Below are 111,203 nucleotides of genomic sequence, written 5' to 3'. Positions count from 1 at the left end.
GGACGCCACGAACTACGCCAGCCAGGGCTGGAAGGAGGTCATGGGCGGGCTGGCGTCCGCGGAGATCTCCGGCGAGGGGCAGTGGGAGGCCCTCGATCCCACCAAGGTCGACGACGCCTCATGGGCCCAGCTCGGGGGAGTCGGCCCCTGGTCGGTCAGCGCGAACAACGCGGCGAACGTCGGTGACCTGGTCTATTTCACCAACGCCATGCGGGCGGACTACAAGGCGTTCGACGCGGTCGGCGAGGTCGCCCCCTGGACGTCGACCGCCAAGAGCAGCTGGCCGCTGGTGCGGGGCCAGTTCGCCCACCCGCCCGGCACCGCCCGCACCACCTCCGGCAACGGCACCGGTCTCAACCTCGGCGCCGTCGCCGCGGGCAAGCGGCTGTACGCGGCGCTGCACGTGCTGTCCGCCGCCGGCACCACGCCGAGCCTGACCGCCCGCGTCGAGTCCAGCGTGGACAACACCTTCGCCAGCCCCACCACCCGGCTGACGTTCACCGCGGCGACCGCGCCCGGCGGGCAGATCCTGCGCACCGTCGGGACGGCGATCACCGACACGTGGTGGCGCGTGGCCTGGACGATCAGCGGCACCACGCCCAGCTTCCTGTTCGTCGCCGCGCTCGGCATCCAGTAAGCGCCCAACACCCCATCCTCCCGGCCCGCGCCGGGCCCGCTGTCCTGCCCTGAAAGGGGGCCCGCCATGCCCAAGATGGTCCTGCTTGCCCAGTACCTGTCCATCAACGGCCAGACCCTGACCACCTACACCAAGAAGGCCGAGCTCTCCGTCGAGGTGGAGGACAAGGACGTCACCACCTACGCCTCGCTCGGCTGGAAGGAAGTGCTGGGCGGCCTGAAGTCCGGTGAGCTCGGCTGCGAGTTCCTGCAGGACTTCGCCGCCAGCCAGCTGGACGCCATCATGTGGCCGCTGCTCGGCACGGTCGTACCGTTCGAGGTGCGCGCCGACCAGGGCGCCCGCAGCCCCAGCAACCCCGGCTACACCGGCAACATCCTCATCAACGGCTGGAACCCCATCGAGGGCAGCGTCGGCGACGAGGCCACCGTCAGCCTCGGCTTCCCGACGTCGGGGGCCGTGACCCGGGCGACGAGCTGATGGTCGGCCCGCCGTTCGAACTGCGCGTGCAGGAGACGCACGAAGGACTGCAGGCGCTCGTACGGGCACTGCGTGCCGAGGAGGACGGCAAGGAGCTGCGGCGCGACCTGGCCAAGAACATGCGCGCCGCGCTGCGGCCCGCGGCCGCCGAGGCCAAATCCGCGATCATGGCCATGTCGTCGTCCGGGCCCGGTGTCTCCCCGGCGCTGCGGTCGTCGATCGCGAAGAAGATCCGGCCGGAGGTCAAGCTGGGCGGCCGCTGGTCCGGCGCGCGCGTGAAGGCCTTCAAGACCCGGAACGTGCGCGGCTTCCCCAACGCGCCCAAGCGCACCAACCGGCCCGGCGGCTGGCGGCACCCCGTCTTCGGTGACCGCGACCGGTGGGTCACCCAGCACGGCAAGCTTCGCTGGTTCGACGACGCCTTCGAGGGCCGCGAGCACACCTACCGGCAGGCCGTGCTGGACGCCATGGAAGCAATGGCCCGCCGCATCGCCGACCGGGCCCGATAGGAGAACGATGTACCTGGTCTACCAGCCCGAGGGCAGCTCGGAGCCGAAGCGGTGGAAGTACAACCCGCGCAAGCTGATGAGCGCCGAGCGGGAGATGATCGAGCGGCGCACCGGGCGGAACTTCTCCCAGTTCAGCAACGACGTGCTGGAGGGCAACAGCCTGTGCCGGCGCGCGCTGCTGTTCCTGTTCCTCAAGCGCGAGCACCCCACGGTCAAGTGGGAGGACGTGGACTTCGCGTGGGACGAGGTGATCCTCGAATACTCCAAGAGCGAGCTGCAGCAGATCCGCGCCCAGATCGCCGAGAACCTCACCGGCGACCAGCTGGCCGCCGCCCTGGCCCAGTTGGACGCCGAGATCGAGAAGGCCTACGAGGACCCCGAGGACGAGGGAAAAGCCCAGCTGCCGATCGCCGGCTGAGCCGCCTGGGGGATGCCGCGCACCTGCTGGGCATCCGGGCGCGGGACTGGGACACCTTCACGGTCGAGGAGACCGACGCCTACCTGGACTGGCTGGACGCCTACGAGAAGGCCCAGCGTGAGGCCGCTGAACAACTGAACAAGGGGCGTTGAGAGCCGCCCCCTGACCATCAGGGGGTGGCACGGTGAGCGACACCTCACTGGTGTTCAACCTGGTCGCGCGCGAGCGAGTCAGCCAGGTCATCGGCCAGCTCAAGGCCAAGCTCGCCACCGTCGGCAAGGGCATCGGCGCGGCGATGGCCGTCCCGGCCGGGGCGGGGATCGTCACCGCGCTGGGCGGCATCGCCGCGGGCGCGGTCGCCGCCGGCGCCGCGGTGAAGGCCTTCCAGGCCGCCGCGCAGCCCCAGCTGCAGGCCGTCGCCGAGGCGAGCCAGGCCGCGGACGCGGCGGCGGACGCGCACGAGAAGGCCACGCTCAAGCAGGCCCAGGCGCAGAAGCTCGCCGCCCAGGGCGGCAAGGCCTACAAGTCCGCGCTGCGCGAGGCCGAGTCGGCGGCCAAGGCCGCACGCGATGCGGACGCGGCGCTGCATCAGCAGCTCAAGGGGCTGCCCCCGGCCACGCGGGACACCGCGATGGCGTTCGCCGGGCTGAAGAAGGACTACCAGGCGTGGTCCGACAGCCTGGCGCCGACCACGATGCCCCTGTTCACCAAGGGCATCAACATCCTGCGCGGCCTGCTGCCGACCCTGACGCCGTTCGTCAAGGCGGCGGCCGGCGCGATCGGCGGCTTCCTCGACGAGGTCGCTGTCGGGGTGAAGTCGGCCGGCTTCAAGGCCTGGGCGGCCGACATGTCCGCGGCCGCCGGCCCGGCCCTCACCAACTTCCTCACGATCGTCAAGAACCTGGCGATCGGCTTCGCCGGGCTGCTACGGGCCTTCCTGCCCGTCTCCAGCGGGATGACCGGCGGCCTGGTCGGCCTGTCCGCGGCGTTCGCCCAGTGGGGCACCTCGCTGCACAGCACCGAGGGCTTCGCCCAGTTCATGGAGATGGCCCGCAACGGCGGCGGCATGCTGCTGAACCTGGCCACCGCGGTGCTGAAGGTCGCCGTCTCGCTCGCACCGCTGCTGGGCACCACCACCCTGATGGCCAACGCGCTCGCGCGGATCATCGCCAACACCCCCACCCCGGTCCTGCAGCTGCTGGCGTACACGCTGCTGGCCGTCCGGGTGGGCATGCTCGGCTACCGGGCGGCGACCACCGCGGTCACCATCGCCCAGCGCGTCATGGCGTCCTCGACCTACCTGGCCATCGCCGGGTGGGCGCGCATGCTCGCCTTCGGCATCGCCACCTACACGCGGCTGGCCGTGGCCGCGGTGATGTCCGCGACCCGCACCGCCGCGGCGTGGGCCGCGACCGCCGCGCGGATGACCGCCCAGTTCCTGGTCACCGTCATCCGCGTCGCCGTCACCACCGCCGCACAGTTCGCGCTCATGGCCGCCCGGGCGGTGATCTGGGCCGCGACCATGGCCGCCCAGTGGCTGATCGCCATGGGCCCCGTCGGCTGGGTCATCGCCGGCGTCATCGCCCTGGTCGCGCTGATCGTCGCGAACTGGGACAAGGTCAAGCAGTACACCCTGGCCGCGTGGAACTGGGTCGTCGCCAAGCTGATCTGGGCGAAGAACCTGATGGTCCAGGCCTTCTTGAACTTCACCCTCATCGGCCTGATCATCAAGCACTGGTCCACGATCAAGGCCAAGACCGTCGCGGCGTGGAACGCCGTCGTCGCCTGGGTGCGCGGCATCCCCGGCAAGCTGTACCAGGCCTTCCTCAACTGGACCCTCCTCGGCCTGGTCATCAAGCACTGGTCGGCGATCAAGACGGCCACCGTGCGCAAGGCGACGGAGATGGTCGCCTGGGTGCGCGGCCTGCCCGGCCGGATCTCCCGCGCCATGGGCTCGATGGGCAGCCTGCTCGTCTCCAAGGGGCGGGCCGTCGTGCAGGGCCTGTGGTCCGGCATCTCCAGCATGGGCAGCTGGATCTACAACAAGCTCATCGGCTGGGCCAAGAGCATGATCCCGGGGCCGATCGCCAAGGCGCTGGGCATCGCGTCGCCGTCGAAGGTGACGACGGCTCAGGGCCGGTGGATCGCGCGCGGCCTCATCGACGGGCTGACCGGCTCCACCAAGCAGATCCGTGCCGCTGCCCGGCTGGCGGACATCGTGCGCGACGCCCTCAACCCCGGGCGGCGCCGCACCCGCGCCCTGTCCACGATCAACACCGGGACCAAGCAGCTGCTGCGCCTGGCCGCGCGCGAGGCCACCGTCGCCACCCGCCTGAAGAACGCCAACAAGAAACTGTCCGACCTGGTCAAGGCCCGCGACAAGCTCGCCGCCGACGTCAAGAAGGGCATGCTGGACGCGGCGAACATCACGCAGATCGGCGCCGGCGAGGGGCCGGTGACCGCCGAGTCCATCCTGACCGGCCTGCAGGACAAGCTGGCCATGGCCCAGCGCTTCGCCGCCGACCTCGCCACGCTGCGCAAGAAGGGCATCCGGAGCGACCTGATCGCGCAGATCGCGCAGGCCGGTGTCGAGCAGGGATCCGCGGCGGCCGCCGCTCTCGCGTCCGCCGACAAGATGACCGTCAAGCAGATCAACTCCACCCAGGCACAGCTCGTCTCGGCCGCCAACCGGGCCGGGGACGTCGCCGGGGAAGCCATGTACGGCACGGGCATCCGCGCCGCGCAGGGCATCGTCAAGGGCCTGCAGAGGGAGCAGCACGCGATCGAGAAGCAGATGCTGAAGATCGCCAAGTCCATGCAGTCGGCGATCAAGAGAGCGCTGGGCATCCGGTCGCCGTCGTCGATCATGGCCGACCAGGTCGGCCGGTGGATCCCGCCCGGCGTGGTCCGCGGCATCGAGAAGACCATGCCGCAGCTGGACCGGGTGATGAGCCGCCTGGTGCGGCCCGAGCTCGCGGCCACGCCCCGCGAGCCGCTCACCGCCCCGACGACCATGGCGCCGCTGATGGGCGCCCAGGCCGGCGGCGGCACCGTCCTCGTCCGCTTCGAGTTCGCCGGCGCCGACAGCGAGTTCAAGAAGCTGCTGCGCAAGACCGTCCGCGTCGACGGCCGCGGCAGCGTCCAGGTCCTGCTCGGCTAGAAAGGAGCCGGTCGTGCCGTTCCCCCAAACTCCCCTCGACGTCCAGGTCGAGCTGCAGCTCGGGGGCGCCTGGACGGACATCACCTCGGACGTCTACACCGCCGAGCGCATCACCATCGAGCGCGGCCGCGCCGACGAGGGGCAGCGCGTCGACCCGGGCAAGTGCGCCCTGACCCTCAACAACCGGCTGGGCAAGTACAGCCCCCGCAACCCGATGAGCCCGTACTACGGGCTCATCGGGCGCAACACCCCCATCCGGGTCAGTGTCAAGGCCGGCAGCCAGTTCCTGCGGCTGCCCGGCGGCACAGGTGACGCTGCCTCGACCCCGCACGTCGCTGCCCTGGCGATCACCGGGGACATCGACGTGCGGGTCGACGCGCTGCTGGTCAACTGGCTGGACGCGGCCGACGGGCTGCGAACCACGCAGATCATCGGCAAGCTCGGCAGCGCGACCGCGGACAAGGCCTGGTTCCTCGGCGTGCGCAACAACCGGCTGTACTTCGAGTGGTCGCCGGACGGCTCCTCGGCACTGGGCGCCTCCTCCACCGTGGAGCTGGTGGTACCGCCGTCCGGGCGCCTGGCCGTACGCGCGACCCTCGACGTCGACAACGGCGCCGGCGGCCGGACGATCACCTTCTACACCTGCACCACGGGCGGCACCGCCGGACCGTGGACCCAGCTCGGCGCCCCCGTCGTCCAGGCGGGCACCACGTCCATCTTCAACGCGACCAACGCCAGCCTGCGCATCGGGCAGGCCACCGGTACCGCCATGACCAACGCGGCCGGCCGCTGCATGTCCGCCGAAGTCCGCAACGGCATCGGCGGCACCGCCGTCGCCAACCCCGTCTTCACCGCCCAGCCCATCGGCACCACGAGTTTCGCCGACGCGGCCGGCCGCACATGGACGCTGGACGGCGGTGCGCAGATCACCAACCGGCGCACCCGGTTCGTCGGCGAGGTGAGCTCCTGGCCGTCGCGCTGGGACGTCTCCGGCAAGGACGTGCGCGTGCCCATCGAGGCCGCCGGCATCCTGCGCCGCTACGGCCAGGGCAACAAGGCGCTGGACTCCACCCTGCGCCGCCGTATCCCCTCCGGCGGCCCGCTGGCGTACTGGCCGATGGAGGACGGCGCGGCCGCCACCCAGTTCTACTCACCCATCGCCGGCGTGCAGCCGCTGAAGCAGCAGGGATTCGACTTCGCCTCCGACGACTCCCTGGCCGGGTCGAGGGCACTGCCTGCCGTCAAGGGTGGCGCCACCCTCTCCGGCAACGTGCCCGCCCCCGCCGGATCGGCCACCGGCTGGCACACGGAGTTCATCTACTTCCTGTCGGCGGGCCCGGCCACCGCCCGTACCGTCCTGCAGTGGTACGGCACCGGCACGGTCAAGCGGTGGCAGCTGCAGCTGAAGACCAACGAGGCCGACATCTTCGGCTACGACGGCGACAACAACGTCGTCACCTCCAGCCTGCTGAACATGACCGGCCAGGGCATCTTCGGCGCCTGGACCCGCTGGCAGCTGTACGCCGTGCAGAACGGCTCCAATGTCGACTGGACGGTGCGCTTCATCCCGATCGGCGGCGCCGGCGCCGGTGCCACCACCACCTTCGCCGGCAGCGTCGGCCGGATCTCCGGCCTGGCCGGCCCCAACGGCTACAGCAGCGACCTCGATGGGCTCAAGCTCGGCCACATCGCCGTGTTCACCACCCCGAACACCGTCATCTACAACAACGCCGACCTGGCGTTCGCCGGCGAGACCGCCGGGACGCGCATCCGCCGCCTGGCCGCCGAAGAGGGCAAGCCCGTCATGGTGTTCGGCGACGTCACCGACGAGGAACTCGTGGGACCGCAGGCGGCCAAGGAATTCCTCGACCTGGTCGAGGAGGCCGCCGACGTCGACGGCGGGATCCTCTACGAGCGGCGCGACATCCTCGGCCTCGCCTACCGTGATCGCGTCTCGCTGTTCAACCAGACGCCGGCGCTGCGACTGGACTACAACGCGCCGGGCCACGTCGCCCCGCCGCTGGAGCCCGTCGACGACGACCAGGACGTGCGCAACGACATCACCGTCACCCGCGACGGCGGCTCCTCCGCGCGCGCCGTCCTGGACACCGGCCCGCTGTCCGTCCAGGCCCCGCCCAACGGGGTGGGCGTCTACGACGAGTCGGTCACCCTCAACCTCTACAACGACGACCAGCCCGCCCAGCACGCCGGCTGGCGCCTGCACCTGGGCACCGTCGACGAGGAGCGCTACCCGTCCGTGAGCGTCGACCTCGCCGCGGCGCCGAGCCTGATCGACGACGTCACCCAGCTCGACTGCGGCGACCGCATCACCATCGCCAACCCCCCGAGCTGGCTGCCCCCGGGCCCGATCGACCTGCTCGCGCAGGGCTATCAGGAGGTGATCGGCCACCCCGTCGACTGGGACCTCACCTTCAACTGCACCCCGGCGAGCGCGTGGGACGTCGCCTGGCTCGGCAACGCCACCACCGCCCGGGACCAGCGCGAGTTCCAGTGGGTCGACACCGACGGCAGCCAGCTCGCCACCGCGCTCACCGCGGCGGACACCGTGGCGCCGGTCCTCACCACCACCGGCGCCGTGTGGGCCGGCACCGTGGCCGACACCCCATGGGACTGGCAGGTGGCCGGCGAGGTCATGACCGTCACCGCGCCCGGCACGCTCGTCAACGCCAACCCGTTCTTCGACACCGACGCCAGCGGATGGAGCGCGGCCGCCGCCACCCTCGCCCGCTCCACCGCCGTCGTCATGCCCCACCCGCGGGCGAAGGCCTCGCTGCTCATCACCCCCGACGGCGTCACCGCCTCCGGCGGCGCGGCCGCCACGATGACCGCGGCCGGCACCATCACCCCGGGCGCGGCCTACGTCGCCAGCATGTGGGTGTACTCCCCGGGCGGGCACGCCGACCTGCGGCCGTGCATCGACTGGTACGACGCGGCCGGCACCCTCCTCAGCAGCAGCCTCGGCACGGGCAGCGCCGTGGCCGCCGGCGTGTGGAGCTACCTCGAGCAGACCCTCACCGCCCCGGCAGGCGCCTCCCGCGCCGTCGTCCGCGCCCGCCACGGCGGCACCCCGCCGGCATCCGCCGTCTACTACGTGTGGGCCGTGCGCATCACCCGCACCAAGTCCAGCTGGCTGTACGACACCTTCAACCGCGCGGTCACCGGCAGCTGGGGCACCTCCGACTCCGGCCTGGCCTGGAACACGGTGGGCGGCGGCGCGGCCAGCGACTACACCGTCAACACCGGCTACGCCGCGCACGTCCTGTCCACCGTGGACACGTCCCGCCGCACCGCGGTCACCGCCATCCACCCGGACGCCGACATCTACTGCGATCTCACCACATCGGCGCTGGCCACAGGCGACAGCCTCTATGGCGCGGTCACCGCGCGCATGCTCGACTCGGGCAACATGTACCTCGCCCGCGTCGAGTTCACGACGTCGAACACGGTGATCCTCACGGTGCGGAAGATCGTCGCCGACGCCCAGACGGTCCTGGGCACCTACACGCTGCCCAACGTGACGCACGCCGCCGGGCAGTGGATCCGCGTCCGGTTCCAGCTGCAGGGCACCGCGCTGCGCGCGAAGGCCTGGCTGGCGAGCACGATCGAGCCGGGCCCCTGGGCCATCGACACCACGGACGCTGCGATCACCGCCGCGAACCAGATCGGCACCCGCTCCATCCGCATCACCGGCAACACCAACGCCGCCACCGTCGAAGTCCGCTACCGCGCCTTCGACGTAATCAACCCGCAGCGCTACACCGTGACCCGCTCGGCCAACGGCATCTCCAAGGCCCAGGCCGCCGGCACCGATGTGCGCCTGGACAAGCCCGCCATCGTCGCCCTGTAGGAGGTGCCCGCATGGTCCTGTGGCAGCCCGGCCAGCGCATCACCGCGCAACGGCTGCAGACCGCCAGCCCCACCGACGTCGCCAGCTACACACCCACGGTCACCAACGGCGGCACCGTCACCTTCAGCATCCAGACCGGCTTCTACTCCATCACCGACAGCTACGTCGACGTCATCGTCTACCTGGCCGTCTCCGGCGCCGGCAGCGGCAGCGGCATCGTCCAGGTCGACATGCCCACCCCCGTGGACCGCACCATCCGCCAGGCCCTGACCGTCCACGGTGAGACCGTCGGCGTCAACGGCTCCGGCTCCACCCAGAACGGGCAGATCCGCGGCGGCGAATGCGTGTTCTTCACCAGCGGCTCCGGCGCCCGCTCCGACCGCATCCGCATCGACGACAGCGACGGCGACGGCAGCAACAACCTGCTCGGCGTCGACCTCAAGGCCGGAGGCCTCATCACCATCCAAGGCCGCTACCGCAAGGCATAGGAGAGACGATGCCCAGCCTGCCGTACTACGACATCACCGCCCGCAGCACCGAAGGCGAAGGCCTCACGGTCACCGTCGAGTTCCAGCCCGGCGGCGCCATCGACGAGGCCACCCGGGACTCCCTGCTGTGCACCCTCGCGGACGCCCTCGCCGCCCTGCCCATGGTCGCCACGGTCACCGGCGTCAACGAGCGCACGGCGACCGTCCGCACCATCCGCTGACCCGGCCCACCACCGGCCCCGCGCCCCGGCCCGGGGCCATACCTGTGTCTGGAGACCTGATGGCCAACCCACCCACCGCGGACACCGTCCTGGCCAGACTGCGCGCCGAGGGACTGCACGTCGTCGAGGTCGGCAACTGGCGCACGCACAACCGCAACCACCGCGGCGCCTGGGGTCCGGTACACGGCGTGATGATCCACCACACCGTCACCCGGGGAACCGACCGCACCGTCGCCATCTGCCGCGACGGCGACGAGGAGCTGCCCGGCCCACTGTGCCACGGCGTCATCGCCAAGGACGGCACCGTGTACCTGGTCGGCTACGGCCGCGCCAACCACGCCGGCCTGGGCGACGACGACGTTCTGCGCGCCGTCATCGCCGAGCGCAAACCGCCCGCCGCAGATGAGGCCAACACCGACGGCAACCGGCACTTCTACGGCTTCGAGTGCGAGAACCTCGGCGACGGCCACGATCCCTGGCCGAAGGAGCAGGTGGAAGCGATCGTGCGCGCATCCGCCGCGCTGTGCCGCCACCACGGCTGGGGCGCCCGCTCTGTCCTGCGCCACCGTGACTGGCAACCCGGCAAGATCGACCCCCGCGGCCCCGGGCTGGAATGGGACGACATCCTGGACCGGATCGCCGAACGCCTCAAGCACCCCGCGAGCTGGTCGCCCGGGCAGGCCCGCACCTACACCGTCCGCTCCGGCGACACCCTGTGGTCCATCGCCGCCAGCCAGCTCGGCGACGGCAACCGCTGGCGGGAGATCGCCGCCCTCAACCACCTGCAGGACCCCGACGACCTGAGCGTCGGTCAGACCCTGAAGCTCCCCGCGAAGTGATGAGGTGGCCATGTCCCAGTTCACCCTGCCCGGCGCCGAGACCGTCGTGAAGACCGCCGGCACCTACGCCCGCGACCTCCTCGAGCGCGTCCTGTCCACGTTCCTGGAGACGTTCATCGGCGGCATCGTCATCACCCAGCCGCTCAACGCCTCCATGTGGTACGCCGCGGCCGCGGGCGGGACCGGCGCGGTCGCGGCCCTGCTGAAGGGCCTCGTCGCCCGCTGGCGCGACGTCACCAACTCCGCGTCGCTCGCCAAGGGGGTCTGATGCGGGCGGCGGCCCGGCGGCTCACCCGACGTCTGGGCCGCCGCGGCGCACTCCTCACCCTCAAGGGCACGATCGCCACGCTCTACGGCTACGGGCAGATCGTTGCCCCCGCGCACGACCGGCGCGGCCTCACCCTGCTGCTCAAGGGCATGCCGCTGAAGGCATGGGCCACGGCATGGATCGTGGCCGGAGTGGTCGCCCTGGTCTGCGCCTGGCTGCCGCCGCGGAGGGACTGGCCTGGGTTCTTCGCGGTGTGGGGGATCACCGCGCCCTGGGCCATGAGCTACCTCGCGGCCTGGTGGCCGCTCGGGCTGTACGAGCGGGGGTGGGTGCCCGCAATCATCTTCGGCGCGTTCGGCTCGGTCTGCCTGGTGGCGGCCGGTTGGCCGGAGCCACCAGCACGATCGGAGGCGAGCGGTGAGACCTGAGATGATCACCGCGCTGACCGCTCTGGCGGTCGCGCTCGTCACGGCCGCCGGCGGTATCGCCACCGCGGTGATCGGCCGACGCCAGCCTCGCCGCGCCCACCGTCGCGACGACTTCACCGTGATCACCGACCGGCTGGGCCAGCACATTGAGCGCCTGGAGCGGCGCCTCGATGAGCAGGAACAGGAGAGCGAGCGGGACCGGGCGCGCATCACCGCGCAGGACTTCACCATCCGGTACTTGGCCGCCTGGGTGCGGTCCCTGGTCAGCTACATCCGCAGCGCACAGCTGGAGCCACCGCCCCCACCCCAGCCCGTACCGGCCGAGGTCCAGCCCTACCTGCACGACGTCGGCCTGTGACATCGAACTGGAGTGCGCAAAGCCCCCTCTCGCCGTGGCGGGAGGGGGCTGTTTTGCGCGCGTGTCCGCGTCAGCGTAGCGCCTCGATCGCGTTCAGGATCAGGTCGCGCGCCTCGGCGCCGTACACGGCCATGCCGCGCAGGCGCTCGAACGTCTTCAGGTACTGCGCGGTCTCGGACGGCTGGGTGACCTTTACCTCGGCGGACACCAGTTCCACCGTCACCAGCTTGTCGTCGTAGACGTGGAAGGTTTCCTCCGGCCACTGTGTCCTCTGTCCTGTTCCCATGGGGATGATCCCCAGCGATACCGAGGGAAGGGCGCCGACCGTGAGCAGGTAGCCCAGTTGCGCGGCCATCGCGTCCTGGTTGGCCATCTGGCAGCGCAGGACGGATTCCTCCAACACAATGACGAAGCGGCGGCCCGGCTCGTGCAGGACACGCGATCGCGCGACCCTGGAACGCGCCGCGTCTTCGCTGTCGTCGGTGGGCAGGTCGTGGAAACTCGCCGCGATGCGCAGGACGGCAGCGGCGTAGCCCTCGGTCTGCAGCAGGCCAGGCACGACAGTGGAGCTGTAGATACGGAACAACTCGGTGTGCTGGTAGAAGTGTGTCAGTCCGTCCTGCAGCTGCTTGAGTCCGTTGCGAACCTGGTGACGCCACTCCCGGTACATCGACTCGGCGTTGAGAGATTGGACGATGAGATCCTGCGCCTGGTCCTTGGCGTTGGTGGCCTCGCACCAGCGGCGGATGTCCTTCGCTGAGGGGCCGGTGAGGGCATTCTCGATCCGGGAGGTCTTCGAGTAATGCCAGCCGCAGGCGGCGGCCAGCTCAACGACCGTCAGGCCGGCCTCCTTGCGGAGATCACGCAGCCGCCGAGCCACTGCTTCGCGTGCGGCTTGCGCGGAGGAGGAAGGGGAGACGGGCATGAGCTGGCCTACCGGTGGGTCGTACTACTGGATCTCGTACTGGTCGTGCGGAACCGCCCTCGCCCACACTGCCTCGAACGCCTCCGCGCACAGCTTGGCGGCCGCCGGATCGTCGGAGAGCTCCTGACCGGTCCATGCGCCGTCGCCGGAGAAGTGGTTCCACCGGATCAGCCGGTTGTCGAACAGCCAGAAGTCGTTGCCGGGCAAGGCGATGTTCGACGCGCGCCGCCGGGGCAGCCACCGCACCTGCTCACCGGCGCCCAGATTCACCACGGTCCCGGCGTGCTCGTACCGGATGTAGGCGCTCACCGGCTCGGAGACGACACGGGCCCGCCGCACGACGACGCCGCGCGCGACCGCGTCGGAGACGAGCCCCACCCACGGTGCCCAGTACGGAGATGCCGGGTCCGTGTCGCGCCAGCCAGTACGCAGCCACGCCTGGAAGTCGGCCGCCTCCTCATCCACGCTGTAGGAGTCGCGCATCTCGAGGTGCACGGCCTGGCTGGTGCAGCTGGCCATGAGCTCAGCGAACGTCGGCTCGTTCGAGGACATCGCACGCCTCCCTGATCATCTGCACCATCCTGGCCGGAATGCGGATCACGGCCTCGTCGTCCGGGATGCCCTTGGCGTGTCCCGGAACCTCGAAGGCCGCGCACTCCGCTTCGAGGTCCTCGTTCGGCTTGTAGCCCTGGAGGACGAGTTCCTTCTTCTCCTGGTCGACCCACACGGTAGGGCTCTTGTCCGTCCCGGTCTCGGGATCGATCCCGATGAACAGTAGTGGCACAGCACTCTCCATCCACGATCTGTGCAGATGTTTGCACCACCTTCCTGCCAAGTGCTCAAAGTGGTCAAGGGCGCGAAACGGCCGATGCCTCCTTACGGGTGATGTGCGTGCAAACTTCTGCACATCCGTGGCTGTGCTGCACATCACGTCCATAGCGTCGTGAGCAGCGGCAGTACCCACTCTCTGCCCGCGCACAGCCGCGCCTCGATACCGGGCAGGACCCACACCACGGAGGCTCGAGGTTGAACACCAGCACCGGAACTCCTGCACTACGCCTTGTCGAATCCGCACCCGATACGCTGGTGCACACCGCCGCGGACCGCCGCCTGGCCGTCTCCCACTGGCTGCAGTCCGCCCACCCCTCGCCCGAGGACGTCCGCCGCGAGTGGAGCGAGCCGGACGGGGTGGCGCTGCTGCCGCTGGGCACACTGCTCTCCGCCGTGCGGATCCCCTACGACCTGGTGGACGCCATCGCTGCCTGCGGTCACCGGCAGTGCGCCAACGAGGTCCTGGACCACACCCTGGACGGCGGCCCCGTCATCTGTGACCCGAGGAGCCGGCGCTACTACGCGCTGGTGCCGGCCTCCGCGCCGCGGCGGCTCGCCCCGGCGGCCGCCGTCCTGGCCCGGGCAGGAGTGGAGTGCCTCAGCCGCGGCACCTACCTGGGCGTACCGCGGGTGGACGCGCTGGAGATGACGACCTGGCAGTCGTACTGGGCGGTGCCGATGCCGTCACCGGGGGAGCTGTGCGAGCCCCAACGCGTCGCCGACCTGATCGCCCACGGCATGCGCCGCCTGGCCGCCGCGGAGGCCGACGCGTGAGAGACGACGACGCGATCACCAGGACCATGCTCCTCATCCACGAAGTCCCCGCAGCCCGCGAGCTCGAGCCGGCGCAACGCACCGGCGAGGTCTGCCTGTGGTGCTCCACCCCGGCCGCGGGCCGCGAGATGGTCGACCTCGGGTGCGTCGGCGACGGCTACACCCCACACGCCTGCGCATCCTGCAGGCGTGCGCGCATCCGCAGCCTGCGGACCTACTTCACGTGGGCCAACCACTGGGAGCTGTGCGCCGACTGCCCGTCCGGACAGCTGTGCAGCGACGGTGACCGGCTGCGCCTGGCGCACCTCGACGCCCGGCAGATGGCCGGCAAGACGCCGCCCGTCTGCGCCGGCTGCAAGCAGATCATCTCCTGGGCCCGGCGGTCCGCGCCCGTGGTGTTCGAGGGCATGTCGGGCGTCTACCTGACCTATCGGCACGTGACCGACTGCCAGCGGTCGGCAAGGAGGGCGCCGTGATGGACCGTCGCCGCCGCATGATGATCCTCTACCTGACTGTGCTGGCCGTACTGGCTGGCGCACTGATCTGGGGTATCGCGAACTGCACCTGCTGAGCGGGACCGGCGGCCCTCGAACGTGGTGTCACAAACCGACTATGGGCACGGTCATGCCGGTGGCAGCGCGGGAGCTGCACGGGGTGCCGCTGTACGCGTTCGCGTTCTCGGGGTACTTCACCACGAGCCTGTTCGGCATGGTGCTCGCCGGGCAGTGGTCCGACCGGCGGGGCCCGCTGGGGGCGCTGACCTGCGGGATCGGGGCGTTCGCGGCGGGACTGCTGCTGTCGGGCACGGCGGGCGCGATGTGGCTGTTCATCGTGGGGCGGGCCGTGCAGGGGCTCGGCGGCGGGCTGCTGATCGTCGCCCTGTACGTCGTGGTGGGCCGCGCCTATCCGGAGCGGCTGCGGGCGTCGATCATGGCGGCGTTCGCGGCGGCCTGGGTGCTGCCGTCCGTGGTCGGGCCGCTGGCCGCGGGCGCGGTGACCGAACACCTCGGCTGGCGCTGGGTGTTCGTCGGCATCCCGGTGCTGGTGGTGTTCCCGCTGGCGCTCGCGCTGCCGCAGATACGGCGGCGGGCGGCCGGCCCGGTGACGCCGGGAGCCGGTGCCGCCGCACAGGCCGGCGGCCGCCGGATCCGGCTCGCCCTCGGCGTCTCGTTCGGTGCCGGGCTGCTGCAGTACGCCGCGCAGGACCTGCGGTGGGTGTCGCTGGTACCGGCCGCGGCGGGTGCCGCGCTGCTCGCTCCGGCCGCGCTGGCGCTGCTGCCGCGCGGCACTCACCGGGCGGCGCGCGGGCTGCCGTCGGTGGTGCTGCTGCGGGGGCTGGCGGCGGGGTCGTTCATCGCCGCGGAGTCCTTCATCCCGCTGATGCTGGTGACGCAGCGCGGGGTGAGCCCGACGTTCGCCGGACTGTCGCTGGCCGCGGGCGGCAGCACCTGGGCGCTGGCCTCCTGGGTGCAGGCCCGGCCGCGCGTGCAGCCGTACCGGGAGTGGCTGATGGCGGTGGGGATGCTGCTGGTCACCGCGGCGATCGCGACCGTGCCGGGCGTGCTGCTGCCCGCGGTGCCGGTGTGGACCGTCGCCGTGGCGTGGGCCGTCGGGTGCTTCGGGATGGGGCTGGTGATCTCCTCCACGAGCGTGCTGGTGCTGAAGCTGTCCGCCCCGGAGGAGGCCGGCGCCCACTCGGCGGCGCTGCAGATCTCCGACGGCCTGTCCAACGTCCTGCTCCTCGCCGCCACCGGCGCCGCCTTCGCCGCCCTCGGCGGCGGCACGGTCACCCCGGCCGCGGCCGCGGCCTCCGCCGGCTCCCACCCGGGCGCGTTCGCCGCGGTGTTCCTGCCGACGGCGGCGGTGGCCCTGGCGGGGGCGTGGGTGGCGACGCGGGTGCGGGAACGCGGAACGCGCTGACACCGGGTGGTACCACGCGGTACCGTGCGAGACATGGCAGGTCTGAACGTCCGCTTCACCGAGGAAGAGCTGACCGCCCTTCGCGAGCGCGCCGAGGCGGAGGGCCGCAGCATGCAGTCCTTCGTCCACGACGCGGTGATGAGGGCGGTCGACGAACATGCGCGCCTCTTCGACGAGGCGGCGGAGCACGTGCTCAGGGCGAGTGAGGAGCTGAACCGGAGGCTCGCCTAGTGCCCCGCTACCTCACCCTGGCCGAACTGCTGAACCTCGCGGAGCGGCTGGGCACGCGCGAGGTCCGGGACTACGGCCTGCTGGACTCGGCCCTCGCCCGCCCGCAGTCCAGTGTCTTCGGGCAGGACGCCTATCCCGACGTGTGGCAGAAGGCGGCCGCCCTCATGGAGTCGATCGCCCGCAATCGCGCGCTGGTCGACGGCAACAAGCGCCTCGCCTGGTACGCGACCTGGGTCTTCCTGCACCTGAACGGGCACCCGCTGGACGCGGAGTTCGACGTGGACGAGGCCGAGCGGTTCGTACTGGACGTCTGCCAGGGCGCACTCGACGTACCCGGGATCGCCGCCCGGCTCCCCCGGTTCGCACGCTGACCCGCCGACTGTGACCCCCGTCGCATTCCGAGTCGTCCCAGGTCTCGTCACTCTCATGGGGGACATCCGGCACCGGTAGGGTGGCCCGGTTGTCATACGCAGCCGACGACCACCGACCCCACACGGAGACCGTGACTACCACAGCCGCCAGCTCCAGCACCTCCCACTCGCACCACCTGTCGCCCGCCTTCCCCGGCCGCGCCCCGTGGGGTACGGCCAGCAAGCTCAGGGCGTGGCAGCAGGCGGCGATGGAGAAGTACCTCCAGGAGCAGCCGCGCGACTTCCTGGCGGTCGCCACCCCCGGCGCCGGCAAGACGACCTTCGCGCTGACGCTCGCGTCCTGGCTGCTGCACCACCACGTCGTGCAGCAGGTCACCGTGGTCGCGCCCACCGAGCACCTGAAGAAGCAGTGGGCGGAGGCGGCCGCGCGGATAGGGATCAAGCTGGACCCGGAGTACAGCGCGGGTCCGCTCGGCCGGGAGTACGACGGGGTCGCCGTGACGTACGCCGGTGTCGGCGTGCGGCCCATGCTGCACCGCAACCGCGTGGAGCAGCGCAAGACCCTCGTCATCCTGGACGAGATCCACCACGCCGGCGACACCAAGTCCTGGGGCGAGGCCTGCCTGGAGGCGTTCGAGCCGGCCACGCGCCGCCTGGCGCTCACCGGTACGCCGTTCCGCTCCGACACCAACCCCATCCCCTTCGTGACGTACGAGGAGGGCCCGGACGGCATCCGGCGCTCGGCCGCCGACTACACCTACGGCTACGGCAACGCGCTCGCCGACGGCGTGGTGCGCCCGGTCATCTTCCTCTCCTACAGCGGCAACATGCGCTGGCGCACCAAGGCCGGCGACGAGGTCTCGGCCAAGCTCGGCGAGCCGATGACGAAGGACGCCATCAGCCAGGCCTGGCGCACCGCGCTCGACCCGCGCGGCGAGTGGATGCCGGCCGTGCTGCGCGCCGCCGACCAGCGGCTCACCGAGGTCCGCAAGGCCATCCCGGACGCCGGCGGCCTGGTCATCGCCTCCGACCAGGACTCCGCCCGCGCCTACGCCAAGCTGCTGCGCGAGATCACCGGCCACAAGGCCACCGTGGTGCTCTCCGACGACGCCGGCGCGTCGAAGAAGATCGACGAGTTCAGCGCGGGCGACGAGCGGTGGATGGTCGCCGTCCGCATGGTGTCCGAGGGCGTCGACGTGCCCCGCCTCGCCGTGGGCGTGTACGCGACGACCATCTCCACCCCGCTGTTCTTCGCGCAGGCCGTCGGCCGCTTCGTCCGCTCCCGGCGGCGCGGCGAGACCGCGTCCGTGTTCCTGCCCACCGTCCCGGACCTGCTGTCCTTCGCCAACGAGATGGAGAAGGAACGCGACCACGTCCTCGACAAGCCGAAGAAGGGCGGCGAGGAGGACCCGTACGCCGAGTCCGAGAAGGAGATGGAGGAGGCGAACAAGCAGCAGGACGAGGACACCGGCGAACAGGACATGCTGCCCTTCGAGGCGCTGGAGTCGGACGCGGTCTTCGACCGGGTCATGTACAACGGCGCCGAGTTCGGCATGCAGGCCCACCCCGGCAGCGAGGAGGAGCAGGACTACCTCGGCATCCCCGGCCTCCTCGAACCCGAGCAGGTGCAGCTGCTGCTGCAGAAGCGGCAGGCCCGGCAGATCGCGCACAGCCGCAAAAAGCCCGCCGAGGAGGCCGACCTGCTGGAACTGCCCGCCGAGCGGCGCCCGGTGGTCAGCCACAAGGAGATGATGGAGCTGCGCCGCCAGCTCAACTCCCTCGTCGGCGCCTACTCCCACCAGAGCGGCAAGCCGCACGGCGTCATCCACACCGAGCTGCGCCGCGTGTGCGGCGGCCCCGCCACCGCGGAGGCCACCGCCGGGCAGCTCAAGCAGCGCATCGCCAAGGTGCGGGAGTGGGCGACCCGGATGCGGTGACGCCGCTCCGACGGGTGCTGCCGCGCGTCCCGTCCTTCGTCCCCCGTCCCTCGCCCCCGGCCCCTCCTTCCTCCCCCGTCTCTCGCCTCCGTCCCCGTCTCCACCCCCACCCCCATCCCCATCCCCATCCCCCTTTCTTCCTCCCCGCATCCCGTCCGTCCGCCGTCTCCCGGCCGACCCGGGTCCCGGACCGCCCCCGGCTCCCTCCCGGACCGGGGGCGGTGCACGTATCGGGACGAACGCCGCCGACGCCTTTGCGCAGATGCCCGGATTCTGGACGGAGGCTTCCGCTCAGCGAACCGGCTTCGCTACTGTCCCGCTACGCACACGCCCCGTGGCAGCGCCGCCGCGGAGCGCAGCCGTGAAGCGACTGTGTCCGGGACGTTCCGGACCGCCGGCCGATCGGCGGCCTCTGATGCGCGTCACTGACGGGACTCGGTGACGCACCCGCCGCGAAGGGGCCGCCGACCTCACCACTGAAGGAGTGGGCGTCGTGACCGCGGAGACCTCTCAGACGCTCGACCGGGGACTGCGGGTCCTCAAACTGCTGGCCGATACGGACCACGGGCTGACCGTCACCGAGCTTTCCCACAAACTGGGCGTGAACCGGACCGTGGTGTACCGGCTGCTCGCCACGCTCGAGCAGCACTCCCTCGTCCGCCGCGACCTCGGCGGGCGCGCCCGCGTCGGGCTCGGGGTGCTCCGCCTGGGCCGCCAGGTGCACCCGCTGGTGCGGGAGGCGGCCATGCCGGCGCTGCGGTCGCTCGCCGAGGACGTCGGGGCGACGGCCCACCTGACCCTGGTGGACGGCACGGAGGCGCTCGCGGTCGCCGTGGTGGAGCCCACCTGGACCGACTACCACGTCGCCTACCGGACCGGCTTCCGCCACCCCCTCGACCGCGGCGCGGCCGGCAAGGCGATCCTGCTGGCCCGGCAGCAGTCCCCGAGCGGCCCCGGTTACGCGTTCACCCACGGCGAGTTGGAGGCCGGCGCGAGCGGCGCCGCGGCGCCGCTGCTCGGTGTCACCGGCATCGAGGGCAGCGTCGGGGTGGTGATGCTGTCGGACGCCGTACCGGAGCGGGTCGGCCCGCGGGTGGTGGAGGCGGCCCGGGAGGTGGCGGAGGCACTGCGCTGACGGCACGACCGATGCGACCGGCGTGACCGATGCGACCGGCGGGACCGGCGTGACCGACGCGACCGGCGCGACCGGCGCGACCGGCACGACCGGCGGGAGCGGCGAGGGCGGGCGACCGGCCGGACCCGGCCGGTGAGCTGCCGACGAGTGGCTGGCGAGTGGCCGGTGAGCGGCCCGGAGGCGCCGGGGGCGCGCCCGGCCGTAAGTCACCCTCGCGTTAGATTGCTCCCGTGCTGTCTCGCCTCTCCCGCTCCCGAGCCGTCGCCGTCTGCGCCCTGCCCGTCGTGGCGCTCGTCGCCACGGCGCTGTTCGCACCGCTGCCGTTCTCCGTGGCGCAGCCCGGGATGACGGCGAACGTGCTCGGCGAGAACAAGGGCGACCCGGTCATCACGGTCTCGGGCGCGCCCACGCGCCGGACGACCGGGCAACTGCGGATGACGACGATCGAGGCGACCGCGCCGGACGCGCGCGTCTCGCTCGGCGACGTGGTCGACGGCTGGTTCCGCACCGACCAGGCGGTGATGCCGCGCGACGCGGTCTACCCGAGCGGCGACAGCGTCCAGGAGATCGAGCAGCACAACGCCGAGCAGATGCGGCAGTCCCAGGACGCCGCGACCCGGGCCGCGCTGCGCTACCTCGGCATGGACGGCGGGAAGGTCAAGGTCACCCTGAAGCTCGCCGACGTCGGCGGCCCCAGCGCCGGGCTCCTCTTCTCCCTCGGCATCGTCGACAAGCTCCGCGGCGACGGCAGCGGCGGCGACCTCACCGGCGGCCGCACCGTCGCCGGCACCGGCACCATCACCGCCGACGGCAGGGTCGGCGCGGTCGGCGGCGTGGCCCTGAAGACCCAGGCCGCCCGCCGCGACGGCGCCACCGTCTTCCTCGTCCCGAAGGCCGAGTGCGCGGACGCCGCCGCCGAACTGCCCAAGGGCCTGCGCCTGATCCCGGTCACCACTCTCAAGGGCGCGGTCAACGCCCTGACGGCCCTGGAGCGGGGGAAGGGCCCGGTCCCGAGCTGCTAGGGCCCGAACTGCCGGGCCCCGGCGGCGGTCCGCCGGTCGCGGCCGGGCCGCCGGCGCCCGCCCAACCGCCTGCCCGCGCCGCCCCCGATCCCGGCCCCGCCCCCGATCCCGGCCCCGCCCCCGATCCCGGCCCCGCCCCCGATCCCGACCCAGGCCCCGTTCCCGACCCAGGCCCCGGCCCCCCGTCCTCCGCCGCCTGCTCCACCAGCGGGATCACCCGCAGCGGCACGGGGTTCTCCATCACGATCGCGGTGGAGGCGCGGACGATGCCGTCGATGCCGACGACGCGGTCGATCACCCGCTGCAGGTCGGCGTTGGAGCGGGCCACCAGGCGGCAGAGCATGTCGCCGGTGCCGGTGGTGGTGTGGAGCTCCAGGACCTCCGGGACGGTCGCGAGGTGGGCCCGTACGTCCGCGCCCTGCCCCTGCCGGATCTGCAGCGTGGCGAACGCGGTGACCGGGTAGCCGAGGGCCGCGGGGTCCACCTCGGGGCCGAAGCCGCGGATGACGCCGCTCGCCTGCAGCCGGTCCAGCCGCGCCTGCACCGTGCCCCGCGCGACCCCCAGGCGGCGGGACATCTCCAGCACGCCGATGCGCGGTTCGCGCGCCAGCAGCACGATGATGCGGGCGTCCAGCCGATCGATCCCCACGCCGCCTCCCCGGGTAGTCATCCTGTACAGAAAGCGCGGCCTTTCGCGCTTTTCACTGGTCAGGTTGCCCAGTGAATGCGCGAACTATTGCGCACCTTGCAGAGCCGGGTGACCCTTCGGCTATGACGCAGACCACAGACCACACCCCTGACACGACCGTACGGCAGGCCGACCCCTTCCCGGTCAAGGGAATGGACGCGGTCGTCTTCGCCGTGGGCAACGCCAAGCAGGCGGCGCACTACTACGCCACCGCCTTCGGCATGAAGCTGGTGGCCTACTCCGGACCGGAGAACGGCAGCCGCGAGACCGCGAGCTACGTCCTGGAGAGCGGCTCCGCCCGCTTCGTCCTCACCTCGGTGATCAAGCCGTCCACCGACTGGGGCCGCTTCCTGGCCCGGCACGTGGCCGAGCACGGCGACGGCGTGATCGACCTCGCGCTGGAGGTGCCGGACGCGCGCGCCGCCTACGCGCACGCCATCGAGCGCGGCGCCCGCTCGGTGGCCGAGCCCTACGAGCTGAAGGACGAGCACGGCACCGTGGTCCTCGCCGCGATCGCCACCTACGGCGAGACCCGGCACACCCTGGTCGAGCGCTCCGGCTACGACGGCCCCTACCTGCCGGGCTACGTCGCCGCCGACCCGATCGTCGCCCCGCCCGCGCGCCGTATCTTCCAGGCGATCGACCACTGCGTCGGCAACGTCGAACTCGGCCGGATGAACGAGTGGGTGGAGTTCTACAACCGGGTCATGGGCTTCACCAACATGAAGGAGTTCGTCGGCGACGACATCGCCACCGAGTACTCGGCGCTGATGTCGAAGGTCGTCGCGGACGGCACCCGCAAGGTGAAGTTCCCGATCAACGAGCCGGCGATCGCGAAGAAGAAGTCGCAGATCGACGAGTACCTGGAGTTCTACGGCGGCCCCGGCGTCCAGCACATCGCGCTCGCCACCAACGACATCGTCGCCACCGTCCGCCACATGCGCGAGCACGGCGTCGAGTTCCTCGACACCCCGGACTCCTACTACGACACCCTCGGCGAGTGGGTCGGCGAGACCCGCGTGCCCATCGACACCCTGCGCGAGCTGAAGATCCTCGCCGACCGCGACGAGGACGGCTACCTGCTGCAGATCTTCACCAAGCCGGTCCAGGACCGGCCGACCGTCTTCTTCGAACTCATCGAGCGGCACGGCTCGATGGGCTTCGGCAAGGGCAACTTCAAGGCTCTGTTCGAGGCGATCGAGCGCGAGCAGGCCAAGCGCGGCAACCTGTAGGCGCCCGCCCGGGGTGATGTTGGGCGCCCCGCCCCGGGCAAGACGCCCCGTCCCGGGCAAGACGCCCTGGCAAGACGCCCCTCCGGAGGCAGGCGCTCCTCCGGAGGGGCGCCACAGGTTCCCTTGCCGCCCTCACCACCCCGTCCGGCCCCATCTCGGCCCTGTCCGGGCCCATCCCGGCCCTGTCCGATCCCGTCCGGTCCCGTCCGGTCCCGTCCGGCCGAAGGGTGCCGTGCGCGGGGTTCACACCGGTGGCCCCCGGTGTCACGCTGTGATCATGAGCCGTATCCAAGCCCCACCCGACGAGGCCCAGGGCAACCTCACCGACCGGCTCCTCGCGGGCCTGCCGCCCGAGGCCGTGCTGAGCGATCCCGACGTCACCGCCTCCTACGCGCACGACATGGCGAGCTTCTGCCCGGCCGGCGCCCCCGCCGTGGTGGTGCTGCCGCGCACGGTGGAGCAGGTGCAGCACGTCATGCGCACCGCCACCGAGCTGCGCGTCCCGGTCGTCCCGCAGGGCGCCCGCACCGGCCTGTCCGGCGCCGCCAACGCCTGTGACGGCTGCATCGTGCTGTCCCTGACGAAGATGGACCGCATCCTGGAGATCAACCCGGTCGACCGGATCGCCGTCGTCGAACCCGGCGTCGTCAACGCCGTCCTCTCCCGCGCCGTCGCCGAACACGGCCTGTACTACCCGCCCGACCCCTCCAGCTGGGAGACGTGCACCATCGGCGGCAACATCGGCACCGGCTCCGGCGGCCTGTGCTGCGTCAAGTACGGCGTGACCGCCGAGTACGTCCTCGGGCTCGACGTCGTCCTGGCCGACGGGCGGTTGATGACCACCGGCCGCCGCACCGCCAAGGGCGTCGCCGGGTACGACCTCACCCGCCTCTTCGTCGGCTCGGAGGGCTCGCTCGGCATCGTCGTACGGGCCGTGCTCGCGCTGCGGCCGAAGCCGCCGCGGCAGCTGGTGCTGGCCGCCGAGTTCGCCTCGGTGGCCGCCGCGTGCGACGCCGTGTGCCGGATCATGGGAACGGAAGGGCGCGCAGCGCTTCCGCGGAAGGACGACGGCGGGCGACGGGCGGGCGGTCATGTGCCGTCCCTCCTCGAACTGATGGACCGTACGACCGTCCGGGCCGTCAACGACCTCACCCGGATGGGCCTGCCGGAGACCACCGAGGCCCTGCTGCTCGCCGCCTTCGACACCCCCGACCCGGCCGCCGACCTCGCCGACGTCGCCGCGCTGTGCGAGGCCGCCGGCGCCACCCAGGTCGTGCCGGCCGAGGACGCCGCCGAGTCCGAACTGCTGCTGCAGGCCCGGCGGTCCTCGCTGCCCGCGCTGGAGGCCGTGCGCGGCACGTCGATGATCGACGACGTGTGCGTGCCGCGCTCCCGCCTCGCCGACCTCTTCACCGGCGTCGAACGCATCGCCGGCCGGCACGGCCTGACCATCGGCGTCGTCGCCCACGCGGGGGACGGCAACACCCACCCCACCGTGTGCTTCGACGCCGCCGACCCCGACGAGGCCGCCCGCGCCCGCGCCTCCTTCGACGAGATCATGGCCCTCGGCCTGGAACTCGGCGGCACCATCACCGGCGAACACGGCGTCGGCGTGCTGAAGAAGGAGTGGCTGGCCCGCGAACTCGGCCCGGTGGGCGTGGAGATGCAGCGCGCGATCAAGCAGGTGTTCGACCCGCTGGGGATCCTCAACCCCGGCAAGCTGTTCTGACCGCCGCGCGCCCACGCACCGGGCGCGCGGCCCCGGGCGGGTCGGCGCGGATTTTCCCGTGCCTCGAACGGGTGGGTCCGGCGGGAGCGGCGGTGGCGCGTGCGCCGGTCTGATAGATGTGGGAGGCCCCATACGATCCCCGAGCAGATACCGGACGACGGACATGAGCGCCCCCACCCCGGCCCCCGGTGACGACAGGCCCCGCGCAGGGTATTACCCGGACCCGTCCATCCCTGGATACGTCCGGTACTGGAACGGCGCCGCCTGGGTGCCCGGCACCAGCCGGCCGGCCCCCGCCGACGGGGAACCGCTCCCCGCGCCCCCCGGCGCCCGCCCCGCCGCGGACGTCCCCGCCGTGGAGGAGACCGGCCCGCACTTCTTCGACGAGGACCCGCGGCCGGAGCAGCGGCCGGGCACGCCCGTCGACGGCGCTCCGGCCCCCGCCTGGGGCGCCGGCCCCGCCCGGCAGACCGGTCACGGCGGCGAGCAGGACCGCGGCGTGCCCTGGGGGACACCGAACCGGGCGGACCCGCGCGCGGGCGGTGACCCCAGGACCGCGGCCGATCCCAGGACCGCGGCCGATCCCAGGGGCGGCGCCCGGACGGGCCCCGGCGCGGGCACGGACGCGACGGCCGGGTCGGCGTCGCCCGCCGGCCGGCCGCCGGGTGGCGACGCCGACCCGGGCACCTTCGTCTTCCGCCGCCCGACGGCGGCCTCCGGGGCGGGGCCCGCGAGCGGCGACGCCGACCCGGGCACCGTGACCATCCGCGCGGTGCGCCCGCGGGACGGCCAGGTGGCCGGGAACCGGCCCGGCCCGGGCCCGGCCGCCACGCCGCCGGCTCCCGACGCGGCCGGCCTGGGCGGCCCCGCGTTCAGCGGCGGAGGCGGGGACACCCCGAACCCCGCGCCCGGCCCGGCGGCTCCCGCACCCGCCGCCGGTTCCGTTCCCGGCGCTCCCGGTTCCGGCGCCGCCGCTTCCGGTGTCTCCGGCTTCGCCGCCGGGAAGGCCGCCGCCGAGCGCGCCGCGGCCGCCCGGGCGCAGGCGGGCGCCGCCGCCCCGGTCCCGGGCCCGGCGGCCCCCGCGTCCCCGTCGGCTGCCCCCGCGCCGTCCGTTCCCGCCCAGCCCGCCCAGCCCGCACCGGCGGCCCCCGCCGCCTCCCCGGTGTCCACCCCGATGACCACCGGCCCGGGCGGCGGGCAGGCCTCCTGGGCGCAGCAGGTGCACCGGCTCGCCGGGGCCGGCGGCGAGGACCAGCCGGTGGCGCCGTGGAAGCCGCCGGTGGAGGACCCCTTCCAGGCGGCGGCGCGGCGCCGGGCGGCGGCCCGGCCGGCGGGACTCGGCCGGCGGCTGGCCGCCCGGCTGCTGGACACGCTGGTCGTCGGCGGCGTCACCGCCGTGGCCGCCGTACCGCTGGGCCTGAAGGCCGTCGACCACGTGGACGCCAAGATCGACGCGGCGAAGCTGTCCGGCCGCACGGTCACGGTGTGGCTGCTCGACGGCACGACCGCGGCCTACCTGGGCATCGTCCTGGCGGTGCTGCTGCTGGCCGGTGTGCTCTACGAGGTGCTGCCCACCGTCAAGTGGGGCCGCACGCTCGGCAAGAAGCTGCTCGGGCTGCAGGTGCGGGACATCGAGGCGCACGACGTCCCGGAGTTCGGCGCCGCCCTGCGCCGCTGGCTGGTCTACGCCGTGCCCGGTGTGCTCGGCGTCGGGATCGTCGGCGTGCTGTGGTGCCTGTTCGACAAGCCGTGGCACCAGTGCTGGCACGACAAGGCCGCCCACACCTTCGTCGCCGCCGCCTGATCCGCCCGCGCGCACTACTCCGGACAGCCCCGCGCCGGATGCGGAGCCGGGGGCTTCGCGTTCGACTCGGGACATGAGCAGCGAACCGCCCCCGGGCTCCGGCCCGCAGCCCCCGGACGACGACCCGTTCCGCAAGCAGCCCCCTCCCCCCACCGGTGCGGGCGGCACCGGCGGCCCGTACGGCGACGGGCCCCACGGCGGCCCGCCCGGTCCGAGTGACGGCCCGTCCGGCCCCGGTGGCGGCCCGTCCGGCCCCGGTGGCGGCCCGTCCGGCCCCGGTGGCGGCCCGTACGGCGGTGGCGGCCCGTACGGCGGCGGGGGCCCGTACGGCGGCGGTCCCCACCCGCAGGACCCCCTCGCCGGCATGCCTCCGCTCGCCGACAGCGGGCGGCGTACGCTCGCCCGGATCATCGACATGATCCTCGTCGGCGTCGTCGTCTGGTTGCTCACCCTGGCGTTCCACGTGCGCGAGTACCAGATGACCGGCGACCGGATCGAGGTCGGCAAGTCCGTCGGCCAGTCGCTCATCGCGGCCGTGCTCTACATCGCCTACGACACCGTCCTGATCGGCCGCACCGGGCAGACCCTCGGCAAGAAGTGGCTGCGCCTGCGCGTGGCTGCCCTCGCCGACGGCTCCACGCCCTCGGTGCCGACCGCGCTGACCCGCGCGGCGGTGCTGTGGCTGCCGTTCGCGTTCTGCTGCGCCTGCGTGTGGACGGCCGTTTGCGGCGGCTGGAGCTACTTCGACCGGCCGTACAAGCAGGGCCTGCACGACAAGGCGGCCAAGACCGTGGTGGTCAGCACGGACTGACGGATGGTCAGGAGGCGGCGCGCTCCCGGACGGGCTCGGCGGCGGAGACGCCCGCGCGCCGCGCCGGCACCGGCCGCTCCCCGGGGGAGGCGGCCGGGGTGTCGGTCCGCGCCGGCTTCGGCAGCGGAACCGTCATGGCCACGAGCAGTCCGAGGGCGAGGCCCGCGACGGCGATCACCGCGATCCCCAGTCCCGAACTCGTCTGTGACAGCAGCAGTATGGCGAGTGTCGACAGGACCACGGTGAGGGAGCCGTGGACGAGCTGTGCGGCGGTCGGACGAGGCATGGCAATCGTGTCCTCGGAAGTGGGGCCTCCCCCCGTGCCTCATCGCGGTGGGGGAGGTGCGGTCGGGAATCGGGGGTGTGACAAGGATGTCGGCCTGGCATTCCGCCGGCTTCCGGACGTTCCGTCAATCGACTCTATTCGCCTGCATGCCCGAGCGGAACGGTCGGTAAGCGTGACCTAACCCACGGTACCGGTGCACGGGGGGCGCACGGAATCACGGCGTCCGTGAAGTGGACGGGTGTGCGCGCCCGTCGGGACGTCCGCAAAACGGACGCCTGCTCCGCATAGTGCACTTGACTTGTGCAAGTCAAGGTCTGTTTTTTCTCGTAAACCTCTAGTCAAATGACGTCACTTGACACACGCGCACGACCAGAGCGCGTCAGGGGAGGACATCAAGTGACCAGTAGACCCTGGACGTTGCGGGCGGTCGCGATAGGCGTCTCGCTCGCCGCGGCCACCGCCACCTGCGCCGCCACCTCGGCCTTCGCGGCGTCCCCGGCGGCCGCCGACCGGACGGCCGCCGTCGACCGGCACGACCCGCAGCCGGTGAAGCAGCCCGAGCACGACCTCGACGGCCCGCTCAGCAAGACGACCGAGGCGCAGCGCCAGGAGGCGCTGAAGGAACTCATATCCGGCCGGGCCACGGTCAAGGACCGCGACGGCTCGAAGGTCGTGCAGCTCAAGAGCCGCAAGGGCGACGGCAAGTACGTCGAACTGGGCCGGGAGAAGACCGACAAGATCTTCACCATCCTGGTCGAGTTCGGCGACCAGGTCGACCCCAAGTACGGCGGCACGCCCGGCCCGCTGCACAACACCATCCCCCAGCCGGACCGCACCAAGGACAACTCCACGGCCTGGCAAGCGGATTACGACCAGCAGCACTTCCGGGACCTCTACTTCGGCACCGGCAAGGGCGTCGAGTCGCTGAAGAAGTACTACGAGAAGCAGTCCTCCGGCCGCTACTCGGTCGACGGCGAGGTCTCCGACTGGGTCAAGGTGCCCTACAACGAGGCCCGTTACGGCAACAACGCCTGCGGCTCCACCAACTGCCCCAGCGTGTGGAACGTGGTGAAGGACGGCGTCACCGCCTGGGTCGCCCAGCAGAAGGCGGCCGGCCGGTCGGACGCCGACATCAAGGCGGACCTGGCCCAGTACGACCAGTGGGACCGCTACGACTACGACGGCGACGGCGACTTCAACGAGCCCGACGGCTACATCGACCACTTCCAGCTGGTGCACGCCGGCGAGGACGAGTCCGCGGGCGGCGGCGCCCAGGGCACGGACGCGATCTGGGCGCACCGCTGGTACGCCTTCGGCACCGACGCCGGCGCGACGGGCCCGTCGTACAACAAGCTGGGCGGCGCGCAGATCGGCGACACCGGCATCTGGGTCGGCGACTACACCATCCAGCCGGAGAACGGCGGCCTGGGCGTCTTCGCCCACGAGTACGGCCACGACCTCGGCCTGCCCGACGAGTACGACACCAACGGCGGCGAGAACTCCACCGGTTTCTGGACCCTGATGTCCTCCGGTTCCTGGCTCGGCCGCGGCAAGGACGCCATCGGCGACCTGCCCGGCGACATGAACGCCTGGGACAAGCTCCAGCTCGGCTGGCTGAACTACGCCACCGCCAAGGCGGCCACGAGGTCCACGCACACGCTGGGCGTCGCCGAGTACAACACCCGGCACAAGCAAGCCCTGGTCGTCACCCTGCCCGACAAGGCGGTCACCACCGAGATCGTCACCCCGGCGCAGGGCGCCACCCAGTGGTGGAGCGGCAGCGGCGACAACCTGAAGAACACGCTGACCCGCAGTGTCGACCTGACCGGGAAGAAGTCGGCCGCCCTCACCCTCGACGGCTGGTACGACATCGAGGCGGGCTACGACTACCTCTACGCCGAGGTCTCCACCGACGACGGCGCCAACTGGACCGCCCTGGACGGCACGGTGAACGGGCAGCCGATCCCGCGCGACGGCAGCGACAAGCCCGCGCTGACCGGCACGGTCGACGCCTACCGGAAGTTGGTGTACCCGCTCGACGCCTACGCCGGCCAGAAGATCCAGCTCCGCTTCCGCTACCAGACCGACGGCGGCGTGGCGCTCAAGGGCTTCGCGGCCGACGAGATCACGATGACCGCGGACGGCTCGGTGCTGTTCTCCGACGACGCCGAGAGCGCGGACGCGGCGTGGACGGCGAACGGCTTCTCCCGGATCGGCGCGTCCTTCACCCGGGACTACCAGCAGTACTACATCGCGGAGAACCGCCAGTACGTCTCCTACGACACCACGCTGAGGACGGGGCCGTACAACTTCGGCTTCCTGACCACCGACCGTCCGGACTGGGTGGAGCACTACCCGTACCAGAACGGCCTGCTGATCTGGAAGTGGGACACCTCCCAGGCGGACAACAACACCAAGGACCACCCGGGCGTGGGCCTGATCCTGCCGGTCGACTCGCACCCGGCGCCGCTGAAGTGGTCCGACGGCACGCTGATGCGCAACCGTATCCAGGCCTACGACTCGCCGTTCAGCTGGTACCGCACGGACGGCATCACGCTGCACAAGAACGGCGTCGCGACGAAGATCCCGTCGAAGCCGGGGGTGCCGGTCTTCGACGACCACGCGAGCACCTACTACGACGCCTCGAACCCGGCAGCCGGCGTCAAGGTTACTGACACCAACACCCGAATCAAGATCGTCAAGGAGTCGCTGAGCGGCTCGACGATCATCGTCCGGGTCGGACCCGCGGTGAAGTAGCGGACGTTCTCGCAGGTCAGAAGGTGATCGGCGGCAACCCCCTGGCGGGTTGCCGCCGATCGTGTTTAGGTGCGTGCTGTGGTTTTCCTATTGACACCGGTCCCCGCGGGAGTGTGACTGCATGGCCGCAGGAGGTTTCTGCAAGCTGCCGAACGGCACGGTGGTGGTGGCGCTGAACCTGCCCAGCCCCACCGCCGCCGACGGCGGCCCCGGTCCCGGTCGCGTCCGCGTCCTCGTCCACGCCAAGAACCGGGCGCGCGCCCTGACCAGGCTGCGCAACCTCGGCCTGCGCGCGGTCTATCTGCGGGGCAACGCCGCCCCGCCCACTCCGGACGAGATCACCGCGGTCCTCCACCACCCCGACGGCCTCATATGGCGCACGGACCCCGACAACGGTGTCATCCCCGATCCGGCACCGGAGCTGTGGCGCCCGATCAGAGCCCTGCTGGGGCGCCGGCCGGCGAAGGCGTGATCAGCCCGGCGAAGGCATGGCCGGTCCGGCGGAAGCGTGACCGGCCCGGTGGAGACGGGACCGGCCCGGCGAAGGCGTGACCGGCCCGATGGAGACGGGACCGGCCCGGTGGAACCGGGGTCAGCCCGAGACCACCGGCTTGCCGGACAGCTCCACGCCCGCCTCGCGCAGCTCCTCCAGGGCCCGTTCCGTGGTCTCCGGGGCCACACCGGCGGTGAGGTCCAGCAGGACGTGGGTGCGGAAGCCCTCGCGGGCGGCGTCGAGGGCGGTGGCCTTCACGCAGTGGTCGGTGGCGATGCCGACGATGTCGACCTCGCCGACGTGGCGGGCGCGCAGCCAGTCGGCGAGCGGCACGCCGTTCTCGTCGGTGCCCTCGAAGCCGCTGTAGGCCGCCGAGTAGGCGCCCTTGTCGAAGACGGCCTCGACGGCGCCGGAGGCGACGGCGGGCGCGAAGTTGGGGTGGAAGCCCACGCCCTCGGTGCCGGCGACGCAGTGCGCGGGCCAGGAGCGGACGTAGTCGGGGTTGTCGGCGAAGTGCCCGCCGGGGGCGATGTGGTGGTCGCGGGTGGCCACCACGTGCTGGTAGCCGGCCTGGGCCTGCCCGATGAGCTCGGTGATGGCGGCGGCCACGTCGGCACCCCCGGCCACCGCGAGGCTGCCCCCTTCGCAGAAGTCGTTCTGCACGTCGACGACGATCAAGGCGCGGCGCATGGTCGGTGTCCTTCGGGCTCGGTGTCTGCGGTGGTTCCGGTGGTGCCGGTGATGGCTGATGGTGCCTGCGGTGCCTGTGGTGCTTGCGGTGCTTGCGGTGCCTGTGGTGCTTGCGGTGCCTGTGGTGCTTGCGGTGCTTGCGGTGCCTGTGGTGCTTGCGGTGCCTGTGGTGCTTGCGGTGCTTGCGGTGCCTGTGGTGCTTGCGGTGCCTGTGGTGCTGTCGGTGCGGATGATGCCGGAGTGTCGGCCGTCCCGGTCGTCCCGGCCGTCTCGATCATTCCGATCACCCCGATCGTTTCGGTCGTCCCGGGCGCGGGCGGCGTGCGGACGGCCGGTGACCTTCCGAGCCTAGGGACTTGGCGTCCCGGGCGGGAGAGGGCGGTCGCCGGGGCGTTCGGCGGCGCCCGCCTCAGCCGTCCGAGCGCCCGTGGACGTACTCCGTCGGGATGACGGGTTCCCCGCGGGAGAGCTGGGTCGCGGACAGCGGCAGGTTGGCGCGGGCGGCCGCGTGCCGCTCCCGGGCCGCGTCCAGCGGCTCGCGCCCGACCACCTCGCCGCCCTTGACGAGCTGCACCAGTAGCTGCCGGTCGGCCAGCTCGGCGGGGACGGGCCCGGTGCCGACCACCTCGGCCTCGGCCACGCCCTGCGCGTCCAGCCGCCGCGCCGCCCACTTGCGGCCGCCCAGCGAGGTCTTGCCCCCGCTGGACTTCTTCGCCACCGGCACCAGCGGCGCGGCGGGGTCGGCGGACTCGGCGCGCGCGACGAGCTTGTAGACCATGGAGGCCGTCGGGTAGCCGGAGCCGGTCACGAGCTGGGTGCCGACGCCGTAGGCGTCCACAGGTGCCGCGGCCAGCGAGGCGATGGCGTACTCGTCGAGGTCCGACGTCACGATGATCTTCGTCTCGGTGGCGCCCAGCTCGTCGAGCTGCTGCCGCACCCGGTGCGCGACCAGCAGCAGGTCGCCGGAGTCGATGCGCACCGCGCCCAGCTCGGGCCCGGCGATCTCCACGGCCGTGCGGACGGCCTCGGCGACGTCGTAGGTGTCCACCAGCAGCGTCGTGCCCCGGCCGAGGGAGTCGACCTGGGCGCGGAAGGCGTCGCGCTCGCTGTCGTGCAGCAGGGTGAAGGCGTGGGCCGCGGTGCCGACGGTCGGGATGTGGTAGCGGAAGCCGGCCGCCAGGTCGGAGGTGGAGGAGAAGCCGCCGACGTACGCGGCCCGGGAGGCGGCGACCGCGGCCAGCTCGTGGGTGCGGCGCGCGCCCATCTCGATCAGCGGCCGCCCGCCCGCCGCGGAGGCCATGCGGGAGGCGGCGGCCGCGATGGCGGAGTCGTGGTTGAGGATGGACAGGACCACCGTCTCCAGCAGCACGCACTCGCCGAAGCTGCCCTCCACCCGCAGCACCGGCGAGCCCGGGAAGTACACCTCGCCCTCGGGATAGCCCCAGATGTCGCCGCTGAAGCGGTAGCCGGCCAGCCAGTCGAGGGTCTCGTCGTCGACGATGCGGCGCTCGCGCAGGAAGCCGAGGACGCCCTCGTCGAAGCGGAAGTTCTCCACCGCGTCCAGGACCCGCCCGGTGCCCGCGACGACGCCGTAGCGCCGCCCCTCCGGCAGGCGCCGGGTGAAGACCTCGAAGACGCTGCGCCGCTCGGCGGTGCCGGCCTTCAGGGCGGCCTGCAGCATCGTCAGCTCGTAGTGGTCGGTGAAGAGCGCCGTCGAGGGAACGTCCACCGGCAGCCCAAGGCCCGCAAGGTTCGCAGTGCCCACCTGAGGTCTCCTCGCTCTGTGTCGCCGGACGCCCCCGGGCGGGCCCGGGGGCCCGGGGATCGTCCCCGGACGATGCAGCACGGCAACGGATGCTAAACCAATTTCGTCAGTTTGACGATTGTCGGCTTCGTTTGCACGGGTACCCCCGGGTGATGGCAGCATGGTCATGTGACGTCAGCCGCTCCCATCGAGATCGAACGCACCGAGTCGGCGGAGCAGTCCGCCGCCGTACCCGAGCCGGACGTCCCCTGGGTCACGATCGTCCACAACGACCCGGTCAACCTCATGAGCTATGTGACGTACGTCTTCCAGACGTACTTCGGATACTCGAAGGACAAGGCCACCAAGCTCATGCTCGACGTCCACCGCAAGGGCCGGGCGGTCGTCTCCAGCGGCACCCGCGAGGAGATGGAACGCGACGTGCAGGCGATGCACGGCTACGGTCTGTGGGCCACCCTCCAGCAGGACCGGAAGTAGCGAACTGCCTTTCATGCCCGGACACTTCGAACCGCTCCCCGGCGGCGGCGCGGCCGTCGCGCTCGACGCCGTCGAGATCTCCATCATCCGCTCGCTGACCGTGCAGCTCCTGGAGCTGATCGGCCCCGGCCCCGCCGAGGACGCCTCCGCCGACCCGCTGGCCGAGCTCTTCGCCGAGGGCCCGAGCCGCCCGCCCGCCGACCCGGCGCTGCACCGCCTCTTCCCCGACGCCTACCGCGACCCCGAGCAGCCGCCCGCCGACCCGCGGCAGGAGGCCGAGCAGCGCGCGCTGTCCGCCGAGTTCCGCCGCTACACCGAGAACGACCTGCGGGCCGGCAAGCGCGACAACGCCCTCGCCGTGATCCGCTCGCTGGACGCGCTCGCCGCGGCCGACGACGACGGCGGGGTGCTGGAGCTGTCGCCGCGGGAGAGCCGGCAGTGGCTCGGGGCGCTCAACGACCTGCGGCTGACGATCGGCTCCCGGCTGGAGATCACCGACGAGGACGACACCGACCTGCTCTACCGCCTCCCGGACGACGACCCGCGCAAACCGCTGGTGATGGCCTACCTCTGGCTGGGCGGGCTCCAGGAGACGCTCGTGCACACCCTTATGCCGTGATCTGCTCCGCCCTTATGCCGTGATCTGCTCCGGTTCGCCGTTCGCTCAGCGGACGCTCAAATCCGGATAACGATCCTGTTACCTCCACTGCCCGCTTTGCCCCCGTATGCGCTTTACGCCTGCCCGAAACTGTGGAGCGCATCACGTGCCGCCCAGGTGATCACTGTCGCGGGCGTGATACATCTTCACGACCGCCCGGCGAACGCCACCCCTGTTCCGTCGGGTGCGCCACCGAGCCGACAACCGTCGGCCAGGCACAAGCTCCAGCAATTCCGGGGGGATCGGGACCCGATCCGCGGCCGACTCAAGGCCCGGGTCGGCATGGAGAAAGGCGCACCACACATGACCTCAGCGCAGGTCGACAAGGACATCACCCCCGAGGAGGGGTACGAGCGCGGTCTCGGCAGCCGCCAGGTTCAGATGATCGCGATCGGCGGTGCCATCGGCGTCGGTCTGTTCCTGGGGGCCGGTGCCAACATCGCCAAGGCCGGACCCAGCCTCATCCTCATGTACGCCCTCGCCGGCGTGATCATCTTCTTCATCATGAGGGCCCTGGGCGAGCTGCTGCTCTACCGCCCGGTCTCGGGCTCCTTCGCCGAGTACTCCCGCGAGTTCCTCGGCCCGTTCTTCGGCTACTTCACCGGCTGGACGTACTGGCTGATGTGGGTCGTCACCGGCATGGCCGAGCTCACGGCCGCCGCGATCTACGTCAACTACTGGTTCCCGTCCGTCCCGCAATGGGTGACGGCCCTGGTCTTCCTGGTCGTGCTCTATGTCGCGAACCTGATCTCGGTGAAGCTGTTCGGCGAGATCGAGTTCTGGTTCTCGATGGTCAAGGTGACCGCCCTCATCGGCATGATCGTCATCGGTCTCGGCGTGCTGACCTTCGGCTTCAGCGCGGCCGGCGACACCGCCTCGGTCTCCAACCTGTGGGCCTTCGACGGCTTCTTCCCCAAGGGCATCGGCTCGTCCCTGATGACCCTGCAGGGCGTGATGTTCGCCTACCTCGCCGTCGAGCTGGTCGGCGTCACCGCCGGCGAGTCGGAGAATCCGGAGAAGACCCTCCCCAAGGCCATCAACACCCTGCCCTGGCGTATCGCGCTGTTCTACGTCGGCGCCCTCACCGTCATCCTGTGCGTGGTGAAGTGGACCGAGTTCGCGGCCGGGGTGAGCCCCTTCGTGAAGGCGTTCGCGGTCATCGGCATCCCGGCCGGCGCCGGCATCGTCAACTTCGTCGTGCTGACCGCGGCCCTGTCCTCCTGCAACTCCGGCATGTACTCCACCGGCCGCATGCTGCGCACCCTGGCCGACAACGGCGAGGCGCCCAAGGTCTTCACCCGCCTGTCCGCCTCCAAGACCCCGGCGCTCGGCATCTCGGTCTCCGTGGCCTTCATGGCGATCGGCGTGGTCCTCAACTACGTCGTCCCGGAGAAGGCGTTCGGCTACGTCACCTCCGTCGCCACCGCCGCCGGCATCTGGACCTGGCTGATGATCCTCGTCAGCCACGTCCTGTACCGCCGCGCGGTGCAGCAGGGCCGCCTGCGTGCCTCGGCCTTCCCGGCGCCGGGCGGCGCGGTGTCCTCCTGGATCGCCATCGCCTTCCTGGTCTTCGTCACCGGCCTGATCGCCTACGACGCCGACTCCCGCGTCTGCCTGTACGTGATGGCCGTGTGGTCCGTCGCCCTGGGCATCGGCTGGGCGGTGCTGAAGGTGCGCAACCCGCAGGTCACCGAGCGCCGCGCACCGGAGCTCGAGAAGGTCGGCTGACCCCGCTTCTCAGCATCCGGGCCGCCCCGTACCAACCCTCGGTACGGGGCGGCCCTTCTGCTTATCCTGACGCTCATGCTGACCATCACCCAGGCCCTCGTCGACCAGATCGTCGCCCACGCCCGCAAGGACCACCCGGACGAGGCGTGCGGCGTCGTCGCCGGCCCGGCCGGCACCGACCGCCCCGAACGCTTCGTGCCGATGCTGAACGCGGCCCGCTCGCCCACCTTCTACGAGTTCGACTCCCAGGACCTGCTGAAGCTGTACCGCGAGATGGACGACCGCGACGAGGAACCCGTGGTCATCTACCACTCCCACACGGCCACCGAGGCCTACCCCTCCCGCACCGACATCTCCTACGCCAACGAGCCCGGCGCCCACTACGTCCTGGTCTCCACCGCCGACACCGACGGCCTCGGCGAATTCCAGTTCCGCTCCTTCCGCATCGTGGAAGGAGAGGTCACCGAGGAGGAAGTGAAGATCGTGGATTCCTACTGACCGCACTTCGGTCAGAATTCATCCAGCATGCGAGATCACATTCCAGGAAGCGGACCGGGAATCGATACGATGAACCCATGGTTCTCCTCGACGTGAGCGACAAGGCGCCGGGCACCCTGCTCGTGGCGCGGCTGCACGTCGACCTGTGCAGGCTGAACAGCGCCATCTGTTGACGCATCCCTGCGCCGTACGGCCGTGTGCCGCGGCGCGGCGCCGCGCGCCCACCGACCAGACGAACCCCTTCCGACAGGAGCCCCTTGCCATGGCCATCGAGGTCCGCATCCCGACCATCCTCCGCCAGTACACCGACGGGCAGAAGGCGGTGGAGGGAAAAGGTGACACCCTCGCCGAACTCTTCGCCGACCTCGAATCCCGCCACCCGGGCATCCAGGCCCGCCTGGTGGACGGAGGCGAGCTGCGCCGCTTCGTGAACGTCTACCTCAACGACGAGGACGTCCGCTTCCTCGACGGCATCAACACCAAGGTCGCCGACGGCGACAACGTGACCATCCTGCCGGCCGTGGCCGGCGGTATGGCCTGACTTGGTCACCGATCACCGATGCGTTACGACTCCCCGCTCGCCGCGGTCGGCAACACCCCCCTGGTGCACCTGCCGCGGCTGTCGCCGTCCGCCGACGTCCGCATCTGGGCGAAGCTGGAGGACCGCAACCCGACCGGCTCGGTCAAGGACCGCCCCGCCCTGTACATGATCGAACAGGCGGAGAAGGACGGCCGGCTCACCCCGGGCTGCACCATCCTGGAACCCACCTCCGGCAACACCGGCATCTCCCTCGCCATGGCCGCCAAGCTCAAGGGCTACCGCATGGTGTGCGTGATGCCGGAGAACACCTCCCAGGAGCGCCGGGACCTGCTCGCCATGTGGGGCGCGGAGATCATCTCCTCCCCGGCCGCGGGCGGTTCCAACACCGCCGTACGCGTCGCCAAGGAACTGGCCGCCGAGCACCCCGACTGGGTGATGCTCTACCAGTACGGCAACCCGGACAACGCCGGCGCCCACTACGCCACCACCGGCCCGGAGATCCTCTCCGACCTCCCCTCCGTCACCCACTTCGTCGCCGGCCTCGGCACCACCGGCACGCTCATGGGCGTCGGCCGCTACCTGCGCGAGCACAAGCCGGACGTGAGGATCGTCGCCGCCGAACCGCGCTACGACGACCTGGTGTACGGGCTGCGCAACCTCGACGAGGGCTTCGTACCGGAGCTGTACGACGCCTCGGTCCTGACCACCCGCTTCTCCGTCGGCTCCGCCGACGCCGTCGCCCGCACCCGCGAACTGCTGCAGCAAGAAGGCATCTTCGCGGGCGTCTCCACCGGCGCCGCCCTGCACGCCGCGCTCGGCGTCGGGCAGAAGGCCGTCCGGGCGGGCGAGAGCGCCGACATCGTGTTCGTCGTGGCCGACGGCGGCTGGAAGTACCTGTCCACCGGCGTCTACACCGCGGCCACCACCGAGGAGGCCGTCGAGAAACTCCACGGACAGCTCTGGGCGTGACAGCGGCGTACCGACAGCCGTAGGCCGTAGGCGGACGGCGGGCCCCACGCAGTATCCGGGGCCCGCCGTCCGCCGTTTTCCGCCCCGCCCCCGGACGCGGGCACGGGCACGGGCGGGCGGGGGCAGGGCGGATCCCGGAGCGCCCCGGAAACGTCCCATCGGCACACGGGCGGACACCCGCGCGAGCAGACAGCCGGCAGGAGGACAGCCCATGCGCCGTACGACGTCCCAGCCGTCCCAGCCGTCCCAGATGTCGCAGACGTCCCAGCCGTCCCAGACGTCGCAGACATCCCACCGGACCGGGACCGTCCTGCGAACGGTGACCACCCTCGCCGCCGCCACCGCGGCAGCGGGACTCCTCGCGGGCTGCGGCACGCACGACGACGACGGCGGTACGGCGCCCCCGTCCCGCACCCCCTCCGCCTCCGCACCCTCGTCCGCCACCCCGCCGTCCGCCCCCGTGTCCCCGCCGTCCACCCCCGCCACCCCGCCGGGCCCGCCGTCCGCCCCGCCCTCCGGCACCTCCCGCGCCGGCTGCGTCCCCCGGGCGCAGCTCACCGCCGCCGACACCGGCCGCACCGTCTGCCTCACCGCCGGCGGGCAGGTGCGGCTCACGCTGGACGGCGACCCGGAACGGCCGTGGACACCCGTACGGGCCACCGGACACGTGCTGGAACCGATCAACACGGGCATCGTCGTCCTCCCCGGCGACGCCCTCGCCGCCTACCGGGCCACCGCCCCCGGCACGTCACGGCTGACCTCCTCCCGCCCGCTGTGCGCGAACGCGAGCGCGAGCCGCCCCGGCCGCATCGCGTGCCAGGGCATCCAGAGCTGGACGGTGACCGTACGGATCGTCCGGCCGTGAATCAGCCCGCGAGACGCCGCACCCGCTCCCACAGCGCCGGATCGACCCTCCCGACCCGGCGGCGGAAGTCCCCCACCGGAACCCGACACAGCCCGTCCGTCTCCAGGAAGCCGGCGCGGCCCCGGGCGTCACCCACCGAGCCGGGCGGCAGCGGGACGACACCGGCGCCCCCGCACGGCGACGGCCGGTGATCCTCGCGACGGTGGCCAGGTCGCCGCGGACCGACAGCACCAGGCAGGGGCGCTCCCCACCGGGCCCGAAACCCTCCTCCCCGTACGGGACGGCCGCCCACCAGATCTCCGCCGGGCGCGGCCGGACCCCCGCCCCGCGGCCCGCGCGCAGCCCGGCGGAACGCGCCCGCCGGGCACCGGACGCATTCCGGGCTGCGCGGTGGCCGCGGCCCCAGCCGTCGACGAGCGTGGCGACCAGAGCGAGCAGCGCCACCGCCGCGAGCACCGGCCACCAGGACGTGTCCATACCGCCGACGCTACCGGCGCGCGATCCTGAAAGTGCGCCCCCTCACCGGCCTCGCACACTCCGAATCCAGCCGAACCGGTGACAGCGCAGGTGAGTTCGCCCACAACGGCCCCTGGCGGAGGAGCGACCGGAGGTTTTGCGCCTTACGCTCGACAAACCGCACGACCCCCGTCGCCCTCCTCCCGATATTCCCGCCAGATTTCCCGCCAGCGGAGGTTTCTGCTTTATGAAGCTCACCGTCGTCGGCTGCTCGGGGTCGTTCCCGTCCGCGGAGTCGGCCTGCTCGAGCTACCTCGTCGAGGCCGACGGCTTCCGGCTGCTGCTCGACATGGGCAACGGCGCCCTGGGCGAGCTGCAGCGCCACTGCGGTCTCTACGACCTCGACGCGATCTTCCTCAGCCACCTGCACGCCGACCACTGCATCGACATGTGCGCGTACTTCGTGGCGCGCTACTACCGGCACGACGGGGGCCGCTGCGCGCCGCTGCCCGTCTACGGCCCCGAAGGCACCGAGCACCGCCTGACGACGGCCTACGCCGACACCCCCACCGCCTCCTCGATGAGCGAGGTCTTCGACTTCCACACCGTCAAGCCGGGCACGTTCGAGATCGGGCCGTTCACGGTGCACACCGAACGGGTCGCACACCCCGTGGAGGCGTACGGCATCCGCATCGAACACGGCGGAAGGTCGCTGACGTACTCCGGCGACACGGGCGTGAGCCAAGCACTGGTCGAACTCGCCCGGGACGCCGACCTGTTCCTGTGCGAGGCGGCGTTCACACACGGCAAGGAGGACATCCCCAACCTGCACCTCAACGGCCGCGAGGCGGGCCGGACCGCCGCCCTGGCCGGCGCCCGGCGCCTGGTGCTCACCCACATCCCGCCGTGGACGGACCCCGAGATCAACCTCCGCGACGCCCGCGAGGTGTTCGACGGCCCGGTGGAACTGGCCCGACCCCGGACGACGTACGAGATCTGAGGACACCCGCGCTCCGCGGACGCACGCGCTCCGAAGACACGCACGCTCCGCGGACACCCGCGCTCCGCGGACGCACGCGGCTACGAGACCCGTGCGCACGCACACCAAGGCCGTACGCATGCCGAGGCCCCGGAACCCTGTTGCTTGGGCTTGGGTTCCGGGGCCTCGTGGCGTCGGTCGGGGCGCCGCCGTCACGCCTTGGTGGTGTCCTCGACCTCCTCCTCGGGCTCACGGCCCGGGGTCGGCAGGTCGAACTTGACGATCGCGAAGCGGAAGGTCACGTAGTAGATCGCCGCGAACACCAAGCCGATCGGGATGATCAACCATGGCTTCGTCGCCAGGTGCCAGTTCAGCACGTAGTCGATGAAGCCCGCCGAGAAGTTGAAGCCGGCGTGGACGCCCAGACCCCAGGTGACGGCCATCGATACGGCGGTGAGCACGGCGTGCAGCACGTACAGCAGCGGCGCGATGAACAGGAACGAGAACTCGATCGGCTCGGTGACACCGGTGACGAACGAGGTCAGCGCCAGCGAGATCATCATGCCGAGCACGGCCTTGCGGCGCTCGGGGCGGGCGCAGTGCGCGATGGCGAGCGCAGCGGCCGGCAGACCGAACATCATGATCGGGAAGAAGCCGGACTGGAACAGACCGGCGGACGGGTCACCGGCCAGGAAACGGGTGATGTCGCCGTGCACGACCTCGCCCGCGGCATTCTTGTAGTCACCGAGCTGGAACCAGGCCACCGTGTTGACGAACTGGTGCATGCCCACCGGGATCAACGCACGGTTCACCGCGCCGAACAGGGCCGCGCCGCCCGCGCCCAGACCGGTCATCCACTCGCCGAAGTTGCTGATGCCGGTGCCGATCGGCTTCCAGATCAGTGCGAAGACGACTCCCACCACGATGCCGACGAAGGCCATGATGATCGGCACCAGCCGGCGGCCGTTGAAGAAGCCCAGCCAGTCCACCAGCTTCGTACGGTGGAAGCGCTGCCAGAGCACCGCGGCGAGCAGGCCCATGAGGATGCCGCCGAGCACACCCGGGTCGTTGTAGGTGGCCTCGACGATCTTCCCGTTCTCTATGTGCTGCTCGGTCAGCGGAAAGGCCTGCAGGACCTTGCTGTAGACGAGGAAGCCCACCACCGCGGCCAGGGCGGTGGAACCGTCGGCCTTCTTGGCGAAGCCGATGGCGACGCCAATACAGAACAGGAGCGGCAGGGCGCCGGTCAGCGCGCCACCCGCGTTGCCGAAGACGGCGGCGACCTTGTCCCAGCCCAGCCCGTCCTTGCCGAAGATGTCATCCTGGCCGAGCCGCACCATGATGCCCGCCGCCGGCAGGACGGCGATCGGGAGCTGCAGGCTGCGGCCGACCTTCTGCAGGCCCTGGAACAGTCCGGATCCGCGCTTCTTCGCGGGAGGCGCCGTCGTCGCTGTGGCGGTGCTCATAGGTCCTCCATCGGGTGGTGGTCTACACCACTGGTTTAGACCACGTTTGTAGCACGATGAAGGCAGGATAAGGAACCCGCGGTTCCCGTCTCCGTTGTTACGTTTTGGGATGCCCCGGATCCGCCCGCCCGGACCGGCCCCCGCGATCACGAACCGGAACACCGCGCAGTCGGCCGGGCTCACCGGAAACCGGGGTTTGGCGACCGCCCGAAAGGTGGTGTAGACCAGTCGCGGGCGGTTCCGCCGACGCGACACCGTCGTCCCGGCACGTCCGACGCGGCCGCCGGGAAAGATGGGCCAACTGAGGATTACTGCGACAAAGCGGTTCGGATCAGGGAGAAACAAGATGGCCAGCAAGGCTGAGAAGATCGTCGCCGGACTCGGCGGCATCGACAACATCGAGGAGATCGAAGGCTGCATCACCCGCCTGCGGGTCGAGGTCGCCGACGCCTCCCTGGTCGACGACGCCGCCCTCAAGAGCGCCGGCGCCCACGGCGTCGTCAAGATGGGCACCGCCGTCCAGGTCGTCATCGGCACCGACGCCGACCCGATCGCCGCCGAGATCGAAGACCTCATGTGAGCAGAGACCTCATGTGAGCAGAGCCCATACTCCGCGACAAGCGACACGCACGCCATGACATGAGAGGACGGGCGGGTCCCGGCCACCCGCCCGCCCCCTCACCCACAAAGAGCCCCTCCACCCGCGGAAGCAGCCCCCCGCACCCCTCCGGCTAGGCTCGGCCGCATGTCACGCATCGACGGCCGCACCCCCGAACAACTCCGCCCCGTCACCATCGAACGCGGCTGGAGCAAACACGCCGAAGGCTCCGTCCTCATCTCCTTCGGCGACACCAAAGTCCTGTGCACCGCCTCCTTCACCGAAGGCGTCCCGCGCTGGCGCAAGGGCAGCGGCGAAGGCTGGGTCACCGCGGAATACTCCATGCTCCCCCGCGCCACCAACACCCGCGGCGACCGCGAATCCGTCAAAGGCAGGATCGGCGGCCGCACCCACGAAATCTCCCGCCTCATCGGCCGCTCCCTGCGCTCGGTCGTCGACTACAAAGCCCTCGGCGAGAACACCGTCGTCCTCGACTGCGACGTCCTCCAAGCCGACGGCGGCACCCGCACCGCCGCCATCACCGGCGCCTACGTCGCCCTCGCCGACGCCATCACCTGGGCCCGCGCCAAAAAACTCCTCAAACCCGGCCGCCAGCCCCTGACCGGCACGGTCGCCGCCGTCTCCGTCGGCATCGTCGCCGGCACCCCCCTCCTCGACCTCTGCTACGAAGAGGACGTACGCGCCGAAACCGACATGAACGTCGTCTGCACCGGCGACGGCCGCTTCGTCGAAGTCCAGGGCACCGCCGAAGCCGTCCCCTTCGCCCGCGCCGAACTCGACACCCTCCTCGACCTCGCCGTCCTCGGCTGCACCGAACTCGCCACCCTCCAGCAGACGGCACTCCAAACCGCGGCCACCGACTGACAAACACCCGGACCCACCACGCCGAGGTGGCCGGCCGGGCACGGGCAACCCCACCGGCCACCACCGCGTCCCTACGGATGCCCTACCGCCCTACGCCCTACGGATGCCGACGACCCGTTCCAGGGGGAGGAACACAGGTGACACCAGCCGGCCACCGCACCCACCGCAGCCGCCGACACCGCCGCACCACCACCGCCGCAGCCCTCGCGGCCGCCGCCCTGACCACCGCCCTGACCACCGCCCTGACGACCGGCTGCAGCGCCGTCGACAAAGCCCTCGACTGCGTCCAGACCGCCGACACCATCGCCGACAGCGTCACCGACCTCCAGCAGGCAGTGGAGAACGCCTCGAACGACCCCACACAGATCGACGACGCCCTCACCACCATCGACAAAAACCTGAACAAGATCGGCGACCACACCGACAACACCGACGTCAACAAAGCCGTCGACGACCTCAGACACGCCGTCGACAACGTCCGCACCGCGGTGAAAAACGGCGACGACACCCCCGACCTCGGCCCGGTCACCGACGCCGCCGGCGAACTCACCAAGGTCTGCACCCCATGACCACACCCACGCGCACCGGAACACCGACGCGATACTGAACGGCATGACCCGCCTGATCCTCGCCACCCGCAACACCGGAAAGATCACCGAACTCAGGGCCATCCTCACCGAGGCCGGCCTCCCGCACGACCTCGTCGGCACCGACGCCTTCCCCGACGCACCCGACGTCAGAGAAACCGGCGTCACCTTCGCCGAAAACGCCCTCCTCAAGGCCCACACCCTCGCCCGCGCCACCGGCCTGCCCGCCGTCGCCGACGACTCCGGCCTCTGCGTCGACGTCCTCGGCGGCGCCCCCGGCATCTTCTCCGCCCGCTGGGCCGGCCGCCACGGCGACGACAAAGCCAACCTCGACCTGCTCCTCGCCCAGCTCGCCGACGTCCCCGACGAACACCGCGGCGCCCACTTCGCCTGCGCCGCGGCCCTCGCCCTGCCGGACGGCACGGAACGGGTCGTCGAGGGCCGCCTGACCGGCACCCTGCGCCGCGAACCGGCCGGCACCAACGGCTTCGGCTACGACCCGATCCTCCAGCCCGAGGGCGAGACGAGGACCTGCGCGGAACTGACCCCCGAGGAGAAGAACGCGATCAGCCACCGGGGCAAGGCGTTCCGGGCCCTGGTGCCGGTGGTGCGGGAGTTGCTGGGGTGAGATACGCGGAAGGGGCCGCCCTCTCGGACGGCCCCCGCGCGTGCGGCCGGTGGGACTCGAACCCACACGGGCTTTCGCCCAAGGGCACCTAAAACCCTCGCGTGCTGCCTATTTCGCCACGGCCGCGCAGCCGACATGCTACCGGTGGTGCACCTCATATCTGCGCGGGCCTACGGCGACCTCCCCTGCACCAGGTGCTCGTGACCGCGTGGCAGTTGGGGCACAGCAACCGCAGGTTCTCGCGCCGGTCGTCGCTCCGGTCCCCGTTGACGTGATCGACCTCCAGCGTCATCGGTCTGCCGAACCATTCGGGGCCGGTACCGCACTCGGCGCACTCCTCGGGTACGCCCACCTCGCGCAGCGCACGGCGCAGCAGGTGGGTCCTGGTGCGCCGCCCGCCGTCGTGCTTGACCAGGATGTCCTCGGGACACTTGGTCAGGGCAGGGCGTGACCTGCCCCGGCTGTGCGCCTGCCCGAGGAAGTGCGCGGTCGGGATGTCTTCGTCAGCGATCCACCGGCGCAGGAGTGCCCGCTGCGTCCCGCTGTCCGGCCGTCCGAGGCGGCGCAGCACCTCGGCGATGGACACCGACTGCGCGACCGCCTCGCGCAGGTCTTCCGATGCGGGCCGGGGCGGTCGGCCCGGGCGGCTGAAATGGGAGATGTCGATCTCGAAATGAGCGAAGCGCCTCGCGAGATAGCGGTCGAGCTTGGCGTACGGGCGTGCGCCGAAGAAGGCGATCACCTCGTCGATGCTCGAGCACTGCTCGGCCGCGTGCGTCAGCCGCTCGCGCGTGTACCGGATGCCGTTGCTCATGCGGTTGCGTCCCGCGTGCCCCGCTTGCCGCGTCCTCGGTAACGGTCCGTGGTCGAGTGGCAGTTGGGGCACAGGAACCGGAGATTCTCCAGCCGGTTGTCGCGCCAGTTGCCGTCGATGTGATCGACCTCGAGCGGGAGTGGATGGCCTCGCCAGACCGGCCCGGTGCCGCACCGGGCACATCGCTCCGGTACGCCCGAGGCCGTCATCGCCCACTTGAGGCGGTCGCTCGGTGTGCGCCGGGCCCGGTCGGCGGGCTGCTCGACGAGGAACGCCTCCGGCCTCCGGGGTCGCCGGGTCCTGCCGCGCTGGGTCGGCACTCGAAAGTGCGACGTGTCGATGCCGTACGCCCTGATCCGTCGGCTGATGTGCGCATGGTGGCCGCCGACAGCGTCGAGCCCCAGGTGGCGCAGCACCTCGTACATGTTGGCCGACGCCGAAACCGCCTCCTGAAGAACCTCCCGTGTCCACTTCACCCCCTCCCGCTCGAAGTGGGTGACGTCGACGCCGAGCTTCTTCATCCGCTCCCACACGTACCGCCGTGTGGAACTGCGCGGATCCACCCCCAGTCGCTCCAGTGCCTCCGACAGCGTCCGTGCCCCGCGGGCCGCCTCCTGCAGCCGTTCCCTGGTGTACGGGCTGGCTCCCATCCGGATCCCCCTCCGTGTTCGGCCATGTGTTCATGGCCTCGCACGGAGTAACGAACCGGAGGGCGGGTGGTCACGCGGGGCGGTGGGGCGGGACGGGTCAGATCCCCAGGTCTTTGATGATCTTGGCCACGTGGCCGGTCGCCTTCACGTTGTACAGCGCCCGCTCGACGCGTCCCTCCTCGTCGACGACGACCGTGGAGCGGATGACGCCGACGACGGTCTTGCCGTAGAGCTTCTTCTCGCCGTAGGCGCCGTAGGCCTCCAGGACCTTCTTGTCGGGGTCGGAGAGGAGGGTGACCTTGAGGGATTCCTTGTCGCGGAACTTGGCGAGCTTCTCGGGCTTGTCGGGGGAGATGCCGATGACGTCGTAGCCGGCGCCCGTCAGCAGCTCCAGGTTGTCGGTGAAGTCGCAGGCCTGCTTGGTGCAGCCCGGGGTGAGGGCGGCGGGGTAGAAGTAGACGATGACCTTGCGGCCCCGGTGGTCGGCGAGGGAGACCTCGCGGCCGTCGGCGTCGGGGAGGGTGAAGGCGGGGGCCGGGTCGCCGGGCTGGAGTCGCTCGGTCATCGCAGGTCTCCTCCAAGGGTGCGGGGCGTGTGCGTGCCGTCCCGAGCCTAACGGGGGGTGCCGACAGTGCGGCGCGGCGGAGAGCTGACAGACTGTCCAGCACAGGCAACAGCGGACTTCGGAGGCGGTACGGTGGCGGACACCTCGGACACCAGGACCCCGGCGCAGATCGAGGCGGACATCAGGCGCCGCCGCGAGGTGCTGGCCGAGACGCTCGACGAGATCGGGGTGCGGGTGCACCCGAAGACGATCGTGGGGGATGCGAGGGCCAGGGTCGTCTCTCATGTGGATCACACGTTCGGTCGGGCTTATGTCCAGGTCAACCGGGCGGTGAGCGAGGTGCGGGCGCGGTTCACGGACGAGGACGGGGCGCCGCGGCTGGAGCGGATCGTGCCGGTGGCGCTCGTGGTCGTCGGGGTGGTCGGGCTGCTGGCTCTGGGTACCCGGCGGCGCCGGGACTGACGGGCTGCGGCGGGTGTCGGCGGGCATGTCCGGCACGGCCCCTGCGGGCACGGTCCGCACGGGTGCCGGTGGGCGCGGTCCGCACGGGCGGCGCGGGCGTGGTCCGGCGCGGGCGGCGGCGGACTTCGGTGAGCGTCGACCCGGCCGCGCACGGATGTGCGTGGGGCAGGTAGGTTCGAGGGTGTGAGCGCCAACAGAAACGAGACCCCCCAGCACGACAAGCTGCCCATCCGGATGCTGCACGACCGGGTGTTGGTGCGGATGGACACCAACGAAAAGGGCGAGCGGCGTTCGGGTGGCGGCATCCTCATCCCGGCCACGGCCGCGGTGGGCCGCCGCCTGGCCTGGGCGGAGGTCGTGGCCGTGGGGCAGAACGTCCGGACGGTGGAGCCGGGTGACCGGGTGCTGTTCGATCCGGAGGACCGGGCCGAGGTCGAGGTGCGGGGTGTGGCGTACGTGCTGATGCGCGAGCGTGACCTGCACGCCGTGGCCGCGGACCGGTTCGAGGGGTCGGAGGACTCGACCGGCCTGTATCTGTAGCCGCCTGCAGAACGGCCCGCGGAGCGTCGGGTGTGGGCGGCGGGGCCGGTGGCCTGTGGTCACCGGCCCCTTTGCCGTGCCCTTTGCCGTGCCCTTTGTCGTGCCCTTTGTCGTGCCCGCGGACGCGGCACGGGCCGTGCGGCCCGCCCGGCCCGCGGGCCGGGCGGGCCACTCCCGGCGGGCCGGGTCACTCCCGGCGGGTGGTGAGGCCCTGCAGGCCGGCGCCGGTGGTGGTGCCGCCGGCCGGCTGGTCGCCGCCGGTGCCTCCGGTGCCGGTGTCGCCGGCGGTGGTGCCTCCGGTGGTGGTGCCGCCGGTGTCGCCGCTCGTGGTGCCCCCGGTGGTGGTGCCGCCGGTGGTGCCGGTGCTGTTTCCGCCGGTGGCGGTGCCCGTGGTGGGGGTGCCGCCGTTCTGGCCCTGGGGGCCGCTCGGGGTGGGGCTGGTGCTCTGGCTGGGGCCGCCGGTGGCGGGGGTGGAGGTGTCGCCGCTGGGGGTGGAGGGCTGCTGCTGGGTGGGTTCGGTGCTGGGTGCCTGGGTTTCGGCGGCGCCGCTTTGCAGTTCCAGGTCGAAGTCGCTGACCGGGGTGCCCTTGAGGGCGTCCCGGGTGAACTGCGCCCAGATCTGCGTGGGTGCGCCGCCGCCGTTGACGCGTTCCAGGCCCATGGCGCCGTAGAGGGGCTTGTGGGCGGCGGTTTCGGGGTCCTGGCCCATGACGGAGACGACGGTGGCCAGGTCGGGGGTGTAGCCGGCGAACCAGGCGGCGGTGTCCTCCTCGGCGGTGCCGGTCTTGCCGGCGGCGGGGCGGCCGGCGGCCTGGGCGGCGGTGGCGGTGCCCTTCTGGACGACGCTCTGCAGGACGGAGGTGGTGGTGTCGGCGGCCTCGCGGCTGACGGCCTGCCGGGTCTTCCGGCGGGGCAGCCTGATCTCCTGGGTGCCGTCCTTGGTGACCTTTTCGATCATGGTGTAGGTGCCGTGCTTGCCGTGGTTGGCGAGGGTGGCGTAGGCCTCGGCCATGTCGAGGACGCTGGCGGTGGCGGTGCCGAGGGCGATGGACGGGTAGGGCTGCAGGTCGGGGGTGTGGGCGGGCAGGCCGAGGTCGATGGCGGTCTGCTTGACCTTGGCGGGGCCGACGTCGACGGCCATCTGGGCGTAGACGGAGTTGACGGACTTGTCGGTGGCCTCGCGGACGGTGATGTCGCCGTAGGAGGCCTCGTCCTCGTTCTCGGGGGCGTAGGCGCCGCCGCTCCAGCCCTGGACGGGGCGTTTGTTGGTGCCGTCGTAGACGGTGTTGGGGGTGATGGGGCGGCCGTCCTGGGTGGTGGAGCCGTGTGCGACGGCGGCGGTGAACACGAGCGGTTTGAAGGTGGAGCCGACCTGGAAGTCGCGGCGGGTGGCGTTGGGTGTGTACTGCTTGACGTAGTCGATGCCGTTGTACATCGCCACGACCTTGCCGGTCTTGGGGTCGACGGCGGCGCCGCCGGCGCGGACGTAGGTGTCGACCTTGCGGTGCTTCTTGTCCAGCTTGCTCATGAGCTGGTCGTTGACGGCCTTGACGAAGGCGTTCTGCTTGCGCTTCTGCAGGGTGGTGGTGATGCGGTAGCCGCCGGCGTCGAGCTGGTCCTCGCTGACGATCTTGTTCTGGGTGAGGTAGTCGCGCACGATGCGGACGAGGTAGCCGCGCTGTCCGGACAGGCCGGCGGAGACGGTGGACTCCTTCGGCACGGGGAACTTCATCCCGGCGCGCTGCGAGGCGCTGAGCCAGCCCTTTTTGACCATGCCGTCCAGGACGTAGTTCCAGCGGGCGACGGCGGCGGCCTTGTTCTCGGGGTGGGCGATGACGTCGTACTGGCTGGGGGCGTTGACGAGGGCGGCGAGGTAGGCGGCGCGGGCCGGGTCGAGGTCCTTGGCGTCCACGCCGTAGTAGGCCTGGGCGGCGGCCTGGATGCCGTAGGCGTTGCGGCCGAAGAAGCTGGTGTTGAGGTAGCCCTCGAGGATCTTGTCCTTGCTCTCCTCGCGGTCCAGCTTGATCGCGATGAAGAACTCCTTCACCTTGCGGGTGACGGTCTGCTCCTGGGCCAGGTAGTAGTTCTTGACGTACTGCTGGGTGATGGTGGAGCCGGACTGCTTGCCCTTGCCGGTGGCGGTGTTCCACGCGGCGCGCAGCATGGCCTTGGGGTCGACGGCGGACTCGGTGTAGAAGTCGCGGTCCTCGGCGGCCAGCACGGCGTGCTGGGCGTTCTTGGAGACCTGGGCGAGGGTGACGTTCTCCCGGTTGATCTCGCCGTCGCGGGCGATGACCGAGCCGTCGGCGTAGAGGTAGACGTTGGCCTGCTTGGTGGCCAGCGCGTTGGCGGGCGGGATCTTCACCAGGGCGTAGCCGAGGAAGAACGCGCCGATCAGCAGGACGACGCCGACGACGGCGGCGGCGAGCAGCGTCCGCCAGGTGGGGACGAGCCGGCGCCAGCCGGTTCGTTCGGGGCGTGTGGGCCTGTCGTCCTGCGGATCGTCGGCCGCCGGCTGCTCACTGGGTGCCCAGCCCTCGTTCGGCTGCTGCGGCTGCGGCTCGTCGCTCATCTCGTGCACGGACTCCTGTGTCGTCGTACGTTCGCATGCCGTACGCCCTCGTACGTCTGCTGCGTCCCCCTCCGTACAAGACTGTCGCACCAGGTGCTTCCGTTCCCGCACCGGGCACTTCGGTCCCGGAAAATGCGTGGCCGGCCGCACCGTGCGCGCATTAGGCTCCTGCGCTTCGGTGGCGGACGGCCCCGGGAGGGTGGTCGGTGTGGGTGCGGGACGGCTGTACCTGACCGTCGCGGCGGGGAGCTTCAGACGGTACGCGACGTACCGGGCGGGCACTGCCGCCGGGGTGTTCACCAACACGGTTTTCGGCCTGATCCTCGTGTGCACCTACCGGGCGCTGTGGGAGGCGCGGCCGCATCTGGGCGGGTACGGGCAGGGGCAGGCGCTGACGTACGTGTGGCTCGGGCAGGCGCTGCTGTCGACGCTGGCGATCGGCGGCGGCGGTTTCGAGGGCGAGTTCATGGAGCGCATCCGTACGGGCGATGTCGCGATCGACCTGTACCGGCCCGTCGACCTGCAGGTGTGATGGCTGGCGAACGACCTGGGGCGGGCGGTGTTCCAGTTGGCGGGGCGCGGTGTCGTGCCGTTCCTGGTGGGGATGGCGTGCTTCCCGCTCGCCGTTCCGGGGGATGCGCTGACCTGGGCGGCGGGGCTGGTGGCGGTGCTGCTGGGGATGCTGGTGAGTTTCGCGCTGCGTTTCCTGCTGGCGCTGAGCGCCTTCTGGCTGCTGGACGGGACGGGCGTGACGCAGATCGTCTGGCTGGCCGGATTCTTCTGTTCCGGAATGCTGCTGCCGCTCAACGTCTTCCCGGGCGAGCTGGGGCGGGTGGTGCGGGTGCTGCCCTGGTCGTCGCTGCTGCAGGCGCCCGCCGACGTCCTGCTCGGGCACGCCGATCCGCTCGCCACGTACGCCTTCCAGGGGGCGTGGGCGGTGGTGCTGCTGGCGGCGGGGCGGCTGGTGACGGCGGTGGCGGTGCGGCGGGTGGTGGTGCAGGGTGGGTGAGGCGGCGCGCGGGTGGTGGTGCAGGGTGGGTGAGGCGGCGCGCGTGGGGCAGGGGCTGCGGGTCTACGGGCTGATCGCGGGGATGTGGGTGCGGTCGACCATGGCCTACCGCGCCTCCTTCGCCATGACGCTGGTCGGGAACTTCGTGGGGGCCGGGCTCGACTTCGCCGCGATCGTGCTGATGTTCTCCCGGGTGGACGTGCTCGGCGGCTACCGGCTGCCGGAGGTGGCGTTCCTGTACGGGCTGTCGGTGCTCGCCTTCGGCCTGAGCGATCTCGCCGTCGGCTCGGTGGAGCGGCTGGGCGTGCGGGTGCGCGACGGCACGCTGGACGTGCTGCTGGTGCGGCCGGCGCCGGTGCTGGCACAGCTGGCCGCCGACCGTTTCGCGCTGCGCCGGCTGGGCCGGTGCATGCAGGGGGCGCTGGTGCTGGGCTGGGCGCTGGCGGAGGTGGACGTCGCCTGGACGTGGCCGAGGCTGCTGCTGGTGCCGGTGGCGGTGGTCAGCGGTGCGGTGATCTTCGCGGCCGTGTTCGTGGCGGGCGCCGCCTTCCAGTTCCTGGCGCAGGACGCGGCCGAGGTGCAGAACGCGTTCACCTACGGCGGTGTCACGCTGCTGCAGTACCCGCCCACCGTCTTCGCCGGGGAGTTGGTGCGCGGGGTGACGTTCGTGCTGCCGCTCGCCTTCGTCAACTGGCTGCCCGCCTGCTACGTGCTGGGGCGGCCGTATCCGCTGCACCTGCCGGTGTGGACGGCGTTCGCCCCGCCGCTGGTGGCGGCCGGCTGCTGCGTGCTGGCCGGGGCGGCGTGGCGGGCGGGCCTGAAGTCGTACCGCAGCACGGGGAGTTGAGCGGGGATGAGGGAAGCGAGTGAGCCGGGGGAGCGGGAGGGGCTGAGCGCCGTGAACGAGCCGGGGGAGCGGGAGGGGCTGAGCGCCGTGAACGAGCCTTTCATCGAGGTGGACGGCGTCGAGAAGGTCTTCGACGTCCGCCGCAGGACCGGGTTCCTGCGGTGGGAGCGGCGGCGGGTGCGAGCGGTGGACGGCATCTCCTTCACCGTGGCGCGCGGCGAGATGGTCGGCTGCATCGGGCCCAACGGCGCCGGGAAGTCCACCACGGTCAAAATGCTCACCGGCATCCTCACGCCCAGCGGCGGCCGGCTGCGCGTCGCCGGCATCGACCCGGCCCGCGAACGCACCCGCCTGGCGCACCGCGTCGGCGTGGTGTTCGGGCAGCGCACCACGCTGTGGTGGGACCTGCCGCTGATCGACTCCTACCGGCTGGTGCGGCGCATGTACCGCATTCCGGCGGCCCGTTACCGCGAGAACCTCGACCGCTGCACCGAACTGCTGGGACTGGGCCCCCTGCTGGAGGTGCCGGTGCGGCAACTGTCGCTGGGCCAGCGCATGCGCGGCGACATCGCCGCGGCCCTGCTGCACGACCCGGCGGTGCTCTACCTCGACGAGCCGACCATCGGCCTGGACGTCCTGTCCAAGGCCAGGGTGCGTTCTTTCCTGAAGGACCTCAACGCCGAGCGCGGCACCACCGTCCTGCTCACCACCCACGACCTGCAGGACATCGAGCAGCTGTGCGGCCGGGTCATGGTCATCGACCACGGGCGGCTGGTGTACGACGGTTCGACGGCCGGACTGCGCGAGGCGGGCGGCGGCGAACGCGTCCTTGTCGTCGACCTGGAGCGTGAACTCCCGCCCGTCCAGGCCCCGCCCGCCCGGGTGGTGCGGGTGGAGGGCCCGCGGCAGTGGCTGGCCCTCCCGGCGGGGGAGCCGGCCGCGGCCCTGGTGGCAGGGATCGCGGCCCGCTATCCGCTGGTGGACCTGTCGCTGCGGGAGCCGGACATCGAGGCCGTGATCGCCACCATGCTGGGCCCGGCGGAAAAGGGCCCCGCGGCCCCGGGCGAGCGGGCCGCGCGGGCGCAGGACGCCGTTCCGTAGCCGGGCGGGTGCGGGGCGCCGTCTCGTAGCCGGGCGGGTCGTGGGCGGGCGGGTGCGGGGGGCCGTCTCGTAGCCGCGCGGCGGGTGAGCTCGTAGGCTGCTGTCATGACCGACGACGCCCTGGAACTCCGGGCCTCCGACGCCGATCGCGAACGCGTCGCCGACATCCTGCGCGAGGCCCTGGCGGAGGGCCGGCTGGACATGGCGGAGTTCGAGGAGCGGCTGGAGGCGACGTACAAGGCCCGCACCTACGGCGACCTCGCGCCGATCACCCGCGACCTGCCCGCCCCCGGGGTCACCGCGCCCGTCGTGTCCCTGACCAAGGGACCGGAGGGGCAGGGGAGTTGGGCGAGCCGGATCGTGGACGGCGAGGGCTCCTCCACGGGGGCCGTCGCCGTGCTGTCCGGGTTCGAGCGCAAGGGCCGCTGGACCGTGCCGAAGCGCTTTACCTGCTTCGCCTTCCTGGGCGGCGGCGAGCTGGACCTGCGCGAGGCGAACTTCGCCGACCGCGAGGTGGAGATCACCTGCATCGCCGTCATGGGCGGCGTGCAGGTCGTCGTGCCGCCCGGGGTCGAGGTCGTCGTGCGCGGCTTCGGCCTGATGGGCGGCTTCGAGCACCCCGAGGACGGCGGTTCCGGCGACCCCGGCGCGCCCCGCGTCGTCATCTCCGGGTTCGCCTTCTGGGGCGGCGTCGGCGTGGAGCGCAAGCTGCCGCGGGCGGAGCAGCGGCGGCTGAAGGAGCAGCGGCGCCAGGAGCGGCTGGAGCGGCGGGCGGAGCGGCGGGAGCTGCGGGGCCGGGACGCGGACGCCGAGGGCCGCTGAGGGACACCGGAGGGGGCGGGGCCGCCGCCCCCCGGCACGTGCCCGCGCGCCCTACAGCTCCGCCGGCGCCGACCCCTTCAGCTCCCGCAGGTCGAACACCTCCGCCATCCGCGCGTACCCCGCGTCGCTGGGGTGCAGGTGGTCCCCGGAGTCGTAGTCGGCGCGCAGCCGCTGCGGGGCGTAGGGGTCGCGCAGCGCCTTGTCGAAGTCGACGACGGCGTCGTAGACCCGCCCGGAGCGGATGCGGACGTTGATCTCCTGCCGCACGGCCTCGCGCTGCGGGGTGTAGCCGCGGTGGCCGCCGAACGGCATGAGGGTCGCGCCGATCACCTTCAGCCCGCGGGCGTGGGCGTGCGCCACCAGGGTGCGCAGGCCGGCGACGATCCGGTCGGGGTCGGCCGTGCCGGGGGTGCGCAGGATGTCGTTGACACCGAGGTCGATCACCACGACCTTGACGTTGGTGCGGCCCAGCACGTCCCGGGTGAAGCGGTTCAGGCCGCTGGGGTTGTCCGCGGGCCGGCCCAGGCCGTCGGTGAGGACGCGGTTGCCGCTGATGCCCTCGTTGACGACGCTGTAGCGCGGCGCGTCCTGCCCGGCGGCGACGGCGGCGCGCAGCCGCTCGGCCAGGACGTCGGTCCAGCGGTGGTTGGCGCCGGTGGTGGAGGTGATGCCGTCGGTGAGGGAGTCGCCGAGTGCGACGACGGTGCCGTCGGCCTCGTTGCTGAGCACGTCCAGGGCGGTCAGGTAGCGCCAGTAGGGCGTCTGCTCGGTGTAGGGGGCGCCGGTGACGTCGTCGGCCTGGTCGCCCCGGGCGAGGTAGGAGATCTGCCGGGCGTGCGGGTGGTAGGTGACCGGCCCGGAGCCGGTGGGGGAGTACGTCGTGACGAGCACGTCGGCGCCGGTGGGGATGCGCAGGCGCACGGCGTCGCTGACGATCTGGCCGCCGGCCGGGACGACGGCGGTGGTGGTGCCGTTGAAGGTGAGGCGGCGCAGGGTGCCGGGCTCGGCGGCCGGGGTGTTCCCGGCGGCGGCGACGGCGATCGTGGCGTGGGTGACGGTGAGTGGCGCGGAGCCGTAGAGATTGGACAGCGTGATGCGGGCACTCGTACCGCCGACGCCCGCGTGGACGACGTTGCGGATCGAGCGGTCCGCCATCCCGGTCGTCTCCGTGCCGGGCTCGGCGGCGGCCGGCGAGGTGGCCCAGGCGCCGACCCAGGTGCCGGTGGAGGCGGGGGCGGCGGAGTCGCGGGGGACGCGACCGGTGGCGAGGGGCCCGGCGGGGCGGCCGTCGTCGGAGGAGACTCCGACGTATATCGCGGCGGAAACGACCACGATCAGCGCGATGATCGCGGTCAGCAGGGCATAACCGTGACGCTTGGTCATGCGGATGTGTGACTCCTCGGGCGACGGAGCCCGGGGCTCCGGTTGATCACCCCAATGATGAGGCATGGGGCGAAGGGGAGGTGAACGGACCCCCCATGGGGCCACAGGAGTTCGACAGGTGACTCCCCCGGTCCGGATAGACGCCGGGAACTCTCGCTTCGTTCCCGGAGTCGGTCAGAAGGGACAATGTGTGCGGGAGATCACGGACGGGTGATGCGGATGGACGGCACGACACCGGGCACCAGGCCGGCGGAAACCGGACCGGCGGAAACCGGGCCGGCGAGGACCGGGCCGGCGAGGACCGGGCCGGCGAGGACCGGGCCGGCGAGGACCGGACCGACGGAGACCGGACCGACGGAGACCGGACCCGCGGGAAACGGGGCCGCGGGAACCGGGCCCACCGGAACCGGGCCCGCAGGAACCGAACCCGCCGCGGGGGCCGAACCCGCCGCGGGGGCCGAACCCGCCGCGGGGGCCGGGCGGACGGTCCCCGCCGCCGTCCGCGCCATGACGGCGTTCACCCCGGCCGACGAGGAGCGCCGGCGCGGCGTGCGCCGCATGAAACTCACCGCGGCCGGGCTGCTGCTGTTCGTCGCCGTCGTCTACACCCTGGCCACCTGGGCCCGGCACGCGGGCGCCGGCCCCTGGGCGGGCTACGTCGCCGCGGCCGCCGAGGCCGGCATGGTCGGCGCGCTCGCCGACTGGTTCGCCGTCACCGCCCTCTTCCGCCATCCCCTCGGCCTGCCCATCCCGCACACCGCGATCATCCCCACCAAGAAGGACCAGCTCGGCGTGTCGCTGGGTGAGTTCGTCGGCGAGAACTTCCTCTCCGCCGACGTCGTACGGCAGCGGCTGCGCGCCGTCGGCATCGGCCGCCGCTTCGGCGCCTGGCTCGCCGAGCCCGAGCACGCCGACCGGGTCACCGCCGAGCTGTCCACCGCGCTGCGCGGCGCGCTGACCGTGCTGCGCGACTCCGACGTGCAGGCGGTGGTCGGCGAGGCCGTCACCCGGCGCGCCGCGGCCCAGGAGGTCGCGCCGAAGATCGGCACGATGCTGGAGAAGATCGTCGCCGACGGCGGCCACCGCCGCGCCGTCGACCTGGTCGTCGCCCGCGCCCACGACTGGCTCGTGCTGCACCGCGACTCCGTGATGGACGCCGTGCAGGGCGGCGCGCCCGGCTGGACCCCGAGATTCGTGGACCGCAAGGTGGGCGAGCGGGTCTACAAGGAGCTGCTGCGGTTCGTCACCGAGATGCGGGACATGCCCGGCCACCCCGCGCGCGGCGCCCTCGACCGCTTCCTCACCGACTTCGCCGCCGACCTGCAGTCCGACGGCGACACCCGGGCGCGCGTGGAGCGCCTCAAGGGCGAGATCCTCGGCCGCGGCGAGGTCCAGGACCTCATCGCCTCCGCCTGGACCGCCGTACGCGCCATGATCGTCTCCGCGGCGGAGGACGAACGCAGCGAACTCAGGCTGCGCGTGCGCGCCTCCCTGCTCTCGCTGGGCACCCGCATGGCCACCGACCCCCGCATCCAGGGCAAGGTGGACCGCTGGGTGGAGGACGCCGCCGTGTACGTGGTGACCACCTACCGGACCGAGGTCACCTCCCTCATCACCGACACCGTCGCGGGCTGGGACGCCGAGCACACCACCCGGAAGATCGAGGCGCACATAGGGCGCGACCTGCAGTTCATCCGGATCAACGGCACGGTCGTCGGCTCCCTGGCCGGCCTGCTGATCTACACGGTGTCGCAGGCGCTGGGCGCGTGAAACCGCCAAGCGGCGGGAACCCGATGGGAGTTCCGCTCGAGGAGGAGGGAGCCCATGGCCACCGCCGAGGCCGACACCGGCCGTACCGTCACCACCGACATCCCCGCCCGTCTGGACCGCCTTCCGTGGTCACGCTGGCACTGGACCATCGTCATAGGGCTCGGCACCGTGTGGATCCTGGACGGCCTGGAGGTCACGGTCGTCGGCAACATCGCCGGACGCCTGTCGGAACCCGGCAGCGGCCTGCCCATCTCCTCCGGAGAGGTGACCGGTCTCGCCGCGGCCCTGTACGTGGCGGGCGCCTGCCTGGGCGCCCTGTTCTGGGGCCGCCTGACCGACCGGTGGGGCCGTAAAAAACTCTTCATGATCACCCTCGGGGTGTACCTCGCGGCCACCGCCCTGACCGGCCTGTCCTTCGACACCTGGTGGTTCCTCGCCTTCCGGTTCCTGACCGGCTTCGGCATCGGCGGCGAGTACGCGGCCATCAACTCCGCGATCGACGAACTGATCCCCGCCACCCACCGCGGGCGCGTCGACCTCGTCATCAACGGCAGCTTCTGGCTCGGCGCCGTCGGCGGCTCCCTGCTGTCGATCGTCGCGCTGAACACCGCCATCCTGCCCAAGGACGTCGGCTGGCGGCTGACCTTCGCGCTCGGCGCCGTCCTCGCCCTGGTCATCCTCCTGGTACGGCGGCACGTCCCGGAGAGCCCGCGCTGGCTGCTGATCCACGGCCGGGACCGGGAGGCCGAGGAGATCGTCGCCTCCATCGAACGGCAGGTCCAGGAGGGCCGGGACGAGCCGCTGCCCCGCCCCCACGGGGAGATCACCATCCACCAGCGGCGCAACGTCACCTTCCTGGAGATCGCCCGCACCCTCTTCGCCGACTACCGCCGGCGCACCGTCCTCGGCTTCGCCCTCTTCATCGGGCAGGCGTTCCTCTACAACGCCATCACCTTCGGCTTCGGCGCGATCCTGACCAAGTTCTTCGACGTGCCCACCGGCGACACCGGCTACTACTTCGCCGTCATCGCCGTCGGCAACTTCTGCGGCCCGCTGGTCCTCGGCCACCTCTTCGACACGGTCGGCCGCCGGGTGATGATCTCCTCGACGTACCTGCTGTCGGGCCTGCTGCTGTTCGGCACGGCCTGGCTGTTCGACCGCGGCGCGCTCAGCGCCGGCACGCTGACCGCCTGCTGGTGCGCGGTGCTGTTCTTCGCCTCGGCCGGCGCCTCCAGCGCCTACCTGACCGTGTCCGAGATCTTCCCCATGGAGACCCGGGCGATGTCCATCGCCTTCTTCTACGCCCTGGGCACCGCCGCCGGCGGCATCAGCGGCCCGCTGCTGTTCGCCAACCTCACCAACACCGGCAAGGTCGGCGACACCGTCCTCGCCTTCCAGATCGGCGCCACCCTGATGTGCCTGGCCGGCCTGGTCGCCGCGGCCCTCGCGGTCAAGGCCGAGCGGCGCTCCCTGGAGGACATCGCCAAACCGCTGACCGCGGCGACCGTGAAGCCGACGGCCGCGACCTCCCGGACCGCGCCGAAGACCGCCTGAACCCGGGAGAAGCCGGGAGAACCCGGGAGGGTGTCCTGCCCGGACCTGCCTGGACCCGCCCGGACCCGTCCGGGCCCGGGCGGCCGGACGTCCGACGGGGAACGGGGACGGAGTACGCGTACGCAGCAGGCGTCTGAGTACGCGTACTCTGTCGCGTCCGCGGCCGCCCCGAGACGCTCGTACGCATGACCGAGAGCGAGACGACTGGGACAGACACGAGCGGAACCGAAACAACCGAGACGAGCGGAACCGAGGTGGCCGGGGCGTGGACGGCCGAGACGACCGGAACCGGGACGACCGGAACCGGGACGACCAGGACCGAGACGGCCGGAAAGCCGCCGCGTCTCCTGCGCCCGCTACGGAGGTGCTCCTGGCCGGAGCGCTGGCTCACGCGCGTCCTCGGCGCCGCCCTCAGCGCGGCGGCCTACCTGGCCTGCATCCCCTGGGACCCGCGCAACCGCGCCGCCGCACCCGGCGCCGTGAACGAGACCAGCCCCGTGACCATGGCCGGTGTCGCCGCCCTCGCCGCGGTCCTGCTGCTCCTGGCGGCCTACTTCGGCCACCGCGACAGATTCCCCGCCGTGCCGCTGCTGCTGGTGGCGGTGCCGCCGTCCGCCCTGCTGTACGTCTCCCTGCGTGCCCACCCGCCCGTGGAGCCGGACGGCCTGACCGGCCTGTGGCCGCTGGCCTGGGGCTTCTTCACGTTCTTGATCGCGGGCGGGGTGCTGGTCGGCGGCGCGGTGGGCCGGGCCCTGCGCCCGCCGGACCCGGAGGAGGCGGAGGAGGGGGTGTTCTCGGCGGGACGGTGGTGAGGGGACCGGGGCCGCAACCCGCAACGAGCGGGGATCAGGCGTCGGCGTCGGCGCGACGCCGGTCGGCGACCGCCCAGGAGGCGAGCGCGACCGCCCCGGCGACCCCGAGGACGGACGGCCAGGCGCCGACCTTCTTCGCCAGCGGGTGCGACCCGGCGAAGGCGGCGAGATACGCCGCCGTCAGCGCGCCCGCGGCCGGACCGCCGGCCCGTCGGCGCCACTGCTGCGCCGCCGCGGCGCCCGCGGCGGCCAGCACCGCGCCGCCGAGCTGCCGCTTCCCCGTCCACCGGGCCGCGCCGTACCCGCCGATCAGTCCGCCGGCCGCGACCACTGCGCTGGGAATCCTCGTCATGCGGCCGAGCGTAGCCCCCGGCCCGCCCGCCCGACCGAACCTGAGCCGATCCTTGTCAATTTTCCTCCTCGGAGTTATACAACAAGCAAAGGAACAAGCAGAGGGCATCGCACAGCAGCGCTTTCCGACGTGCCGAAGGGAGTGACCTGTGATGCTCATGCGCTCCGACCCGTTCCGTGACCTCGACCGTCTCGCGCAGCAGGTTCTCGGAGCCGCCGCCCGTCCGTCCGCGATGGCGATGGACGCCTACCGTTCCGGGGACGAGTTCGTCGTCCACCTCGACCTTCCCGGCATCGACCCGGACTTGTTCGACGTGAACGTCGAACGCGACGTGCTCACCGTCCGCGCCGAGCGCCGTTCCCCCGCCCCCGAGAGCGCGGAGATGATCGCCGCCGAGCGCCCGACGGGCGTCTTCACCCGCCGGCTCTTCCTCGGCGACACCCTCGACACGGACGCCATCGAGGCCTCGTACGACGCGGGCGTGCTCACGCTGCGCATCCCGGTGGCCGAGCAGGCCAAGCCACGCAGGATCCAGATCAGCGCCGGCGGTGACCGCAAGCAGATCGGCGGCTGACCGCCGTACCCCCGCATCGCACCCCTGAACCGCATCCCTGAGGACCGCACCCCTGAGGACTGAGGACCACGCGTCCCGCGGGCGGGCCCGCCCCGGCCTGCGGGACGCTCACTCCTGCCCGCCGAGCGGCCGGCGGGCAGTCGGACCCGGAGAAGGAGCCCGCAGATGAGCGCGACGACGGTGCCGAGCGTGACGATTCCGCGAGTGACGCTGCCCGGTACGACGACGCCGCCCGGTACGAAGACAATGCCCGGTACGACGACGATGCCCGGCGCGGCGAACCGCGGCGCCCCGGGCGAGACGGAGACGCTGAAGACGTTCCTGTCCACCACCCGCCCCGCCCAGTCCCCCCGGCCCGCCCCGCCCGCTTCACCCGCCTCACCCGCCTCGTCCGTGTCCCCGGCGGCGGGCGCACGCCGGCGCCCGGACGACCGCCCGGACGACCCGGCGTGGACCCAACTGGTGGACGAGGTACGGGAGGCGGGCCAGTACACCACCCGCTCGGAGGCGGAGAGCGTCATCCGTGTCGTGCTGTCGGCCCTGGGCGGCCACGTCGTCGGCGACGAGCGCGTGGACCTCGCCCGCGCCCTCCCCGAGGAGGCGGCCCGGGTCGTGGCCTCCCAGATCCCCGCCACCCGCCCCCTGACCGCCGCCGAGTTCGTCGACTCGGTCGCCGCCCGCATCGAGGGCGCCACCCCCGCCACGGCCCGCTGGGACGTCAGCTCCGTCCTCAGCGTCCTGCCCGCCCTCGTCGGCGACGACCTGATCGACCGCGTGATCGCCCAACTCCCGCCCGGTTACGCCCTGCTGTTCGGCCGGGCGGAACTGAGCGGCACGTGACACGGACGCCGCGACGGCGCGGTGCCGCGACGCCCTGACCCCTCGGCGCCGCGACCCCTCGGCGCTGCGACACCGCGGCGTTGCGACGCGCCTCGACACCTTGACGCCGCGGACCGGCCACCGCCGGTGAACGAACCGAAACCCACTGGCGGTGGCCACCCGACCCGGGCCACTCTGGCCCCGTGCCCACCGCCCCGCCGACGACCCTCCACCGCCCCGACGGCACCCGCCTCGCGTACGAGGTCCGCACCCCGCCCCGTCCGCCGGCCTCGACCGTCGTCCTCCTCCACGGCCTGGCGGGCCACCGAGCCGAATGGGACTTCCTGGCGGCCTCCCTCACCGCGGCCGGCCACCGCACGATCACCTACGACGCGAGAGGCCACGGCGACAGCACCCGCCGCCCCCCGACGACGACCCGAGCCGCCCACGTCGCTGACGCCGCGGCCCTGATCACCTCCCTCTCCCCGCCCCCGGTCACGCTCGTCGGCCAGTCCCTGGGCGGCCACACCGCCCTCCTCCTGGCGGCGACCCACCCCCACCTGGTTAACCGCCTAATCCTCCTGGAGGCGGGCCCGTGGCAGGCGCCCGCGGACCTCCCCGACCGCATCGCGCACTGGCTCGACACCTGGCCCGTCCCCTTCCCCACCCTCGCCGCGGCCACGGCCTTCTTCGGCCACGAGGCGTGGGCCAGGAGCCTGGAACACCGCGCGGACGGCTGGTGGCCGCGTGTCGACAGGGACGTGATGGTGGAATCGGTGCGGGAACTGACGACACGGGACCACTGGCCGGAGTGGTCCCGCCTCCGCTGCCCGACGCTGGTGATCAGGGGCGAGAACGGCACGATGCCGGAACCGGACTTCCACCGCATGCGCACCCACCCCACCACCCACTGCGTGACGATCCCGAACGCGGGCCACGACGTCCACCTGGACCAGCCGGCAGCAGTGCACGAAACGATCGAGGACTTCCTGAAATTCCATCACCCCAAACCCACCGCCCCCTGAACCCACAAACCGCCACCCGCCCCCCGCCATCCGGCGGCGCACCACCCCATCCCACGGCCCCGCCCCCATCACCGCATGGCCGGAACACCGCCCCGCAGGCAGAACCACGTTGCTCCCGCAACCACCACCTGATACCCCTGAAAGCCCGAATGCCAGTGCCTGATGCGACGCTGGACACGGCAGAGGAAACGTAACGTCACAGAGAAACACGGGGGTTGACGTCAGGGCTCCGTCAAGTTCCGTGCTTGCGTGGAGGGTTGACGATCAGGCCGGTAGGGGCGGATAGCAGAGCAGGCACGGGGGTTCGTGATCATTGTGGTGTCGAAGCCAGATGATCACGAGGACGTCCCGTGCCTGCTGTTGCATCCTCCCCTATCCCTGCCGTGCTGGAGAAGCCGGGTCCGCTGGATGCGGACCGGATCGCTGACCTGGGCCCCTACCTCGAATCGGTTCCGGATCCGCGCTCACGCCGGGGCCGGTGGTACTCGCTGACGGCGATCTTGCTGATGTGTGCTTGCGCGGCCGTCTGCGGCGCGAAGAGCATCGATGAACTCGCCGAGTTCGGCGAGCGGGCCACGGACTCGCTGCTGGCATCCCTCGGGGTACGCCGTCACCTGCTCGGCTGGCGGCGCAGCCCCAAGCCGGTCACTCTCGGGCGCGTCCTTCAGGCACTTGACGGCGACGCCCTGGACCAGGCCGTGGGCGCCTACCTGGCCGACCGGCACCGCATCACCGCGTCCGCGGACATGCCCGAGACCCGATCGCGGCAGGTCATCGCCGTGGACGGCAAGGCCCTCAAGGGCTCAGCCCGCCTGGCCGCGCCGCGGCGCCACCTGCTCTCGGCGGTCACCCACGACCGCGTCGCCACGATTGCCCAGGTCGAGGTCGGTGCAAAGACCAACGAAGTGCGCCACTTCAAACCCCTGCCGGCACCGCTCGACCTCGCCGGCACCGTCGTCACCTTCGATGCCCTCCACTCGGTGAAGGCCAACATCACCTGGCTGGTCGAGACGAAGAAGGCCCACTACATCGCCGTCATCAAGACCAACCAGCCCACCCGCCTACGTCCAGCTCGCCGCCCTGCCCTGGACCTCGATCAAGGTCCAGCACACCGCCTCCGCCACCGCCCACGGCCGCCGCGAGTCCCGCTCGATCAAAACCTGCGCTATCGCCGACAACCTCGGCGGCATCGCTTTCCCCCATGCCCACCTCGCCATCCGGGTCCACCGCCGCCGCAAGCCCACCGGCCGGCCCGAAACCCGCGAGAACGTCTACGCGGTCACCAGCCTCGCCGCCCATCAAACCCGCCCCATCGACCTCGCCGCCGCCATTCGCGGGCATTGGGGAATCGAAAATTCTTCCCACTACATCCGAGATGTCACGTTCGCCGAGGACGCCTCGACCATTCACACCGGCACTGCACCTCGCGCCATGGCCACCATCCGCAACCTCGCCATCGGCACCCTGAAGATCCTCGGAGCCGACAACATCGCCAAGACCACCCGCGCCATTCGCCACGAACCCGAACGAGCACTCGCCATCCTGGGCATCACCAACAACCCGGACACTCACGGAACTTGATCAAGCCCTGCCACTGAGGGAGATCTCGAGTGTGGAAATCCGGTACGAGGAGGAGGAGGAGGGGTCGCTGTCGCTGGGAATTTTACTCCGCCGAGCAGCTTGCAGCGAAGCCGATGCTTCAACGTGACTACCTCGGGCCAGGTGTCGGGAATTATCGATGACGTACAACTTCTTCACTGTCGACCGGTTGCAGCCGCCCCGAATCGCTGATGCGCTGATCTCCTGCCTTCACGTGGAACAGGGAGCGGTGGACGTCGCCGACACGGACGGCGATCAGGAGAATCGCAACTGGGATGCTCTCGTCACGTGCGACTACTCGTATGTCGACGGCGACGTCTCACTGGCCCTGGACATTTACGTCCAGGAAGCCGTCACCCCACAGCCGCCCGAGCCGGAGACGGCCTCGGCGTTCGCGGCGGCAGCGCGGACCATCGTCCTCTACCCGGCCGAAGAAAACATCCCCAGCGCATACTGGCTGGTGACTCCCACCGGTCTGGTGACCCGTGCCCGGCTCATGGCTTCGGACGACGAGACTCCCGAATACTCCATCGACGCTGTCGAAGTCGCCGTTCCTCAGCTTCCCCGTGCTCGCGTGATGCAGCTTCCGGAGATCGTCCGCGAGCAGTATGTCCCCACGCCGGCCACCAAGGAATTCGTTCTTGCTCTGGCCGCCCTTCGGGAAGCCAGGACAGCCACTCCGATCAATCGCTCAGTGATGAAGCAGGAACTCCTCTGCGTCATGCCCGAGAGCTCCTTACGGAGTGGGAAAGAATGGTGCGCTTCATGGAGTCGGACTGGCAGCCTGCTGGGCGCTACCCAGCAGAATTGTACGGCGCGGCGCTACGGGCACGGGATCACCTCGCGCGACTGTCGGCGAACCTACCGAAAGCCGCGGCCGACCTCCTGACCAGGGTGGTGGACGGAGTCGACAAAGAGTTCAGAAAGCGCACGGAACCAGACGACGCCCGGGCAGCGAACGCGGGTATTTCGGCATCTTCCGTCGATGCGGAGAGGCGCGGATGGTGGTGGCGTCGCAAACCTCTTGTCTCGCCGTGGAGTGAGGGCTGAAGCGAAGCATCCGTAGGTGCCGTGCAGATTCTGGCACTGGTGCCGGCGACGGCCCGGAGATCGAGGTTCTCAGCCAACGCTTCAAACTCTCAAGGATTTCTGTGACGCGGGACATCATCGTCCTCACCCCGAGAATGCCGAACCCCGAAACCCTGCTGGCCGAAAGCGACCTCCTCACCGACCGGTCCGTCGTCGTCCTCCACGACCGTCCGATCCTGGCCGCCACCACCTGGCTGACCGAACTCCTGCGCACCGCCGCCCGGACCGGCCGACACCTCTACCTCGTCACCCCGCCCGGCACCCGCCTCCTCCTCGGTGATGCTCTGGAAGCCGCCTGGCAGACTCTCACCGGCGAGCCACCCGCTGAATGGTCCACCGCCGAACCGGTCAACGTCCCCTGGTCCCGCCGTCAGTTGACCGACCTGGCCCGCACCCGCGCCCGCGGCGGCTCACCGACGTGGACGGTGGCCGTCGGCGCCTCCGGCCGTCCGGCGATCGCCGCCGTACGCGTCGTACGCACCCGCCACGGCGTCGAGGAGCACATCACACTCGCCCTCGGCTACGGCGCCGGCCAGAGCGTGCCGCTGGATCTGCTGCCCGGCCTGGCGGAGGAACTCGCCACCGGACACGGCCTCGCCACGATGATCACCGAACTGCGGACGGCACGGGCCGACCTCACCACCCCGGCCCACTTCGAGCCGCCGCCGATCCCCGTCTCGCTCACCCTCGGCCCGGACGCGGTGGCCGATCTCGGCCTCGCGCGTGCCCGCAGCGCCTTGTCCGGCTTGGCCCCCGCGGAACTCGGGCCCGCGGCTCGCCCGGGCCTTCACTGTGCCCTCGGCGACGGAACCGACCCCGCCGCCTGGCAGCGGCTGAAGCTGGTCAACGAGCAGTTGAGCGGTAAAGGGAGGTGAGGCCGCCTGCGGACGCCAGCGCGGTCAGGAAGCGAAAGACCCGTCCGACATGATCGGGCGCTTCCCGGAAATGATGCCGGGAAGCGCCCTGTGCTGAGCTCACATGGCGTCGAGTCGCCAGGCGATCACGCCGGTCGATCCCTCGGCACCGTCCACGTTGATGCGGACAGCCTTGTCCCCGATGATCCGCTGCTGGACCACCGAGTCATCGCACGGCACGGTGGCTTCCGTGCCGGCGCTCGCGGGAACGAACTCCAACCGTGCGCTGCCGCTGCCCACGCATACGAGGTTGAGCCTGTAGCTCTTCCCTTTGCTCAGCGCGGGCTCCGTATGGACGCCGTCGCCCACGCGCTCTGCGCCGGCCTCGACCAGCGTTCCGCCATGGATTGCGGTGAGCGCCGCCTGAGCCTGCTCGGTGAGCTTCCTCTCCGACGGCTCGGCTGCTGCCCGAGTCGAACCGGGAGGAGGGGACGGCGAGGCATGCGCGTCCTTGCCCCCGTCGTTGCCGGACGTCGTGCACGCGGTGATCAGGAACGCCGATACCAGGACGACGCTCCCGGCGAACCATGCCGTCCGCGGGCTCGAATGAGTCACGCCGTCCTCCCAGCCTTGTCTGTCGTTGATGTCCGTCGTCTGGTCGGTTGCTACGGCCGTGTCGTCGGCAGGTCTGTATGTCCTCTGCACCCTCGGACAGGCCGTCCACGCATCGGCATCACATGGCACGGCTCAGTTCCCGTGCTCTCTCCCGTAGCCGTGATGCCCAGATCTCACCCGTCGGCGGGGCGGACGACCCGGTGAGGCGCGAAACCTGTACGTCCTCCACCGGACTGCCGGAAGCGGCACTCGGCCCTGCGCAGTCCACGGTGATCCCGGCGCGGTCTGCCAGGGCCAGCACCGTGGCCGTGAAGCCTTCGAAGAGGGCCAGCATGACGGGGTGGCGCGTGTTTTGCTGCCGCTCCAGCAGGGCGTTGACGAAGACCTCGAACTCGGCCGGATCGATCCGGCATTCGTCGTTCACCATCGGCCCGATGCCCGATGGAATCCCTACTTCCGCCTCGAACACACGGACTTGACGCAGAAACAAGCGGGAAACCCCGTTGGAGGGGTTCCACAGCGTCTCGTTACCCATGTCGAAGTACTGGCTCATCGCCGCCCCTCCGTTGGTCCGGCTCGTCCGGCGGGGCGGCGTAGCCATCCGGCGCCGTGGCTTTGCCGGGTCGTCGGGATGAGAAGCCGATCCGCGCCGGCACGGCGCACGGTCGTCAGGGAAGCTCGCTGCCCGCCAGGGCCTGCACGAAGCGCCGCCAAGGCTCGCGACGAACGGCGATGACGGGCCCGCCCGTGCGTTTGGAGTCACGTATCAGTGCGTCGTCGCCGGTGAGGGCGCACTCGACGCACTCACCGCCGGCGCCGTTGCTGTAAGACGACCTGACCCACATCAGGCGGCCCGGCTCCAGCTCCGGCCTTGGCTCCCGGGGGTTCGTGATGCTCACTCTGCGTGCTCCTTCAGGATGGTCTTGATCAGTTGGACGGAGCGCTGAGGGCTCAGAGCCGCGGCGCGGAGGCCGTCGAACGCCCTGGTGTATTCGCGGACATGATGCTCACCTTCCAGGTAGACGGCGTCGGTGATGCCGTCCCGGTACACGAGGTCCGGGTCCTCCGGGGCCGGGAAGCCCAACATGGTGAACGAGCCGGTGACCGGATAGGTGCCCGAGTCGAACGGCAGCACCTGCAGCGTCACGGACGGCAGTTCGGTGCTGTCCAGGACCTTTTCCAACTGCTCCCGCATCAGGGCGCGGTCACCGATGACGTGGCGGAAGGCCGCCTCGTTCACCACGAACCAGGCGTCGGGAGCCTCGGCACCGGTCAGCATGGCCTGGCGTTCCAGACGTACCCGTACGGCCCTGTCGATGTCCTCCGGGGACATCTGCGCGTCGCTCGTGTGGAGTTCGCGGGCGTAGGCCGCGGTCTGCATGAGGCCGGGGACCAGCTCGCACTGGTACTGCCGCAGGACCGAGGCGTCCTGCTCGAGCCCGATGTAGATGTTGAACCACTCGGGCACACCCGCGCCGTGCTGCTGCCACCAGCCGCGGATCTTGGCTTCTCTGGCCAACGACTTCAGAAACTCGCGCAGTTCGTCGCTGGTGCCGTAGAAACGGCACAGGGCGTCGATGTCGGAGGGCTGGACGCGGCCGCTTCCCGTCTCCATCCGGTTGACCTTGGAGCCGCTCCAGTCCAGCGCCGCTCCCACCTGGGCGCACGTGAGACCGCTGTGCTCCCGGAGCTTCTTGAGCTCGATCGAGAGACGACGACGGCGTGCTGTCGGCGAACCGGCCACCTCAACCCTCTTCCCTGTAGCGGATGTTCAGTCTCGCGCCAAGGGGCGGGATTGCCAATCACTCGGTAGTGGGAATCTCGCGCTGCACATTGCACGGAGGGATGCGCTGACACCACTCTGGGTGCAGCGACCCAGCGTCAGATTCGACGACTCTCCGTCACGGAGGTGGCGCTGGCCGAGGCGAAGGGAGCCTTCGTGATCCGGACGACGTGCAGGTCTTGCAGGCGGTGGAGCGTGACTTTCACCGCCGAGCCCGAGGGAGTGGCAGCTCTCCGCAAGGCCGTACGGACACATCTCGGGCTCTGGGGATTGCACGGCGTGGTCGACGAGGCCCAGCTCTGCGTGAGCGAGCTCGTCTCCAACGTCGTCACGCATGTCGGCCGCGGCACACCGGCCGGCCTCGCCGTGTCGGTGGACGGCGCTCGTCTGCGTATCGAGGTGCACGACCCGGACGTACGCGCGCTGCCGGCGGTCGTCCGGGCCGACGCCGAGAGCGAGGGCGGGAGGGGACTGGCCCTGGTCGACGCGGTGGCCGAACGGTGGGGGGTCCAGCCGGGCCCGGACGGCAAGGTGACCTGGTGCGAGCTCGCGACCGGGCGGGCGCCCACGGACGGCGACGCCGACGATCCGCGGATCACCCGGGCCGATGCGCTCCTCGGCCTGTACACCGCGGTGCGGTTTCCGCTGGGGCGGACGCCCGGCAGGCTCAGGCAGACGGTCATGGAGGAAGGCGTGATCGATGTCATCACTGACCTTCTCCGCTGGCTCGACGTCCACGGCTTCGACGCGGAGGACGTCCTGGACCGTGCTCAGACCCGGTTCGAGGCGCAGGTTCCCGGAAATGGGTGACCCGCTGAACCGTCAGGCCCAGCGGGGCGGCGCCAAGAGATACACCGGGCCAGTACCGGTCCGGAGCAGTCCAGTCACTCTTCCTCGATCAGTGCCCCCGCCAGCTTCAGCATGACGTCCAGCCTTTCCTCGCGCTCCAGACGTAGCCACTCGGCGAAGATCAGCTCGACCTCGTCACGTTCAGGCCGACCGGACTGCATGAGCCGGTAGAGCCGCCGCCTGTCCTCGCGGCTGCTGAGACCGCTCGCGCGTTCCAGGACTCCTTCCGGCGTCGGGCGGGCTCTCCCGGTACCCCTGATACCGGTGCTGCATCGCTGGCACTCGACACGGAGATTGGAAAGCTCTGTGTCTACCGGCTGTATCGGTTCCACAAGGTGGACGCTGAGCACTGCCTTCTGGTCGTCATCCGGATACGTTTCGCCGGCGCTGATACCGCAGCTCTGGCATGCGAACCCGGCCCTCTCGAGAGCTTCCCGGCGACGAGTGGCCGGGATTCGTGGCCGTGTGGACTGCTTCGGCTGCTCTCCCAGATCGATGCGGGTTCCGATGGCGGTGAGCCGGTACTCATCGGGTTGCAGCCGCGGGTCCGTCTTGTAGTTGTCGATCCGCCAGCCCAGCTCACGCAGGTCGCGCATGCGGCGATCTGCTTGGGCGACACCGGGAACGCCCTGGAACAGCTGAAGCTTGGTGAAGACGTTCCCCTCTCCCACCCCCGCCAGGAACTCGGCGACCCTGACCTTCGATGACCTTCTGACGGAGCGCTCGTTCGTCACCGTCTCCTCCTCTGCCGCACGTTGCCTTACCGCGCCGTCGTAACCCCTTCTGGTGACGGCCCGAACTATTGTACCGTCGGCACGTCAGCACGGTGGCGACGGCGCTGTTCGGCAACGTCCGGCGAAAGATCGTGATGGTAGTTGTTAAGGAGGTCAGGAGGCACTGATGGAGAGGACCAGTTGGGCCCTTGTAGCGGTGGGCGTCTTCATGGCAGTCAGGTGCGTGGGCAACGTCCTGGACCAGATCCCCATCCTGTCCGCCAAGGCAGAGAGGGCCATCGACGCGTTGCGCCGCCTTCGTGCTGCCTGGTGTGACAACGGTGAGCCGGCAGGGCGGGCGCAGCCGGAGCAGGAGAGCTGTGAGCAGGGCAGGAGCGCGCCCGCACGGAAGCGGAGCTGACGCTTAAGACGCGTCGGTGGTTACTCCACTGCTGCCTGTAGCAGCGTGCCGGCGTCCTTCGGAGCACCCTGTTCATGGAGCTCAAGTGCCACCCGCAGGACGTCGTGGTCTTGCCGGTCACGTCCGTAGATGTAGAGCAGGTTGTCGGCGAGTTTGTCCTGCTGATGCTCTCTGAGCTGGCGGAACAGGCTCGCCACCTCCATGGGGCTCAGCACGTCGGTGGTGTGCCGCAACAGCGTCAGTGCTGTGGCCTGGCTGCCGCCGTTATGCAGCTCTCCAGCGCGTCTAGCCACCTGTCGCGCGGCTGCCACGTCCCTCTTCTCGTTGCTCCTCTGCCGGTCTCCCCTGCGGCGGGGGACCGGCAGAGGAGCTGACGCCGCTCTGGCTACAAGACGTGCTTGCAGGCCGGCCTTGGCTGCCGTCAGCTTCGCGACGGCAGCTCTGAGTTCGGCAACTTCGCGCCGGAGTGCCTCAACCTCTGCCGCCCCCGCTGCGACTGCTTCCTGCAGGCCTGCGCGATCAGCCTGTGCTTCTTGAAGCTGCTTGTTGAGCGATTCCATGTCCGTCTTGAGCTCGACACAGCTGTGGCACCGCTCTGCTTCCGCTCGTTCGCGTAGCTCCAGCAGCTCGTCGAGGCTGATGCTGAGGCGGTCCTCGCCCCCCGCGTCTGTGCACGCCTTTTTGTAGATGTGTTCGACCGACTCAGGGCGGGGCACGTACTGACCGCTCAGGAACCTGGACAGAGAGCTTTCACTGCAGTTCACGTGCCGAGCAGCCTCTGCCTGGGTCGGCGCCTTCGCAGGCTGGCCTGACGACTTCGCGGGAGCCAGATGACGGCACAGCTCCTGGAGGGCCGCGGCGAAGGCCCGCTTAGCTGGCGGAACGTCACTGCTGAACTCCTTGTTTATCCATCTGTGGGCCGCTGTCGTGTCCTCGCCCCGCCCCATGCTGGTCTGCCTCCGTCTCCCCGTTGCCTGCCCTGGCCTGCGATGCCAAGGCGTGCCTTCCCCCCCAAGAGCTGCTCCAAGAGCTGTTGAGGTCTCGCAATTGTGCCTGAGCGTCGGCGAGTCGGCTCTTGCTATTTCTAGAGCAAGTGTTCCGTGGGTGGACGTCCTTTCGGGGTGTGGTGCGAGACTGAGCTCTGGGCCGCTCAGGAGCGTCAGCCGGGCGGCCGGGGGTGGTTAGTCCACGTTCATGCTGTTGCTGACGTAGTGCGTGGATAGTTTCTGCATGCCCTTTATGTCGGCATGCTGTTGATTGACCGGAGGCGCTAGATGACGCTGCCGTCGTGGCAGGACACCAAGCTGGGAAGCATGGCGCGCGCAGCGCTGTGGCTTCTGCTTGAAGTGGGGGAGGGCAAAATCTTCACGAAGGCTGAGCTGCGCGCGGCTTTTCCCGACGTGGCGCAGATCGACAGGCGCATCCGGGATCTGCGTGACCATGGTTGGCGGATTGACACCAGCCGTGACGATCCTTCCCTGAAGCAGCAGGAGCAGCGCTTCGTGTCCAGGGGCGCCGATGTCTGGGTCCCCGGCAAGTCGAAGACGCCGAAGCACAAGGCCGGCCTTACTGCGGCACAGCGTCAGAAGGTGTTCAGTGAGGACAACTACCTGTGCCGGTCGTGTGGTATCGCGGTAGCTGAGGCTTACGAGGACGGCGTTACACAGGCCGTGCTCAATGTGGCTCGCCGTAAGGTGCTGTTGGACGACGGAAGAGTCACCTACCAGCTGGTTACGGAATGCAAGCGCTGCGGCGCGGGCAGCGCCGGCCGCGAGGTTGACCTAGGGATGATGCTGGACCTCGCCGAAGCGCTGTCTCCTATGGAACGCAGGATCTTCCTGTCCTGGATCGCCGCGGACCGCAGGCCTTTCAGCCCTATGGAGAAGATGTGGGGCATTTACAGGACTCTTCCAGAAGAGTCCCGTAAGGCCTTCGCTAAGGCACTTGAGGACATGGGCGACGGCGAAGACACGAACGACTAGGACAGGAGGGGGAATCATGCTGCGGGAGTTTCCGCCGCCGCCCCGCGCGGCCGAATTCAGCGAACTGATCAAGAAGAAGGTGGAAGAGGTCAAGGCTGCCGGCGGCACCAGGGAGACCGTCACGGTTGACTGGAACGAGCAGCAGGCTCATGTCGAAGTGATTGATCTTCCGCTGAATGGCCTGTACTTCAACCCGGGTACCCACCGGATCCGTGCTCAGCGCAGCCACGACCCGGTCCGGGACGAGGCTCTTGAGAAAGATCCGTGGAGCGCCGAAAGCCAGGACTACCTCAAGTTCCTGCTGCAGGCTTCACCGACTGACCCGAACCTGCGGGACCCGGACTTCGACAAGCTCAAGGAGAGCCTGCATCAGTTCGGCCAGAATGATCCGGGACTCGTGACACACCACGGTGTGCTCGTGAACGGCAACACGCGTGCCGCCGCTTTGCGGGAACTGGGCATGCAGACGATGCGCGTGGGCGTCCTGCCCGAGTCGTTCACGTGGGCGGACATCAACGCCGTCGAGCTGTCACTGCAGTTGCGCAAGGACCACCGCCGTGACTACTCCTACATCAACCGGCTCCTGGCCATGGAGGAACAGGCTTCCCTCGGCCGGACGCCTGAGCAGATCGCCAAGGAATTCCGGATCCAGGTCAGGACTTATCACCAGGAACGCTGGATCCTGAGCACCATCCGGGAACTGATCGACCGCAGCAAGCAGGCCGGCGGCGTGGCGCTTCGTCTGGTGGACTGGGAAGGTGCTCAGGAGCGTCTGAAGGAGCTGCACCGTCTGTACGTGAAGCTTGAGTCCGTCGATCGTGACCAGGCAGAGGTGCTGAAGGAGCTGCGACTGGCCGCGATTCTCCTCGAGTTTTCGAAGACGGACGTCCGGCACATCGATGAGAGCTTCCTGAAGGGGAAGTATCTCGAACGGACGCTGCCGGCCACGCTCAAAGCGTCTGCTCCTGCGGAGGATCAGCCGGAAGCGGTGACCATTCCGGGGCTTGGCTTGGCCGTCCCCGCAGCGTCTTCCGCTGTTTCGGAAGCCAGAGCGCTGAACGACCGGATCCTCCGCGCCAGTGCTGCTGTCAGGAGCGGTAAGGCAGAGCTGCCGGACAGCGACAAGGCAGAAGAACAGTCGGTGCTCGACGAAGCCAAGGACGCTTTCGACAAGGCGATTGAGGCTGCTGGCCGTGACACCCGCTTGCGGAAGCGTAAGCAGCAGGCTCAGGACCGGTTGGCGGAAGCCTGTGCGAGCATCGATCAGTGCGTGATGGACCTTGTACAGGCACGTACCTCTCGAAGCCTTGACGAAGAGGCCTTTGATGAGGCCGTGCTGAAACTCCGCGCTAGTCTCCGGAAGCTTGCGCAGCAGGCGGCACGAGGACTTCCCAACCCTGGCGACGGGGTGTCCTGGCTCATGGACGCTGTGTCCGCGGAGGGCTCCCGGTGACGAACGAGGCGACGGAAACGTCCCTGCATCTGGGGTTCGACGAAACACGCACGCGCGTCGTGCTACGGACGACCGACCAATACCAGCAGGATCTCGTCCAGCTGGCCGCCCGTTTCCGTACGGGCGGCCAGCTCGGCCCGTTGAGCGCCTCTGTCGCGCTTGACGAGCTGCTCGCCGATCTCAGCGTCCTGAGCGGGTGGCCGCATCACGAGGGCGTGGAGTGGTCCCCTGAGCTGCGCAATCTCGTAGCGAGTGTCATCCAGGACGCGAACACAGTCGAGACTCGACTGTCCCATGCTGCTCCCCCCGACGAGATTGCCTCCAGGGATGTCCCCGGCATGCTCGGCGATACGTGGACAGGCGAACTCAGCGAGTTCCAGCTCCGTGATATCGCCAAGCTGCTCTCACTCCAGCACGGAGCCAACTTCAGCGTGCCCGGCGCCGGCAAGACACGTGTGGCCCTTGCCGTGTACGCCGCGCAGAAGACTCAGGGCAGGGTAAGCCGAGTCCTGGTCGTATGCCCCAAGTCCGCATATGAGTCCTGGCGCTATGAGACAGCAGTGTGCTTCCGCCACCCGCTGCGCACCCACGTCCTTGATGGATCAATGGACCGGTGGGCCGAAGTTCTGATCGTCAACTATGAACGGTTGGACCGTTCGCTCGCGACGCTGGCCAGTTGGCTGAAAGCAGCTCCCTCGATGATCATCCTTGATGAGGCTCACCGGATGAAGCTGGGGGCTCGGGGCACGTACGGCGCGGCATGCATGGCCCTTGGCCCGCTCGCGAAGCGACGGCTCATCCTCACCGGTACGCCGGCTCCGAACGGGGCCAAGGACCTGGAGAACCTGTTGGGCTTCGTCTGGCCCGGACATGGCCAGCGAACCGTTGCACGGGCTGTGGCCGGCGGAGACCTGGCTTACGCCAGTTCTGTGCTGCGTCCGCTGTTCACCCGGACGACGAAGCAGGAGCTGGGTCTTCCTCCGGTCAGGCTGAGGATGCGGTACGTCGACATGCCCCCGCTGCACAGTGAGATTTACACCTCACTCGTCGGGGGCATAGGAAGGCGAACGGCAAGGGACGATCTCAGCGCGCTCGGCAAGACCGCTCTGCGGCTGCTCATGGCGGCAACAAGTCCAGCACTGCTCCTCGAAGGGGCCAGTAAGTACGAGCCGCTGGCCTACCAGCTCCCGCCGCTGGAGGTCCCCGAAGGCAGCTCGCTGTACTCCCTCATGCAGAACCTGCCTGACTATGAGCTGTCCCCCAAGTATCAGGAAGCGGTCGCTATCGTCGCGGAGAATGCCCGGCAAGGGCGCAAGACGCTTGTTTGGACCACCTTTGTCCGGAGTTTGACCACTCTGGAACGCATGCTTGAGAAGTACAGTCCTGCCGTGGTCCACGGAGGTACTCCGGATCGTGACGAGCAGTTGCGGCGCTTCCGTGAGGATCCCAGCTGCGCGGTGCTGCTCTCCAACCCCGCGACCTTGGGCGAGGGCATCAGCCTGCACCAGGTCTGCCATGACGCGGTGTACGTCGATCGCGACTTCATGGCTGGACGGTTCTTGCAGAGCCTTGACCGGATCCATCGCCTTGGCCTCGCGCCCGGAACCGAGACAAGGGTGACGGTCCTGGCTGTCCAGAACACCATTGATGAGGTCGTTGCGGCCCGTCTGGATCAGAAGTTGGAGTTCATGGGCAAGATCCTTGATGACCCAACGGTGCAGCAGCTCGCTGACCTGCAGGAAGAACCATCTGTAGCGGCAGGCCTAGCGCCGAGTGACATCGAGGCCTTGCTGCGGCACGTGGGAAGTCGTTAACCTCTGGGGGTTCAGCTTCTGGCTCAGGGTGCTCCTCTGTCCCGATGGCGTCTTCTGGCACGGCGATCACGGAGGAGTGCGAGAATCTTGAGGTCGAGAAACAGGGCGTAAGCCCTGACTCGGCGCGACCTGACGCATGTTTTGAGCCACACCAGGAGGAGCGCCCATGCGCGCCAACGGCCGGAAGCGCCCCCAGTTCACTCCGCCGCTGACCTCGATCGAGATCTGTGCAGGGGCTGGCGGGCAAGCCGTTGGGTTGCATAACGCGGGATTTGATCACCTTGCTCTAGTTGAGTGGGATCCCCATGCGGTGCAGACACTCCGGGCAAACGTGGCGGGCTGGCCAGGCTGGACCGAGGCAAAGGCCCAGGAACTCAAGCCGATGGATGTCAAGGAATTCCTGGACTCTGATGAGCACATCAGCCTCGGACTTAAAGAAGGTGAGCTTGACCTGCTCGCCGGGGGTGTGCCATGCCCGCCGTTCTCTCTGGCTGGAAAGAGGCTCGGGCGGGAAGACGAGAGGGACCTCTTTCCGGATGCGCTAAAAATTGTCAGGCGTCTGCAGCCCAAAGCGGTCATGATTGAGAACGTACGAGGGATCCTCGAGCCCCCTGAGGTGTTCATTGAATACCGGGCTGAGATTTTGGACGAGCTACGGGAAGCCGGCTACTCCGTTCCGGAAATCGACGTTAGCTCTTCGCCTGTGCGTCAGGACCTAATCATGCGGAAGGTCTGGCGTCGGCTGGATGCCAGTGATTTCGGCGTGCCGCAGCTCCGGCCCCGGGCGATCCTTGTTGCGATTCGCAATGATGTCCTTAAGGAGAGCCCTTTCGGGTTCATCTGGCCGAAGCGTCTCGAAGGAAAAAGCGCTACGGTCGCAAGTGAGCTGGATGAGACCATGAGGGAGCGCTGCGAGGACTTCTGGGACAAAAACAAGTGGGGAAAGCCTGCGAAGCCTGGAGAGCGGACAGGGAAAGACGTCTACGAAAAGTGGCGCCGCGCAGCCATGAAGGCGAAGACCGTTGGTAGAGGGGTTGCTCCAACTCTCGTGGGCGGGTCCAGGAAGCATGGTGGGGCTGACCTTGGGCCAACCAGGGCGAAGCGTGCCTGGGCAGCTATGGGAATTGATGCCATGGGCGTCGCCAATGACCGCGAGGAGTGCGATCCGGAGCGAGACCTTTTCCGTGATGCGGGACCGATGCTGACTGTGGAACAGGCGGCTATCATCCAGGGCTTCCCGCGTGGTTGGAAGTTCCAAGGAAGGAAGACGGCCCGGTACCGGCAGGTGGGTAACGCGTTTCCCCCTCCGGTCGCTGAGGCGGTTGGCCGTGCTATTGCTGCTGTATTGCGTCCCGAGTGCAGGCAGGAACTTCTCAAAGGGTATGAGATGGATACAGATGAAGTGGAGTCTCCGGAGTTGATTCCCGAGCAGATGGAGTTTCCGGTCTCAGGAGCTTCCCCGCAGGCCCGAGCGGCGCGCGAGGACAGCGTCAGCGATTTTGTGAGCGCAGGCGTCTGATGGCTCGTGCTCCCAGAAGCGGAGCACGAGCCACCCGGCTTCCGTGAGTTTCTTATCGGTGTCGCGGTCGCGCTCCATATTGCGCAGGACTTTCTCTGACCAGTATCCGGGATTCGTTTTCGGAGGCACATAGTGCTCGGGGCAGCCGTGCCAGTAGCAGCCGTCGATGAACACAGCTACTTTTACTGGCCGGAATACCATGTCAGCTGTCCGGCGGAGGTCTGGCAAGGGCCGGGCCGCAACGCGGTAGCGCAGCCCACGGGCATGAACTAGTCGCCGGATTAGCTTCTCGGGCTTTGTGTCACGGCTGCGAATCGCTTGCATGTTGCGACGGCGGGCTGCAGACGAGGCCCAGGAACCTTCTGGCGCCTCCCACTCGAGACCTTCAGACACACTGCAGAGGGTAGCCCGGTGCGCGGTTGGGTGGTGTTGATACCCGTCCCACACCTCACCGGAAGGACCCGGAAGTGACGGGTGGCGAGTCTCTCTGCACGGTGACCGTGGGGCCGCCCGCTTCTCCGGTGGTGTAGTGCCTCCGTGGGCGGGGAGCGAGCGGGCGGTCCGGAAAGACGGTAAAGGCTTCAGCAGTAGGCGGAGCGGTTGTTTTGCGGTCCGGCGTGAACGAGGTGCGTAGCGGGCGGGGCGCCGGGTGGGGTGGCGCCGACCAGGCGATGGGAGCGGCGGCGACCGGACGTGCGGCCGGTGGGCCGACGGCGGCTCAGGCGCCGGCTCCGTGACAGTCGCCGTACGGCCGCCCCGATCCGCACCAGCACCCCGCCCCCCGCTCCGGTGGCCAGGTCGTCGCGCGGCCTCGGGCTGCGAGGGTCGTCGCGTACTGGGGCAGCAGGGTCGCGTCGGAGGGGGAGGTGCCCTCGGAGGCCGCGAAGGCCTCGTAGGAGGGGACCGTGCCCGAGACGATGCCGAGGTTCTGGGTGCCGGAGGCGGCCAGTTCGCGCAGGGCCGCCTCTATCGTCGCCGTGTGGTCGGCGTGCGACGGGTACTCCGAGGCCAGGTCGGGGTAGGCGGCGACCAGTTCGCGCAGTTCCTCCTCGGGCCAGTGGAGGATCGCCACCGGGAACGGGCGGGAGAGAGCCTCGCGGTAGGCGCCCAGTTCGGCCCGCAGGCGGGTGATCTCCGCGCGGAGTTCCTCCGGGTTGTCGGAGCCCAGGGACCAGACCCGCTTGGGGTCGTGGAGTTCGTCCAGGGGGACGGAGGACGGGTTCACGCCGTCCGCCAGGGTGTCCCAGTCGTCGTGGGGCAGGGCGAGCATGCGGCGGACGCGGTGGCGGCCGAAGAGGAGGGGGTGGGTGGCGGCGGGGGGTTCCTCCGCGTCCGGGACCAGGAGGCGGGCGGCCTCGGTGAAGGTGGCGTGCGCCTCGTCCAGCTCGTCGTGGGCCTCCAGGGACTCGGCCGCGATGATCCACGGGGCCGGGTCGCGGGGGGCCGACGTGCGGATGCCGTTGATGATCGCGCGGGCCTCCGCCTCGTGGCCGTACTCCCACAGGTTGGACGCCTTCAGGGCCCGGACGAGATGCGGGTTGTCCAAGGTGTCCGGGGAGGTCAGCAGGCGGTCGTAGAGGGCCGTCGCGGTGGGGCGGTCGCCGGCCAGTTCGTGGTGGGCGGCGGCCCGCAGCAGCAGGGCCTCGGCGTCCTCCGGGTACAGGCCGGCGGCCCGCTCCAGGCGGGCGGCCTCCGCGGTGTGGTCGACGTTCTCGGCAGGCGTGTCGGGGCGCATGGGGGACACCGTACTGCCCGGGACCGACACAGTGGAGGCGGCCTGTGGACGGTCGCGGGGGCGGGGGTGGCCCGGGCGACCCGGGTGACGGCAGGCGGGACCGCCCGGCTGAGGGAGACTCTTCCGGACCGGATCTTTTCCCGTCGACGGGGGCTGCCGTGGGCTTCTGGATGCACCTCACCCGGCACGACGCGGCCCGGGTCGCCGCGCTCCTGGACCACCCCGGGGGCGCGCGGGCCGGCCGGGCGCGGCTGTACGAGGCGTGGGAGAACGAGGACTGGGACGACGAGCGGCGGGACGACGAGCGGTGGGACAGCGAGTGGCGGGACGGCGAGCGGTGGGACGACACGGTCCGGTGCGCCGCGGCGTCGTACGGCACCGGCGGCGACTCCGCCCCGCGCCTGCCGATCCTGGAGTCTGCGCACGTCCACCGCGCCTGGCAGGCCCTGCACATCCTCCTCACCGGCGCGGATCCCTACGACGAGGAGGCGGTGGCGCCCGTCGGCGACCCGGCGTGGAACGCCGTGCTGGGCGGTGCGCGGATCACGCGGGACGGGGACGACCGGAACGCCGGGGCGTGGGAGGACCTGCTGCTGCTCATGCCGGACGAGGTGGCGGCCGTGGACGGCTTCCTCCGCGCCCTGGACCGGGACGAGTTGATACGGCGCCGCCATCCGTTCCTGCGGGAGGTGGGGCCGTACTCCTTCTCCGGCTGGACGATGGGGTCGGGCCGGGGCGCGGAGACCGGGGACATGGTGCAGAGCGGCGTCCTCGCCAACGCCTTCGACACGCTCCGCGGGTTCTACGTCCGGGCCGCGGCGGCCGGGAACGTCGTGGTGAAGAACATCGGGTGAGGGTGAGGAGGACTTCCGTCGGCGGCCTCTTCCTCCAGTGGTTTGAGAACTTTCCCCAGTGGTTTGAGATAAGGGGCGTCGCAAGTCTCGACAACCCCGCCCGCCACCCCGTCTCACCCCAGCGCCGCCACCGTCACCGCGCCCACCGCCGCCAGCCCCGCCGACACCGCCGCCGCCAGGTCCGCGCCCCGGGCGAGGTCGCCGGTGGACGTGGCGATCGCGATGGTGAGGGCCACGCCGGCGCAGGAGCCGATGTAGCGGAAGGTCTGCTGGGCGCCGGAGCCCATCGCGGCGCGGTCCGGCGGGACGGAGTCGACGGCGAGCAGGGGCAGGGCGGCGTTCAGCAGGCCGCTGCCCGCACCGCTCAGGACCAGGCCGGGCAGCAGGCGGGGCCAGGAGCCGGCGGCGACGGCGCCGAGCAGGGTGAGGACGCCGGCGGCGTGCAGGACGAAGCCGAGGGAGAGCTGCCACCGGGCGGGCAGCCGGCCGGAGAGGCGGCGGGCCTGCAGGGCGACCGCGAAGGACAGGCCGGACCAGAGCAGGAACAGCCACGCCGTGTCCATGGCGGACAGGCCGAGCGTCCGCTGGAGCAGGGCCGGCAGGAAGCTGAACAGGCCGATCACCGCCAGGCCCGTGAACAGGCCGCCGGCGGAGGAGGCCAGGAAGCGGGGGTGGCGCAGCAGGCCGAGGTCGATCAGGGGGGTCGGGGCGCGGTGCTCCACCGCCGCGAAGGCGGCCAGCAGGGCGGCAAACGCCAGGAGCAGCAGGCCCACCGGCGGGCGCAGCCAGCCGTCCCGGCCCAGGGTCAGCGCGGCCACCAGGGCGACCAGGGCGAGGCCGAAGGTCACGGCACCGGCGAGGTCGGGCCGGCCGCCGCGCGGGGCGCGCGACTCCGCGAGCGTACGGCCGCCCAGCGCCGCGACGAGCAGCGCGGTGGCGCCCAGGACGCCGTAGGCCGTCCGCCAGGTGGGCAGGGCGCCGGCGACCAGGGGGCCGGCCGCGATGCCGCCGCTGACGAACGCGCCCCACACGCCGGTGGCGCGCAGCCGCCCCGGCGGGGTGGGGAAGGCGTGCACGAGCAGGCCGAGGCTGCTGGCCAGGAGCGCCGCGCTGGCCGCGCCCTGGGCGACGCGGGCCAGGGTGAACTGCCAGGTGGTGGTGGCCAGGGCGCCGAGGGCGGTGGTCAGGCCCAGGGCGAGGGTGCCGGTGAGGAAGACCCGGCGGCGGCCGTGGTCGTCGGCGAGGCTGCCGGCCACCAGCAGCAGCGCGGCGAGGCCGAGCGGGGTGCCGTTGAGCAGCCACGCCTGGGCGGAGAGCGGGGTGTGCAGGGCGGCGGCCGTGTCGGGGAGCGTCACCATCGGCGCGGTGTACGTCATGAGGGCCACGGCGGTGGCCGCGCTGGTCACGGCCAGGGTGGCGGCGGGGTGCGCCGCCGGGCGTGGGGACACCTGCGCGGCGTCGGCCGTCCGGGCGGGCGCCTCTACAGTTCGGTGATTGAACCTACTCATGGAACGGCACCGTACCACGGTCGGTTCGTTCACTGAATCAATTCGTCGGAAAATGGCTACAGTGGTCCCCATGGCATTGGGCAAGGACTACGCGACCCAGCAGTGCTCGATCGCCCGCGCGCTGGAAGTCGTCGGCGAGCGCTGGACGCTGCTCGTCGTCCGCGACGCGCTCTACGGCGTACGGCGCTACAACGACTTCCTCGTCCACCTCGGCGCCCCGCGCGCCGTCCTGGCCAACCGGCTGCAGACGCTCACCGCCGAGGGCATCCTCGAAAAACGCCGGTACCAGGAGTCGCCCCCGCGCGACGAGTACGTCGTCACCGAGCGCGGCACCGCCCTGTGGCCCGTCCTGCTGGCCCTCGGCGCCTGGGGCCGCGAGCACTACGGCGAGGACCGCCTGCGCGTCTTCCGCCACGCCGCCTGCGACACCGAACTGGCCCCCACCGGCCTCTGCCCCGCCTGCGGCGTCACGGTCCCCGCCGAGGACGTCCTCATGGTCCCGGGCCCCGGCCTCGACCCCGACCCGGCCGACCCGGTCAGCCGCGCCCTGCTGAAGCCGAAGCGGTTGCTGCAGCCCATCGACACCGATCGCGTGTGACCCACCGGCACGCCTGACGGGCAAGGGGAGCGGTGGGAAGGAGGGGGAGGGGAAGAGGAAGCGCCGGTGTGGTCCTGCGGTCCAGTACGTGAACCGGGTCTTGCGGAGTGGACGAGGGGGCTGGAGGATCGACCGGTCCTTCGAGGGGGGGCGGGGTCGTCGTACCGCCGTGTGCGTCGGGTGGGCGCCCGTGGGTGAGGAGAGGGTGACCGTGAAGCTGCTGCGAGTCGGGCCCGTGGGGGCGGAGCGGCCGGCGCTGCTCGACGCCGGGGGCACGCTGCGGGACCTGTCGGGGGTGGTCGCGGACATCGACGGCGCGCTGCTCGCCGACAGCGCGGCGCTCGACCGGATCCGGGCCGCCGCCGACGCGGGCGGGCTGCCGGAGCCGGCCGCGGCCGGGCTGCGCGTCGGGCCGCCGCTGGCCCGCATCGGCAAGATCGTGTGCATCGGGCTGAACTATCACGACCACGCCCGCGAGACCGGCGCCGAACCGCCCGCCGAGCCCGTCCTGTTCCTGAAGGCGCCGGACACGGTCGTCGGCCCCTACGACACGGTGCTCGTGCCGCGCGGGTCCACCAAGACCGACTGGGAGGTGGAACTCGCGGTCGTCATCGGGCGTACGGCCCGCTACCTGGGCTCGCGCGAGGAGGCGCTCGCGCACGTCGCCGGGTACGCCGTCGCACACGACGTGTCCGAGCGGGAGTTCCAGATCGAGCGGGGCGGGACCTGGGACAAGGGCAAGAACTGCGAGACGTTCAACCCGCTCGGGCCGTGGCTGGTGACCGCCGACGAGGTGCCCGATCCGCAGGCGCTGCGGCTGCGGCTGTGGGTCAACGGCGAGCTGCAGCAGGACGGGACCACCGCCGAGCAGATCTTCCCGGTCGCGGAGGTCGTGCGGTACGTCAGCCAGTTCATGACCCTCCACCCCGGGGACGTCATCAACACCGGGACCCCGGCGGGGGTGGCGCTCGGACGGCCCGACCCCAAGCCGTTCCTGCGGGCCGGGGACGTCGTCGAGCTGGAGATCGACGGACTCGGGCGGCAGCGGCAGGAGGTGAAGGACGCCTGAGCCGTCCCGGGCCGCTGCTTGTGGTTCGTGCCCGTGCCCGTACCTGTGCTTGTGCCTGTGCTTGTGCTCGTGCCTGTGCCCGTGCGCACCGTTCGGCGGCGGCTGATGACGGCCCCCGACGGGGCCTGGAGGGGGCCCGTCGGAGGGCTCGCGTTCATCCCGGTCGTCCCGGTCGTCCCGGTTGTTTCGGTCATCTCGTCCCGGTCACCCCAGCAGTGCCGCCAGCCTGCGCCACTCCTCCCGCGGCAGGCCCTCCTGCGGGTCCGCGCGCACCACCTGCAGTGCCACGTGGTCCGCGCCCGCCGCGTGGAACTCCTCGACACGGGCGCGGATGCGGTCCTCGCCCCAGGCGAACACGGCCTCGATCAGACGGTCGCTGCCGCCGTCGGCGATGTCGGACTCGGTGAAGCCCAGGCGCAGGAAGTTGTTGGTGTAGTTGGGCAGCCGCAGGTACCGGGCGAGGTAGGCGCGGGCGGTGTCCCGGGCCCGCGCCGGGTCGGTGTCCAGGACGACCTTGAACTCCGGTGCCAGCAGCGGGCCCTGGCCGAGGATCTCGCGGGCCCGCGCGGTGTGCTCGGGCGTCACGAGGTACGGGACCGCGCCGGCCGCCCGGTCCCGGGACAGCTCCAGCATGCGCGGGCCGAGGGCGGCCAGGACCCGCCGGCCGGCCGGGACGCCCGCCTTGTCGAGGGCGTCGAGGTAGCCGGTCATCGCCGCGTACGGGCGGCGGTAGCCCTCGATCAGCGGGCCGTGGCTGACGCCGAGGCCGAGCACGAAGCGGTCCGGGTGCGCCGCCTGAAGCTCCGTCACCTCGGCCGCGGTGACCTCCGCCTCCTGCTGCCAGATGTTCTGGATGCTGGTTCCGACGACGAGCCGCGAGGTCGCCTCGATCAGCGGGGCGGCGTGGCGGGCGGTGCTGTTGCCGCCCAGCCACACGGCGCCGTAGCCGAGTTCCTCCAGTTCGGCGGCGGCCTCGGCGCGCTCGCCGCGGCCCTCGGGGTCCTCGGCGCGCAGTTCCACGCTCCAGACACCGTGGCGGCCGACCGACTCCTTCGGGGAGTGTTCCTTTGCGGAGTGCTCGTCCGGGGAGTGCTCGTCCGGGGAGTGCTCGTCCGGGGAGTGCTCCTTCTGGGGCGTGTCCATGCTTCCGTCCTCTCGGGCAGGCGCTGCGCCGTGATCACGCGTACCGCAGCTACAGCGCTAACGACCCAGGAACTGTTCCAGCGCCTCCACCACGAACCGGTGGTCCGCCAGCTGCGGCAGCCCCGACACCGTCACCGCGCCGACCACGCCGACGTCCTCGACGCGGATCGGGAAGGAGCCGCCGTGGGCCGCGTAGACGTCGGGGTCGAGGCGGGAGGACTCCTCGAAGGTGGTGCCCTTGGCGCGGAAGCGGGCGCCGACCAGGTAGGAGGAACAGCCGTAGCGCTCCACCACTCGGCGCTTGCGGGCGATCCAGGCGTCGTTGTCGGGGCTGGAGCCGGGCAGGGCCGCGTGGAAGAGCTGCTGGCCGGCGCGGTGGATGTCGACGGCGACGGGCGCCTGCCGCTCCCGGGCCAGTTCCACCAGCAGCGAGCCCAGCGCCCAGGCGTCCTCGAAGGTGAACCGGCGGAAGACCAGGCGGCGCTCCTGCGCCTCCAGTTCTTCGATGGTGGGGATGGTCTCCTGGGTGGCTCCTGGAGTGGTTTCCGAGGTGGTTCCCGGGGTGGTGCGGGGCGTACGGGCGGTCATGGGCGGACGCCTTCCGTGCGTGCGGTGCGGTCGGGGTGTGCGGTCCGGGCAGGGGCCGCGGTGCGGCCGGGGCGGGCGGCGCGGGGCGCCGGGTGCGGGGAGTGGCGGGGCGTACGGCGGGTCACGCGGGTCACAGGGCGACCGTGACACCCTCGCGGGCCGAGCGGCGCGCCGCCTCCAGGACGTCGAGGGCGGCGGCGGCCTCGTGGGCGGTCACGGGATTGGCGGCGCCCTCGCGCAGGGCGGCGGCCACGGCCGCGTAGTACGCCGGATACGCGCCGGGCAGGCTCGGCACGGGCCGCCCGCCGCCGGTCACCGGGGACTCCCCGGCGCCCAGCCGGCCCCACAGGAACTCCGGCTCCACGCCCCACTCGGCGCCGGGCTGCGGGCGGTGGCCCTCGCGCAGGGCGGCCTCCTGCGGGTCCAGGCCGTACTTGACGTAGCCGGCCCGCGAGCCCAGTACTCGGAAGCGGGGGCCGAGCTGGGCGGCCGTCGCCGACACGTACAGGTGGGAGCGGACGCCGCCCGCGTGCGTGAGCGCGAGGAACGTGTCGTCGTCGGTCTCGGCGCCGGGGCGGCGCACGTCGGTCTCGGCGTACACGTGGGTGACGGGGCCGAAGAGGACCAGGGCCTGGTCGACGACGTGGCTGCCGAGGTCGTAGAGGAGGCCGCCGATCTCCGCGGGGTCGCCCGACTCGCGCCAGCCGCCCTTCGGCTGCGGCCGCCACCGCTCGAAACGGGATTCAAAACGCCACACGTCGCCCAGCTCGCCGGCGTCGATGAGCGAGCGCAGGGTGAGGAAGTCGTTGTCCCAGCGGCGGTTCTGGAACACCGACAGCAGCAGGCCGCGCTCCTCGGCGAGGGCCGCGAGCTCGCGCGCCTCGGCGGCGGTGCCGGCGACGGGCTTGTCGACGACGACCGGCAGGCCGGCCTTCAGGGCGGCGGTGGCGAGCGGCACGTGCGTCTTGTTGGGCGAGGCGACGACGACCAGGTCCAGTTCGCCGGCCCGCGCGAACAGCTCGTCGGCGCTCGCGGCGACCCGCACGTCGGGGAACTCGGCGCGCGCCTGCGCCTGCCGCTCCGGGTTGGCGGTGACGACGGTGTCGAGGAGGAGGCCGTCGGTGGCGGCGATCAGCGGGGCGTGGAAGACGGAGCCCGCCAGGCCGTAGCCGACGAGGCCCACGCGCAGGGGGGTGCCAGAACCTGTGTCAGTCATGACCCCCACTTTCGCAACGCTGTTGCCAAAGTGCAAGTGGCGGGGACAATGGGAGCGTGGAGAGTACGAGGGGCACTACCGGAGAAGCCGCGGGTACGCCGGACGGGGCCGAGCCGCCACGGGCCGCCGGGTCGACGTGGGCCGCCGAGTCGACGTGGGGCACCGAGCCGGCGCGGGCCACCGGCCCGGCGATGCCGCGGGCCGGCGCGGGCGGTGCCAACCTGCTCGCCCTGCGCAGCCACAACACCGCCCTCGTGCTCGACCTGCTGCGCACCGCCGGAGCGGCCGGCATCAGCCGGCTGGAACTGGCCGAGCGCACCGGGCTCACCCCGCAGGCCGTCAGCAAGATCACCGCCCGGCTGCGGGCCGACGGCTTCGTCGCGGAGGCCGGGCGCCGCGCCTCCACCGGGGGCAAGCCGGCGACCGCGCTGCGCCTGGTGCCGGAGGCCGGACTCGCCGTCGGGCTGCACCTGGACCGGGACGAGCTGCGGGCCGTGCTGGTCGACCTCACCGGCGCCGTCCGCGCCGAGCACCGGGCGCCGCTGGACCTCGGGGCGGGCCAGGACGCCGTCGTCGAGGAGGCGGTGCGGGCGGCGCGGACCCTGTCGGACGGGTGGGCGCCGGAAGCGGTGCTGGGCGTCGGGGCCGCCGTGCCCGGACCCCTCGACCACCGGAGCGGCGTGCTGCACCGCGTCACCGGCTTCCCCGAGTGGGACGGCTTCCCGCTGCGCGACGTACTGGCCCGGCGGCTCCGGCTGCCCGTCGTCGTCGACAAGGACACCAACGCCGCCGCGCTCGGACTCGCCGTCACCGGCAGCGGCGCGGAGTCCTTCGCCTACCTGCACCTCGGCACGGGCCTGGGCGCCGGGCTGGTGTTCGGCGGCAGCGTGCACCGGGGGGCGCGCACCGGGGCGGGGGAGTTCGGCCACCAGGTCGTGCAGATGGACGGGCCGCCGTGCGGGTGCGGGGGACGCGGATGCATCGAGGCGCTGTGCCTGGCCGCCGTGGAGCGGGGCGACCTGGAGGGGGCGGCGCGGACGCTGGGCGTCGGCGCCGCCAACCTGGTGGCACTGCTCGACATCGACCTGGTGCTGCTCGGGGGACGCACGGTGGCGCGGGCGCCGGAACCGTTCGTGCGGGGCGTGCGGGAGGTGGTCGGCGCCCGCGCGTCCTGGGACGTGCCCGTGCGGATCGCCGCCGGCGGGGTGGCCGAAGGGGCGGCGCAGCTGCTGCTGGCACCGGTGTTCGGGCGCGGGGTGGGGTGACGGGGCGCGCGGGTCCCCGTCGGCGCTCGGTCCCCGTCGGCGACCGGGCGGCCGCTCGGTGAGGCGGGCCGTCGGTGAGGTGGCCGTTCGGCGAGACGGACGGTCGGTGGGGTGGCCACTCGGTGGGGTGGCCACTCGGTGAGGCGGGCGGTCGGTGAGGTGGCCGCTTGGTGAGGCGGTCGGCCGACCGGGCGGAGTCCCGGACTTACGCCGGAACGGCGGTGTCCGGTCGCCCACGACTCCGGCATGGTCATGTGTTCATGCGACTGTCTACGCCCGTGCCCCCCGGCCTCCTCGCCGCAGCCGCCCTGCTGTCCCTGCCGTCCGTCCTGCTGCCCGGCGCGGCCGCGGCGACGCCGGGCGGCTGCGGCGACGCCGACTCCCGCGACTTCCCGCTGAAGGCCCGCATCCGCGGCGGCCCCGACACCTACGACGCCGGCGGCGGCTCCGGCGCCTGGTCCGTCGACCTGACCAACACCACCGACCGCACCTGCACCGACATCCACCCGGTCGTCGTGCTCGTCGACGAGCGGCGCGTACTGCGGGCGGCGCAGCCGCGACTGGAGTTCTACGACGGCGGGCGCCCGCACCCGGTGCGCTTCGAGACGACCGACGAGCACGAACTCGTCGGCCCCTTCGACGACTTCCCCGGCTTCACGGTCGCCCCCGGCCGCACCGTCACCGTGCGGGTCCGGCTCGCGCTGTCCTCCGACGCCGCGCCCAACGAGGTGGTCGCCCGCGCGGCCGTCGTCCGGCGCCGCGGCGAGGACGGCGACTGGGTGGGCCAGTCGAACGACTACCACTTCCGCGTCCAGGCCCCCGACCCCGCCCCGACGTCACCGGCCCCCGTGCCACCGGACCCGTCGGCAACCCCAGACACCGCACGCACCTCCGACCCCCAGCGGACTCCTGGTCCGACGCACACCTCTGATCCGGTGCGTACTCCTGATCCGACGCACACCCCTGATCCGGTACGCACCCCTGGCCCGGCGCACACATCCGCCTCCGCGGGAAGCCCCGGCCCCGCGGAGAGTTCCACTGCCGTGGTGAGTCCCACTGCCGCGGCGAGTCCCCCCTCCACGAGGAGTCCCGTTCCTGCGGGCAGTTCCGTACTCGCGGGCAGCCCCGACCCCATGGGGAGCAGGAGAAGCACCGAAAGCCCAGAGAGCGCGGAGAGCCCAGAGAGCCCAGAGAGCGCGGAGAGCCCAGAGAGCGCGGAGAGCACGGAGGATCCGGAGAGTCCCGCCCCCGCCGCCTCCGTCACGCCCCCCGCCGACGAACTCGCCCGCACCGGTCACGGCGGCACCCCGCGTGCCGCGCTCGCCGTCGTCGCCGTCACCGCCGTTCTGCTCGTCGCCGCGGGCGGGATCCTGGTGGCGCGCGGGCGCCGTTGAGCCCGCGGGGAACAGCACGCGGTGCGGCTGCGACGTGGGCGGGCGCGCCTGCGGTGTGGGTGTGCGGACGCGGGGGAACCTGAACGTTCCGTCAAGATCCGGCCATGATTAGGCTGGGCTGACGCACGCCCGCGTACGGTCAGGAGATCCGCACATGGCAGAACGCAAGCCCATCGAGTCGTGGCTCACCGACATGGACGGCGTCCTGATTCACGAAGGTGTGCCGATCCCCGGTGCCGACGCCTTCTTGAAGAAGCTGCGGGAGTCCGGCAGGCCCTTCCTGGTCCTGACGAACAACTCCATATACACCGCACGCGACTTGCACGCCCGGCTGCTCCGCATGGGTCTGGAGGTGCCGGTGGAGAACATCTGGACCTCCGCGCTGGCCACCGCCAAGTTCCTCGACGACCAGCGGCCCGGCGGCACCGCCTACGTCATCGGCGAGGCGGGCCTGACCACGGCCCTGCACGACATCGGCTACGTCCTCACCGACCAGGAACCCGACTACGTCGTCCTCGGCGAGACCCGCACCTACTCGTTCGAGGCGATGACCAAGGCGGTCCGGCTGATCAACGGCGGGGCCCGGTTCATCTGCACCAACCCCGACGAGACCGGCCCCTCCAACGAGGGCCCGCTGCCCGCGGCCGGCGCGGTCGCCGCGCTGATCACCAAGGCGACCGGCAAGCAGCCCTACTTCGCGGGCAAGCCCAACCCGCTGATGATGCGCACCGGGCTCAACGCCATCGGCGCCCACTCCGAGACCAGCGCCATGATCGGCGACCGCATGGACACCGACGTGCTGGCCGGCATGGAGGCCGGGATGGAGACGTTCCTGGTCCTCACCGGCCTGACCCGGCCGGAGGACATAGAGAACTTCCCCTACCGCCCCTCGCACGTCGTCGACTCCATCGCCGATCTCGTCGACCGCGTCTGAGCCGCCTCCGGCGCCGTAATCGTCACCGTCGGTGACCGCCGACGGTGCTCGGTGTCCTCCGTACGCAGCAATCCGCGGCCGTGCCTGGATGCGGAGGGCCCGGTGCGGGGGAGCCTCCTGATGTGTCGGGAGGTGCACGATGGGTTCACTGAGGATCGCTCTGTGCGCGGGAGCCGCGGCCGTGGCCGCGACGCTCGCTCCCGCAGCCGCAGCGCTCGCTCCCGCAGTCGCCGCAGCCGCTGCGGCTCCCGCGGCCCCGGCCGTCCACACGACCCCGACGTCCCAGACGTCCCAGACGACCCAGACGCCCCCGACGACCCAGACCCAGGCGGCCCCGACGTCCCCCGGCGCCCCCGCGGCGCACGGCGGCAGTGTGTCGGTGGCGCCGGCCGAGCCCGCCCCCGGCGACGACGTCGCGCTGCGGGTGAGCGGCTGTGCCGGACGCACCGGGACCGCCGTGTCCGACGCCTTCGTCGCCGACGCCCGTCTCGCCGTCGCCGACGCCCGCCTCGCCGACACCGGCGGCACCCTCGTCGGCGACAGCCGGATTCGCTCCACGGCCGCACCGGGCGGCTACGACGTGACGGTGACCTGCGACGGCTCCCCGACGCGCGTCACCGGCCGGTTCACGGTGACCGCGCCGCGCGGCGCCCGAGCGGCCGGCGCCGGCGCCCCGGCCCCGGGCGGCACGCAAGCCGGCGGCACCGTCGACGACGCCGCGCACGACGACGGCGCCCCGCACGACAACGCCACGCATGACGATGCCGCCCACGCCGCCGCCGTACCGGACGCGTCGCCCTCCGCCGCCGTCCCCGCCTCGCCGGTCGCCCCGGTCGCCGCCGGCGGGGGCGGTACCGCCCGGCTGACCGCGCAGGACGTCCGCGCCGCCGGGCCCGGCACGGCGCAGTCGCTGACCGGGCTGCTGCTCGCCGCCACCGCCGCCGTCGCCGTGGTCCTGCTGCCCCGCGTCCGCGCCCGCCGCGGGCGGGGGACGGACTGAGCCGGGCCGAGAGCCGGAGGACCGGGAGCGATGGGCGAGATGACCGAACTGTCGGGCGGTGCGCGGACCGGCGGCGCCGGGCGGATGGTGGCCGGCGCCGTGTGGACCGTCCTGCTGCTCGGACTGTGGCTGTGGGGTGTCCGCGTGACCGACGTCCGCCAGGGCATGTCCGCGCCGGCCACGGGGGACGTGGCCGCGGTCGGGCGGCCCGCGGTGCCGGAGCTGCCGCCCGCGCTGCCGCCGCTGCCGGACGCGCTGCCGCAGCGCCTCGACATCCCCCGCCTCGATGTGCAGGCACCGGTCGTCGCCCGCGGACTGGACGCGCGCGGAGCGATCGACCCGCCGCCGCTCGACCAGCCCGGCGTGGTGGGCTGGTACGGCGCCGGGGCCCGGCCGGGCGCGGCCGGTACGGCCCTGATGGCCGGTCACCTCGACACCGAGACCCGGCCCGCCGTCTTCCACCGGCTGGCCGCCCTCCGCCCCGGCGACACCGTCCGCGTCGTCCGCGACGACGGCCGGGTCGCCGTCTTCACCGTCGAGGACGTCCTCGTCCTGCCCCGCGACCACTTCGACGCCCACCGCGCCTACGGCACCCGCCGGACCGGCCGCGCCGAACTCCGCCTGATCACCTGCGGCGGCCCCTTCGACCGCGCCACGGGCACCTACCGCGCGAACGTGGTCGTCTCGGCGTACCTGACCGGCAGCACGCCCTGACACCCCCTCAAGTCGCCGTCGTGGCAACCCGGCACCCTCCGGACGCCCCCACGGCGAGGTGTCCCTTGTGCCAGGATTGGTACCTCGCACGGTGCACCCAAGGGGGGTTGGATGTACGGCAGCAGGGGGGTCCCGTCGGCGAAAAGGCGGGCGTCCGTACTGGCGGCGGGGGCGGCGGCGACGGTGCTGCTGGCCGCGGGGTGTTCCTCCGGAGGCGGAGACGGAAGAGGGGACGACGGCAACGGCAACGGCAAGGGCGAAACCGTCACCGCCACCATCACCCAGCAGCCCCGGGAGGCCGACCCGTTCTGGGTCAATCCGGACAGCAACGCGGCCCGGCAGGTCGCCGCGTACTTGAAGCAGGGCAAGAAGGCCGAGGCCGCGCAGATCCGGAAGATCGCCGAGCAGCCGACGGGGGAGTGGATCGGCCCGGACGACCCCGAGCAGGAGGCGCGGGGCTTCACCGAGGCCGCCGAGAAGGCCGGCCGTACGGCCCTGCTCGTGCTCTACAACATCCCGCACCGCGACTGCGGCCAGTACTCGCAGGGCGGCGCCGCCGACGGCGACGCCTACCGCGCCTGGCTCGAGGCCGTGGCGCGGGGCATCGGCGACCGCTCCGCGACGGTGGTCCTGGAGCCGGACGCGGTGCTGCACCTGGTGGACGGCTGCACCCCGGCCCAGTACCAGGAGGAGCGCTACGACCTCCTCAAGGGCGCCGTCACCCGGCTGAAGTCGCTGCGGAACACGAAGGTGTACGTGGACGCCGGCAACGCCGGCTGGGGCCACCCCGACCAGGTCGTGCAGCCCCTGCGACGGGCCGGCGTCGACCAGGCCGACGGCTTCGCCGTCAACGTCGCCAACTTCTACTCCACGCGGGACTCCCTCGCCTACGGCAGGCAGCTGGCCGCCAGGACCGGCGGCAAGCACTTCGTCGTCGACACCAGCCGCAACGGCAACGGCCCCTACACCGGCGGCAGTCCGGACGAGCGCTGGTGCAACCCGCCCGGCCGCGCCCTCGGCGAACCGCCCACCATCCGGACCGCCGACCCGCTGGTGGACGCCTACCTGTGGGTCAAGCGGCCCGGCGAGTCCGACGGCACCTGCAAGGGCGGCCCCAGGGCGGGGCAGTGGTGGCCGCAGTACGCCCTGAAGCTCGCCCGGGCCTCGCGGTAGCTCCCGGTAGCGGTAGTGGCTCCCGGAAGCCGTAGTGGCTCCCGGAAGCCGCGGTAGCGCCGGGGCGGCACAAGGGGCGCCCCCGGCGCCGAGACGGCACCAGGGGGCGCCCCGGCAGCCGTGCCGCTGCGGCACCCTGGCTCCAGTCCCAGTCGTGCCGCGGCGGCACCCTGACTTCAGCAGTGCCGCTACGGCACCCTGACCCACTGCGCCACGCTCGGCGTCCCCTGGTCGTCCACCGCGAACAGCATGTACCAGCCGGACTGCACCAGGTTCCGGTTCTTCGGCACGGTCACCTTCACCCGGTCGCCGGAGGTGGTGAAGTCCACCGCGACGGACCGCTGGTCGACGTCCGTGACGTGCGTCGACGCGCTCGGCCGGATCAGCCGCAGCTTCCTGATCGCGGAGGCGTGCCGTGAGGTGAACGTGGCGGAGGCGCCGCGCGCGACGGTCTTCGGGCCGCCCGACAGGTCGGGCCGCGCCCCGTGGTACAGGTACGGCGGCGTGTAGATCTCGATGCGCTGCTCGAACCTGCCGGGCCTGGTGTTGGCCTTGTCGCCGTAGAGCGAGTCGGAGCCGAAGAACATCACGCGCCCGTCGGGCAGCAGGATCGACCCGGAGTGGTAGTTGCGGCCCACCAGCGGGTCGGCGACCCGCTCGAAGGTGTTGGTGTCCGGGTGGTAGAGCCGCGCCTGCAGGATGTTGGAGTCGCTGCGGCCCCGGTAGTCCTGCGAGCCGCCGGAGACCAGCACGGTGTCGTCGGGCAGGATCGAGGACTGCGGGTAGCGGGTGCCCTTCTCCAGCGACGGGCCGTCGGTGAAGCGCGGGTGCTTCGCCCGCAGGTCGATCAGCCGGGTCTTCCTGCTGGACAGCTTGGACTCGCCGACCCCGCCGCCGCCGATCACCAGGAACCGCTCGTCCTGCGCGGGCGGCAGCATGACCGTGCCGGAGGTCTCCATCAGGTGCGCGTCGCTCAGGCCGGGCAGCTTGGTGAAGGCGTTGGTGTCCACGTCCCAGACGCCCGGGTCGCGGCCGACGTCGTCCGGGCCGTAGCCGGCGTTGGAGCCGGAGTAGAACAGCTTGCCGTTCTGCAGCAGGAACAGCGCCGGGTAGGTGGGGAACTGGCGGATCTTTTTCGTGTACGTCCACTTCCGGGTCCGCGGGTCGAAGATCTCGTTCTTGCCGGGGACCAGTTGGCCGATGTCGTCGAGGCCGGAGACGCTGAGGATCCTCCCGTCGCTCAGGGTGGTGAGCGTCGGGTACCAGCGGGCCTCGTTCATCGGGTCGACCTTGATGTACCTCTCGGCGACCGGGTCGAACTCGAAGGCGTCGCGGATGCCCTGGAAGTCCTTCTTGTCCAGGGCGAGTTTCTGCGCGATGCCGTAGGTGTTGCGGGCGTCGGCGCCCTTGAGGCCCCGCACCCGGTAGTTGTCCTGGGTGCCGGTCTCGTACCGGGCGCCCTTGCGCTGCGCCTCGACGTAGATGCGGCCCAGGCCGGGGTCGTTGCGCAGCCACCGGCCGGTCCTGCGGTCGAATACCTTCCTGGCGCGCGGGACGAGCACCGGGTCCTTGGAGACGAACGTCTTGTGGTTGGTCCTGCCGGTGAACCGCGTGCCCGCGGGCAGGGTGATCGGCTTGTCCGGGTTCTCGTTGTGGACGATCATCAGGCCGCCGGCCTTGGTGACGTCGCCCTTGAGCTTCTCGTACCGCTTGGTGCCGCCCGCGATGAGGACGTTGCCGTCGGCGAGCTGGGTGTGGCCGGTGCAGAAGAGGTCCTTGGGCGTGGGGATCTTCTTGATCGTGCCCTTCACCGGGTCCCAGAGGCGGGTGTCGAACTTCTTGGCGTCGAAGTTGTCCTGGTTGTTGCCCGAGCCGGCGATCATCAGGACCTTGCCGGTGTGCAGCAGCACCGCGTGGATGGTGTCCTGGCGGTACTGCGGCGGGAACCGGACGATCTGCCAGTGGCCGTTGTCGGCCTTGTACTCGGGTTGGTCGATGACGTACTGGTGGTAGCGCGCGGTGCCGAAGCGGTACAGCCAGGGCCCGTTCATCCCGGCCAGTGCGAGCACCACCACGGTGCCGATGGCGAGGCGTCGGGCCCGGCGGCGGCCGGCCTGGTCCCTCATTCCGTGCGTCCCCCCGGTCCGCCCAGCGCGATGTGCACCGTCTGCTCGTCCTGTTCGTCCTGCTTGCCCTGATTGCCGTCATCCGTCGCCCGCGTGCCCGGCGGCGCGGCCCAGCTCGGCCGGCGGTGCGGGGCGTGCGCGGCGGGCACCGCGTCGCGCGGTTCCTCCGCGGAGACCGGGGCCGCGGCCGGCTGCCGTCCGGTGTCGGACCCGGCGCCGGTCCCGGTCCCGGTCCCCGTGCCGGTGCCGGTGCCGGTCCCCGTGCCGTCGGCAGCCCCGGCCCCGATCTCGGCCCCGGCCCCGTTCCCGGTCCGCCTCCGCTCCTGCCGCAGCGAGTGCCCCCAGACGAGGATCGGCAGCGCGGTGATCAGCAGCGCGAACGCCGCCCATGTGATCATCGCGGGGTGGGCGTGGCCGAGGGCGAACCCGGCGGCGAGCGAGCCGCCGAAGACGGCGATGAAGAACCAGTGGATGCGGAACGTGCCGAACAGGGTGTCGGGGCTGGCCGACTCGCCCTTGGGCGTGACGACGAACCTGCTCCTGCGGCGCAGGACCGCGTCGGTCAGGGACCGGGCGTAGACGGGCGCCGACAGGGCCGACATCACCATGCCGGCGACTCCGCCGGAGCCCTCCGGCTCGTGCGGGGAGACGTTGTGCCGGCGGTTCCACACGTACAGGCCGATCTGCAGCGCCGAGGCGTTGCCGTACAGCATCAGCCAGACGGTGGGGTCGATGTTCACGCCCGAGGCGCCCAGGCCCAGGAACAGGGCGCAGCTCAGCGCCGCCAGGATCCAGTTGAGGGCGGACATCGGGTAGAAGACGATCATCATGGTGTAGTTGAAGAGCCTGCCGGGCGGCAGCGAGAAAAAGCCCTTCCAGTACTGCTTGAGGATCGTCTCGTAGGTGCCCCGCGACCAGCGAAGCTGCTGGGTGAAGAAGTCCGTCCAGGAGCTGGGGCCCTCGCCGACGGCCAGCACGTCCGGGGTGTAGACCGACTTCCACCGGCGTCCCGTCACCGGGTTCTTGGCGCGGTGCATCTCGAACCCGGTGGCCATGTCCTCGGTGATCGAGTCGTACAGGCCGCCGATCTGCCGGAGCGCGCTGATCCGCACGGCGTTGGAGGTGCCGACGAACATGGGGGCGCCGTAGCGGTTGCCGGCCCGCTGGATCAGGGCGTGGAAGAGGAACTGCTGCGACTCGGCGGCCTTGGTGACGAACGTGTCGTAGTTGCCGTACACCTGCGGGCCGATGACAAAGCCGACGTCCGGGTCGCGGAAGTAACCGAGCATCCGTTCCAGGTAGTTGGGCAGCGGCACGTGGTCGGTGTCGACGGAGGCGAAGTAGTCGTAGTCGTCGCCGTGCGCCTCCAGCCAGGCGTTGTAGTTGCCGTGCTTGGTCCGGGCGCGGTACGGGCCGCTGGGCTGGTTCCACCGCGCCACGCCCTTGCGGGAGAAGTGGTGCACGCCCAGGCGCTCGCAGACCCGCTTCACCTCCGGGTCGTCGCCCTCGTCGAGCAGCCAGACGTGCAGCAGGCCGCGATGGCGGACGCGGACGGCCGCCTGGAGGGTCTTGGTGACCATCTCCAGCGGCTCCTTGCCGGGTACGTACGTCGTGACGAACGCCACCCGCGTGCCGGTCTCCGGGACGACCGGGACCGGGTCGCGGGCGACCAGGGTGGCGTGCGCGTTCGACAGCACGTTCAGGCAGCGGAAGAACTCGATCAGGCCGATCGAGACGAGCATCACGACGTCGAGGGCCGGCAGGAAGTCGTAGGCCGGGTAGTCGCGCTCGGTCCAGTGCTCGGGCTGCAGCAGCCAGGCCAGCAGGACCAGCGAGAGCAGCGGGGCGGCCGCCAGCATCAGGGCGACGCGGACGCGGTGCGGCTCCTGGGAGATCAGCGAGCGGTAGCGCACCCGGTAGGGCCGGGTGGGATCGGGCTGGGTCAGGGGGCCCGCGAGGCGGCTGGAGTGCTCGTAGTCGTATCTCGGGAGCGTCTTCCTGATTCTGCGGAACGTGCCCGTGGTGCTCATCCGGTGCGGCGGCACCCGGAGCCGGGTGGTCTGCGACGGGTCGGCCGCCGCTGGACCGGCCTGCGCCGATCTGGTCTGCGCCGGGCCGGTCTGCGCCGGGCCGGTCTGCGCCGGGCCGGACTGCGCCGAGCCGGACTGCGCCCGACCGGGCTGTATCGGATCGGTCCGTGCCGGATCGGTCCGTGCCGGATCGGTCGAAGGCGGGTCAATAGGTGATGGATCGGAAGAATGCCGGGCGCCCGTCGGCGTCGACGTCATGAGTTCATCCCCCCACACGCTGCTGGCGCGTGTCTGTTCGGTGCTTCCGCCCGTGCGGGCTCCCCCTCGAGCCTGTGCACCGGCGTGGTGTCGGTTCTGGGTCGCGGTCGCCGCGTCGCCCTCACCGCGAGGACGCGGGGCCCCTCTCCCCGCCGGACCCGGTGACCGGGTGCTCTCGCCTCGATTCCCCCCTCAACTGCCGCACCCCCACGGCATCTTGGCGTCTGTACAGGGTTCTACGCCGTTCCACATGATCGCAAGTCGTGAAACGAGGCGTTTACCGGTCATACGCGCTCATTGCGGCACCTGTGGGGATCTCGTGGAGCCGTTGTGGACGAACGAGCCGGCGGGCGCGGGGCGCGTCAGACGGGCGCGGATGTTCCCGAAGTGCTCCCTTATGGCCTCCTCCGCCCGCAGCGCGTCCCCGGACCGCACCGCGTCGAGGATCTCCCGGTGCTGTCGGCAGGTGACCCGCGGGTCCTGCGGCGGCTCCACCAGATCGCGCCGGACGCGGTGGAAGGCGTCCCAGAACGCCTCCAGCACCTCGCTCAGCAGCACGTTGTCCAGCCCCCGGTAGAGAGTGGCGTGAAACGCCCGGTCGGTTTCGGCCAGACCGATCCCCTCGGCAGCCTGCTCCTCCATACGGTCGACGAGGCGTTCGAGCTCGACGAGGTCGTCCGCGGGCAGCTTGCCGGCCAGCCGGGAGACCAGCCCGCTCTCCATCGCCTCGCGCAGCCGGAGCAGCTGCAGCAGGCTGTCCTCGCCCCGATGGTGCCCGGCGACCGTGCGGAAGGCGAGACCCTCGATCATCGGGGCGAGCGACATCGGGCCGACGTAGGTGCCGAAGCCGTGGCGGATCTCCACGATGCCCACGGCCTGCAGCGCCTTCAGCGCCTCCCGCACCGAGTTCCGGCTCGCGCCGAGCAGCTCCATGAGCTCCGGCTCCGTCGGCAGCGGCGCGCCCGAGGGCAGCCGGCGCTCGACGATCAGCTTCTTGATCCGCTCTTGGAGGTCACGTGCTGCCATGGCCAGAGGGTATCCGGCCATATCCGGGTCAGGAGGGTGTTCCGGCCGATGTGAGGCCGACACGAAGCCGACACGAAGCCGATGCGAAGCCGATGCGAAAAGGCCCCCCGCTGGTGCGAGGGGCCTTCCGGTCGGTGCGCCGCCAGGGACTCGAACCCCGGACCCGCTGATTAAGAGTCAGCTGCTCTAACCAACTGAGCTAGCGGCGCGCGCTGACGTCGTTCACTCTACCCGACGCGCGGGGGTGGTCCTGACCGGGGGAGGTGGTGATCATCGCGCGCGCCGGGGTCCCCGTACGTCGTTCGGATCGTCAGCATGCGCTTCCGGAAGACAGTTGGAACACTGTCCAGCGTGCACAGACCTGGACGAACCGACTCTAAATGTGAGGTACATCGCATGGAGGCTCCGGTCTTCGAAGAGATCGAACCGGCCGGCGACTGCGACTGCCCCGGATGCACGCACCGGCGGCGTGCCCTGCCGTACTCCCCGGTCCTGCGCACCTCCGCCGCCGCGGCCGCCCGCAGCGTCCTGGTCGCGGCGGCAACCGTCTCCGTCGTCTCCGCCGCGCTCGGCGCGGGCCTCGCCGCCCCGGCGGCCGCCGCCCCGCACGCGACCCCCCACCCCGGCGCCTCCGACACCTCTGGCATCCCCGGCGCCCCCAGCGCCTCCGGCGTTCCCGGCGCCTCCAGCGCCTCCAGCGCCTCCAGCGCCTCCGGCACTCCCGGCGTCTCCGGCACCCCTGGCGCCTCCGCGGACGACGACGGTGCCGGGGAGGAGACCCCGCAGGGCCCGCGGGCCCCGCTGTACGGCCCCGTCGGGGGACCCGTCCAGTCCGTCCCGACCCGGCTGCCGGCCATCACCCGTGCGGAGATCATCAGCCGGGCGCAGGCGTGGGTGACCGCGCGGGTGCCGTACAGCACGACCGCCTTCTGGACCGACGGTTACCGGCAGGACTGCTCCGGCTTCGTCTCCATGGCCTGGAAGCTTCCTCAGAACGAGTGGACCGGCAGCCTCGGCCAGTACGGAGTGAAGATCACCAAGGCGGAGCTGCAACCGGGCGACATGCTGCTGTTCCACAACCCGGACGACCCCGAGCGCGGCTCGCACGTGGTCCTCTTCGGCGGATGGGCGGACTCCGGCCACACCTCCTACATCGCCTACGAGCAGACCCCGCCGCACGCCCGCCGCCAGACCACCCCCTACGCCTACTGGAGCAACTCCGACCGCTACGTCCCCTACCGCTACAAGGGCGTCACGGCGGGTACGGCGGGCGCGCAGTCGGCCGTCCGCCCCGCCGCCGGCCCGGCGACGCCGTTCCCGGGGGCGTCGTACTTCGGCCCCGGCGCGAGCAACGAGTACGTCACCCTGCTCGGCAGGCACCTGGTGAAGAAGGGGTTCGGCCGGTACTCCGGCTCCGGCCCGGGCCCCCGCTGGAGCGAGGCCGACCGGCGGGCGACGGAGGCGTTCCAGCGCGCCCAGGGCTGGCGGGGCGCCGCCGCCGACGGCTTCCCGGGCCCGGAGACCTGGCGCCGGCTCTTCCTGTGACGCCGCTTCTTCCCGCCTTCCCGCGACTTCCCGCCTTCCCGCCTTCCCGCGACGACGGTTCTTTCCGTCCCCTCTGCTTCCTCTGCTTCCTCTACTTCCTCTGCCCCTTCCGTTCTCTCTGTGGCACCGGTTCCTCCCGTGGTGCCGCCGTCTCCCGTGGCGCCGGCCCGACACCGGCATCCCCGATCACCCCACCCGTATCTGACGCGTCTGGCGCGGAGGCTGGAGGCACACATGAGTACGACCGCGGAGACCGCGCCCGGGTCCGAGGAGCCCACCGACTCCGGCGGCACCCGGCCGGGCCGCCTGATCCACACCGAGGCCACCACCGAAATCCCCGTCCACCTGCTCTTCCGTGACGAACCGGGGCCGGTGCCGGTGCCGCTGCGGCCCACGGTGGTGGCGCGCCGGCAGGGCACCGGCGAGCAGCCGCGCCCGCCGCGCCGGGAGAGCGCCGGGCCGGCCGTACGCGCGGCGGAGGCCGATCCGGACCTGGGTGAGCGTCCGGCGCGGGTGCTGCCCGGGGCGGCGGGCGTGCTCGCCGGGACGTGCGGGCTGGCCGGCTGCGTGCTGACCTCCTGGTGGGCCGGGGTGCTGCCGCGGCTGGCGACGCACGCGCTGCGGCTGCCGACGTACGCCGGGGCGGGCCTCGGGCCGGCGCAGTGGGCCGCGTACGCCGGGGCCGGGGCGCTCGGCCTGGCCGGTTTCGGCGGGCTGGTCCGGGGGCGGACCGGGCGGGCCTGGGTGCTCGGCCTCTTCGGCCGCTACCGGGGCACCGTGCGCCGCACCGGCCTGCTGTGGATCAACCCGCTGCTGCGCCGCCGCCGGGTCGAGGTACGGCTGCGGCACTGGCGCGGCGAGCCGCTGCCGGCCGCCGACCCGAACGGGCTGCCGCTGCGGGTGGTGGTGCTGGTGGTGTGGCGGGTGCGGGACACCGCGCGGGCCGTGCACGCCGTCGACGACCACGAGACGTACCTGCGCGCGTGCGTGGAGGCCGCCCTCGCCCGGGTGCCGGTGGCGGTGCCGGACGGCGGCGGGGGAGGAGGGAAAGGAGGGGGAGGGGGAGGAGGGGTGGAGCAGACCGCGGACACGCTGACCCGGCTGGTGGTGCGGGACGCGGCGCCGGTCGGGGTGGAGGTGTTCTCGGTGCGGCCGGTGCGCGTCGAGTACGCGCCCGAGGTCGCCCCGGCCGTGCGGCGCCGCCGGCTCGCCGCGCTGGAGGCGCGGCAGCGCGCCGCTCTGATCGGCTCGGTGGTGGACTCGGTGGAGGAGGCGGTGACCCGGCTGACCGCGCGCGGCCTGCTCGGCCCGGACGACTACGAACGCAAGTTGCTGGTAAGGGACTTGACCGTGGCGTTCTGCGAGGGACGGCCGGAAACCGCCTTGTGATTGGTATGGACATGTTCAAAGAACGGTCATAATCTGAGGCTTGGTCTAGACCTGCACGGCTCACGGAATCTCCCCACGTTCCCCAGGAGCGGCAGCATGCGTACCAGGACCAAGCTGTACGCCGCCGTGGTGGGCCTCGCCACCGCCGGAGCCCTCGTGCTCTCCACCGGCGGCGCCAGCGGCCACGGCTACACCGATCTCCCCATCAGCCGGCAGAAGCTCTGCGCCAACGGCACGGTGACCAACTGCGGCGACATCCAGTGGGAGCCGCAGAGCGTCGAGGGCCCCAAGGGCTTCCCGTCCGCCGGACCGGCCGACGGGCGGATCTGCTCCGGCGGCAACAGCCGCTTCGCCCAGCTCGACGCCCCGCGCACCCCCTCGGGCGGGGCCTGGCCCACCACCAGGGTCACCGGCGGGCAGAGCTACACCTTCCGCTGGCAGTTCACGGCGATGCACGCCACGACCGACTTCCGCTACTACGTCACCAAACAGGGCTGGAACCAGGACCACGCCCTGTCCCGGTCGGACCTCAACCTCACCCCGTTCCTGACGGTGCCCTACGGCGGTCAACGCCCGCCGGCCACCCTCACCCACTCCGGCACCCTGCCGACCGGGCTGAGCGGTCACCACGTGATCCTCGGGGTGTGGACCATCGCCGACACCGGCAACGCCTTCTACGCCTGCTCGGACGTCACGTTCTGACCGCCGGACCCGCTCCCGCGCTCCCGAGCCCCTGCCGATCCCGCCCCCGGCCCCGGCAGCCGGGGCGACCGCTCGAACGCCGGTGGCCGCCCCCCAGCCACCGGCCCCGGCGACCGGCGGCAGTACGGCGCCGGGGTAGGGGGTGCGGGGGCGGAGCCGGGGCCTGCACCCTGCGCGGCGGCACCGCGCAGGGACGGCGACAGCAAGCCGCCCGCACCCAACGACCGGCGGCAGTACAGCGCCGGTAAAAGGGGGTGTGGGTGGCGAAGCCCCCACCCGCGCGGCGAAGCCGCGCAAAAACAACGACGGCGAGCCCGGCCCGCGCTTTCCGCGGACACGGCTCGCCGATCGCCGTCGTGCGCCGCCAGGGACTCGAACCCCGGACCCGCTGATTAAGAGTCAGCTGCTCTAACCAACTGAGCTAGCGGCGCATGATCTCCGCCGTCCGCTCTCCGCGGCCGACGACTGAGAAAATAGTACCTGGTCCGCGGGGGTGCTTCCGACCACCGCCCAGGACGGACCATCGGGCCGGATCGTCGGGCCGGACCATCGGGCCGGATCGTCGGGCCGGCCTGTCGCGCTGGATCGTCCGGCTGGATCCTCGGGCTAGATCGTCAGCGACAGCAGGACCGGGGCCGCGCTGCGGTTCAGTTTCTCCGCGGCCTGGCGCAGGCGGTGCGCGTGGGCGACCGGCAGGGACAGGGCGAGCGCGCCGACCGCGGAGCCGGCGGTGATCGGGACGGCGGCGCAGACCGTGCCGACGGCGTATTCCTGCAGGTCGAGGACGGGCACCGTGGGTGGCTGGGCCTCCAGCCGGGACAGCAGCACCTTGTCGCTGGTGATCGTCCGCGAGGTCAGCCGGGGCATCTTGTAGCGGGCGAGGTGCTCGCGCCGGGCGCGGTGGTCGAGCTGCCCGAGCAGGCTCTTGCCGACCGCGTGGGCGTGCGCGGAGACCCGGAAGTCGACCCATTCGTGCACGGCCGGGGTGCTCGGCCCGGCGGCGTACTGGGTGACCCTGACCTCGCCGTCGACGTACCGGCTGATGTAGACGGCGGCGCCCAGGGAGTCCCGCAGCCGGTTCAGGGTCTGCTGGAGCGTCTCGCGCAGCGCCTGCTCCCGGCCGTGGGCGGCGCCGAGGCGGGCCAGCGCGGCACCGGCGACGTACGCGCCGTCGGTGATCTGTTCGACGTAGCCCTCGCGGCGCAGCATCCGCAGCAGGGCGGTCAGCCGCTCGGCGCGCAGGCCGGTGCGGCGGGCGAGCTCGGCGTCGGTGACACCCGCGGAGCGGCGTGCCACCGTCTCCAGCACGCGCAGGGCGTCCTGGGCCGAGTGGTACGGTGCGGTCGGCTCGTGCGTCAGCGCCACGGTTCCCCCTGCGCTTTGGTGGCCGTCATGCCGTTGGTCCGTCCGGCCTGGCCTTTCCACGATAGCCGTCAAACCGGCCGCGGTACGCGTCCGTTGGCGAGTTTGCCGCGTGTCCCGGCGGCGGCGCCGCGCGCGTGCTATGGGCCGCCTCCCGGCGCGGCCCGGCACGCGGACACGGCGGGCCGCCCGGGAGGGCGGCCCGAGAGGGCGGCCGTGGGGCCGGCCGTGCGCTCCGGGCCGGTGAGCGGCCCGCCGTCTCGGCGCCGGGGTCCCGGCTGACCGCGGCGGCAGGACACCGCCGTGTGGCGGGACACCGGACGTCGGCGAAAGGAATTCTGACGGAGCGTCAGCTACGCGCGCCCGGCGTGATCCGTACCGTCCACGCGCCCGACGCCGTGCGCCCCTCCACCGTCACGCGCACCCCGTCGCCCGGCACCGTGAAGCTCTCCCCGGCGGCCACCGGTGCGTCCGCGAGCGGCGGGTAGACGGAGTCCTCCCGGCAGGCCCGGGTGCGCGGATGGGCGTCGACGACCTCGACGGGCCCGCTCCCGGACTCCGTGCCGCTGCGCACCCGGTAGACCAGGACGCCCTGCCGGCAGGCGGTGACGTCGTTGCCCGTCGCCGTGCGCGCCTCGAAGGCCAGCACGCTGTCGTCCCCGGTGCGCACCACCGCCAGCTTCGTGCCGCCGCCCGGGCCGAGGCCCGGCACGGCCACGGGGGCGGGCGGGGCGCCGGCCGGGGCGGGGACGCCGACGGGCAGCGGCACGCCGGGGCCCGGGCCCGTGCCGGGCGGCCCGCTCTCCAGCGGCTCCAGGGGCAGCCGCGTGGTCCCGGGCCCCCGCACGCACACCACCTGGTTCTGCTCCAGCCACCCCAGCCGCCACTTGTGCCAGGCGAACAGGTCGGGCGCCAGCGCGAACTGACTTCCCATCAGGTCCCAGTCGCCGACGTAGGTGTCCCAGTCGCCCTTGCCGTCCGCCGGCCGGTGGTACAGGTCGGGCAGGTCGAAGACGTGCCCGGTCTCGTGCGCCAGTACCAGCCGGTCCGGCGGGTGCTTCTCGAACACGGTCACCACCCGGCGGATGTCCGTCCCGTCGGCCCGCAGCGGGGTGTCCAGGTTGACGACCTTCGTGGCGTCGGAGTCGACGCCGGGCGCGTCCGGGTCGGCGACCAGGTAGACGATGTCGTAGCGGGAGAAGTCCACTGCGGGGTCGGCCGCGGCGAGCGCGTCGCGCAGGTAGGCCGAGCGGCGCGCGGTGTTCCAGTCCCGCCGTATGGCGTACGCCGTGGAGGGGTGCGGCATGCGGATCCAGCGCCGCAGCGCGTGCGGGCGCAGCGCGAAGCGGCCGTAGGAGGCCTGCTCGAAGAACCGGCTGGTGGCCGGGAAGTGGTCGGCGGCGAGCTGGGCGGGGGTGGTGAACGGGGCGGAGTCGGGGAAGGACAGGAACACCAGTACGGCGTCCAGCGGCCGCGTCGGCCGCGGATAGGCGGTGTTCCAGGTGTCCAGGCCCTCCGAGTGGTGCGCCTCGGTCCGCCCCAGCGCGCAGGGCCCCGCCCGGAACGGCTCGGCCACCGACGGGCCGGTCACCAGCGAGGTCGCGGCGAGGGCCGACAGTGTCGCCGCCACGGCCGCCGTACGGCGCAGCCGGTCGCGCGCTCCGCTCCGGCCGTGCCCGGCGAGGGCCGTACGGGCCTTCCGGGCGGGGCCCTTGGGCGGGAGCGGACACGGCACGGTGACCTCCGGGGGCGGTTCGCGGCGGACGCGCGCCGGGCGCGCGGGAACACCGCCCTCAGCCTCCGTGAGATTTTCGGCTTATGTCCTGTTTGCCTGCACCGGACGAGTGAGAAGGCCCCCGGCGGGGAAGGTCATCGACGGCGGTCCCCGTCCGCCGACTGCCGTTGACGATGCTGCGACGCCCCCGCGACATCCCGAAGTGCTCACGGAACGTCACATTCGGTCGACGGTCCGAAGAACCCGTCCAGGTACGGGCAGAAACGATCTGTCAGAAGGGTCGGTGGTGCCGGGAACCCTGCGAAGCGGCTGGAACCGGTCACGGGCCAGCCTCTATGATCGGCACACTTTCCTGGCACTTTCCTGCACGGACACGGCCCGGTGGCCGCCCGCCGCCCGGCCGGACATCTCGACGCAACCAGTACGACGCCAGTACGAAGACCGAGTGCACTGCGGGAGCGAGCGGTGAGCGGAACGTCCGAGGGGCCGGCGCCCGTGGCAGGCCCCCATCGGCCCGCCGTCACGGAGAGTGATACTCAGGCGTCTGCCGGTACCGGCGGCCCGGACCGGGGACAGGCGCCCGAGCCGTTCCGGTCCGCCTTCACCGCGGCCCCCCTCGCCATGGCCGTCCTCGACGGCGACGGACGGATCGTCAGCGCCAACGACACCTTCGGCGCCCTCCTCGGCACCGCCCCCGACGCGCTCGCCGGCCGCGCCGCCGCCGACCTCGTCGACCTCACCTCCGACGCCCGCACCCACCACGCCTACCGGCAGGTCCTCGACGGCCGCCGCGCCAGGCTGCGCTGCACCCGCCGCGTCAAGCACCCCGACGGGCACTCCCTGTGGGTCCAGGTCACCGTCGCCCCCCTGCCGCCCCGCCAGGACGACCCGCGGGCGCACCGCGAACCGGCCGTCCTGCTCTCCCTGGCCGACATCAGCGCCCGCCGCGAACTGCAGGCCCGGCTGCGGCACCTGCAGATGCACGACCCGGTGACCCGGCTGCCCAACCGCACCCTGTTCTTCGAACGCCTCACCGCCGCCCTGGAGGCCGACGCGGACGGCCGCCCCGGCACCGGCCGGATCGGCCTGTGCTACCTGGACCTCGACGGCTTCCAGGCGATCAACGACACCCTCGGCCACCGGGTCGGCGACCGCCTGCTCGCCGCCGTCGCCGAACGCCTCACCCGCTGCGCCGACGTGGCCGGCTACGCCCGCGCCGCCGCACCGCTGGTGGCCCGCCTCGGCGGCGACGAGTTCGCCCTCCTGGTGGAGAACTCCACCGGCACCGACCAGCTCGCCGACCTCGCCGAGTCCGTCCTGACCGCCCTGCAGGCCCCCTTCGACATCTCCGGCCAGCGCCTGTCGGTCTCCGCCTCCATCGGCGTGGTCGAACGCCGCACCGCCGGCACCACCCCCACGGCCCTCATGCAGGCCGCCGACACGACGCTGTACTGGGCCAAGGCCGACGGCAGGTCCCGCTGGACGCTGTTCGACCCCGAGCGCAACGCCCACCGCATGACCCGCCAGGCCCTCGCCTCCGGGCTGCGCCCCGCCATCGACCGCGGCGAGTTCGTCCTCGACTACCAGCCGCTGGTCAGCATGGCCGACGGACGCCTGAGCGGAGTGGAGGCCCTGGTGCGCTGGCGGCACCCGCAGTTCGGCACGCTGACGCCGAATCGGTTCGTCTCGCTCGCCGAGGAGGACGGCTCCATCGTCCCGCTGGGCCGCTGGGTCCTGGCCACCGCCTGCCGCCAGGCCCGCCGCTGGCAGCTCGACCACCCCGGCGAGCCGCCGATCTTCGTCAGCGTCAACGTCGCCGTCCGCCAGGTGTGGGACTCCGACCTGGTGGCCGACGTCGCCGAGATCCTCGCCGAGACCGGCCTGACCCCGCACCTGCTCCAGCTCGAACTCACCGAGTCCGCGGTCATGGGCTCCGCCGGCCGCCCCCTCCAGGCCCTGCAGGCCCTCAGCGACATGGGCGTCCGCATCGCCATCGACGACTTCGGCACCGGCTACTCGAACCTGGCCTACCTCAGCCGCCTGCCGGTGGCCGTACTGAAACTGGACGGCTCCTTCGTCCGCGGCTTCCAGTACGACGACACCGCCGGCCCGGCCAGCCCCGCCGACGAGGTCATCGTCGAGGCCATGATCCAGCTCGCCCACCGCCTCGGCCTCACCGTCACCGCCGAGTGCGTCGAGACCCCGGCCCAGGCCGACCGCCTGCGCCGCATCGGCTGCGACACCGGCCAGGGCTGGCTCTACTCCCGCCCGGTCCCGCCCGGCGACATCTCGGGCCTGCTGGACAGCCGCGCCTGCCTGCGGCCGTGACCGGGGGCCGGCGACTGGGCAGTCCGTGTCACCGGGATCCTCGGACTCCCCGGACTCCCCGAGATCCTCGGACTCCCCGGCATCCCCGGGATCCTCGGACTCCTCAGGCGCCGGCCGGCAACCCGTAGGCGTCGGCGACGAGTTCGTACGAACGCAGCCGCAGCTCACCGGTGTGGGCGTGGGTGGTGAGCATCAACTCGTCGGCGCCGGTGCGTTTGTGCAGCTCGTCCAGACCGGCGCGGACCTCGTCCGGCGTGCCGTGGACGACATTGGCGGCCCAGGAGTCGACGAACTCCTGCTCCAGCGGGCTGAATTCGTAAGCCTCGGCCTCCTCCGGCGAGGGGAACAGCCCCGGCCGCCCGCGGCGCAGCCGCAGCATGTTCAGCGCGGCCGCCCTGACCTGCCGCCGGGCCTCCTTCTCCGCGTCGGTGGCCAGGACGCTGACGCCGATGAGGGCGTAGGGCGCGTCGAGGACCCCGCTCGGCCGGAAGGACTCCCGGTACAGCTCCAGCGCGGGGAGAGTGTTCTGCGCGGAGAAGTGGTGCGCGAAGGCGAACGGCAGCCCCAGCATCCCGGCGAGCCGGGCGCTGAACCCGGAGGACCCGAGCAGCCAGATCGGCGGCCGGTGCGGCGACTGCACGCCACCGGGCGCACTCGCCTGCACAGGGCCCGGCACGGCGTGGACGCGCCTATAGGGGTGCCCGTCGGGGAAGTCGTCGTCGAGGAACCGCGTCAGCTCCACCACCTGCTGCGGGAACTCCTCCGCGCCCTCGTCCAGCCGCTCCGTGCGGCGCAGGGCCGCCGCGGTCGCCCCGTCCGTGCCCGGCGCCCGCCCGAGCCCCAGGTCGATCCGCCCCGGCGCCATCGCCTCCAGCGTCCCGAACTGCTCCGCGACCACCAGCGGCGCGTGGTTGGGCAGCATCACGCCGCCCGACCCGAGCCGGATCCGCTCCGTGTGCGCCGCCAGGTACGCCAGGATCACGGCCGGCGACGAGGACGCCACGCCCGGCATGGAGTGGTGCTCGGCGACCCAGTACCGGTGGAACCCCCGCGCCTCCGTGAGCCGCGCCAGCTCGACGCTGATGCGCAGCGCGTCGGAGGCGGTGCGGCCCGTGCCCACCGTGACCAGGTCCAGGACCGAGAGGGGGACGGGGGCGGTGCCGCGGGCCGTGCCCCGTATCTCGTCTGCCGCTGCGGACACGCGGGTGCCTCCTGTGTCGTCGCCGGGAGTGGTCGTACTGCGCCGGGACAACGGGGGACCGCCACGGATTTATTCCCGCTCATACATTTCCCGGGCCCTTTCGCCGGGCGCCCGTCGTGCCTTTCCGGGTGGCCGCCCGGGGCCCGCCCATGGCCACCCCCCCGTGTCGGCGGCGGTCAGACCTGCACCACCGGCTCCCTGGTGAACAGCGTCCCGAGCCGCGGCGCGTGCACCCGCCGGTCGACCAGCCGCAGCGCCTCCCACACGGTGACCTGGGCGGCCGTGAGCACCGGCTTGCCCAGCTCCTTCTCCAGCTCCGGCAGACACGAGACGGTGTGCAGTGCCGTGTCCGGCAGCAGCACCGCCTCCGCCTCCGGGCGGTCCGCGTCCCGGGCGAGCGCGAGCACCCGCTCCTCGCCCCACCCGGCGACCCCGTCCGCCGGAGGGTCCCCGCCGTCGCGCACGGCGACGACCTCCACACCGCCGGCCCGCAGGAAGTCCGCGAACAGCTCCGCCACCCGCGGCGGATACGCCGTGCCCACGGCCACCCGCCGCGCGCCGACCTCCCGCACGGCGTGCACGAACCCGAACGACGTCGACGACGCCGGCATCCCGGCCGCCCGCGCCAGGTCCCGTACCTGCTGCTGGGCGCCCTCCCAGCCGTGGCTGAAACTGCCGCCGGCCGACGCCCACACCACGGCCTCGGCGCCCGCCAGCCGCAGCTCCTCGACGCCGGCGGTGAGCCGCTCGGCCAGGCCCGCCGCGCGCAACGCCTCCGCCCGGCGCGGTTCCTCTCCCAGGTCGGTGTGGACGAGGTCCACCCGGATGTCGCTGCCCAGGAGCTGCTCGATGCGCGGGTAGTCGTCCTCGGCGCCGTGGCCCGGGTGGACGAGTCCGAGTGCGGTCATCTCCAGCCTTCCTGCCGTACGACACGGTTGCACCCGCTCGGGTACCCACTTGTCCGCCCCACCCGCGCGGAAACGGCGGGGTGGGCCCGTGCGGGGCTTCCGGCGACGCGCGTGTCCATCCCCCGGCGGCTCGCCGGCCCCCGGACCCCGTCCGCCGCCGGCGCCCCTGTGCGCGGACTCCGGCGGCATGCCCGGCGGGCACGGCCGGCGGTGGAGCCGGCGGGCACGGTCGGCAGTGGCGTCGGCAGGCACGGTCGGCGGTGGAGTCGGCGGGCGCCGTCCGCTCCGCCGGACCCGCCGCTCCACCGCTCCGCCGCGTCGCCGCGTCGCCGCGGACCTGGACGTGCCCCGGTGGTCCCGCCCGGCCCCGCCCGGTGTCACCAGCTGACGGCGTCGTCCAACGACTGCTGCCAGTACGTGACCTTGAGGGAGTCGTCGATGTAGACGCCCCCGGCGGGCAGGGACGGGTGGGCGGCCACGGGGGCCTGCTCGCCGGCGGTACGGCCCTGGAAGAAGACGGTGAGGGACTTCTCGGTGTGTCCGTACGCGCCGCTGCCGTCGGCGGCCGCCAGGGTCACGGAGGCGTAGCCGGACTCGCCCGGGGCGAGCGTGACCACGGCCTGCGGGCGCGAGGCCTCGATGGCCGGCGGCACCGACTGGGCCTCGCCGAAGCGGAGGACCGGGTAGCCGTAGAGGGCGCAGGGGGCGCTGCCGGTGTTGGTGACCGTGAGCAGCATGTGGTTCACGGGGCGGTTCAGGGGAGACGCGACCGTCTTGGTGGTGGACCCCTGGCAGGTGACGAGCTTGCCGCCGCCCGTCCCCGAGCCGCCGGTGCCGGTCCTGCCGCTCCGCCGCACCGCGGAGGTCTTCACCGCGGGCACGTCCGCGGCCGGCTTCGAACCGGAGGAGGCGGGTTCCACGTCCTTGGGGAGGGACGAGCCGGAGCCGGGCGAGGCGGAGACGGAGGGCGAGGCGGAGACGGCGGTCGCGGCGGCCGAGGAGGCGCCTGCCGGCAGGCCCTCGTCGCGGACGCCCGAGCCGTCGCCGCACGCGCTCAGGGAGAGGGCGGCGAGGGTGGCGAGCACGGCGGTCGCGGCGGCACTCAGGAGGCGGGTGCGGGGGTTGTGGATGCTGGACATGTGAGCGGGCTCCTTCGGCGTTCGGTGGGTGTGGTGCTGGGATGACCGGAGCTTGCGGGGTGATCCGTCCCAGCCGCCACGAAAGCCGGGAAGTCGGGGACGCCGGAACGCGAAAACGTGCTGTGACCAGGGAAAGCGCAAGGGTCCTGGAACGCGGGAACGGGACGCGCCGGACCGCAGGGGGAAGGGGAGGAACGGGTGTCAGGGGCGACAGGGGCCACGGGAGCGACGGGGGCCGGCGAGGAGGCGGAGGCGTTGGCGGAGCTGCTGCGGGAGCTCAAGGAACGCTCGGGGCTGAGCTACGGGGCGCTCGCCAAACGGCTGCACATGAGCACGTCGACGCTGCACCGCTATTGCAGCGGCAGCGCGGTGCCGGCCGACTACGCGCCGGTCGAACGGTTCGCCCGGGTGTGCCGGGCGAGCCCCGAGGAACTGGTCGAGCTGCACCGGCGGTGGATCCTGGCGGATGCGGCGCGCGGGCGTAAGGGGCCGGGGCCGGACGGGGCGGCGCGCGGCGCCGGGGCCGGAGAGCCCGGGAGGGCGCCGGCGCCTGACGGACTCGCGTCCGGCGCCGGGGACCGCCTCGCCCGCCCCGCCGCCCCGGACGGTCCACCGTCCGGGGCGGCGGGTCCCGCCGATGCGAGCGGCGGGCCGTCCGGAACAGCGGGCGGGACGGAGCCGGAATCCGCGAGCAGTGGCCTTCGCGAACCCGGTGGAAGCGGCGAGCCGCTTGCCGGCGGCGCGTCCCCGTCCGCTCCCGTGCGGCCCCGGCGGCGCCGCACCGCGCTCATCGCCTCCGGCGCCGCGGCCGCGGTTCTGGGAGCCGTCGCGCTCGCCGCGCACCTGCCGTCCTCCGGGGGCGACGGCGGTGACCGGAGGGTCGCCGAGGCCGCCGCCCCGGCCACCGGCACCGGTACCGGTCGCGCGAACGGCAGGTCCCCGTCCGCGTCGGCCTCTCCCTCCCCGTCCCGGAGCGGGAGGACCGGCACCCCCTCCGCTCCGGCGCCGCAGTCCCCCGCCCATGGCGGCGGGGGCGCCGCCCACGGAGGTGGGGGCACCGCCCGCGGCGGAGGGCTCGCCGCCGAGCGCACCGGCGGCGTACCGATCGCCGTCGCCGTCCGCCCCTATGTCTACAGCAGCCCGTGCAGCCAGCACTTCCTCGTCGACAGCGAGCCCGAACAGGTCGGCCCGCCCGCCGGCGAGCAGGACGCGCCCCGCTGGGCCGCCGCGTACGGCGCGGTCTCCTCGGGGGAGCGGCGCGTCGCCCTCACCGTGCAGGGCACCGGGAAGGAAACCGTCGTCCTGGAGGCACTGCACGTACGCGTCGTCGCGAAGGGCGCACCGCTCGCCTGGAACGACTACTCGATGGGCGTCGGCTGCGGCGGCGACGTCGACACCAGTGCGTTCGACATCGACCTCGACAGCGGCAGCCCCACCGTCACCGTCAAGAAGGGCCGGCGCGACTTCCCGTACAAGGTCAGCGAGTCCGATCCG

At 71.7% G+C, this 111,203-nt stretch carries 106 protein-coding genes, 3 tRNA genes and 5 pseudogenes (2 of these 114 only partly in view); 75 read left to right on the top strand and 39 right to left on the bottom strand.

Features of this window, described 5'->3' with window-relative positions; genetic code table 11:
* The 12 genes from IE225_RS08555 to IE225_RS08500 form a co-directional block, all read left to right on the top strand.
* Nucleotides 1-637, top strand: partial view of a hypothetical protein gene (locus IE225_RS08555; protein WP_190056753.1) — the 3' portion only. The gene continues 101 nt to the left of window position 1, outside the view; the window shows 637 of its 738 coding nt (coding positions 102-738); the start codon falls outside the window, past its left edge; the stop codon is at nucleotides 635-637.
* A 66-nt stretch (nucleotides 638-703) separates the two neighbouring features.
* The gene (locus IE225_RS08550) at nucleotides 704-1,114 is read left to right on the top strand and encodes a phage tail tube protein (RefSeq protein WP_190056752.1); all 411 of its coding nucleotides are present in this window, start codon (nucleotides 704-706) and stop codon (nucleotides 1,112-1,114) included.
* Nucleotides 1,114-1,623, top strand: a complete 510-nt coding sequence (locus tag IE225_RS08545) for a hypothetical protein (RefSeq protein WP_190056751.1) — start codon at nucleotides 1,114-1,116, stop codon at nucleotides 1,621-1,623. Before IE225_RS08550 ends, IE225_RS08545 begins: the two co-directional genes overlap by 1 nt.
* Nucleotides 1,624-1,630: 7 nt before the next feature.
* Nucleotides 1,631-2,041 carry a hypothetical protein gene (locus IE225_RS08540; protein WP_190056750.1) on the top strand — a complete coding sequence of 137 codons (411 nt, stop codon included), beginning with the start codon at nucleotides 1,631-1,633 and terminating at the stop codon, nucleotides 2,039-2,041.
* 184 nt (nucleotides 2,042-2,225) lie between these two features.
* Nucleotides 2,226-5,201 carry a hypothetical protein gene (locus tag IE225_RS08535; protein WP_190056749.1) on the top strand — a complete coding sequence of 992 codons (2,976 nt, stop codon included), beginning with the start codon at nucleotides 2,226-2,228 and terminating at the stop codon, nucleotides 5,199-5,201.
* A 13-nt stretch (nucleotides 5,202-5,214) separates the two neighbouring features.
* Nucleotides 5,215-9,069: a hypothetical protein gene (locus IE225_RS08530; protein ID WP_190056748.1), complete on the top strand. Its 3,855-nt coding sequence runs from the start codon at nucleotides 5,215-5,217 to the stop codon at nucleotides 9,067-9,069.
* Nucleotides 9,070-9,080: 11 nt separating this feature from the next.
* Nucleotides 9,081-9,557, top strand: a complete 477-nt coding sequence (locus IE225_RS08525; RefSeq protein WP_190056747.1) for a hypothetical protein — start codon at nucleotides 9,081-9,083, stop codon at nucleotides 9,555-9,557.
* A gap of 8 nt (nucleotides 9,558-9,565) precedes the next feature.
* Nucleotides 9,566-9,778, top strand: a complete 213-nt coding sequence (locus IE225_RS08520; RefSeq protein ID WP_190056746.1) for a hypothetical protein — start codon at nucleotides 9,566-9,568, stop codon at nucleotides 9,776-9,778.
* A gap of 59 nt (nucleotides 9,779-9,837) precedes the next feature.
* A complete protein-coding gene (locus IE225_RS08515) occupies nucleotides 9,838-10,617 on the top strand; it encodes a LysM peptidoglycan-binding domain-containing protein (RefSeq protein WP_190056745.1) in 780 nt (259 codons plus the stop codon).
* A gap of 10 nt (nucleotides 10,618-10,627) precedes the next feature.
* On the top strand, nucleotides 10,628-10,885 hold the full coding sequence (locus tag IE225_RS08510; protein WP_190056744.1) for a hypothetical protein: 258 nt from the start codon (nucleotides 10,628-10,630) through the stop codon (nucleotides 10,883-10,885).
* Nucleotides 10,885-11,313, top strand: coding sequence for a hypothetical protein (locus tag IE225_RS08505; RefSeq protein ID WP_190056743.1), 429 nt, complete (start codon nucleotides 10,885-10,887; stop codon nucleotides 11,311-11,313). The genes IE225_RS08510 and IE225_RS08505 overlap by 1 nt, the downstream gene beginning before the upstream one ends.
* Complete coding sequence (locus tag IE225_RS08500; protein WP_190056742.1) at nucleotides 11,303-11,671, top strand: hypothetical protein; 369 nt, start codon at nucleotides 11,303-11,305, stop codon at nucleotides 11,669-11,671. The genes IE225_RS08505 and IE225_RS08500 overlap by 11 nt, the downstream gene beginning before the upstream one ends.
* A gap of 70 nt (nucleotides 11,672-11,741) precedes the next feature.
* Here IE225_RS08500 and IE225_RS08495 read toward each other — a convergent pair whose 3' ends face one another.
* The 3 genes from IE225_RS08495 to IE225_RS08485 are packed head-to-tail and all read right to left on the bottom strand — an operon-like array spanning nucleotide 11,742 to nucleotide 13,380.
* Nucleotides 11,742-12,596, bottom strand: a complete 855-nt coding sequence (locus IE225_RS08495; protein ID WP_190056741.1) for a helix-turn-helix domain-containing protein — start codon at nucleotides 12,594-12,596, stop codon at nucleotides 11,742-11,744.
* A gap of 24 nt (nucleotides 12,597-12,620) precedes the next feature.
* Nucleotides 12,621-13,148 carry a DUF6879 family protein gene (locus IE225_RS08490; RefSeq protein WP_190056740.1) on the bottom strand — a complete coding sequence of 176 codons (528 nt, stop codon included), beginning with the start codon at nucleotides 13,146-13,148 and terminating at the stop codon, nucleotides 12,621-12,623.
* Entirely contained in the window at nucleotides 13,120-13,380 is a 261-nt protein-coding gene (locus IE225_RS08485) for a hypothetical protein (RefSeq protein ID WP_190056739.1), read from the bottom strand. Before IE225_RS08485 ends, IE225_RS08490 begins: the two co-directional genes overlap by 29 nt.
* A gap of 302 nt (nucleotides 13,381-13,682) precedes the next feature.
* Here IE225_RS08485 and IE225_RS08480 point away from each other — a divergent pair, with 302 nt between their 5' ends.
* The 8 genes from IE225_RS08480 (at nucleotide 13,683) to IE225_RS08445 (ending at nucleotide 20,817) form a co-directional block, all read left to right on the top strand.
* On the top strand, nucleotides 13,683-14,201 hold the full coding sequence (locus IE225_RS08480) for a hypothetical protein (RefSeq protein WP_229879325.1): 519 nt from the start codon (nucleotides 13,683-13,685) through the stop codon (nucleotides 14,199-14,201).
* Nucleotides 14,198-14,677, top strand: coding sequence for a hypothetical protein (locus IE225_RS08475; RefSeq protein WP_190056737.1), 480 nt, complete (start codon nucleotides 14,198-14,200; stop codon nucleotides 14,675-14,677). The genes IE225_RS08480 and IE225_RS08475 overlap by 4 nt, the downstream gene beginning before the upstream one ends.
* 136 nt (nucleotides 14,678-14,813) lie before the next feature.
* On the top strand, nucleotides 14,814-16,121 hold the full coding sequence (locus tag IE225_RS08470; RefSeq protein WP_190056736.1) for an MFS transporter: 1,308 nt from the start codon (nucleotides 14,814-14,816) through the stop codon (nucleotides 16,119-16,121).
* Nucleotides 16,122-16,154: 33 nt separating this feature from the next.
* Nucleotides 16,155-16,352, top strand: coding sequence for an Arc family DNA-binding protein (locus IE225_RS08465; RefSeq protein WP_190056735.1), 198 nt, complete (start codon nucleotides 16,155-16,157; stop codon nucleotides 16,350-16,352).
* The gene (locus tag IE225_RS08460; protein ID WP_190056734.1) at nucleotides 16,352-16,723 is read left to right on the top strand and encodes a type II toxin-antitoxin system death-on-curing family toxin; all 372 of its coding nucleotides are present in this window, start codon (nucleotides 16,352-16,354) and stop codon (nucleotides 16,721-16,723) included. Before IE225_RS08465 ends, IE225_RS08460 begins: the two co-directional genes overlap by 1 nt.
* A gap of 131 nt (nucleotides 16,724-16,854) precedes the next feature.
* Nucleotides 16,855-18,660, top strand: a complete 1,806-nt coding sequence (locus IE225_RS08455; protein ID WP_190056733.1) for a DEAD/DEAH box helicase — start codon at nucleotides 16,855-16,857, stop codon at nucleotides 18,658-18,660.
* Between the two features lie 493 nt (nucleotides 18,661-19,153).
* Nucleotides 19,154-19,795, top strand: a complete 642-nt coding sequence (locus IE225_RS08450) for an IclR family transcriptional regulator (protein WP_190056732.1) — start codon at nucleotides 19,154-19,156, stop codon at nucleotides 19,793-19,795.
* Between the two features lie 230 nt (nucleotides 19,796-20,025).
* Nucleotides 20,026-20,817, top strand: coding sequence for a S16 family serine protease (locus IE225_RS08445; protein ID WP_190056731.1), 792 nt, complete (start codon nucleotides 20,026-20,028; stop codon nucleotides 20,815-20,817).
* A gap of 184 nt (nucleotides 20,818-21,001) precedes the next feature.
* Here the strand turns inward: IE225_RS08445 and IE225_RS08440 are convergent.
* A pseudogene (locus IE225_RS08440) lies at nucleotides 21,002-21,487 on the bottom strand (Lrp/AsnC family transcriptional regulator); the annotation flags it as partial.
* 101 nt (nucleotides 21,488-21,588) lie between these two features.
* Between IE225_RS08440 and hppD the strand changes: the two are divergent.
* From hppD to IE225_RS08420, 4 genes are all read left to right on the top strand, one after another.
* The gene (gene hppD / locus IE225_RS08435) at nucleotides 21,589-22,737 is read left to right on the top strand and encodes a 4-hydroxyphenylpyruvate dioxygenase (protein ID WP_190056730.1); all 1,149 of its coding nucleotides are present in this window, start codon (nucleotides 21,589-21,591) and stop codon (nucleotides 22,735-22,737) included.
* 271 nt (nucleotides 22,738-23,008) lie between these two features.
* Entirely contained in the window at nucleotides 23,009-24,466 is a 1,458-nt protein-coding gene (locus IE225_RS08430) for an FAD-binding oxidoreductase (RefSeq protein ID WP_190056729.1), read from the top strand.
* Between the two features lie 163 nt (nucleotides 24,467-24,629).
* Nucleotides 24,630-26,270 carry an RDD family protein gene (locus IE225_RS08425; RefSeq protein ID WP_190056728.1) on the top strand — a complete coding sequence of 547 codons (1,641 nt, stop codon included), beginning with the start codon at nucleotides 24,630-24,632 and terminating at the stop codon, nucleotides 26,268-26,270.
* A gap of 73 nt (nucleotides 26,271-26,343) precedes the next feature.
* Entirely contained in the window at nucleotides 26,344-27,081 is a 738-nt protein-coding gene (locus IE225_RS08420; RefSeq protein ID WP_190056727.1) for an RDD family protein, read from the top strand.
* A 7-nt stretch (nucleotides 27,082-27,088) separates the two neighbouring features.
* On the opposite strand, the gene IE225_RS08415 is transcribed toward IE225_RS08420, so the two are convergent.
* Nucleotides 27,089-27,367, bottom strand: coding sequence for a hypothetical protein (locus IE225_RS08415; RefSeq protein ID WP_190056726.1), 279 nt, complete (start codon nucleotides 27,365-27,367; stop codon nucleotides 27,089-27,091).
* Nucleotides 27,368-27,763: 396 nt separating this feature from the next.
* Here IE225_RS08415 and IE225_RS08410 point away from each other — a divergent pair, with 396 nt between their 5' ends.
* Together IE225_RS08410 and IE225_RS08405 are read left to right on the top strand one after the other, a co-directional pair.
* Complete coding sequence (locus tag IE225_RS08410; RefSeq protein WP_190056725.1) at nucleotides 27,764-30,124, top strand: immune inhibitor A domain-containing protein; 2,361 nt, start codon at nucleotides 27,764-27,766, stop codon at nucleotides 30,122-30,124.
* A 121-nt stretch (nucleotides 30,125-30,245) separates the two neighbouring features.
* Nucleotides 30,246-30,596 (top strand): hypothetical protein, encoded by a 351-nt coding sequence (locus IE225_RS08405; protein ID WP_190056724.1) that lies wholly within the window; start codon nucleotides 30,246-30,248, stop codon nucleotides 30,594-30,596.
* Between the two features lie 120 nt (nucleotides 30,597-30,716).
* Here the strand turns inward: IE225_RS08405 and IE225_RS08400 are convergent, their stop codons facing one another.
* Complete coding sequence (locus IE225_RS08400) at nucleotides 30,717-31,307, bottom strand: isochorismatase family protein (RefSeq protein WP_190056723.1); 591 nt, start codon at nucleotides 31,305-31,307, stop codon at nucleotides 30,717-30,719.
* A gap of 409 nt (nucleotides 31,308-31,716) precedes the next feature.
* A complete protein-coding gene (locus IE225_RS08395) occupies nucleotides 31,717-33,072 on the bottom strand; it encodes a nicotinate phosphoribosyltransferase (protein ID WP_190056722.1) in 1,356 nt (451 codons plus the stop codon).
* Nucleotides 33,073-33,240: 168 nt separating this feature from the next.
* Here IE225_RS08395 and clpS point away from each other — a divergent pair, with 168 nt between their 5' ends.
* The 8 genes from clpS (at nucleotide 33,241) to IE225_RS08360 (ending at nucleotide 38,808) form a co-directional block, all read left to right on the top strand.
* The gene (clpS, locus tag IE225_RS08390) at nucleotides 33,241-33,549 is read left to right on the top strand and encodes an ATP-dependent Clp protease adapter ClpS (RefSeq protein WP_190056721.1); all 309 of its coding nucleotides are present in this window, start codon (nucleotides 33,241-33,243) and stop codon (nucleotides 33,547-33,549) included.
* A 13-nt stretch (nucleotides 33,550-33,562) separates the two neighbouring features.
* Complete coding sequence (locus IE225_RS08385) at nucleotides 33,563-34,168, top strand: DUF2017 domain-containing protein (protein WP_190056720.1); 606 nt, start codon at nucleotides 33,563-33,565, stop codon at nucleotides 34,166-34,168.
* Between the two features lie 342 nt (nucleotides 34,169-34,510).
* The gene (locus IE225_RS08380) at nucleotides 34,511-35,935 is read left to right on the top strand and encodes an amino acid permease (protein WP_190056719.1); all 1,425 of its coding nucleotides are present in this window, start codon (nucleotides 34,511-34,513) and stop codon (nucleotides 35,933-35,935) included.
* A 75-nt stretch (nucleotides 35,936-36,010) separates the two neighbouring features.
* Entirely contained in the window at nucleotides 36,011-36,433 is a 423-nt protein-coding gene (locus IE225_RS08375) for a M67 family metallopeptidase (RefSeq protein ID WP_190056718.1), read from the top strand.
* A gap of 77 nt (nucleotides 36,434-36,510) precedes the next feature.
* On the top strand, nucleotides 36,511-36,606 hold the full coding sequence (locus IE225_RS33970) for a putative leader peptide (RefSeq protein WP_019065921.1): 96 nt from the start codon (nucleotides 36,511-36,513) through the stop codon (nucleotides 36,604-36,606).
* 89 nt (nucleotides 36,607-36,695) lie between these two features.
* On the top strand, nucleotides 36,696-36,974 hold the full coding sequence (locus IE225_RS08370; protein WP_190056717.1) for a MoaD/ThiS family protein: 279 nt from the start codon (nucleotides 36,696-36,698) through the stop codon (nucleotides 36,972-36,974).
* 18 nt (nucleotides 36,975-36,992) lie between these two features.
* On the top strand, nucleotides 36,993-37,943 hold the full coding sequence (locus IE225_RS08365) for a PLP-dependent cysteine synthase family protein (RefSeq protein ID WP_190056716.1): 951 nt from the start codon (nucleotides 36,993-36,995) through the stop codon (nucleotides 37,941-37,943).
* A 211-nt stretch (nucleotides 37,944-38,154) separates the two neighbouring features.
* The gene (locus IE225_RS08360) at nucleotides 38,155-38,808 is read left to right on the top strand and encodes a hypothetical protein (protein ID WP_229879324.1); all 654 of its coding nucleotides are present in this window, start codon (nucleotides 38,155-38,157) and stop codon (nucleotides 38,806-38,808) included.
* A gap of 1 nt (nucleotide 38,809) precedes the next feature.
* Here the strand turns inward: IE225_RS08360 and IE225_RS32960 are convergent.
* Nucleotides 38,810-39,285, bottom strand: a pseudogene (locus IE225_RS32960) (type II toxin-antitoxin system PemK/MazF family toxin).
* Between the two features lie 226 nt (nucleotides 39,286-39,511).
* On the opposite strand from IE225_RS32960, the gene IE225_RS08355 reads away from it, so the two are divergent.
* Nucleotides 39,512-40,264, top strand: coding sequence for an MBL fold metallo-hydrolase (locus IE225_RS08355; RefSeq protein ID WP_190056715.1), 753 nt, complete (start codon nucleotides 39,512-39,514; stop codon nucleotides 40,262-40,264).
* Between the two features lie 191 nt (nucleotides 40,265-40,455).
* Here IE225_RS08355 and IE225_RS08350 read toward each other — a convergent pair whose 3' ends face one another.
* The gene (locus IE225_RS08350) at nucleotides 40,456-41,709 is read right to left on the bottom strand and encodes a PTS transporter subunit EIIC (protein WP_190056714.1); all 1,254 of its coding nucleotides are present in this window, start codon (nucleotides 41,707-41,709) and stop codon (nucleotides 40,456-40,458) included.
* A 346-nt stretch (nucleotides 41,710-42,055) separates the two neighbouring features.
* Here IE225_RS08350 and IE225_RS08345 point away from each other — a divergent pair, with 346 nt between their 5' ends.
* From IE225_RS08345 to rdgB, 4 genes are all read left to right on the top strand, one after another.
* Complete coding sequence (locus tag IE225_RS08345; RefSeq protein ID WP_190056713.1) at nucleotides 42,056-42,289, top strand: PTS sugar transporter subunit IIB; 234 nt, start codon at nucleotides 42,056-42,058, stop codon at nucleotides 42,287-42,289.
* Between the two features lie 165 nt (nucleotides 42,290-42,454).
* Nucleotides 42,455-43,192 (top strand): ribonuclease PH, encoded by a 738-nt coding sequence (gene rph, locus IE225_RS08340; protein WP_190056712.1) that lies wholly within the window; start codon nucleotides 42,455-42,457, stop codon nucleotides 43,190-43,192.
* A 137-nt stretch (nucleotides 43,193-43,329) separates the two neighbouring features.
* Nucleotides 43,330-43,761, top strand: a complete 432-nt coding sequence (locus IE225_RS08335; RefSeq protein ID WP_190056711.1) for a hypothetical protein — start codon at nucleotides 43,330-43,332, stop codon at nucleotides 43,759-43,761.
* Between the two features lie 43 nt (nucleotides 43,762-43,804).
* Nucleotides 43,805-44,407 (top strand): RdgB/HAM1 family non-canonical purine NTP pyrophosphatase, encoded by a 603-nt coding sequence (gene rdgB, locus IE225_RS08330; protein ID WP_190056710.1) that lies wholly within the window; start codon nucleotides 43,805-43,807, stop codon nucleotides 44,405-44,407.
* A gap of 41 nt (nucleotides 44,408-44,448) precedes the next feature.
* On the opposite strand, the gene IE225_RS08325 is transcribed toward rdgB, so the two are convergent.
* The 4 genes from IE225_RS08325 to bcp all read right to left on the bottom strand — a co-directional run bounded on the left by IE225_RS08325 (nucleotide 44,449) and on the right by bcp (nucleotide 46,436).
* Nucleotides 44,449-44,533, bottom strand: a tRNA-Leu gene (locus IE225_RS08325).
* Nucleotides 44,534-44,561: 28 nt separating this feature from the next.
* A complete protein-coding gene (locus IE225_RS08320) occupies nucleotides 44,562-45,221 on the bottom strand; it encodes an HNH endonuclease (RefSeq protein ID WP_190056709.1) in 660 nt (219 codons plus the stop codon).
* Nucleotides 45,218-45,871: an HNH endonuclease signature motif containing protein gene (locus IE225_RS08315; protein WP_190056708.1), complete on the bottom strand. Its 654-nt coding sequence runs from the start codon at nucleotides 45,869-45,871 to the stop codon at nucleotides 45,218-45,220. Before IE225_RS08315 ends, IE225_RS08320 begins: the two co-directional genes overlap by 4 nt.
* A gap of 97 nt (nucleotides 45,872-45,968) precedes the next feature.
* Nucleotides 45,969-46,436 (bottom strand): thioredoxin-dependent thiol peroxidase, encoded by a 468-nt coding sequence (bcp, locus tag IE225_RS08310; RefSeq protein ID WP_190056707.1) that lies wholly within the window; start codon nucleotides 46,434-46,436, stop codon nucleotides 45,969-45,971.
* Between the two features lie 132 nt (nucleotides 46,437-46,568).
* Here bcp and IE225_RS08305 point away from each other — a divergent pair, with 132 nt between their 5' ends.
* Both IE225_RS08305 and IE225_RS08300 read left to right on the top strand, forming a co-directional pair.
* Nucleotides 46,569-46,898, top strand: a complete 330-nt coding sequence (locus IE225_RS08305; protein WP_190056706.1) for a DUF3618 domain-containing protein — start codon at nucleotides 46,569-46,571, stop codon at nucleotides 46,896-46,898.
* Nucleotides 46,899-47,132: 234 nt separating this feature from the next.
* Nucleotides 47,133-47,438: a GroES family chaperonin gene (locus tag IE225_RS08300; protein WP_373303147.1), complete on the top strand. Its 306-nt coding sequence runs from the start codon at nucleotides 47,133-47,135 to the stop codon at nucleotides 47,436-47,438.
* A gap of 187 nt (nucleotides 47,439-47,625) precedes the next feature.
* Here the strand turns inward: IE225_RS08300 and IE225_RS08295 are convergent, their stop codons facing one another.
* Complete coding sequence (locus tag IE225_RS08295) at nucleotides 47,626-50,010, bottom strand: transglycosylase domain-containing protein (protein ID WP_190056704.1); 2,385 nt, start codon at nucleotides 50,008-50,010, stop codon at nucleotides 47,626-47,628.
* A gap of 208 nt (nucleotides 50,011-50,218) precedes the next feature.
* Here IE225_RS08295 and IE225_RS08290 point away from each other — a divergent pair.
* From IE225_RS08290 to IE225_RS08275, 4 genes and pseudogenes are all read left to right on the top strand, one after another.
* A pseudogene (locus IE225_RS08290) lies at nucleotides 50,219-51,019 on the top strand (ABC transporter permease).
* Between the two features lie 82 nt (nucleotides 51,020-51,101).
* The gene (locus IE225_RS08285) at nucleotides 51,102-51,866 is read left to right on the top strand and encodes an ABC transporter permease (protein WP_190056846.1); all 765 of its coding nucleotides are present in this window, start codon (nucleotides 51,102-51,104) and stop codon (nucleotides 51,864-51,866) included.
* A gap of 6 nt (nucleotides 51,867-51,872) precedes the next feature.
* Nucleotides 51,873-52,967, top strand: a complete 1,095-nt coding sequence (locus tag IE225_RS08280; protein ID WP_190056703.1) for an ABC transporter ATP-binding protein — start codon at nucleotides 51,873-51,875, stop codon at nucleotides 52,965-52,967.
* Between the two features lie 105 nt (nucleotides 52,968-53,072).
* Nucleotides 53,073-53,789: a DUF1707 SHOCT-like domain-containing protein gene (locus IE225_RS08275; RefSeq protein WP_190056702.1), complete on the top strand. Its 717-nt coding sequence runs from the start codon at nucleotides 53,073-53,075 to the stop codon at nucleotides 53,787-53,789.
* A 51-nt stretch (nucleotides 53,790-53,840) separates the two neighbouring features.
* Here IE225_RS08275 and IE225_RS08270 read toward each other — a convergent pair whose 3' ends face one another.
* Nucleotides 53,841-55,172: an SGNH/GDSL hydrolase family protein gene (locus tag IE225_RS08270; protein ID WP_190056701.1), complete on the bottom strand. Its 1,332-nt coding sequence runs from the start codon at nucleotides 55,170-55,172 to the stop codon at nucleotides 53,841-53,843.
* Between the two features lie 507 nt (nucleotides 55,173-55,679).
* On the opposite strand from IE225_RS08270, the gene IE225_RS08265 reads away from it, so the two are divergent.
* The 3 genes from IE225_RS08265 (at nucleotide 55,680) to IE225_RS08255 (ending at nucleotide 59,308) form a co-directional block, all read left to right on the top strand.
* On the top strand, nucleotides 55,680-56,942 hold the full coding sequence (locus tag IE225_RS08265) for a DUF445 domain-containing protein (protein WP_190056700.1): 1,263 nt from the start codon (nucleotides 55,680-55,682) through the stop codon (nucleotides 56,940-56,942).
* A gap of 54 nt (nucleotides 56,943-56,996) precedes the next feature.
* Nucleotides 56,997-58,496, top strand: coding sequence for an MFS transporter (locus IE225_RS08260; RefSeq protein ID WP_190056699.1), 1,500 nt, complete (start codon nucleotides 56,997-56,999; stop codon nucleotides 58,494-58,496).
* A 185-nt stretch (nucleotides 58,497-58,681) separates the two neighbouring features.
* Nucleotides 58,682-59,308 carry a hypothetical protein gene (locus IE225_RS08255; protein ID WP_308432457.1) on the top strand — a complete coding sequence of 209 codons (627 nt, stop codon included), beginning with the start codon at nucleotides 58,682-58,684 and terminating at the stop codon, nucleotides 59,306-59,308.
* A gap of 34 nt (nucleotides 59,309-59,342) precedes the next feature.
* On the opposite strand, the gene IE225_RS08250 is transcribed toward IE225_RS08255, so the two are convergent.
* Nucleotides 59,343-59,660, bottom strand: a complete 318-nt coding sequence (locus IE225_RS08250; protein WP_190056698.1) for a hypothetical protein — start codon at nucleotides 59,658-59,660, stop codon at nucleotides 59,343-59,345.
* A gap of 151 nt (nucleotides 59,661-59,811) precedes the next feature.
* Between IE225_RS08250 and IE225_RS08245 the strand changes: the two genes are divergently transcribed.
* The 4 genes and pseudogenes from IE225_RS08245 to IE225_RS33720 all read left to right on the top strand — a co-directional run.
* Nucleotides 59,812-60,234: an Hsp20/alpha crystallin family protein gene (locus IE225_RS08245; RefSeq protein WP_190056697.1), complete on the top strand. Its 423-nt coding sequence runs from the start codon at nucleotides 59,812-59,814 to the stop codon at nucleotides 60,232-60,234.
* Nucleotides 60,235-60,627: 393 nt separating this feature from the next.
* Nucleotides 60,628-61,074 carry a DUF2267 domain-containing protein gene (locus IE225_RS08240; protein ID WP_190056844.1) on the top strand — a complete coding sequence of 149 codons (447 nt, stop codon included), beginning with the start codon at nucleotides 60,628-60,630 and terminating at the stop codon, nucleotides 61,072-61,074.
* A 182-nt stretch (nucleotides 61,075-61,256) separates the two neighbouring features.
* A complete protein-coding gene (locus IE225_RS08235) occupies nucleotides 61,257-62,078 on the top strand; it encodes an alpha/beta fold hydrolase (protein WP_190056696.1) in 822 nt (273 codons plus the stop codon).
* A 350-nt stretch (nucleotides 62,079-62,428) separates the two neighbouring features.
* Nucleotides 62,429-63,079: pseudogene (locus IE225_RS33720) on the top strand (ISAs1 family transposase); the annotation flags it as partial.
* 60 nt (nucleotides 63,080-63,139) lie between these two features.
* Here the strand turns inward: IE225_RS33720 and IE225_RS33715 are convergent.
* On the bottom strand, nucleotides 63,140-63,268 hold the full coding sequence (locus IE225_RS33715; protein WP_268249993.1) for a hypothetical protein: 129 nt from the start codon (nucleotides 63,266-63,268) through the stop codon (nucleotides 63,140-63,142).
* On the opposite strand from IE225_RS33715, the pseudogene IE225_RS33710 reads away from it, so the two are divergent.
* From IE225_RS33710 to IE225_RS08220, 4 genes and pseudogenes are all read left to right on the top strand, one after another.
* A pseudogene (locus IE225_RS33710) lies at nucleotides 63,231-63,479 on the top strand (ISAs1 family transposase); the annotation flags it as partial. The gene IE225_RS33715 and the pseudogene IE225_RS33710 sit on opposite strands and share 38 nt — an antisense overlap.
* A 30-nt stretch (nucleotides 63,480-63,509) precedes the next feature.
* Nucleotides 63,510-63,659 carry a hypothetical protein gene (locus IE225_RS32945; protein ID WP_229879345.1) on the top strand — a complete coding sequence of 50 codons (150 nt, stop codon included), beginning with the start codon at nucleotides 63,510-63,512 and terminating at the stop codon, nucleotides 63,657-63,659.
* A 157-nt stretch (nucleotides 63,660-63,816) separates the two neighbouring features.
* A complete protein-coding gene (locus tag IE225_RS08225; RefSeq protein WP_190056695.1) occupies nucleotides 63,817-64,566 on the top strand; it encodes a hypothetical protein in 750 nt (249 codons plus the stop codon).
* A 262-nt stretch (nucleotides 64,567-64,828) separates the two neighbouring features.
* Nucleotides 64,829-65,641 (top strand): DUF6177 family protein, encoded by an 813-nt coding sequence (locus IE225_RS08220; protein WP_190056694.1) that lies wholly within the window; start codon nucleotides 64,829-64,831, stop codon nucleotides 65,639-65,641.
* Nucleotides 65,642-65,740: 99 nt separating this feature from the next.
* Here IE225_RS08220 and IE225_RS32940 read toward each other — a convergent pair whose 3' ends face one another.
* The 4 genes from IE225_RS32940 to IE225_RS08200 all read right to left on the bottom strand — a co-directional run bounded on the left by IE225_RS32940 (nucleotide 65,741) and on the right by IE225_RS08200 (nucleotide 67,979).
* Entirely contained in the window at nucleotides 65,741-66,235 is a 495-nt protein-coding gene (locus tag IE225_RS32940; RefSeq protein ID WP_229879323.1) for a DUF6023 family protein, read from the bottom strand.
* A 118-nt stretch (nucleotides 66,236-66,353) separates the two neighbouring features.
* Nucleotides 66,354-66,788, bottom strand: coding sequence for a DUF6086 family protein (locus IE225_RS08210; protein ID WP_190056693.1), 435 nt, complete (start codon nucleotides 66,786-66,788; stop codon nucleotides 66,354-66,356).
* A gap of 115 nt (nucleotides 66,789-66,903) precedes the next feature.
* The gene (locus IE225_RS08205) at nucleotides 66,904-67,134 is read right to left on the bottom strand and encodes a DUF397 domain-containing protein (RefSeq protein ID WP_373303145.1); all 231 of its coding nucleotides are present in this window, start codon (nucleotides 67,132-67,134) and stop codon (nucleotides 66,904-66,906) included.
* Nucleotides 67,131-67,979 carry a helix-turn-helix domain-containing protein gene (locus IE225_RS08200; protein ID WP_190056692.1) on the bottom strand — a complete coding sequence of 283 codons (849 nt, stop codon included), beginning with the start codon at nucleotides 67,977-67,979 and terminating at the stop codon, nucleotides 67,131-67,133. The genes IE225_RS08205 and IE225_RS08200 overlap by 4 nt, the downstream gene beginning before the upstream one ends.
* Before the next feature lie 165 nt (nucleotides 67,980-68,144).
* Between IE225_RS08200 and IE225_RS08195 the strand changes: the two genes are divergently transcribed.
* The gene (locus tag IE225_RS08195) at nucleotides 68,145-68,828 is read left to right on the top strand and encodes an ATP-binding protein (protein ID WP_308432456.1); all 684 of its coding nucleotides are present in this window, start codon (nucleotides 68,145-68,147) and stop codon (nucleotides 68,826-68,828) included.
* Between the two features lie 74 nt (nucleotides 68,829-68,902).
* On the opposite strand, the gene IE225_RS08190 is transcribed toward IE225_RS08195, so the two are convergent.
* Together IE225_RS08190 and IE225_RS08185 are read right to left on the bottom strand one after the other, a co-directional pair.
* Entirely contained in the window at nucleotides 68,903-69,601 is a 699-nt protein-coding gene (locus IE225_RS08190; protein ID WP_190056691.1) for a KpnI family restriction enzyme N-terminal domain-containing protein, read from the bottom strand.
* 420 nt (nucleotides 69,602-70,021) lie between these two features.
* Nucleotides 70,022-70,948, bottom strand: a complete 927-nt coding sequence (locus tag IE225_RS08185; RefSeq protein WP_190056690.1) for a helix-turn-helix domain-containing protein — start codon at nucleotides 70,946-70,948, stop codon at nucleotides 70,022-70,024.
* A 327-nt stretch (nucleotides 70,949-71,275) separates the two neighbouring features.
* Here IE225_RS08185 and IE225_RS08180 point away from each other — a divergent pair, with 327 nt between their 5' ends.
* The 4 genes from IE225_RS08180 to IE225_RS08165 all read left to right on the top strand — a co-directional run bounded on the left by IE225_RS08180 (nucleotide 71,276) and on the right by IE225_RS08165 (nucleotide 76,769).
* On the top strand, nucleotides 71,276-71,983 hold the full coding sequence (locus IE225_RS08180) for a KpnI family restriction enzyme N-terminal domain-containing protein (protein ID WP_190056689.1): 708 nt from the start codon (nucleotides 71,276-71,278) through the stop codon (nucleotides 71,981-71,983).
* A gap of 16 nt (nucleotides 71,984-71,999) precedes the next feature.
* Nucleotides 72,000-73,436, top strand: a complete 1,437-nt coding sequence (locus tag IE225_RS08175) for a ParB N-terminal domain-containing protein (protein ID WP_190056688.1) — start codon at nucleotides 72,000-72,002, stop codon at nucleotides 73,434-73,436.
* On the top strand, nucleotides 73,433-75,250 hold the full coding sequence (locus IE225_RS08170) for a DEAD/DEAH box helicase (RefSeq protein ID WP_190056687.1): 1,818 nt from the start codon (nucleotides 73,433-73,435) through the stop codon (nucleotides 75,248-75,250). Before IE225_RS08175 ends, IE225_RS08170 begins: the two co-directional genes overlap by 4 nt.
* A gap of 166 nt (nucleotides 75,251-75,416) precedes the next feature.
* Nucleotides 75,417-76,769, top strand: coding sequence for a DNA cytosine methyltransferase (locus IE225_RS08165; RefSeq protein WP_190056686.1), 1,353 nt, complete (start codon nucleotides 75,417-75,419; stop codon nucleotides 76,767-76,769).
* Here IE225_RS08165 and IE225_RS08160 read toward each other — a convergent pair.
* Both IE225_RS08160 and IE225_RS08155 read right to left on the bottom strand, forming a co-directional pair.
* Nucleotides 76,698-77,162 carry a very short patch repair endonuclease gene (locus IE225_RS08160; RefSeq protein WP_190056685.1) on the bottom strand — a complete coding sequence of 155 codons (465 nt, stop codon included), beginning with the start codon at nucleotides 77,160-77,162 and terminating at the stop codon, nucleotides 76,698-76,700. The two genes, IE225_RS08165 and IE225_RS08160, sit on opposite strands and share 72 nt — an antisense overlap.
* A 325-nt stretch (nucleotides 77,163-77,487) precedes the next feature.
* Nucleotides 77,488-78,504, bottom strand: a complete 1,017-nt coding sequence (locus IE225_RS08155) for an SEC-C domain-containing protein (RefSeq protein WP_190056684.1) — start codon at nucleotides 78,502-78,504, stop codon at nucleotides 77,488-77,490.
* Nucleotides 78,505-78,662: 158 nt separating this feature from the next.
* Here IE225_RS08155 and IE225_RS08150 point away from each other — a divergent pair, with 158 nt between their 5' ends.
* Entirely contained in the window at nucleotides 78,663-79,358 is a 696-nt protein-coding gene (locus tag IE225_RS08150) for a DUF1877 family protein (protein ID WP_190056683.1), read from the top strand.
* 113 nt (nucleotides 79,359-79,471) lie between these two features.
* Here IE225_RS08150 and IE225_RS08145 read toward each other — a convergent pair whose 3' ends face one another.
* The gene (locus IE225_RS08145) at nucleotides 79,472-80,866 is read right to left on the bottom strand and encodes an MFS transporter (protein WP_190056682.1); all 1,395 of its coding nucleotides are present in this window, start codon (nucleotides 80,864-80,866) and stop codon (nucleotides 79,472-79,474) included.
* Nucleotides 80,867-80,936: 70 nt separating this feature from the next.
* Between IE225_RS08145 and IE225_RS08140 the strand changes: the two genes are divergently transcribed.
* Both IE225_RS08140 and IE225_RS08135 read left to right on the top strand, forming a co-directional pair.
* Entirely contained in the window at nucleotides 80,937-81,464 is a 528-nt protein-coding gene (locus IE225_RS08140) for a winged helix-turn-helix transcriptional regulator (protein ID WP_190056681.1), read from the top strand.
* 211 nt (nucleotides 81,465-81,675) lie between these two features.
* Nucleotides 81,676-82,533, top strand: a complete 858-nt coding sequence (locus IE225_RS08135; RefSeq protein ID WP_190056680.1) for a fumarylacetoacetate hydrolase family protein — start codon at nucleotides 81,676-81,678, stop codon at nucleotides 82,531-82,533.
* Between the two features lie 204 nt (nucleotides 82,534-82,737).
* Here the strand turns inward: IE225_RS08135 and IE225_RS08130 are convergent, their stop codons facing one another.
* The 3 genes from IE225_RS08130 to IE225_RS08120 all read right to left on the bottom strand — a co-directional run bounded on the left by IE225_RS08130 (nucleotide 82,738) and on the right by IE225_RS08120 (nucleotide 85,480).
* A complete protein-coding gene (locus IE225_RS08130; RefSeq protein ID WP_190056679.1) occupies nucleotides 82,738-83,676 on the bottom strand; it encodes an LLM class F420-dependent oxidoreductase in 939 nt (312 codons plus the stop codon).
* A gap of 57 nt (nucleotides 83,677-83,733) precedes the next feature.
* Nucleotides 83,734-84,264 (bottom strand): heme-degrading domain-containing protein, encoded by a 531-nt coding sequence (locus tag IE225_RS08125; protein ID WP_229879322.1) that lies wholly within the window; start codon nucleotides 84,262-84,264, stop codon nucleotides 83,734-83,736.
* 130 nt (nucleotides 84,265-84,394) lie between these two features.
* A complete protein-coding gene (locus IE225_RS08120) occupies nucleotides 84,395-85,480 on the bottom strand; it encodes a Gfo/Idh/MocA family protein (RefSeq protein WP_190056678.1) in 1,086 nt (361 codons plus the stop codon).
* Nucleotides 85,481-85,671: 191 nt separating this feature from the next.
* Here IE225_RS08120 and IE225_RS08115 point away from each other — a divergent pair, with 191 nt between their 5' ends.
* The 6 genes from IE225_RS08115 (at nucleotide 85,672) to IE225_RS08090 (ending at nucleotide 91,960) form a co-directional block, all read left to right on the top strand.
* Nucleotides 85,672-86,745 carry an ROK family transcriptional regulator gene (locus tag IE225_RS08115; protein WP_190056839.1) on the top strand — a complete coding sequence of 358 codons (1,074 nt, stop codon included), beginning with the start codon at nucleotides 85,672-85,674 and terminating at the stop codon, nucleotides 86,743-86,745.
* 260 nt (nucleotides 86,746-87,005) lie between these two features.
* Complete coding sequence (locus IE225_RS33885; RefSeq protein WP_190056677.1) at nucleotides 87,006-88,139, top strand: hypothetical protein; 1,134 nt, start codon at nucleotides 87,006-87,008, stop codon at nucleotides 88,137-88,139.
* A gap of 154 nt (nucleotides 88,140-88,293) precedes the next feature.
* The gene (locus tag IE225_RS08105) at nucleotides 88,294-89,073 is read left to right on the top strand and encodes an HAD-IIA family hydrolase (protein WP_190056676.1); all 780 of its coding nucleotides are present in this window, start codon (nucleotides 88,294-88,296) and stop codon (nucleotides 89,071-89,073) included.
* Between the two features lie 373 nt (nucleotides 89,074-89,446).
* Nucleotides 89,447-90,073 (top strand): hypothetical protein, encoded by a 627-nt coding sequence (locus tag IE225_RS08100; RefSeq protein ID WP_190056675.1) that lies wholly within the window; start codon nucleotides 89,447-89,449, stop codon nucleotides 90,071-90,073.
* A 39-nt stretch (nucleotides 90,074-90,112) separates the two neighbouring features.
* Nucleotides 90,113-90,787: a class F sortase gene (locus IE225_RS08095; RefSeq protein ID WP_373303146.1), complete on the top strand. Its 675-nt coding sequence runs from the start codon at nucleotides 90,113-90,115 to the stop codon at nucleotides 90,785-90,787.
* Between the two features lie 111 nt (nucleotides 90,788-90,898).
* Nucleotides 90,899-91,960 (top strand): glycoside hydrolase family 6 protein, encoded by a 1,062-nt coding sequence (locus IE225_RS08090; protein ID WP_190056673.1) that lies wholly within the window; start codon nucleotides 90,899-90,901, stop codon nucleotides 91,958-91,960.
* 188 nt (nucleotides 91,961-92,148) lie between these two features.
* Here IE225_RS08090 and glxA read toward each other — a convergent pair whose 3' ends face one another.
* From glxA to IE225_RS08070, 4 genes are all read right to left on the bottom strand, one after another.
* Entirely contained in the window at nucleotides 92,149-94,086 is a 1,938-nt protein-coding gene (glxA, locus tag IE225_RS08085) for a radical copper oxidase GlxA (RefSeq protein ID WP_190056672.1), read from the bottom strand.
* Nucleotides 94,083-96,116 (bottom strand): glycosyltransferase family 2 protein, encoded by a 2,034-nt coding sequence (locus IE225_RS08080; protein ID WP_190056671.1) that lies wholly within the window; start codon nucleotides 96,114-96,116, stop codon nucleotides 94,083-94,085. Before IE225_RS08080 ends, glxA begins: the two co-directional genes overlap by 4 nt.
* Before the next feature lie 552 nt (nucleotides 96,117-96,668).
* Nucleotides 96,669-97,400 carry a FadR/GntR family transcriptional regulator gene (locus IE225_RS08075; protein ID WP_190056670.1) on the bottom strand — a complete coding sequence of 244 codons (732 nt, stop codon included), beginning with the start codon at nucleotides 97,398-97,400 and terminating at the stop codon, nucleotides 96,669-96,671.
* A 135-nt stretch (nucleotides 97,401-97,535) separates the two neighbouring features.
* Nucleotides 97,536-97,609: transfer RNA gene (locus IE225_RS08070), tRNA-Lys, on the bottom strand.
* 187 nt (nucleotides 97,610-97,796) lie between these two features.
* On the opposite strand from IE225_RS08070, the gene IE225_RS08065 reads away from it, so the two are divergent.
* From IE225_RS08065 to IE225_RS08055, 3 genes are all read left to right on the top strand, one after another.
* Complete coding sequence (locus IE225_RS08065) at nucleotides 97,797-98,945, top strand: peptidoglycan-binding protein (RefSeq protein ID WP_190056669.1); 1,149 nt, start codon at nucleotides 97,797-97,799, stop codon at nucleotides 98,943-98,945.
* Nucleotides 98,946-99,179: 234 nt separating this feature from the next.
* Nucleotides 99,180-100,334: an SPFH domain-containing protein gene (locus tag IE225_RS08060; protein WP_190056668.1), complete on the top strand. Its 1,155-nt coding sequence runs from the start codon at nucleotides 99,180-99,182 to the stop codon at nucleotides 100,332-100,334.
* Nucleotides 100,335-100,430: 96 nt separating this feature from the next.
* Nucleotides 100,431-101,036 (top strand): lytic polysaccharide monooxygenase auxiliary activity family 9 protein, encoded by a 606-nt coding sequence (locus tag IE225_RS08055; protein WP_190056667.1) that lies wholly within the window; start codon nucleotides 100,431-100,433, stop codon nucleotides 101,034-101,036.
* A 357-nt stretch (nucleotides 101,037-101,393) separates the two neighbouring features.
* Here IE225_RS08055 and IE225_RS08050 read toward each other — a convergent pair.
* The 3 genes from IE225_RS08050 to IE225_RS08040 all read right to left on the bottom strand — a co-directional run bounded on the left by IE225_RS08050 (nucleotide 101,394) and on the right by IE225_RS08040 (nucleotide 104,133).
* Nucleotides 101,394-101,467, bottom strand: a tRNA-Lys gene (locus IE225_RS08050).
* A 175-nt stretch (nucleotides 101,468-101,642) separates the two neighbouring features.
* A complete protein-coding gene (locus IE225_RS08045; RefSeq protein ID WP_190056666.1) occupies nucleotides 101,643-102,401 on the bottom strand; it encodes an IclR family transcriptional regulator in 759 nt (252 codons plus the stop codon).
* A 346-nt stretch (nucleotides 102,402-102,747) separates the two neighbouring features.
* Nucleotides 102,748-104,133 (bottom strand): M6 family metalloprotease domain-containing protein, encoded by a 1,386-nt coding sequence (locus IE225_RS08040; RefSeq protein WP_190056665.1) that lies wholly within the window; start codon nucleotides 104,131-104,133, stop codon nucleotides 102,748-102,750.
* Between the two features lie 465 nt (nucleotides 104,134-104,598).
* Here IE225_RS08040 and IE225_RS08035 point away from each other — a divergent pair, with 465 nt between their 5' ends.
* Complete coding sequence (locus IE225_RS08035; RefSeq protein WP_190056664.1) at nucleotides 104,599-106,461, top strand: putative bifunctional diguanylate cyclase/phosphodiesterase; 1,863 nt, start codon at nucleotides 104,599-104,601, stop codon at nucleotides 106,459-106,461.
* Between the two features lie 103 nt (nucleotides 106,462-106,564).
* Here the strand turns inward: IE225_RS08035 and IE225_RS08030 are convergent, their stop codons facing one another.
* From IE225_RS08030 to IE225_RS08020, 3 genes are all read right to left on the bottom strand, one after another.
* Nucleotides 106,565-107,662 (bottom strand): LLM class flavin-dependent oxidoreductase, encoded by a 1,098-nt coding sequence (locus IE225_RS08030; RefSeq protein ID WP_190056663.1) that lies wholly within the window; start codon nucleotides 107,660-107,662, stop codon nucleotides 106,565-106,567.
* A 176-nt stretch (nucleotides 107,663-107,838) separates the two neighbouring features.
* Complete coding sequence (locus tag IE225_RS08025) at nucleotides 107,839-108,570, bottom strand: maleate cis-trans isomerase family protein (protein ID WP_190056662.1); 732 nt, start codon at nucleotides 108,568-108,570, stop codon at nucleotides 107,839-107,841.
* Nucleotides 108,571-108,947: 377 nt separating this feature from the next.
* Nucleotides 108,948-109,709, bottom strand: coding sequence for a DUF4232 domain-containing protein (locus tag IE225_RS08020; protein ID WP_190056661.1), 762 nt, complete (start codon nucleotides 109,707-109,709; stop codon nucleotides 108,948-108,950).
* A gap of 198 nt (nucleotides 109,710-109,907) precedes the next feature.
* Here IE225_RS08020 and IE225_RS08015 point away from each other — a divergent pair, with 198 nt between their 5' ends.
* Nucleotides 109,908-111,203 carry the 5' portion of a helix-turn-helix domain-containing protein gene (locus tag IE225_RS08015; protein WP_190056660.1) on the top strand. The gene runs 213 nt beyond the window's last position, so 1,296 of the gene's 1,509 nt are visible here — the first part of the coding sequence; it begins with the start codon at nucleotides 109,908-109,910; its stop codon lies beyond the right edge, outside the window.

The sequence above is a fragment of the Streptomyces echinoruber genome, assembly GCF_014651135.1.
GTDB classification, from domain to species: Bacteria; Actinomycetota; Actinomycetes; order Streptomycetales; family Streptomycetaceae; genus Streptomyces; species Streptomyces echinoruber.
The sequence above is the reverse complement of the archived record's forward strand: the minus strand, read 5'-3'. Positions and strand labels throughout refer to the sequence as shown.

What these genes read in the sequence shown, in the direction of transcription:
- IE225_RS08550 (WP_190056752.1), top strand. Translation starts at nt 704, where the DNA reads ATGCCCAAGATGGTCCTGCTTGCCCAGTACCTGTCCATCAACGGCCAG.
- IE225_RS08545 (WP_190056751.1), top strand. Translation starts at nt 1,114, where the DNA reads ATGGTCGGCCCGCCGTTCGAACTGCGCGTGCAGGAGACGCACGAAGGA.
- IE225_RS08540 (WP_190056750.1), top strand. Translation starts at nt 1,631, where the DNA reads ATGTACCTGGTCTACCAGCCCGAGGGCAGCTCGGAGCCGAAGCGGTGG.
- IE225_RS08525 (WP_190056747.1), top strand. Translation starts at nt 9,081, where the DNA reads ATGGTCCTGTGGCAGCCCGGCCAGCGCATCACCGCGCAACGGCTGCAG.
- IE225_RS08520 (WP_190056746.1), top strand. Translation starts at nt 9,566, where the DNA reads ATGCCCAGCCTGCCGTACTACGACATCACCGCCCGCAGCACCGAAGGC.
- IE225_RS08515 (WP_190056745.1), top strand. Translation starts at nt 9,838, where the DNA reads ATGGCCAACCCACCCACCGCGGACACCGTCCTGGCCAGACTGCGCGCC.
- IE225_RS08510 (WP_190056744.1), top strand. Translation starts at nt 10,628, where the DNA reads ATGTCCCAGTTCACCCTGCCCGGCGCCGAGACCGTCGTGAAGACCGCC.
- IE225_RS08505 (WP_190056743.1), top strand. Translation starts at nt 10,885, where the DNA reads ATGCGGGCGGCGGCCCGGCGGCTCACCCGACGTCTGGGCCGCCGCGGC.
- IE225_RS08495 (WP_190056741.1), bottom strand. Translation starts at nt 12,596, where the DNA reads ATGCCCGTCTCCCCTTCCTCCTCCGCGCAAGCCGCACGCGAAGCAGTG.
- IE225_RS08490 (WP_190056740.1), bottom strand. Translation starts at nt 13,148, where the DNA reads ATGTCCTCGAACGAGCCGACGTTCGCTGAGCTCATGGCCAGCTGCACC.
- IE225_RS08470 (WP_190056736.1), top strand. Translation starts at nt 14,814, where the DNA reads ATGGGCACGGTCATGCCGGTGGCAGCGCGGGAGCTGCACGGGGTGCCG.
- IE225_RS08465 (WP_190056735.1), top strand. Translation starts at nt 16,155, where the DNA reads ATGGCAGGTCTGAACGTCCGCTTCACCGAGGAAGAGCTGACCGCCCTT.
- hppD (WP_190056730.1), top strand. Translation starts at nt 21,589, where the DNA reads ATGACGCAGACCACAGACCACACCCCTGACACGACCGTACGGCAGGCC.
- IE225_RS08425 (WP_190056728.1), top strand. Translation starts at nt 24,630, where the DNA reads ATGAGCGCCCCCACCCCGGCCCCCGGTGACGACAGGCCCCGCGCAGGG.
- IE225_RS08420 (WP_190056727.1), top strand. Translation starts at nt 26,344, where the DNA reads ATGAGCAGCGAACCGCCCCCGGGCTCCGGCCCGCAGCCCCCGGACGAC.
- IE225_RS08415 (WP_190056726.1), bottom strand. Translation starts at nt 27,367, where the DNA reads ATGCCTCGTCCGACCGCCGCACAGCTCGTCCACGGCTCCCTCACCGTG.
- IE225_RS08405 (WP_190056724.1), top strand. Translation starts at nt 30,246, where the DNA reads ATGGCCGCAGGAGGTTTCTGCAAGCTGCCGAACGGCACGGTGGTGGTG.
- IE225_RS08400 (WP_190056723.1), bottom strand. Translation starts at nt 31,307, where the DNA reads ATGCGCCGCGCCTTGATCGTCGTCGACGTGCAGAACGACTTCTGCGAA.
- IE225_RS08385 (WP_190056720.1), top strand. Translation starts at nt 33,563, where the DNA reads ATGCCCGGACACTTCGAACCGCTCCCCGGCGGCGGCGCGGCCGTCGCG.
- IE225_RS08380 (WP_190056719.1), top strand. Translation starts at nt 34,511, where the DNA reads ATGACCTCAGCGCAGGTCGACAAGGACATCACCCCCGAGGAGGGGTAC.
- IE225_RS08375 (WP_190056718.1), top strand. Translation starts at nt 36,011, where the DNA reads ATGCTGACCATCACCCAGGCCCTCGTCGACCAGATCGTCGCCCACGCC.
- IE225_RS33970 (WP_019065921.1), top strand. Translation starts at nt 36,511, where the DNA reads ATGGTTCTCCTCGACGTGAGCGACAAGGCGCCGGGCACCCTGCTCGTG.
- IE225_RS08370 (WP_190056717.1), top strand. Translation starts at nt 36,696, where the DNA reads ATGGCCATCGAGGTCCGCATCCCGACCATCCTCCGCCAGTACACCGAC.
- IE225_RS08365 (WP_190056716.1), top strand. Translation starts at nt 36,993, where the DNA reads ATGCGTTACGACTCCCCGCTCGCCGCGGTCGGCAACACCCCCCTGGTG.
- IE225_RS08360 (WP_229879324.1), top strand. Translation starts at nt 38,155, where the DNA reads ATGCGCCGTACGACGTCCCAGCCGTCCCAGCCGTCCCAGATGTCGCAG.
- IE225_RS08355 (WP_190056715.1), top strand. Translation starts at nt 39,512, where the DNA reads ATGAAGCTCACCGTCGTCGGCTGCTCGGGGTCGTTCCCGTCCGCGGAG.
- IE225_RS08350 (WP_190056714.1), bottom strand. Translation starts at nt 41,709, where the DNA reads ATGAGCACCGCCACAGCGACGACGGCGCCTCCCGCGAAGAAGCGCGGA.
- IE225_RS08345 (WP_190056713.1), top strand. Translation starts at nt 42,056, where the DNA reads ATGGCCAGCAAGGCTGAGAAGATCGTCGCCGGACTCGGCGGCATCGAC.
- rph (WP_190056712.1), top strand. Translation starts at nt 42,455, where the DNA reads ATGTCACGCATCGACGGCCGCACCCCCGAACAACTCCGCCCCGTCACC.
- rdgB (WP_190056710.1), top strand. Translation starts at nt 43,805, where the DNA reads ATGACCCGCCTGATCCTCGCCACCCGCAACACCGGAAAGATCACCGAA.
- IE225_RS08320 (WP_190056709.1), bottom strand. Translation starts at nt 45,221, where the DNA reads ATGAGCAACGGCATCCGGTACACGCGCGAGCGGCTGACGCACGCGGCC.
- IE225_RS08315 (WP_190056708.1), bottom strand. Translation starts at nt 45,871, where the DNA reads ATGGGAGCCAGCCCGTACACCAGGGAACGGCTGCAGGAGGCGGCCCGC.
- bcp (WP_190056707.1), bottom strand. Translation starts at nt 46,436, where the DNA reads ATGACCGAGCGACTCCAGCCCGGCGACCCGGCCCCCGCCTTCACCCTC.
- IE225_RS08300 (WP_373303147.1), top strand. Translation starts at nt 47,133, where the DNA reads ATGCTGCACGACCGGGTGTTGGTGCGGATGGACACCAACGAAAAGGGC.
- IE225_RS08295 (WP_190056704.1), bottom strand. Translation starts at nt 50,010, where the DNA reads ATGAGCGACGAGCCGCAGCCGCAGCAGCCGAACGAGGGCTGGGCACCC.
- IE225_RS08285 (WP_190056846.1), top strand. Translation starts at nt 51,102, where the DNA reads ATGTGGGTGCGGTCGACCATGGCCTACCGCGCCTCCTTCGCCATGACG.
- IE225_RS08280 (WP_190056703.1), top strand. Translation starts at nt 51,873, where the DNA reads ATGAGGGAAGCGAGTGAGCCGGGGGAGCGGGAGGGGCTGAGCGCCGTG.
- IE225_RS08275 (WP_190056702.1), top strand. Translation starts at nt 53,073, where the DNA reads ATGACCGACGACGCCCTGGAACTCCGGGCCTCCGACGCCGATCGCGAA.
- IE225_RS08270 (WP_190056701.1), bottom strand. Translation starts at nt 55,172, where the DNA reads ATGACCAAGCGTCACGGTTATGCCCTGCTGACCGCGATCATCGCGCTG.
- IE225_RS08265 (WP_190056700.1), top strand. Translation starts at nt 55,680, where the DNA reads ATGACGGCGTTCACCCCGGCCGACGAGGAGCGCCGGCGCGGCGTGCGC.
- IE225_RS08260 (WP_190056699.1), top strand. Translation starts at nt 56,997, where the DNA reads ATGGCCACCGCCGAGGCCGACACCGGCCGTACCGTCACCACCGACATC.
- IE225_RS08255 (WP_308432457.1), top strand. Translation starts at nt 58,682, where the DNA reads ATGACCGAGAGCGAGACGACTGGGACAGACACGAGCGGAACCGAAACA.
- IE225_RS08250 (WP_190056698.1), bottom strand. Translation starts at nt 59,660, where the DNA reads ATGACGAGGATTCCCAGCGCAGTGGTCGCGGCCGGCGGACTGATCGGC.
- IE225_RS08245 (WP_190056697.1), top strand. Translation starts at nt 59,812, where the DNA reads ATGCTCATGCGCTCCGACCCGTTCCGTGACCTCGACCGTCTCGCGCAG.
- IE225_RS33715 (WP_268249993.1), bottom strand. Translation starts at nt 63,268, where the DNA reads ATGCCGCCGAGGTTGTCGGCGATAGCGCAGGTTTTGATCGAGCGGGAC.
- IE225_RS32945 (WP_229879345.1), top strand. Translation starts at nt 63,510, where the DNA reads ATGGCCACCATCCGCAACCTCGCCATCGGCACCCTGAAGATCCTCGGA.
- IE225_RS08225 (WP_190056695.1), top strand. Translation starts at nt 63,817, where the DNA reads ATGACGTACAACTTCTTCACTGTCGACCGGTTGCAGCCGCCCCGAATC.
- IE225_RS08210 (WP_190056693.1), bottom strand. Translation starts at nt 66,788, where the DNA reads ATGAGCCAGTACTTCGACATGGGTAACGAGACGCTGTGGAACCCCTCC.
- IE225_RS08185 (WP_190056690.1), bottom strand. Translation starts at nt 70,948, where the DNA reads ATGGGGCGGGGCGAGGACACGACAGCGGCCCACAGATGGATAAACAAG.
- IE225_RS08180 (WP_190056689.1), top strand. Translation starts at nt 71,276, where the DNA reads ATGACGCTGCCGTCGTGGCAGGACACCAAGCTGGGAAGCATGGCGCGC.
- IE225_RS08175 (WP_190056688.1), top strand. Translation starts at nt 72,000, where the DNA reads ATGCTGCGGGAGTTTCCGCCGCCGCCCCGCGCGGCCGAATTCAGCGAA.
- IE225_RS08165 (WP_190056686.1), top strand. Translation starts at nt 75,417, where the DNA reads ATGCGCGCCAACGGCCGGAAGCGCCCCCAGTTCACTCCGCCGCTGACC.
- IE225_RS08155 (WP_190056684.1), bottom strand. Translation starts at nt 78,504, where the DNA reads ATGCGCCCCGACACGCCTGCCGAGAACGTCGACCACACCGCGGAGGCC.
- IE225_RS08145 (WP_190056682.1), bottom strand. Translation starts at nt 80,866, where the DNA reads ATGAGTAGGTTCAATCACCGAACTGTAGAGGCGCCCGCCCGGACGGCC.
- IE225_RS08140 (WP_190056681.1), top strand. Translation starts at nt 80,937, where the DNA reads ATGGCATTGGGCAAGGACTACGCGACCCAGCAGTGCTCGATCGCCCGC.
- IE225_RS08130 (WP_190056679.1), bottom strand. Translation starts at nt 83,676, where the DNA reads ATGGACACGCCCCAGAAGGAGCACTCCCCGGACGAGCACTCCCCGGAC.
- IE225_RS08125 (WP_229879322.1), bottom strand. Translation starts at nt 84,264, where the DNA reads ATGACCGCCCGTACGCCCCGCACCACCCCGGGAACCACCTCGGAAACC.
- IE225_RS08120 (WP_190056678.1), bottom strand. Translation starts at nt 85,480, where the DNA reads ATGACTGACACAGGTTCTGGCACCCCCCTGCGCGTGGGCCTCGTCGGC.
- IE225_RS08115 (WP_190056839.1), top strand. Translation starts at nt 85,672, where the DNA reads ATGCCGCGGGCCGGCGCGGGCGGTGCCAACCTGCTCGCCCTGCGCAGC.
- IE225_RS33885 (WP_190056677.1), top strand. Translation starts at nt 87,006, where the DNA reads ATGCGACTGTCTACGCCCGTGCCCCCCGGCCTCCTCGCCGCAGCCGCC.
- IE225_RS08105 (WP_190056676.1), top strand. Translation starts at nt 88,294, where the DNA reads ATGGCAGAACGCAAGCCCATCGAGTCGTGGCTCACCGACATGGACGGC.
- IE225_RS08095 (WP_373303146.1), top strand. Translation starts at nt 90,113, where the DNA reads ATGACCGAACTGTCGGGCGGTGCGCGGACCGGCGGCGCCGGGCGGATG.
- IE225_RS08090 (WP_190056673.1), top strand. Translation starts at nt 90,899, where the DNA reads ATGTACGGCAGCAGGGGGGTCCCGTCGGCGAAAAGGCGGGCGTCCGTA.
- glxA (WP_190056672.1), bottom strand. Translation starts at nt 94,086, where the DNA reads ATGAGGGACCAGGCCGGCCGCCGCCGGGCCCGACGCCTCGCCATCGGC.
- IE225_RS08080 (WP_190056671.1), bottom strand. Translation starts at nt 96,116, where the DNA reads ATGAGCACCACGGGCACGTTCCGCAGAATCAGGAAGACGCTCCCGAGA.
- IE225_RS08075 (WP_190056670.1), bottom strand. Translation starts at nt 97,400, where the DNA reads ATGGCAGCACGTGACCTCCAAGAGCGGATCAAGAAGCTGATCGTCGAG.
- IE225_RS08065 (WP_190056669.1), top strand. Translation starts at nt 97,797, where the DNA reads ATGGAGGCTCCGGTCTTCGAAGAGATCGAACCGGCCGGCGACTGCGAC.
- IE225_RS08060 (WP_190056668.1), top strand. Translation starts at nt 99,180, where the DNA reads ATGAGTACGACCGCGGAGACCGCGCCCGGGTCCGAGGAGCCCACCGAC.
- IE225_RS08055 (WP_190056667.1), top strand. Translation starts at nt 100,431, where the DNA reads ATGCGTACCAGGACCAAGCTGTACGCCGCCGTGGTGGGCCTCGCCACC.
- IE225_RS08025 (WP_190056662.1), bottom strand. Translation starts at nt 108,570, where the DNA reads ATGACCGCACTCGGACTCGTCCACCCGGGCCACGGCGCCGAGGACGAC.
- IE225_RS08020 (WP_190056661.1), bottom strand. Translation starts at nt 109,709, where the DNA reads ATGTCCAGCATCCACAACCCCCGCACCCGCCTCCTGAGTGCCGCCGCG.